This is a genomic window from Paenibacillus sophorae, from assembly GCF_018966525.1.
GTDB classification, from domain to species: Bacteria; Bacillota; Bacilli; order Paenibacillales; family Paenibacillaceae; genus Paenibacillus_AQ; species Paenibacillus_AQ sophorae.
The window spans coordinates 5,752,315-5,866,790 of sequence record NZ_CP076607.1 but is presented as its reverse complement, the minus strand read 5'-3'; the positions used below and the strand labels follow the sequence as shown (position 1 = coordinate 5,866,790).

Here is a 114,476-nt window from a genome sequence, read left to right as displayed (position 1 = left end):
GCGAATTCGATAAGAACCATTACCATATTCTGCGTTCAATCGACGAAATCACTGAATCCAAAAATGGATTGAGTGATGAAGTGGTCCTTCTGCTCGCAGGTCAGACGATCGAGGAGTTCTATAAAGATAACTTCTTTGAGGACAAATACAAAGACGCTTCCGGAAAGCAGAACCGCCAAATCCTGATGACATACAAAGGAGCGATGCTCATTGTCATGGGCTTTACAGGAGCCAAGGCGATGGCCGTCAAGATCGGGTTACTGAACCGCTTCGAGGCGATGGCTTCGTTCATCAGTTCTTTACTGGCTGCCAAATTGGAGCACCCCGCCTTCACCCAAGCGATAGCCGACTCGAAGGAACAGCCAATGCACTACCATTTCAGCAACGAAGCGGACATGATTAATCGGATCGTACTGGGAATGAGTGCAAAGAAGTTCCGTGAAGCGAACGGGATTGCGAAGGGAGAATCGATCCGGCCGTTTCTTTCATCCGAGCAGATTAAGGCAGTCGAAGACCTTCAACGGGCGGACATTGGGCTGCTGATGGCTGGCTTGGATTTCGATGAACGAAAACAGAGGCTGACCCATTTCATGGAGCGTATGCGAACGAGGCGCCTTCCGAACGCATCGCGGCCTCGGGGCTTGAATGGGGGTGTAGGCATTGACTCTTGAACATCTGGCCCGCCTTTGGTTCAACCATCCAGTGCAGCACGCCGTCATCGTCAAAAATATCATCCGAAAGGAACGTGCTCATGGATAAACTGGAGATTTTTCGTAAAGCCTTCATGACCGCAATCCCGAAAGCATTCTGTGAAATTCCCGATCCTATCGCATTGGATCAATCCATTCTCTACGGTGTGCGGCTGGCAAACAGAGAACGGGACGGCGCCAGTACGCTTGAAGGAATTCGCCATAGACTCACCTTGTTTGAAGGCGTAATGGCCTGCATGACTCTCATCACCCCTCGCAGGCTCGTTCAGGTATTCCCGATCGCCAAATTTTACGATGGGGAACGATGGCAGATAAAGGACTACTTCACCACAGTAAAAATGATCGAGGAACACGGATGGGACAAGCCGATCAGCGACCCGCATCACTTCATTTGGGATTACGGGAATTGGGAAATGGGAGAGTTCTTGGTTCGTTATATGAGCCTCATGAGTGACATGCGGAGGGCTCAAGGGCAACCCGGGATAATGGAGGAATGGTTAGCAGACAAAGGGGTCCCAATGTACACGATGCATACTGACCCGAGCGGAAGGCAATTCATGGTTGATCCGAATGGCCGTTCCTTTCCGGTCCGGAAGCCGCGGCCTAAGCATTTGAAAATTGTTCAAAGTAGGAGGGTTAAAGCCCGTGACTAATCCTGCACAGCCAGCAAAAGTAGGGAGCATGAGACGGATTGACTGCAACGATTTGGTTTATATGGCCGATATCAAAAGCCGCCTGTTCGGGATCATGATGTCCATCCAAAATGACGATCTTGCAGACAAGCCGGAACTGTTGGAACAGCTGTCGAAGTTGGCCGAATTGGTCATCGAGTATGAGGGGGCATTTACGTATCCGTTCATGCAAATGAGACGAGCGGAGAAGGAGGGGAAAAGCGATGTCGCCGAATAACCAAAACCGGCAACAACAGTCAATTAAGTTGCTTCGCCGCCATCTTGCAGAAGGCAGGTTCCCGATCAGCCTGCGGGAAGCGAGATTGAACGCTCATATGTCGCTGGAAGATGCGGCAAAGGCGGTTGGTATCACGGTTCGGACATTGAAAAAGTGGGAGGAAAACTGCGCGGGGACAAACATCATTGCGCTGATAAAACTCTGTATGCAGGTTTATCAGATTGGCATAAACCATGTCTGGTGGGGCGACGAAGCCGATCTTCATCGAGTCAGAGCTGAGCATTATGCGGCTGAAAAGCAAAATCGCCTTAACACATCCTTGGCGGGGCGCGGTTAAGACGATCATAAATTCAATCATATGGGTAACTCTTGGCGCCATTATATCGTCATTCGATCATTCGCGTCAAGAGGCTACCCATTCATGGGAGCGTGTAAATTTTATGAAAAAATTCCTTCTTCGCTTGATGCCTATGGGTATAGAGTCTGCCAAAAAGCGCAGACAAAAGCGCATGGAGCTGGCTTATCAAATTATGTTAGAGCATCAGGTAAGGGATCTGAAAACAAGGCTGGATGCGGCGGAAGATCGGCTGCAAGAGATACAGGCTAATAAGAACGACATGTTTTCCCATCTTTGCAATGTTTCCACCGTGCAGCATAACTTTATCGAGGCCCGCGGCCTTAAAGAGCAGTATGTACAATACGCAGAATCGGTGCGCAAAGAGAAAGTGGGTGCGGCGATATGAGTATTGCCATTCGCAAGGACCAACCTTCTGCCCAGGCTTCGGAATGGGTCAAGTCATCCATGCGTGAAGTCACGCGATTGCACGGTGTAAGCGGGCTGCTGTCTTCCTTGAAGTCTGATATCGATAAGCGTCATTCAGAGGACCGTATGCGTTGCTGGCGCCTTCTCTTGCCTATTGCACGCGCTGTTGTATGGGAAGAGTATGTGCGCTACGGAGAGACGCTTGATGTATATACGAATTTGGATGATCGGGAGGACGAAGTTTCGTCCCCCTTTGAACCTGTAATATCTGCTCAACTTCTTTCGGGTCTAGGGGCCTATGCAGAATGGCACACTGACCCGATGCGAAACGAATTCAGTTGCTGGGACCGGGAGGTGCGGGGATGACAACAATTATTTTCCCGAACGATCTGGATCGGCAAAAAACCTTGGAATTGGCAGATGAAGCGGCCGAGCAACTTCAAAGTTTCGTGGCTGAGAGCGGCGTTAGTGATGTGCTGCAAAGCCTGGAAGAAAGGCTTGGGCAATCCAGCGGGAACATTGACCTTCAGCAACACTTTTTACTCTCTATTCTCAAAATTGTTGTAGTAGCACTGTACCGGCTTCCGAGTCATTCCCTCAACGTAATTACCGGGAAAGACCGAAACGGCCTGTTCGTTTCCGCTCAATGTTCCAGCGGAGCCTATGCGGAGTGGCATAGCGACCCAGCACTCAACGTCTTTGAAAATTGGACCCGGGGGTGTACGGATGAGCCTGGAGACGCATGAATATGTACGCCCTCCCATGCTTCCAAATGCCGATTTTGAGGACCGGTACCACCACCTGAATTATGACTGGAGCGGGTTCTATAATCAGCCCGTCTCAGCGTTCATGAAAGAACTGTCTGCGATGGATTCTCAGATCGGATATGATGCCATGCTGGAGCTGCTTGAACAGATCGTTTGGCGCATTCAGTTGGGATATGAGATTGAATCGTTTTTGATGACTGTGTTCGGGGAGGTGCGCCATGCCTGAGCGGATGTTGGTCGATCAACTGCTTCAAAGATTTTGCGCGGTTGAGGATCGCGCTGAAGCGGTCAGCCACATGATGGATGAATTGGACGAGGTGTGCCCCGACGGCCGGGCGCGTAATACGGCGGTTTACCGGGCGATGGAGCAGGAATATACATGCCTGTGTGCCGAGCGGGAGTTCATTGAGAGCCTGGGCATTTCGGAGCTTGAAGCTATGTCTATTTTGAGGAATGGAGAAGCGGGGGAACCATCACAAATTGTTAGACAGAAAGAGTAGGTGAGGCGGGTGACCGACTCTCGCAGAAAACGCGGCTATGTAGGAATTGCAAATCAGATATGGGACGAGGTCATTCGCCGGGATTTCACAAAGCGCCAGAAGGACGTTCTCATGTTCCTCTGGCGACTCTCTTACGGCTGTAATCAGACTGTTGCTGTTGTACCGAGACAGAAGGACTTTGCCCTCTGCGGTGTAGGGGAGAACAAGGCGGGCGATGAACTGAAACACCTGGCCGCCTGCAAGGTGATTTTCCGAAATGGGAACGAGTATCGTTTTAACGAAGATTTTGAGTTTTGGCAGATATCTCCGGTGAAGGGCTGGGACGATGAACGATTCAAGGAATTGATTCATTTGAACATCGAAGTGTCGAAAAAGTGCAAATCGGTAGATGAACCAAAACCTGCCCCAAGGCTTCGATTGAAGAAAGGAAAACTTCCCAGAACGGTAACTTTTAGTCGCAAAAAAACTTCCCAAAAGGGGAACTTTCCGTCAGGTAATAACTTCCCAAAACGGGAAGCTGAATTTTCTGCCGAACTTCCCGAAAAGGGAAGAAATATTGAAAAAAACTTCCCGAAAAGGGAAGACGGAGAGTCGTCAAACCCAAGCGGGGCGCGGGATACAGCCGCTCTAAATACATCTTTTAAAGACAGTAAAGATATATATATAGCTCAATTCGATGAATTTTGGAATTTGTATCCGAAGAAGGTTGGCAAGAAAAAGGCGCAGGAGAAATTCATCAAGCTTGCACCTGATTTAGATTTTGAGAAGGTCATGACAGGAACACGGAATTATATATCTTACTGCAAACGAGTCAACAGGTATTTTAAAGACGGAGCCACGTTCGTTAATCAACAGGGGTGGGACGATTTCGCCGAAGGTGATGGCTTGGTTGATCAGACTGCAGGTCAGAGCAAAGCACCGCCTCTTGAGAAAATCAAAGTAACCAAGGAGGATCAAGAATTCTATGACAGACTTTACGGGCAGAGCAGCGGAACCACATGAAGAAGTGCTGGGGGCGCTTTTGAAAGACCCCTCCCTTTACCCGGGATATAAACATGGGCTGACGCCGGAGCATTTCAAGGAACTGGATTGGCTTTACCGGATCATCCAGGAAACGGACGCCGCTGAAGAACTGAGCTTCCGGGGGATCGCTTCTCGCATCCCCGTAGATCGCATAAAACTGCTGCATGACCTGCGCGGCACTTTCATCAGCGAAAGTCGATTGCCTTCCCTGATTCAGCAGCTCAAAAAAGACGTCCTGGCCGAAGAATTGAAATCCCTGTCTCTTGAAACGCTCGGCAAGGTCAATGACGAGAACAACCCGGATGACGTCCTTCGTGTTCTCCAGCAGCGGTCACTCTCTCTTTTCACCAGCGAGAGCAAGGACGGGAGCACGCCGGATAAGGATGTTGACGGCTGGGTGGATTACATCCTCGAAATTGTGGAGGACCCGAAAAAGGCATTTGGGCTTCTGAGCGGCATGTACTCCATCGACAAGATGACGACAGGATGGCATCGGCAAGATTTTTCCGTAATCGGTGCCCGGACGAGCATGGGCAAGACAGCCTTTGTGCTTGAAATGCTGATGCGTCTGAACGCCAAGGGGCATAAGTGTGCGATGTTCAGTTTGGAAATGGCGAAGAGGCAGCTTTTCAACCGCATGATGGCGAACATTCTTCAGGTCGATTTTGAACAATTCCGGACCGGGCAGCTACCGAAGCATTTTTACACCGAACACATGGTTCGTGAAAAGAAGCGGCTGACCTCCCTATACATCGACGATACCCGGGCCGTGTCGGCTGACTACATCGTGGACGAAATGCGGCGGCTAAAGCGGACGCAGGGCCTTGATTTCGTAGTGGTGGATTATCTTCAGGACGTTCGGGAGCAAGGAGAGTCGAACGATAACGGCGGCAGCGCCCTTGCTAGGGTCTGTCGGAAACTGCGGGCGGGGGCGCAGGAAATGGACTGTCATGTGATGGGGCTTTCCCAGGTCGTGCGCGGTGTTGAGGATCGGAAGGATAAGCGTCCCGGGAATGCTGACCTGGCCGGAAGCACTGGCATTGAAACTTCTGCCGATGTCATCGCCTTGCTGTACCGGGACGATTACTACGAACCGACTTCATCCAGCAAAGGCATTCTGGAAGTCAATTTCACGAAGCAGCGCAATGGAAGCCGCGGGAAGGTGGAGCTGATGTATGACCGACAAACGCAGCGAATCACGGAGTTGGAATACAGAAGATAAGGGCCGGCTCGTTGCGCAGTATCAGGAAATCTTAATCCGGCAGGTGCAGGCTGCTTTTGACAGCAAAGAAATGGACGAGGTCACTTATCAGCGATTCATGACAGAGGATTGTTTAGCTGAGTCGAAAAGCGAGATTTGCGACCACTTCGACCGACTTTTCAAAGAACTGGCAGCCTATCATCAGGAGAGACTTCAGCAGCGGATTCTTAAAGGTGCTGAGTTGCTAGATTCGACAAGTAAGGACGATCCAAAGTATCCCGAATACATGCGGCTTTATGACGCTTTGGTTGGACGATTGCAAGAAAGCCAAAAACGAGGAGGTTGAACCTATGTTGAACTTATTTCATCCCCATAGTCAAAAGCGACTGCTTGAACCGGTAAATCCGGCACCTGTTCAAGAAAGAGGGCTTCGAAAAATAGGTGAAATCAGAAATGATGTAGATGCCTGGGTGCGGGATCTGAAGGCTAAGCCAGCTGTTCAGTGGGCAGGCATCCAGAGAAACCGCGCCCTGAATGAAATCGCGGCCCGCCGGAAGCTGGTCCGGATCAAGCCGCACGACAAATGGGCGGTGTACGAGTTGTGCAAGGCAGTATACGAACTGGCTGAGATTGACCGAGTGAACTTCAACGGCGCGTCATACTGGGATATGATTCAATTCATTCGCGTGGTCATTCCGTTCGCCAGTCCATGGGGAATGAATGGCGTTTGGGAATATTACCACTCCCGCCGGGTGCAGGGCTGTGGGATGGCTTATCTGCAGGAGCCAGCCGCTGCGGAAGAGGAGCGGATTTGATGGAACTGACAGCACACGAAGCCACACGCCAATTGCTGGATATTATCAAAGCGGTGAGATCCGCTTACGAGAAATGCGAAAAGGATGAGCAGCGTTTGACCGACGAATGCAACGATCTAAATCATGCGCTCGAGCTGATGCCCTTATCCACTCAGCAGCGCCGGGAGATCGGGGAGCAGCTTGGAGAAGTCCGCTGGCGCCGTCGGAAGGCAAAAGAGGAGATCGAGCAACTGCAACCGCTGGTGGATTACCTTAAGCGGCAAAAAGGAATGGTCGGCGACCTAAGCAAAGCCTTTCAAGATATCAATTCCGTAATTCAGGCGCAATCTCAGCGCTTTTACACCATCCGGGTCCGGAAGGACTTAGGACACAAGATCGAGCACCGGGCGCGAGAGAAAGCAGTAGAAACTCTGCCTGAAATAAGCGGACGGCGGGCTCGGCGGGTGCGTTGCAACATAATCTAAATATATCCAGAAAAGAGGCGCAAGTATGGGATACCTGAAATTGATTATGAGCCAGGGCAATAAAAACGCAGAATTGGAAATGGAAGCAGCGACCGATAATCACAAGCAAACGGCCATCGAACGGCTGATGCGCTTCTTCGGAGTGAGAGAAATTGAACAGGCGGCAGCAGTTGAAGTCAAGATTCCGACTATTGCGCCTATCCAGCAAACGCCGATCACGCTGCCAGCTTCTGATCGTCCCGCAGAGCGCGCTTCAACCTCCGGTGGTCCTCAATTTGAGGGTGCCTCCGAGCCGGACAAGCCCGGAAAACCACCCTTGATTGGCTCAGACCGGACGCTGCAAATGCCGATAGGCGAAAGAATAGGCGGTGATAAGCCGGACTGGTACGAAACCGGAATCAAGCTGAAAGATGGCGTTCCGCATTATCGGCTCCGGTACTGGTGCAAGAATCAAGCCTGCCGGGATAAAGGAACGGATTACATCCCGCCCGATCAAATGATCGTGAACTGCCGGAAATGTGGTACAGCTCACACAGTGCGGCCGGCAGCTCCGAAAGGGGAGCGGGACAATTACGGTAACTTCTTCATTGCGGATCAGTTGGTTGATCCTGGGGAGCGCTGATATATGGTGGATCTGATAATTTTGATATTTGCGGTGATTGGATCAGTGACTGTTGGGGCATACGCGGGCGTGTTGATCCTTGGTGGACAGATATACGTCAGAATTGGGAATGAGAGTAATAAGACTGCTGCGCTTAAGGAATTGGGCGCTAATCAGATCCTTGCTACGGAATTGGCAGAAGCACATGTGCGAGAAGGTAGACTGAAAGGTGCAGCAGCGGCAGCGCTATCCTGGACATGGAATTGTGCAGAAGGGAACATGCTTGAGGTTAGGGCGGCTCTGAGCGAGGTTTTGGAGGAACTGTACCCCGGCGAGCACTTGTAACAGCAAAATGAGCAGGAATTATTCCAAATATTATTCCGGGAGGTGCCGTCTTGCAGGATTATGAATGGTATATCACACCAGAAGAATACGAGCGGGCGGCGGCTAACGGAATAACGAGCCGTACTCTTGAAAAGCGGATACGCGATAGAGGATGGGCAAAGGAACGAGCAATCAATGAGCCTGTTCAGAAAAAAACAAATCTGCTGAAGTGGAGACGTATTGCGGAACAGAACGGCATCCCCTCCAATGCGTTTTACAAAAGAGTGCGCGTCTCTGGATGGGAACCGGAGAGAGCCGCCACCGAGCCACTCATAGACAAGGTTGATCGCCTGTGCCAGCAAAACAAAGACCGTCGAACGTACCCGCTTGAAATGATTGCTATAGCAGAAAGCAACGGCATTTCATACGATCTTTTCAAGGAACGAGTAAACAAATACGGCTGGAGTTTTGATCGAGCCGCTACTGAACCGAAGATACCAGCATCTGTGAGCGGACGACGCGGGAAAGAGTCTCTGATGAAAAGAGTTGGCAATATCTATCTCTTAAGATATTTGAAATGAAACCTTGTCATTTTCAACGTAAATTATTCCAGAAATTATTCCAGAAAGGATGAAGGGCATGAAAAAAGCAATAACGGCGGCATTGGCCGCAATCTTACTGTTGATTTTGGCCGGCTGCGAGCAAACCGAGGAAATGAAGAGGGAACAGAAGGATTTGCAATCAAGCGTTGACGGCCTGAACCGAGTCGCTGAGGTATATGACGCGAGCGGCAACGTCATTAAGACGTACAAAGGGAAATTCGATGTTGAAGTCAACGAATACGGCAACAAGGTCAAATTCGACGTCGACGGCCACCGCGTGCTGATCTACAACGCAACGGTGGTCATCGAAGAGACGGGCGGTGAATGATCCTATGGAATATGCCGTTTTGGAATGGGACAAAGGGGATGTGTCCGGAATCGTCCGGGTGATCGCCACGCACCAAAGCAAAATGAGCGCGGATTCCGTTGTCGGAGTTTCTCCACCATACTATGAGCGTGAAGCAATCACCATGGAAGAATACCAGCGCCTCAGAGACGAGGAAGAAGAACTCAACCGATAGCGTGAAGTGAACACAACGAAACCCCTGCAATCCTTGGCCGGGCGCAGGGGTCTTCATCAAAATACGATTCCTCTCAATATATTACCATATAAAGGGGAATGAGGGGAATGGCAGTGGCAGAGTGGGAAGAAGGTGCATTGTTCCCGGTGGCATCCAAGGCAGAGATTGCGAGAACCAAAGCCCTTTTGCAAGAATACCGAAAAATGCGGATTGTGATGGACGAATACGAGAATCACCGGAAAGAAATGGAGCAGGTCGCTATTGACGGTGAGGTGGCCCGGCGGATCGATCAGGACGAATTACACGCTGACAAAACGGCTAACGCGGTGCTGCTGGCAGAGAAACAGCGCTGGGTATACGGACAATACCAGTTACGGGCAACGGCGCTCACACGGGCGCACAGCCTCATTCTGGACGACGATGTGAAGAAGGCTACGAAATACCGGTTCTTTGAGGGCTACAGTATGAAGGAAACATGCCTGTTCTTTGGATACGACGAAAAGGACAGCACCATTAAACGGCGGGTAAGGGAAGGAATCACGGTCATTGCCAACAACATGAAGCTGCTGGGATTCTTCGACAAAGACGGGGAGAAATTTTGACCCCTTTTTGAACTTTTCTGACCCTAAGTTGACCCCCAAATGACCCTTTTTCCGTGATACTATGAGAGCGTGGAAATGAAGCGAGAGGGGCGGAGCTTACTCGGGACTTCAGCAATGACGGTGACAAGCTCGCCAAGCGACGGCGCCCATAATATAGCGGACGCCGTATACCGGTTTCGCAGCGGCGGGCATCACATATAGAAGCGGTATGCTGGCAATGTCCTGGTGACGTTAGGCGGCATACCGTTTTCATATTCCCAAGCGTTTGGGATTTTGGATGCGGAAAGCAAACACGAAAGGGAATCCCTTCAGTTCGTCGAATATAAAGCAGGAGTCACGAATCGGGGAGGGATACTATGAGTTTTAGAGGAAAGTTCGTGGGCTATTTCTCTAAGAAATATCACGATGAAATTGGGTATGACAGCCTCAGGCATCAAATTGAAGACGCGCTTGAAAATTTGAGATCCCAACTGTGGGATGCAATGGAAGTCTCCAACGAAGTTTTGGTTGATAAACGTCAGCTCTCCATTAAATTCGGAGAACTGACACTGGTGTTTGAAGGCAACCTTTCAGAAAACTTGTTTGTGGTTAAGCTGATTGATCCCGATTCTGGAGTTCGATTAATTGATACACTCAGGTCAACTGAGAAGGGGATCACCAGTGATCTTGACAAAGTAACTTTTGACGCTTTCGGTGACAAAGAGTTAGACGTCTACTTGGAAGAAGCTTTCGAAGATTCAATAACCCTATAGGCGGTTGCAAATTCCTCATGAATTTAGTGAGATAGTTGCAATGACCAGCCGTCAAGCAGGGGATACTCTTGTGGTGTAGAATAAACTCTTATCACATCAAAGGAGTGAATCTCATGTCTCAAAAAATGCCCGATCCCAAGAAAGTCATCATTCCCGCAGAGGATGCCGACGGAAATTTTAGAATGTTGCGTGTCAGCGAAGTCAACATGATAACAGGAGAGGTTGAGGGAGATCCAGAGTCAGCCGCCATATTCCATGTTGGAGGTAAGAAGTATAAGAATGTCCATTCCGAAAAAGGTGCGCAAGGTTTTAACGAATACTGGTCAGCGAATAAGCATAAGCACAAGGGTGATGTAATACCAGGCATGAGAATAAAAGAATAACTAAGGAAAAGTTTCCTTAACGAAGGGTCGCTGATGGCGGCTCTTTTGTTCTTAGAGGGGTTTCCAAATAATTCGACAAAAACAAAAGAATTATCATCAATTTTTTATACTTTTTTCCTAATTATATTACAATATAACCATTTTTCCTTAATATAGTAGACTATCAGGAAATTATTTACTAATATTCATTGTGAGAGCAACGGCCGCTGTTCATACACTTTTCAATTTAGGAGGAAAACTTAATTGTTTAAAAAAATTATTACTTTAATGTTATTCGCATTTATTCTTGTTGCTCCTATTTCGGCTTTTGCGGACGAAGCAGCTCCAATTGAATCTGTAAATAGTTTTAACGAACATATCGCACCGACACCTACTGATACTACGAACAATACCCCAGAATCCATAGTCACCCCACAAGCAACAGACCCGTTTAATTTATGGTTCGGAACTAGTAGTGTTGGATTGGAAGGGAATTGGAGTTTTAATTATCCTGGCAAGATGGTTACGCTTGTTAGTTTAACAATGGATCTACAGTACAGAAAAAACTTTTTAGACTCATGGGAAACGGTAGATGGCGCAGGATTTTATTACCCAGGAGGGTTAGGCAGTACTGAGGAGAATCAAAGCACTTTCTATCCAACTGAAGCAGGTCAGTATAGATTACACCTAACAGGGAATGTTTCGTGGATAGGCGGTGGCACTATCTGTACGCTATACAGCGGTGCAAAATCTTACGATGGTAAAATAATCATTGCGTCACCTCCAACAGAAAGTAAATAACTTAATAAAATGGATATCCTGTATATAAAAGTGTTACACTTTACAAGATATCCATTTTTATTACATAAGGAGGGGATGCTGTAAATGATAGATCTAGAGAAAGTTCGTGAGCGTAAAAAAATCAGAGAAAGTATTCTTACAAAGTTATATGTTCAGTGGTTTGGTTCAGAACCAAATGCTTCGGCATTAGTGGGTACTAAACATGAGCTATATCCGGATTCCGAACATCATAGAGCGTTTCACTACCTCGCTGGTAAAGGGTTAATTGATATTAGCCCAACTGGACAGGGATCTGGTATGAATGAAGTTCTGGCAGTATTCATTTCTGCAAAAGGAATTGATTATGTAGAGGAACTTGTTGAAGGCAAGTCCTAATTTCAAACATTATTTGAAGGAGTCGCTACGGCGGCTCTTTTTATTTTGCAGGAAAGGGTGAAAGGAATGGAAAGAAGGATAACAGCCCCACCTCATCCGGGCCGGCATGACGCTTCGAAGCCGCAGGATACGGATCGCAAGCTTCTGTATTTGAGCCGACTGAATGAGCTGCTGACAATCGGGATACCGATGGACGTGCACTCAGACATTGCGGGACGTGCTCAAAGGGTTTGCGATAGCATTGAAAGGGATTTGTATTTGAGGAATAGCGATGAGACACCTTGAGTTTTCGGGCTGCGGGTCCTTCCCGGGCCCGGGGTAGGGTGCGGGTGCGCGTGACCCCGGGTCTTCGATATTTTTTTGTGATAAAAATCACTGTGCACTGTGCATCTTGAGGGGGTGTTTTGGGCTTGGAATCACACGCAAAAATGATCGACGAAACCTTATGTATCAGCGCTTCGTACACGTCCGAGCTATTCAATGTCCACCGGAACACACTTGCACAGTGGGTCAAGCTGGGAATGCCCAAAGCAAAGGCGGGATGGTATCCGCTGAAGGAGTGCGTCGAATGGGTAATCGCGTACCGAACGGGCAGCGGTGAAGATGATGACGAAGACGGCGAGTCGAAGGAGCCGAAGACGGACGCCGCCAAGAAGCTCAGGCATGAGGCGCGGCTGAAGGAACAGCAGGCAGAAGCGGCAGCCCTCCGGAATGCGGTCGCCAAAGGCGAATACATCCGGAAGGATGAAGTGGTCAGTGAGCTTCAGCGCTTTTTCACGACACTGAAGCGGTCGATGGTTGGATACAGTCGTAAGGTGGCGATGGAGGTCGCGCCATTTGTGGAGCCGGATCTGGTGCGGGTGATCGAACAAAACATCACCGACACGACAAACACGGTGCTGCTGCAGTTGTCGGTCAGGGGCGTTTACCATGCCAAAAAAGGCAAAAAATAATTGGCCGGACTGGCTCCAATCCGCGATGCAGGTCTTGCGGCCACCCGAAAAGCTTACGGTTTCCGAATGGGCGGACCGTTTTCGGGTGCTGGACACCACATCGGCGGAGCCCGGCCAATGGTCCACTGACCGGACGCCATACCTGCGCGGCATCATGGATTCGTTTACCGATCCCCGGGTAGAGGAAATTATTTTTCTAAAGCCCACCCAGGTCGGCGGGACCGAATGTCTGAATAATATGTTTGCTTACGCCGTCGCCCAGGACCCAAGCCCAGTGTTGATCGTCTATCCAATTGACACACTGGCAAAATTCACGTCAGAAAACCGACTCCAACCTATGATGTTACTGAGCCCGGTTCTGAGCAGCCGGTTCCAGCCTACTCGAAGCAAGGATTTGGAGTTACAATTCGATGGCATGTATGCGGTCATCGCAGGGGCAAACAGCCCGGCTTCCTTGTCCTCCAGACCGATCCGCTTCCTTTTCATGGATGAAGTGGACAAATACCCGAAGAATGCCGGTAAGGAGGCTGATCCGCGAGCGCTGGCGAGGGAACGTACCAAGACCTTCCCGTTTAACCGGAAGATCATGCAGACGTCCACGCCGACGACGCGCACGGGGCCGATCTGGCAAGCTTGGGAAGGCGCGGAATTGAAGCTTCAGTATTACGTGCCTTGTCCGCACTGCGGGCAATATCAGACGCTGACATTTAAGGATCGTATTCGGTTCGACAAGTCCTTGGATTATGAACAGATTCGAGCGACGGCCTATTATGAGTGCATCCACTGTCAAGGCGCGATTCGCGATTCGCACAAGCCGGCTATGCTTCGGGCCGGGGAGTGGCGAGCGCCCGACGGTTCGACGGCCAGAAAGCGCAAAACCGGCTTTTGGCTCAATGCCCTGTACAGCCCGTGGGTGCGATTCGGTGACGCGGCGGTGGAATTCTTGACATCCAAACGCGCCGGCCCGGAGAATCTCATGAACTTTATCAATTCATGGTTGGCCGAACCGTGGGATAACACTACGGTCAAGCTGAATAGCTCGAAGGTGCTGGACAAGGCGAGCGGCTACGAAGAAGGTGTCGTTCCGGATCGGACCATTCTGCTGACTGGTGGCGTCGATGTGCAGAAAGACCGCATGTATTACACGATCCGGGCCTGGTCGGAAGGCATGACCAGCCACAATATACGGCATGGTGTCGTCGAGACTTGGACTCAGATTGAGGACGTCATGAACATTTCCTACTGCGCCCGCGACGGCACCGAGTATTTCGTTAACCTGTGTGCCATTGACTCGGGCTATAACGCCGATGAAACCTATGATTTCTGCGTCAAAAATGCGGAATGGGCTGTCGCCATCAAGGGATCGAACACGCCTTTGCCATCTAAATACCGCCTGACCAAGATCGACCGTGAGGAACGCGGTCTTTTTGGCGTTTCACTCTACATGGTGGACGGTGGCTACTTCAAGGACTTCATCTTCGGGCGGCTCGGCCGGAAGGAGGATGAGTCCGGCGGCTGGTTTGTGTACGAGAACTGCGACGAGGATTATGCCGAGCAGGTGACGGCTGAGGAAAAGGTGACGGAGAAACACGGTCGCCGTGAAATCGAGGTTTGGCGACCCAAGACGTCGCATGCGGATAACCATTACCTTGATTGCGAGGTATATGCCGCCTTTGCAGCTGACTGCCTGGGCATCCGGTATATGCGGTACGAGCCGCTCAAGCAAGAGGGGGAAACCAAGACTAAAAAACTGGGCGGAGGAGGAGGGAAACAATCATGGCTTTGACTCCGGAAGAGCAGCTGATCGAGCTTTACGAGCGAAGGACTGAAATCCAGACGGCCATCAGCGCTATACTCGGCGGTGCGCAGGAGTACAGTATCAACGGCCGTAGCCTTAAGCGTCCTGATCTCGGCTTGCTATATAAGGAAAGGGACCGACTCGACCAGGAAATTCGGTCGCTTGAGGCGCCAGAAGAGAGCGCAAGCATGTTCCGGCGGGCATATTTTGAAGGGAGGTGAAGAATTTGAACTGGATTGACAGGTCCATTGCGGTAATCAGTCCGCGCTGGGCCTATAAGCGCATGGCCTGGCGAAGTGGTATGAGTGTTTTTGACGCCGGGGATCGCGGGAGGAACAATCACGGGTGGAACCCGGCGTCATCGCCTAATGAGCAGCGCAAACAGCAGGAGCGGGCCCTCATCCGTGCGCGGGCACAGGATTTAGAGCATAACAGCGACATCGCCGGCGGCATCCTGCAGGCGTTCGAGCGCAATGTCACCGGCACCGGCATTATGCTACAAGCTAAGATCCCCGCAGATCATCCCGGGAACGCGGGAGGCGAGCTAAATCGGGAAATCGAAGAGCTCTGGAAAGAGTATTGCAAGGCTGAGAACGTGGATGTGACAGGTGCTCAATCCCTAGAAGAGATATCCGAAATGCTAATTCGGCGGTATATCGTGGACGGCGGCGTGTTTGTGGTGAAGGTGTACGTCAAAGGCGATAAGTTCCCGTTCAAACTTCAGATTCGTTCGGTGGATGAGTTAAACACTCTGGTTGTTCCCGGTGAAGGAAAGCGGATTGTCGAAGGGGTTGAACTGGACGATTTGAACCGGCCCGCGGCCTACCATTTCAAAAAGGGTGACGGCTATCTGTTTAACCCGGCTGAGACGGTGCGTATTCCGGCCAAGGATGTAATCTTTCTCTATAAAAAGACGCATCCGCAGCAGGTTCGCGAGGTTTCGCAGCTCGTTACCGCGCTGCCGCGCATCAAGGATGCCAATCAGTTCATTGAGGCGGTGTCTATCAAGGAGCGTGTGCTCGCCTGCATGTCTGTCTTTATTAAAAAGGCGACGCCTTCCGGATCGCTGGGGCGGGGAGTAAAAACGGGCGGGGAGACGATCGATTACAGCGGTGTTTCGCTGGCTCCTGGCATGATCGGCGAGCTGAACCCGGGCGACGAGGTGCAGACCGTCATTCCGACCGGCCAGGCGTCGAACACCAAAGAGTTTATCGTGACGCTCGTTCGGATGATTGCCGCCGGACTGGGCCTCAGTTACGAGGCAGTCAGCCGGGACTTGTCGCAGGTCAACTATTCCTCCGCCAGGCAGGGCTTGATTGAGGACCGCAAGCTCTATAAGAAGCTGCAAAAGATGCTGATCGACCGTGTGCTGCGGCCGGTCTATTTGGAGTTTCTGGATAGCGTGTACCTTTCCGGGCAGCTGGATCTTCCCAAGTATGGCGTGGACAAGAAGCCTTATCTGGCTCATGTATGGGTTCCGCCTGGCTCCACCTGGATTGACCCGCAGAAAGAGGCGAACGCCAACAAGACGGCGCTGGAATCCAATCAAGATACGCTGGCCCGCATCTGCGCCGAGCGCGGTGAGGATTGGAGGGATGTGATCGAGCAGCGGGCTGCTGAGATCAATCTGATTAACGATTTGATCGGCCAAACGGCCGGAAAGGAGAGTGAAGGCATTGCGGAAGAAGAAGTACCCGCAGACGACGAGGAGAAAGGCCCCACCGACGACGCTGCATAGATCGGCGGCTCCTCCTGATAATTCGCTGACGCGGACGCTGGCGCTGGATCGCAGCACGATCAACGAGGAGGCCCGTACGGTCGAGCTGTCTTTTTCGTCGGAAGCGCCGTATGAACGCTATTTTGGTAACGAGATTTTGAGCCATGACCCCGGAGCGATTGAGCTTCAGCGATTAACCGAAGTCGGGGCTTTGTTATTTTCCCATGGTCGCGATGCCAATTATGGTCGGATGCCTATCGGCGTCATACAAAAAGTGTGGGTTGACGATTCCCAACGTAAGGCACGAGCCTTAGTTCAGTTTGACGACGACGTGGACAGCGACAAGGTGTTTCAAAAGGTCAAAAAGGGGATCATCAAAGGCGTATCTGTCGGCTACTCCGTGAAATCTGAGGATTGGGAAGAAGTCAAAGCGGGAAAAACATCGGCAAATGGGCGATTTACAGGCCCGGCCTATGTGGCCCTAAAATGGCAGCCGTTTGAAATCAGCATTGAGCCAACGCCAGCCGATCCATCTGTTGGTGTTGGCAGAAGTACAAACAATGAAAGCGAGGATGAAGAGATGAATGGATTGAAGATGCTGGCTTTGGCCGCACAAGGATTGATGCACGCTCCGGACGGCGGTGCCCCCGCCGGCGGATCGGCGCCGCCGGAAGGCACACGTTCGACAACCCCGCCACCTGCGGCCCCACCCGCTGAAGACCCAGCGCAGATTGCCCAGCGGGCAGCGGGCGAGGAACGGGCGCGGGTGACGGAGATCACGACGCTCTGCCGGAACTTTGGCCTGGACGCGACGGACTACATCGCAAACGGAAGCGCGGTGAGCGCGGTCAAGGACGCCATCCTGCAAAAGCAGATGGAAGACCGGAAACCGCAGCGCTCCGCCGTGCAGGTGGGTGACGAGGATCGCGACAAGTTCAGCCGCGCTGCGTCGGATGCCCTCTTGATGCGTGCCGCGCGCCGTGTGGAGCAGCCGGCCCCGGGTGCAAATGAACTGCGCGGTCTGCGTCTGCGGGATCTGGCCGTCGAATGCTTGCTGCGTGCTGGCGAAAGCGGTGTTCATCTGCTGCGAGACGAGGACCTTCTGAAGCGGGCGCTCAGTCCTGACACCACGTTCCAAGGCATTGTGTCCAATGCTGCAAATAAGACGCTATCGCAGGCGTATGCAGAGGCACCTACTACGTTCCAGTATTGGACGGGGAAAGGCAGTAACTCGGACTTTAAGTCCGCCGAGCATTACCGGATTTCCGAGGCCGGAAACTTGGAATTGACAGCGCAAAACGCGCTGATTCCGTATGACGATGTCATGAAAGACGAGAAAGTGACCAAGGCGGTCCTGATGTACTCGAAACGTTGGGGATTTACCCGTGAGGCGTTTATTAATGATGACCTGAGCATGTTGTCCCGGGTGCCGGCGGCGTATGTCATCGCGGCCAAGCGCGGAATTAACAAGCTGGTCTATCAAATGTTGGCCTCCAATCCGGTGATTTTTGATGGCAAGGCGCTGTTCCATATCGATCATAAAAACCTAGGAACTCCCGGCGTCATTAATACAGCATCTATGGGCGAAGCTCACCGTATGATGCGTACCCAAAAGGATCAGCGGGGTATTGCGACGCTTAACATTATGCCGAGCTTTCAGCTCGTTCCGGCCGCGCTCGAGACGGTTGCCAGCCAATTCCTGCGAAGCGAAGCTGATCCGGAAGCCAATCACAGCGGCGTAGTCAATGTCTATCGTAATGCGCATTCGCTGATTATCGATGCGGAGCTGGACCAATACTCGGAAACGGCCTGGTATCTCGCGGCCGACCCGAATATCGCGGATACGGTCGAGGTTACGTACCTGCGCGGTCAAGAGGAGCCTACGCTTGAAACGTATGTGCCGTTCGATCGGTTGGGTATGGACTTCCGTATCTATTTTGATTACGGTGTGACTTTGCTGGATAGCCGTGGGCTGTTTAAGAATGCGGGGGTGTAATCCATGCGAATCCTGAAATCAGCGCTTAACTATGGTGGCCGTCTGTATCAGGCGGGCGAGCCAGTGGATGGTCGGCTGGATGCCGCGATGATCGCGGTGCTAGAGGCTAACGGGGAGCTGGAGGAGATGGAGCCGGTGGAAGAAGCTTTGGGGCAGGCGGCGGGAGTCGATGGTGGTTCGGAAACCCCGCCCGAGTCTCCTCTAGCTGGCGAAGCAGACAAGACGTCTCGGCGGAATCCGAAGGCCGATGAGTAGCTTCAAGGATTTTCTGGCCGCCGACATCGGCAACGTCTTCCTGAACACGGGCGAATTTGCAGATGAAACGGAAATAAACGGCGTAATGATGCCGGCTGTTTTCGCCAAATCCACCACCGGGAAGCCCTCTCAGTCGTATGCTGAGGGGGTTTCCCTTGTTACGCATGTACTTAGCGTGAGTGCTGAGGTATTTGGGGAAGAGCCGGAGCAGGGCGAACGGATGATGGTCAACGGCAAAACATATTACGTCGTGCGTGTGGACGAAGATGAGGGGCTATATACGATCAGCCTGGAGGCGAACGACGCATGATGAATATTAGCGGCGAGCTGCGCGGGGCCAAAGATGCACTCAGGCGTGTTGGCCGGATGGACTCAGACGTTCGAAAGGCAGCGTATTCCGCGTTAAACCGGGTTTCTCAGCGTGTCAAAACGGAATCCGGCCGCAAGGTGCGTGAAACGTACATCGTTAAGCAAAAAGCGGTCACGGGCACGGCAATTCTGCGCCGGGGAAGCATGAGCAATCCCGGGGCGGAGCTCCGCTGGAAGGGCGGGAACACGCCGCTAATTCGTTTCCGAACGAACCCGAAATCTATGGATGCCAAGCGCCCCCGCGTGTTGCGGGCAGCGGTCAAGCGGGCGGGCGGCAATAAGAAGGTTGATGGTGCATTTCTCGCCCGAATGGGCACTGGTCACGTCGGTGTATTCCGCCGGACCACGCGGAAGCGGCTGCCTGTGGAGGAGCTGTACGGCCCGGCCGTTCCGGTCATGCTCAATAATCCAGAGGTGGTTGCGCATCTGGAAAGGGTGGCAGAGGAAGAGTTCAACAAACGTCTGGATCATGAGTTAAATCGACGTTTTGGAGGTGGGTCATGACACTTGTCATGCTGATGGTGGCATTAAAGCAATTTCTCGAAACAAAGCTTGCCGACGATGCGACGACCGTTCCGACGGTGCATTTGGGATTTTTGCCGACCAAAACAGCCGATAATCGGGACGATCCGGTGTATCCGATGATTATTATCCGCCCAGTAGAGGGACAGGGAGACGATAAAGGTGCGAATGCACAGGTTAAACTCCTGTTCGGGACCCAATCGGAGGATGATGCTGGTTTTATTGACTTGCTCAACCTCATGGAGCGAGTCCGCATCCTCCTCTTGCGACAGCGGATTATCGACAATAAATTCCAGATCGATCCGAATTGGAAATGGAAGTTTTACGAACAGCAGCCGCTACCCGAATGGGTGGGTGAGGTTGTGACCACATGGGATTTACCCCAAATCAGACAGGAGGTTAAAGGCTTATGAGCCCTATTAAGAAATCGGAAGACAACAAAACGGAAGAGGAAACTGGAGCCAAGGATGCGAGCGAAGCGCCCAAGGTTGTTATTACTCCGGCAGTCGAGCCGGCCAAGGAGCCTACTCGCATTTACCTAGGCCCCAACCTCCCGGGAGGACGCTTGATGCAATCGACCGTATTTCGCGGCGGCATCCCGGCTTATCTGGCCGATACGCTCGCAGCGCAGCCGGAAATCAATGATTTGATCGTGCCTGTCGACGAAATGTCCGGCGTACAGGCGCGGATCGTCCAAAAAGGGACGGCGGAACACGCTGCATATCAAACGCTTCTCGGAAAGGGGAATTAATCCATGGCATTTAAACATGGCGTATTGATTGTCGAACAAGCTACATCTGTTCTTGCGCCGACGGAGGCGACAAGCGGTATTCCGTTTGTCGTCGGGACCGCTCCGATTAATCTGGCTTCTGCAGCCGTGGCGGTCAACACGCCGGTATTGGCATATACCTACGCGGAGGCCGTCGCCGCGCTTGGGTACTCGGATTATTGGTCCAAGTACACGCTATGCGAGGCGATTTACTCGCATTTTGTCCTGTACGGCATGTCGCCGATGATCTTGGTCAATGTGCTTGATCCGGCAACACACAAGACGACGGTCGCGCCAGCGGCGCTAGCTGTTAGCAACCGGGTGGCGACCCTTGCGGTAGGAGGCGTACTGCTGCCGTCCCTCATCGTCAAGTCCTCTGATGGCGCGACAACATACGTCAGCGGCACTGATTACACTGCTGCCTTTGATGATGATGGACATGTGGTCATCACAACCAAGTCTACCGGGGCGATCCCAGCGGTTGCGGCATCCCTGCAGGTGGGATATGACAAGCTTGACCCATCTGCTGTAGATTCGGACGACATTATCGGTGGCGTGACGCTGGAGGGAGCCTATACTGGCCTTGAGCTGGTTAACCAGGTTTATCCGCGCTTCGGTATCCTGCCGGACTTACTGCTTGCTCCTGGCTTTTCCCAGCTTCCGGCGGTCGCTGCCGTCATGAAGGCCAAAGGAGGCAACATTAACGGCAATTTTAAAGCGGTCGCGCTGACGGACCTTGATGCATCCGAAGCCTATACGGATGCCGCTGCATGGAAGTCGGACAATAGCTATACCGGAAATTTGCAAATTGATACGTATCCCAAGGTAACGCTGGGGGACAAAACCTATTGGTTTTCCACACATCTTGCAGGCCGGATCGCCGCGACAGACACGGATAACGGCGGCATCCCATATGTTTCGCCATCGAATAAGCCTTTGCAGATTGACGGTGCTGTGCTGGCCGATGGTACGCCGCTTTACTTGGGTATGGACCAGGCTGCCTACCTTAATAGTCAGGGTATTGTAACGGCCTTGAATTTGGGAACCAGCGGCTGGAAGGCGTGGGGAAATCAAACCGGGGCTTTCCCGGGAGTTACGGACCCCAAGGATGCGATGATTCCGATCCGGCGTATGTTCAACTGGATTGGTAACTCTATTATCCTGACCTATCTGCAAAAGGTTGATGACCCGATGAATAAGCGGCTGATCGAGGCCGTTACGGATAGCCTGAACATCTGGCTCAATGGCCTGACGGCGACAGGTGCGCTGCTTGGTGGTCGGGTGGAGTTTAGGGCTAGTGAAAATCCGGTTACGGATCTGATGGCGGGTAAAATCAAATTTCACCTGTTTATCACTCCGCCGCCGGCAGCTCAAGAAATCGACTTTGTACTCGAGTACGACACGACGTATCTCGCGGCGCTGGTCGCGTAAAGGAGGATGACAAATGCCTGAAAGATCAGAACGGGTTATTGATTACTCGGTGTTTAAAGACGGTACGCTCTACCTCGGGACGGCAACCGCCGATCTTCCTGAGATCACCTATTTGTCGGATACGATTAAGGGCGGCGGGATCAGCGGTGAGGTCGAGGCGCCTGCGCCCGGCCAGACCGGCGCCATGACCTTGACCCTAAACTGGCGAACCAGCGAGCGCGCAGCCGTCGCTCTGCTGGCTCCCAAGGTGCATAGCATTGACTTGCGGGCGTCGATTCAAGGCTTCGACCCTTCGACTAACGAATATAAGGAGCACGCCATGAAGATCACTGTGCGGGCGCGTCCACTCAGTATGTCGATGGGGAACTTGGAACCAGCGGCGACAATGGATTCCAATAATTCATTTTCGGTTTCGTATATCAAAGTCACGCAGGACGGCATTGAGACGCTGGAAATTGACAAGTACAACTATATCCATAAGGTGGACGGCATAGACTATCTGGCCCAAACCCGGACCAATCTTGGATTATAAGGAGCGATAAGTGTGACAGAAGAAAAAAAAGATCAAGTACAAGAGGGCGGCGCAGAGGTATACACCTTTGCCCGCCCTGTTACTTTCGAGGGAGAAGTATACGAGAAAATCACTCTCGACTTCGAAAAGCTGGACGGAAATGACGCCCTTGCAGTGCTTAGGCAGTACACCGCCGAGACAAAGAAAGAGGGGTATGCACAAGAAATGGATCGGGAATATCAAGCGTACTTCGTTGCGAAGGCCGCCGGTGTACATGTAGGACTGATTAAGGCAGCTTCTGCTAAAGACTTCACAAAGTTGACCCTGCGGGCAAGAAATTTTTTGCTATTTTAGGCTTGAGTGGTGCCGATGACATCAAAGATGTCGCGGCCACTTTATCCATGATGACTAATACGCCCATCCCCTATTACCTCGGGCTGCCGCTCGCAGAAATGGTGGATTGGGCGGAGCGGGTCGCCAAACTGCGGAAACGGAGGGGGTAATACATGGCTGGCAAAAGCAAAGAGTACGATATCGCGTTTAAACTTAGCGGCCTAATGGACCCCTCCCTAAAGCGGTCTGTCGGGAATGCCGAGGAGCACATACAGGAATTGGAGCGTGCCATTAAGGAGTTATCAAACAATGGCGGGTTTGACCGATTGCGAAAGGATGCCAAGCAGGCAGAAGGCGCATTCGACGGTCTGAAGGAGCGGGCTGAAGGCTTTAAGGAGACGTTTGACCGCGTGCTCGACTTTACTGGCGCAAAAGCTTTGATAGACGCCGGGATTGGGTCTTTGCAAAACATCGTAGGCACCATCACAGACCAGGACGACGCCATGGCGCAGCTGCAAGCTTCCACGGGCATGACGGCAGATCAAATGAAGGAAATGAACGCCATCGCCGAAGACCTGTATAAGCAGAACTATGGCGAAGGGTTCGATGATTTGGGCGACTCCATGGCTGTAGTCAAGCAAACCACGCAGCAAACCGGAGATGAACTGGAGAAGACGACCAAGACGGCCATCGCGTTCCGGGATGTGTTCCAGGAGGACATTCCTGAGTCCGTCAAAGCTGCGGATACCTTGATGAAAAAGTTCGGTATCACCTCAGAGCAATCGTATAACCTGATGGCTCAAGGTGCCCAAAAAGGACTTAACAAGGCTGGGGATTTGCTGGATACCACAAATGAGTACGCCGTCTACTTTAAAACTCTGGGCTACAATGCCAATGAAATGTTCGACATCTTTAGCGCCGGCATGGAAAACGGCGCATTTAATCTGGATAAAGTGGCGGATGCGGTCAAAGAATTCGGAATCAGGATTAAAGACGGGTCTGACAGCACGGGCGATGCGATCTTTACACTGTTTCAGGCGCCAGACGTGAGCAAGTTCGCCAAGGCACTTACTTCCGGCGGTGATAAAACCAAGGAATTCTCCAAGCTCGTCAAGCTCGCTGGTAAAGATTCGGCAATTGTCATGAGGGATCAGCTCAAAAAGGGCGGGGCGGCCGCTCAAACGGCAACCAAAAGGCTGAAACAGGTACTTGGCAGCGGGCAGGACATGCTTGACGGACTGTCCAAGGGATCGATATCCGGACGCCAGGCAATGGAACAGGTTATCAATAAGCTGAGGGATATCAAAGACCCGGTCGAGCAAAGCACGTTAGCCGTCGCCCTATTTGGTACCCAGTGGGAAGACATGGAATCTAATGTCGTCTTGGCTCTTGGCAATGCCCGGCAACAGTTCGACATGACCAAGCAGACCATGGAAGAGGTCGCCAAGGTCAAATATGATACTCTAACCCAGCAATTCCAGACTGTGGGCCGTGAGCTAATGTCTGAGCTCGTTATACCGATAGGCGAGGACCTTATGCCGGCTTTGCAAGACGTTGCGCATTGGATGGGGGACAATAAAGACCTGTTGGAAATACTCGCGCTCGGCGCACCGGCGGCGATGATCGGAAAGAATGCTTTTAAAATCGGCAAAGGCATCATGAAGATTGGAACTGCTGCTGAGGGTGTTGGCGATGCTGTCAAAGGTGTTGAAACTGTTGCTGAAGGAGCTGGAGGGGCTGCCGCGAAATTTGGAGGCGCCATCGGCCTATTAACCAACCCAGTAGGTTTAGCTGTCGGGGCGCTCGGAGGCTTAACGCTTGGTGTGCTGGCCTATCAAAAGCATCAGGAAAATGCTCGGCTGGCCCTACTCCATATGGGCGATGGGTTGGACGAAGCTGCCAAGAAGTATCAAGAGGCGAAAGACAAAGCCAAACTGACCAATGACCTCATATGGCAATATGAGGATTTGAGTAAAAAGATTGCTGCGGCTTCTAACTCTTCCGGTAATATGGCAGTTAATACTGGCAAGTTAAAAGATCAACAAGACAAACTGCGGGACGTTATTTCCAAACTCCAAGAGCTGCATCCCGAGACGATTAGGCAGTATGACGTCGAGAACGGTAAGATCGGGGAAAAACTGGGGCTGCTCAAGCGAGAATCGGATGCGGAGCAGAAGTTGGCAAAAGTCTCCCTTGAAAGGGAAGTAGCAGAGGGTCGGGACCAACTTCCGGATCTCGAAAAACAGATGACCACGCTCAATAAACGGTCCGCTGAACTTGAGAAACAGCAAAAAATTCTAGATCCAGCCGTTGTTGCGTTAAAAGAATATGAAGCCGAGTATCAAAGGATTATGATGCAGACTCCTTCGAACGAACGCGCAAAGCAGCTTGAAGAGCTTCGCAGTAAGGCCAATCAGACTGCGAGCGATGCAGGATATAATCAGGGCGGCCGTAATTTTAATACAGTTGAACAATTGGCTAACTTGGATCAGGCGTATGATACATTGAATAACGAGCTAATCGAAGGCTATGCTCAGCAGCAGAAGGCTTTGGAGGAACTCGGCGTGGCTTCTGGCAGCTACGACGATTTGTACGAGAAACAAAAAGGACTTATTGAAATGAAACTTGGCGGCACACTGGAAGAACAAGCTGCTAAGTATAAAAAAATGTCAGATGCCGAGAAAAAACAGTTCAACCAGGCGATGCAGGACATAGCGAATTTAAATCAAGCCATGGACTTACTGCCAGATGATAAAAAGGTCAATCTCCAACTGATTTGGCAACAAACCGGACAAATTCCTAATTTCGATCTGACGGACAGCGATTGGAATACGCTCAGCAAGACGATGAAAACAGGCGGAACCCCCAACCTGAAAACTCCATCCGGAGTAAAGATCAATCGTTTTGCTCAGCATGATCCGGGATTCGAGGGCTACGCTGATGGCGGTATCGCAACTAAACCGTCTATTTTTGGGGAGGCTGGGCCCGAAATCGCGATTCCATTAAATAACAAGCCTCGATCTCATGCGCTGCTGGACGCGGCTAACAAAATGATGGGCCGCGTTGAGGAGAAGCCTATGAATGTGTCGGGGGCTCCGAACCTAGCGGTGCAGCCCCCCGAGTTTAAGATACCGGATTACATCTCGTTTACCGAGCGACCGGCCATTTTGGATGAGCCGGTCCAGCCTCGTCCCCACGCCATTCTGGATACGGCAGGCGGAATGTTTGGGCAAAACGGTGGCGGTGATGAAATTTCCGTAGTATTTGCTCCGAAAGTCATCATTCAGGGAGGCGGCGAGGATGTTGCCGCACAAGTAAGCAAAGCCCTTAAAGATCAGCAACCGGCGTTTGAGCGTCAATTTATGGCGATGTTGGCGCGCCGGGAAAGGGTGTCGATGAACCGATGACCACATATAGCACAGTACAAGGCGATACCTGGGATGGGATCGCCTTTAAAGTGTATGGGGATGAAAACCTCATGACGTTGCTCCTTAACGCTAATCCCGCGCAGGCCGAGACGGTTATTTTCGGCGGCGGGGTGGCGCTGGTGGTGCCGGACAAGCCGGAGGAGACAGCCGACGACCTGCCGCCGTGGCGGAGGGAGGACTGACGCTTGGAAAAGATGCAGGATGCCCGCCGAGCCGTGCTTGTGCTGGAGTATAACGGCAAGATCGTTACGAAATACATTGCAGATTCGCTCATTGATTTTACGTACACCGACGCCGCCAGTGGCGATCTGGATGACATCGATCTCAGGCTAGAGGATAAGGCGCTCAAATGGCAAGGCGCTTGGACGGCCGCCGAAGGAGACAAGATCAAGGCGACAATCCGTACAGTCAACTGGGATAAGCCAGGGGAGATTAAAAAGTTGTATTTGGGCTCGTTTGAGGTCGATTCCGGCAGCGTTGAGGGGCCGCCGGATACCGTGTCGATCAAGGCGACGTCGCTTCCTGTCAGTTCCGGCGTGCGGCATGAAAAGCGGACGAGGGCTTGGGAAAAAACCAAGCTGAAGACGATCGCTGAAGGGATCGCCAAACATGCGGGCCTGAAACTGCTGTATGAGGCGACAGACAATCCTTCATATGACCGGATCGAGCAGACGGACGTTTCTGATATGGCGTTCTTGCTGGATGCTGCGACGAAAGAAGGTATTGCTGTAAAAGTTTCGGGCGGAAAGCTGGTGTTGTTCGATGAATTCCGGTATGAAACCAAACCCGCGGTCGCCACGATTACGAGAGGCAAGGACAATGTGCTGGATTATTCATTTTCGTGGTCCTTCGCTTCCAAGGCGTACCGCAGCGCTATCTTAACTTATACGGATTCAAGCAAAAAGAAGACCTATAAGGCGACCTACACGCCGCCCGGCGCGCCGCGATCCGGACCGGTGCTGAATTTGAACGAGCAAGTAAGCTCGCAGGCGGAAGCGGCACGGATCGCCCGCAAACGCCTGCGAGAGCGGAACAAGGAGTACGGCAAAGGCACGCTGACTCTGATGGGCGATATCCGGATGGCGACCGGCTTAACGATCAATATCAATGGTTGGGGCAAGTATGACGGAAAGTACATCATCGAATCTTGCGTACAGAGAGTCGGCAGCAGCGGTTTTGTGACCGAACTGCAAATTAGAAAGGTATTGGGGTGGTAAGCATGATTCGCACAGGCATCGTTTCGACGATTGATTTAACGGCACGAACGGTCAGGGTAACCTTTCCGGACCGAGACGACCTGGTGAGCGGAGACTTGCCCGTTATTGGCCCGGAGACTTCCGAACTTCCGGCGGCAGGAGACAGTGTCTTGGTCGCTTACATCGACAATGGATACCAAGGCTTCTGCCTCGGCCTTATCCCTGGCGGTGATAGCCCGTGAACAAAATCGGCAGTCTCGGCCCGGTCGTCTTTGTCGTTTCCGCTGGCGCGATCCGGACCATTGACGAGTTAAACCGTTCCGCAGCAGCCCGCTGGGCGAACCATGACATTCTTGGACGGAAGCCCAAAAAACAGTTTCTTGGCCCGGGCCTTGATTCGGTAACGTTCTCCGTCCGTTTCAGCGCGGCTTACGGACTCAAGCCCCGGGAGGAGTTGGACCGACTTACCACGCTTGAGCGGGCAGGCAAGGCGTTACCGCTTATTATCGGTCGTAAGAGCGTCGGGGTCGGACTTTGGGTTATTACCTCACTGTCGGCTGATTGGGATCGCCTGGACAGTATGGGCAACGTCATCGATGCTCAGGTCAATATCACATTGGAGGAATACGTCAAATGATCACTCATACCGTTGATATGACGCAGCCTTCCGCAATCAATTTTGCTCCAGAGACGATAGCGGATGAGGTCGCCCAAAATATCCGTACTATCCTATCCACACCGCTTGGCAGCGTGCCTATGGCCCGTACTGTCGGGGTGGATTATTCGGCCTTGGACGAGCCTCCCGATATTGCCGAGGCACGCATGACCAGCGCTGTGATTACGGCCATAGTAGAACAGGATCCGCGAGCTCTGGTGACGGACGTCTCGTTTTTGGCGAGCGCCGAAGATGCGATGTGGGGACGCATGCGCCCTGTGGTCAAATATGTACTTGTGGAGGAGGTGGGCGAGTCTTGACCGAGCTTGTAGATTTGCCGGACATTGCATTTGCTGACGACGATGCCGAAGCCATAAAACAGAACATTATTACCATACATGCAGGACTGACCGGCCGAACCCTCGCCAGTGGCGATCCGGAGCGGCTTTTTTTAATGTCGCTCGCTTCCATAATCATTCAGCAACGGGCACTCATTAATCAGGTTACCAAGGGACGGCTATTGCGCTATGCGGCGGGCGCGTTGCTCGATCATATGGGAGCTTTTCAAGGATCGGGACGGCTTGACCCTGCAGCGGCGATCACTACGCTGCAGTTCGTATTATCTATCCCGCTCGCATCGGCTACGCCCATACCGGCAGGAACCCGGGCAGGTCCTCAGGGTGGCGACGGATCAATCTATTTTGTGACCACGGAGTATATGGAGATTCCGGCAGGGGCAACGACCGGTACCGTTAAGGCGGAATGCTCGGCGACCGGCACGGCTGGTAATGGATTTCTGTCGGGGCAAATCAACACGTTGATGGACCAGCTTCCTTTCGTCCAAAGCGTTACCAACCTGACGGCCAGCGACGGCGGAGCCGAGGCAGAGACGGATGACGCTTTTCGTGAGCGTATCCGAACGGCGCCGGAATCCTATTCCACAGCAGGGTCGCAGGGGTCATATGAGTTTTGGGCGAAGTCCACCTCGGCAGCGATGCTGGACGTAAAAGCTTTTTCTCCGTCCGATGGAGTAGTAACGGTTGTTCCACTGCTGGCCGGAGGAGTGATACCTGGGCAGGATGTGCTTGACGCCGTATCCGAGACATTGAACGACCGCGAAATCCGACCTCTAACGGATCAAGTGACGGTCGCTGCGCCGACGGCGATCACGTATGAAACAACGCTCACATATTACATTAGCCGCAGCCGGGCTTCAGAGGTGCCAGCCATTCAGGCAGCAGTGACAGCGGCGGTCGCCGCCTATCAGCTCTGGCAACGATCCAAGCTGGGACGCCATATCAATCCTTCGGAGCTGATCGCCCGCGTCATGGCCGCCGGTGCGCTGCGGGTGGTGCCTAGTGCGCCGGTGTATACGGCATTGACCGCGACGCAAGTCGCACAGGATAGCACGACGACAATCACCTATGGAGGGCTGGTCGATGATTAACCTTTCGGACATCAGCCTGCTTGACCTGCTGCCGCCCAATCTTCAGCGAGATCCGGCAATGGCGGCTGCAGCGAAGTCGCTGGACACGGAGCTGCAGGCCATCACTTCTGAAATCAAGAAGCTGGATATCTTCGGTAGGTCCGCTGAGTGGACGGACGAGGAAGTCGACGAATTGGCCTGGGAATTTAGACCGCCCTATTATGATCCGGAATTGCCCATCGAGAAAAGAAGAATGCTTGTTCAAACCGCGATCCCGCTACACCGCCGGAAAGGCACGCCCAAGGCGGTTGAAGATGTGCTCTCCATTATCTTCAGCCGTGCCAATGTAGTGGAGTGGTTCGAATATGGAGGCACACCTGGTCATTTCAAGGTATCCATTCAGGAGATCATTGACGAGGACGTCTATAACAAAGCGATCTCAGCAATTCAGTCCGTAAAAAATCTGAAAAGTGTATTGGATACGATTGAGACGGTGTTTGAATATCGAAGCGGTATTAAAATCGCGGGTAAATATTCAAAGCTTAGTTTCCCTTTCCGAGCATTCGCCAGTCAGACGCTTTATGCAGGTGTTCCTTTCACTGGTCCGGCTGTCGTTAATATTCCCGCAAATCCGGTATACGTAAGCGGAGAGCAGGCGGCCTGCGCCTTCGAACGAACGCTGCAGGGTGCCTTCAAGATCGCGGGCCTGATTTACGCCGGAACAAGCGGCGTGGCTATTCCGCCGACGGTAAAGCCGAATGACGAGGAAGTGACCTATTTCAGCGGCGAACGCGTGACAGCGGGTTACGAAAAACAGCAGCAGGAAGGCTACAAGCTGACCGGCACGATTTATTCAGGAGGGGAGCCGATTAAATAATGGCATTAACATCAACGGCACATAGCAAAGTTAAGGCTTGGTTTCAGAGCATGATCTCGCATGGCACCTACACCATCGGCGGCACGGTTGCGACCATGCCCATTCAGTCGCTGACCTTATCCGGCGACGTAATCACTCTGCAATTTTATTTGGCGGATACCGTGAGTGGCGCAATCACTCGGTTCCAGGTCATCGACAAGGACGGAGCCGTCTTTGACGACCAGCCGGATTCGATTCAAAAGCCTGCGCTTAACGGGCTGCTGGTGACTTTTAAATACACCATTTCAAAGGTATAAGGAGGCCGATCGAGCATGACGATTTATAATAAAACGGCATGGAAGGATCATATCGTTGATTCCACGGGGAATGTCGTCCAGCAAGGCACGCCTATAAGCGCTGGGAATCTGCTGAAAATCGAAGAAGGATTAGCTAATGCTACAGCCTTCAAGGCCGACGAGTTAGGCGCGGCTAACGCACATAGCGGTATATTAAACATGGGGCCTACTGATTCGTACTATACGGCAGGTCTGCAAACCGTAAAGAATCCGACTATTTTTAAAGATTACACAAATAGTGAATTTTTGCTATCCACATTTTCGGCATTAATAGCCGGCGTTCGTATTCTCGTTGAAGGACCAGCTGATGGCAATTACAAATCCACAAAACTGGCATTACCCGTGCCGCCCACAGAAGGCACACGCGACGACCTGGTATTTTTAGAAGTTTGGCGGGACCAAACGACCCAGGAATGGAAAAGCCGTATCCGGGTTGTGGATGGCGCAGACTTTAGCGTATATGCTGATTCCGGTATGACGGCGACTAACGTACTGATTGATCCGCCGTATGTTAACACCAAAGTAACCCCGCAAGGCGGCAATGACCAGCCCGTAGTTTATGCAACTGGCTTCCGTTCTCAATTCTTGTCGGAAGCCCAGAGAAGCGCGAACAAATCTGGCGTGGGCGGAGTCGGTGTATGCCTGGGTGACGTCGGCCTTTATATCGCAGGACGCGGTGACGACACCAGTAAAGGGCTGCTGAAAACATACGATGGCTATGTATATGCAATCCCGCTTTTCAAGGTGAATCGCCGGAATTCGGGAAACTATAGCGCGACCAATCCTAACGGGGCGCGGAATTATGCGTCAATGACCATAGCCACAGGCGGAGGTGCTTCGGGCGTAAGGCTTGGCGATACAATTACGCTAACGGTCAACAGCACCTCTGGCGTTAATGTTGGCGATAACCTGGTGTATACGGCTATCACATCCATGAGAGCCAGACTTTTATCCATTAATAGCAGCACCAGCATAACGATATTGATTACCGGACAAAACAGCTACAGCTCAACAGATTCATGGAATCCAGGGAATATTATCGGCCTTGTATCCGAGCGGCCCGACAGCCTTTACGCCAATATTATTGACGAGCGGGACATCACCGATCTGCGGCATAAAGTTTATCTTACCGCGCCCAGCTACAACCAGCTACTGATTGACGGAACAGACCAAATTCTGCGGGGCGCGTCCCAGGTAGAACGAAAAAAAGCTATGCGAAAAACGTATGTAGGTGTACGGAAAACACCACTTGATGCGAACCATGTATTTTATTCCTCGCTTGACGGTACAACGGTAGCGGAAGTCGGGGGCGACTTAGGGATAGCAAGCCCTAAATTTACGCCGCATGCCACAGGCGTAGGGCTTCTATCCCCTGGGATAAGCCGATCCTTCAGCGTGAATCAAAACCAGGCGAGCGTAGAGGCGTGGTTTGAAGTCGCGCAGCTGCAGGACCCTACCGGCTTCGGCACGGGCAATACTATTTTGCAGATCAATACAAACTTGTTTCCAGCACAAAACTTATGGTATGGCGTAATTATGCTAGGAAAAGTGGCTTCGTCTGGTCCGAACAGCTTTTACATGCTTTTCGGTGACACTGCCAGCACAACTATAACGCTTGATCTATCGGGAAAACTGGCACATTTACGTCTTACCGCAGACCTAATAACAATGAAAACCCGGCTGTACCTTAACGGCAAGCAAGTGCGGGAATTTACCATAAACAGCGCTATAAATACGCTGGTAGGCTGGCAAGTGGCGAACAACTTACGATCCTGGCGATTATCCGACATCGCCGTATCCAACATCGACCGCGGGGCAACATTCGCCACGCTACCGGCGGACTTCATTGCCAATTATGCGGATATCATGCCTGCTCTCAATTTCCAGCGTCGGATCAACAGTGACGCCCAGACTTCACAAAAATCCTACGCAGTCGCTAAGGTGCAGAATCAGACCCAGGAACGCGGAGTAATTGTCACGAAAGGCGCAGGCGTTAATACGGCTATTTGGGAAGCTGGCGACAAAATTAAGGTTAAGGGCTTGGCTGGTGAAATCATCGGCGGCGTTATTGATTCCGATACAGCTCTGGCAAAGGTGACGATAAGCGGGTCTGGTATTAATCCAACTTTTGGGTTAGATGATTTAAGTAAACTGTCGGTAAATGATACAGTTACAATCCGTAACGCGGATATGTCAGCCGTCTTTGCGTCAACAGCAACTATTACGGCCATTGATACTGCGAATAAGACAATAACTGTTAATAGTTCCGGCGGAAACTGGAATGTTCCAGTTGGGTATCTTCTTTTTGAAACGACGGCCAGTACCTCAACCCCAGCAGTGAGGGCAATCATTGCTGGTACTTCGACGACCGTACCTGGAACATGGGCGAACCTTGGAACGAACGAAGCCGAAATCACACTGGGAACTTTGCCAGGTGGACTTGACGTTGAGGACATTATAGTTGAATACAGTCTGAATATGCCTGCTGGCCAAGGCGGGTTGTACCAGGTGTATGCGAAAACCTTGGGCGGGGAAGCGAATGGGAAGAAGCTTATACCCGGCAGCGTGGCCGTTACCGACGATTTCATGGGTAAGGTTGCAGGCAGTACGACGGTAAATCCGAACAAAGCCTACAGCGCTACAAACGGACCGGCAGCGATACCCGCAGCACCCGGTACGGAATTCACACAAGGCGAGTACGACGCGATTAAAACTCTGGATGCTTCACTTAAAGCCGTTACAACGTCGGTTAACGGGCAGCAGGCGGCTATTTTAATGTCGTTTGACCTAATCCGGGAATTTGAAAACAAATATGCGATAATCCCAGGTTCCTATACCGTAGCGGAGAAGGTGGCCTGGTTAAAGGCTAATGTCAGTAAAGCCAACTTTACCTGGTGGGGATACGGTAGTGGTCCAGCGGGGAATAAGGCGAGTTTGGTGGGGTTCAATGTTTCAGGCGGAAACGTTTGGAACTACCCAACGGACCAAACTAGTGCAACCGTAACAAAAACACAGAAAGTAAGCACTATTACATCGGACCTTGACGCTAACGGATTCCTTCACTTCCTAGCCTACGCCGGTGCTTCGGACGGCGTAACGGCGTCCACGCTATACATGGATCATGTTTCAATAGAATTCGAAGTCGTCACTAAATCGGGCTACGATACCCTGGTCCCAGAAAACCCGCGTCGTGACACTGGTCTGGCGGGTGTGCTGTATGTACGCAGACAGACCCGCGAGGTTGAAAGTCTGTTCCCAGGCAATGACGAAGATAACGGCACTGTAGTAATTGGGGACTATGTACCGACACAAGAAATGGCAACAGCCACGATTTCGGGTGTGCGGGACGTTCTGCTGGGAATGCAGGGCTTCGTAACCACAGCGGGGACGAATAAGGCCGCAGGTGCTGATATTGACTATGCAACCGCAATAGCCCGGCTACTGGGGCCAGGTGATCCGCTTGCCTATCAAGTAGACCCTCAAAGTCTGATAGGTACGACGGCGTATGATGCTTCAGGTGCTTCGGGCGTGATGCGTTACTGGTACCCCGACTTTCCTTACGGCACAGGCCCGCAGGGTGTCCTTTATTCTGACGGTATACCTACATGGGCGGCAAAAGCTGCGGAATTTTTGGCAGGAATAACACGTTTGGTAGAGTATAACGGGGAATTGCTTCTTATGATTGATATGAGGAAGCGCAGTTCCCTGTCTAACAACGGCCTGGGCGGAAGCAATACAGCTAGACGATACTACCGTCTTCCGGGCCGTCCGCTCATTAAATCATGAGGAGGTTCACGTGAATGGAAACCGTAATTTTCAGTAGACAGGACCACGCCGTATCCGGGCTTAACCGCCCGGCCGGTCCCTGCGAATATACGCTGCAGCTGCCCTACCCGATCACCGCCGTAAAAACCCTGCAAAGGGCGAACGGCGAACGGCAGAAAACCAATGGAGACGGCCAGCTGCTGTACCAAAGCAATCCGGTCCCGGGCGAAGACGGGCAGGAAACATACGACGAAGTCACGACGGCCCGGATACCCACAGCCTGGGAAGAAGTGACCCAGGAATATAAGCTGGTAAACGAAGACGGCAGCGTAACACCGGCGAGCAATACCGCCCGCGTCCCGACTGAATGGGAAGACCTGCTGCCGATCATGGTCCCGAATATCGAAGCTTACCAGGTGACCTTTGCCGAGCAGCCCAGCCTGTTCACATATGACGATCTTCACGAGGCGAAGCTGGTCAGCCTTGAAAAAGCTTCTCCAAATCTCCGGCTGGTTTACTACGATGAAGATTTTGAACCGGCGAGTTTTTCGTCCGAACTGGCTGACCACGCCGCAAACCTTGGCGACGGGATTATGGCCATCCACCCGGGCGGCACATGCCGGACGGTTAAGCTGCAGCTGGGAACGGCTGCCGACACGATCCAGCTTTATCTCGAAGCGCAGGAAGGGATAGGCGTCGAAGTCGGGGCCACGGTTTCCGGTTTTGTTCCAGTAACCGGAGGGGTCGCCGAGCTGCCAGAACCGGCCGATGCCTTGTACGTACGCTTCACGAACACGACCGATACGTACAAAGAGGTCTATGCTTTTGGAATCCTGGTGTAAGTGATTTGAACATCGCGCTGTATAGCCGTATTTTTTATGCCCTCGGATCACCGGGGGCTTATATATTGTCACAAAAGAGAGAAGGCGGGGAGTGCGTGAAGGTTGAAGTTTCGTCTCTTATGGCAGCAATAGGTATTATCAGCGGAGTGATACTCGGATGGCTTGGCCGCGCCAGCGCAACCAAAAAGGACACGGAGCAGCGGGCCAGTAGCGGAGCTGCGATCCGATCCGATATGGATTACATCAAAAAGGGCGTTGACGATATTCGGGTAGACGTGCGAGTGCAGGGGGAGCGCACCAACGCGCTGGCAGAGCGTGTGACTCGGGTAGAAGAAGCGTCAATACAGGCGAATAAGCGCTTGGATAAATTAGAGGAGTAGGAGGCCAATATGAAAATCATTCAAAAAGGCAATCAGTATACGAATTACAGCAGCCGGGATGGCCATGTGCCTATTGCCATTGTAGACCACATCAGCGGCGGGACGATGGGCAGCATGGATGCCTGGTTTACCTCGGAGGACAACAGAGGGAGCAGCGCCCACTTTGGTGTTTCCCGGGCCGGGGAGATTCACCAATTTGTGGACATCCAAAAGATGGCCTGGGCAAATGGAATAGCTTATGCTGCTATCCCGAAGGCGACTGCAGCCATTGTAAAAGAGCAGGCGCCGACCAATCCCAACAAATATACCGTCAGCATTGAGCATGAAGGCACTGACGGCACGCTGACTGAGGCGCAGTTTGCCGCGTCCGTTTGGTTACACAAGCATATCGCCAGCGAGGTCAAGCGCATTTATGGGCGTGAGATGACGCTGGACAGCAAGCATGTCATTGGGCATTTCCAGGTTGACCCGGTCCGGAAGCCATACTGCCCGGGTCCGAATTTCCCGTGGACTCGCCTGTATTCTGCGCTTCAAAAAAAGGAGGACGAGGAAGTGAAGAAAGATACCGTTGTGACGGTTAAAGTGGATGGTAAGAAGATTGCGGACGGCGTGCTGGATGAAGGAACTACCTACACGCCGGCGCGTGCTGTGGCAGAAGCTTTAGGTGCTACGGTTACCTATGATGCCATAGCCAAAACCGTAAACATCACTAGCAAGGGGGATAAATAATAATGAACAAAGTCAACTGGAAAGCAAAGCTGTCGTCTCGCAAGTTTTGGGCGCTGGCGGCAGCACTCGGTACGTCGATCCTGGGAGCCATTGGCGCATCTGATGACACAGCGGTTAAAGTGACGGGGATTATCACAGCCGTGGGTGCCTGCGCGGTGTACATGCTGGCAGAGGCGTATACGGATGGTAAGGCTGCGGGATCGGACGACGCGACGTCCGAGTAAATTCACAAACGATTGGGAATATGAAAATCCCCGCCGGTGTGTGCCAGCGGGGATTTTTCTCATTTTAATTGAGCAAGAGCTTCCTTCATTTGTTCCTCGTTCGACTTCACCGATTCGCTATCCGGTGTATCCGCTCCTCGATATGTATACTTCGTGTTTTGGTAAAAATCATATGCAAAATCCTTGATTGGAAGCCCGTCCTTGCTGTTTCGCTCAACAACCACTGATTTGAATATATTGGTCAGCATATATTCCGAGTTGTCTATTTGTGCTAAATAATTTCCGCTACGATACTCTTTTACAATGTATAAGATGAATTTTTCCCATTCTTCTTGCTGTGGTTGATAGTTTCTTGCAAGCATCTCCGCAGCATCGGCTTTTTCTGTTTGGCTACCGCCAGATGTTACGATGGTCGCTATTTGCGATTCCCAATCATGAGCCTCAGTTTGGGCGGATTCAGGAACTTCGGCAGGTTGTTTGGATGGTGCCGATGTTGGCTCTGATGTTGGAGCGTTCGTTGGTTCAACCACTGCACTAGCAACACCTTCGTTAACGCTTTCGGCAGTAGCTGTGGGTTCTGCCGTAACGATCGGAGACGTGATTGCCGTGACCGCAGCGGTAGGTTCGGGCGCTGTCGAAGCCTCGGTGTCTTCGGGATCAATGTTTGCAACTCCAATTATAAACAGCACGAGTCCGACAACTGTAACTATGAAGTTTCTTTTCACAGTGGGTCTCTTCTTGATCTTTGCAACAATAGACATGACTAAAAAAATAATAAAACCAAAAAAACCAACAACTTCAAAGAACAACCACATTTCTCTTTCCCCCTAAAATATGTAATGGAAATATTTACGCATTACTATTATCGGGGTTTCGTTCGAAAGAGTGAAGATGAATTTTTATATAAAGGCCAGCCATGCACGGCCAACTCGTAGCGGGTTCCCGCGACGTTTCCCCATTGCTGGGGAAGACGTTTCGGCCGGTTCCCATCCGGCCATCATCAGGCGAGGCTACATCACTATTTTATGTTTCATTAGTTGCGATTTAATTCCTCACGAAGTGCCCGTTGAAGGACCTGGGAGAAGTTCAGACCCGCAACCTCGGCAGCCTCGTTCAGATCGTCTGGAATAGTCAGGGTCTTTTTGACGTATGTCACCTTTTCATTCAAAACGGCCGTTGCAACGATAGTACGCTGGTTTTCTTTCAAGGTAATTTCATTCAGCGGAGTCGCCTGCGGAATTTCCTCTTTGTCCTCTAAACGGCTTTCGATCGTAAGTTTCAATACTTCGTTTGCCCGTCTAACAGCCTGTTCCACGTTGTCTGCTTGGGAAATAGCCTCTTCCAAGTCCGGAAACCATATCTCTATATGTTTATCCGTGAAGTTCAGAACGGCCGGATAGGTGTAACTCTTTTTCAAAATGTGATCACCCTTTCAGTTTTTGAGAATCAAATCTCAATTTTTATTTATATTTATTTTATAAAAAGAAGGGGTGGGGCTAAAACTTTAGCCCCGTCTTCTTTTCGATATCCTTTAGGATATGTAGTGCTACATCCTTCACCGGATGGGTTATAGTTACTTTGCCCTTAATCGTCGGATGTTTGAATTGGAAGTGATCGCCGACCGAATGGACTTTGTACCAACCATTTTCCCGTAAGATTTGTAGCACCTCTCTTGAAGAATAACTCTTCATCCTCTCTCCCTCACCTCCTGAATATATTATAACACGTATCAATACGTATTTCAACTGTGTTGATTATTTATTTTTACTTTATTAGCAAGTCAGGAAACATTTCCTTACCCTACAATGTGCGATTCATACACTCCGGTTTCTTATGGATCACCAGAATGGGCGTGGCTTCACCGTATCCTTCATCCATGTTCTTGAATTGGCTGTTTCGATAAATAGCGACAGCCCCAGGCCATCCGACGATATCCCAAACATCTGTTTTATTAGCCAGAAGGAAGGATATTTCTGGCCGGGTATAAATGTGTGACTGCGGGCGCTCAAAGAAGGCATCAACAAACTGCTTGAGCTTCATGGATTCGATTTGCATAGTTGATCCTCCCGAGAGAATTTAATTTCAGATAGCCGGAGGCTCACGGCCACCTTGTATTGATGCAGCCGAGCATGACGGGTTTCCGAAGGTTGCTGCTCTATCCGTCCACTGAGATAATCACTCCGCTGTGCTTGAAGCTTGTTGATTTTATGAGCGTGGTAGGTTACGCGGCGGGCGTGCTCCAGCAGTCGTTCCGACGCTTCGATATATGATTGTTTTATCAAAAATGTCACCTCTAGTCATTGAAATAGGAACGTTTATTCGTATATAATACAGGAACAAATGTTCGAAAGGATGATGATTATGACAGCAATACCGAAGCCGTCAACCAGACGAAAAACTGATGATCGCCCCAAATTAGATGAGTTCACTCAGCAGGAAATAGCCGAACAGCTTGAAGAGGCAAAAGAGAATGACAAGCCGGTTATCGTGATGGTCTGGAAGTATGGAACCGTGCAAGGAACCGTTGAAAAGCTCGACGGCGACCGACAACAGATTCACATTAATCAGGGATTCAATGATATAATCAAGGTGCCATTTCGCGACATCTTGAAGGTGGAGAACCCGTCAACTTAATGCCGGGTTCGTGACCATATTTTGACCATATTTGTACCTGAAAACATCGGAAATAACCCTATCTTGTTTTGAGAAGTTTCCTATTATAGTGGGGTTATCGGAACTAATCGGAATTGAATATTTAAGAACGTAAGAAATACGGCCTTAAAGCGGCTCGTCGTGCACCTCAGTTCTCGAAACGTTAAAATCCCTTGTGTATCAAGGAATTCAAGCCTCTGGCCCTCGCAGCCAGGGGCTTTTATGTTAGGGTACCCACTCCTACAGTTTGGTAGCTGAATCACCTAAGCAAATTTCTTTAAAATTTATAGGGAAATGTCAATTTGCAATGTTTTAATGCTGAAATATCATTGACATCCCATGGGAAAGTTATATACTTATTTCATATTAACTTAGTTGGAATTTAAGCTGGTGAAGTTTTATACTGGGATGGAGGAATATGCAATGAATTTGCTTGAAAAAGAAGAGCTAATCAAAGTGAAGGCTGAAGAATTAGAGCATGCCACGCCGGAGGAGATCATTCGCTGGGCGGTGGAAACTTTTCCAAATATAACGTTTGCCTGCAGCTTTGGAGCCGAGGACGTTGTGCTGGTCGACATGCTGCAGAAGGTGAGTCCATCTACCGATGTTTTCTACTTGGATACGGATTTTCACTTCCAGGAAACCTATGAAACTAGAGACAAGATGGAAGCCAAATATAATTTGGAATTTGTGCGGGTCTCCCCGCAAATCACTCCTGAGGAGCAAGCCCAACAGTTTGGCGAGGAGCTCTGGAAAACAGAACCGAACCAATGCTGCAATATCCGCAAAGTAGAACCTTTGACGCGGATTCTGTCCCAATACGATGCATGGATTACCGGCATTCGCCGCGATCAAGCCCCAACTCGCGCCAATGCGAAGAAGATCGAATATGATTACAAATTTGGTCTGGTAAAATTCAACCCGATTGCGGACTGGACGACCGAAGATGTATGGAACTATATCCGCAGCAACGACGTGATCTATAACCCGCTGCATGACCGTCATTTCCCGAGCATTGGCTGCGAGCATTGCACACGCGCCGTTATGCCTGGCGAAGATCCGCGTGCGGGACGCTGGTCCGGCTCCGATAAGACGGAATGTGGACTCCACAAGTAAGACATATTAATCGTTACAACAGAGAAGGGAAGATTTAGATGACTGCAATCCTTCCGCATGGCGGAACGTTGATCAATCGGATAGCTGAGGGCAAGGAGAGAGAACGGCTGCTTCAGGAAGCGGCAGGCTTCAAGCGGATCGCCATTAATACATGGACGATTTCTGATTTGGACTTGATCGGTGTCGGCGCATTTTCACCGCTAACCGGTTTTCTGAACGAAGAGGACTATCATTCCGTAGTCAAGAATATGCGTCTTGCGAGCGGAACGGTATGGAGCATTCCGATTACGCTGTCTCTCAGCGATGAGGAAGCCGCGGCTTTGACGATCGGAGAGCAAGTAGCTTTGGTCGGTGAAGAGGACGGTAAAATATACGGACTTCTGGATGTTAAGAGCATTTACAGTGTCGATCAGCAGGCCGAAGCGCAGAATGTATTTAAGACAACCGACCCGGAGCATCCGGGCGTAAGCAAGCTGCTTGCCCGTAATGCAACCTACGTCGGCGGTCCGATCACGGTGCTGAACCGTCCGCAGCCGGAGAAATTCGGAGAGTTTTATTTTGATCCGGCCAAGACACGCGAAATTTTTGCGGAAAAAGGCTGGAGAACGGTTGTAGGCTTCCAGACCCGGAATCCCGTTCACCGCGCTCATGAATACATTCAAAAGTCTGCGATGGAGATTGTAGACGGACTGTTCCTGAACCCGCTGGTGGGCGAGACGAAGTCGGATGATGTGCCGGCGAATGTCCGCATGAAGAGTTACCTGGCCCTGCTCGAAAATTATTATCCGCAGAACCGGACGTTCCTTGGCGTATTCCCGGCAGCCATGCGTTATGCGGGTCCGCGTGAAGCGATTTTCCATGCCATGGTCCGCAAAAATTACGGCTGCACCCATTTCATCGTAGGCCGCGACCATGCTGGCGTAGGCGATTACTACGGTACGTATGAAGCACAGGAGATTTTCTCCAACTTCACTGCCGATGAACTGGACATAACGCCGCTGTTCTTCGAACACAGCTTCTTCTGCAAGAAATGCGGAAACATGGCTTCAAGTAAGACTTGCCCTCATACCAAAGAAGATCATGTAGCCTTGTCGGGTACCAAAGTTCGCGCCATGCTGCGTGAAGGAGTATGCCCGCCGCCGGAATTCTCCCGGCCGGAGGTTGCTCAAATTCTCATAGAAGGCATGAAGGAAGTTACAACCTCATAAGATCATGGATTAAAGGTACTATTTGACCCTCTTGTCCCATATAGATGAGTAGAATCTATCGGGACGAGGGGGTTTTTTATTATGTCCGGCCGTAAAGGTAAAAAGGTCTCGGTCTGGATCTCTTGGAGCAGCATGAAAAAGGGGATTTGGGGCATCGCCCTTATGGCCCTGCTGCTGGGCATTATTTCGTATGATATGCCTACCGCGAGAACGTGGAATTACTGGAGCCTGCCGCTGTCCGGCAAGGTCATTGCGATTGACGCGGGACATGGCGGTCCCGACGGAGGAGCAGTCAGCCGGGAAGGCTTGATTGAAAAAGACATCAATTTAGCCGTCTCGCTGTATTTGCGCGATTATCTGCAGCAGGCAGGCGCCGTCGTCATCATGACGCGTGAAGGCGATTATGATCTTGCCGGATCGGACACAAGGAGCTATGCCAAGCGCAAGACAGAAGACCTTAAACAGCGGGTCAGAACGATTGAGGATAAGAGAGCAGATCTTTTCATAAGCATACACATGAACAGCATGCCTTCAAACCGCTGGAGCGGCGCCCAAGTCTTCTACTATCCGAATCATTCGGGAAACGAAGCACTGGCCAGGCTGGTACAGGAGGAGATCCGGACAACGCTTGCGAACACGGACCGAACCGCGAAAACGGTAAATACCGTGTATCTGCTGCAGGCGCTAAGAATGCCATCTATCTTGGTTGAGGTGGGATTTCTGTCTCATCCGCAAGAATCGGTTCTGCTCGGCGATGACCTGTACCAACGAAAAGTAGCGACAAGCATTTACAGAGGCATTCTGCGCTATGAAGCGGGCGAACAGGCTAAGGACTACTCTTCCCCTAAACGGTAATGCTATAATAGACAGAAATGAGATCCGGTCAATAAACCTGCCGGCTACAGAACAGGGGTGTTTTCCAATGCTGTCCAGGGAACAAATACAAGAATTACTTCTGCCGATTACCGATCCGGAAACCGGAAAAAGCCTGGTAGAAATGCAGTTGATCCGCGATATTATGATTAAGGAAGACCGTATTTCTTTATCTTTGGTATGTCTGGAAACGGATGAGACGAAGCGGATGGAGCTTGAACAGGAGGTTAGGGATCGTCTGCGGGAAGGCGGCGCCGAGAATGTCCATATCCGTTTGCGGGACGCAACCGACCATGAACGGTCTCAACTGAACCAAAGAGAGACAACCGGCGGTGAAGAGAAGCTAAAAGGTCACGCAGCGGGTCTGGAAGGCCATGGACTGATAAGCGAGGACTCGGGTGTTCATTTTATTGCCATAGCGAGCGGCAAGGGTGGAGTAGGCAAATCGACGGTTACGGTTAATCTGGCTGCTGCTCTTGCGAGAAGAGGCAAAAGGGTTGGTTTGATCGATGCCGATATTTACGGCTTCAGCGTTCCGGACATGATGGGAATCGAGGAAGGGCCTGTCGTCGAAGGCGGAACGATTATTCCTGTTGAGCGCTTCGGTGTGAAAGTGATGTCGATGGGCTTTTTTATCCGTGAAAATAATCCGGTGATCTGGCGCGGCCCGATGCTGGGTAAAATGCTGCGTCAATTCTTCAGCGATGTTGCTTGGGGAGAGCTTGACTATATGCTGCTGGACTTGCCTCCGGGAACGGGCGATGTGGCGCTTGACGTCCATCAAATGCTGCCACAGAGCAAAGAGGTTATTGTGACCACTCCCCATGCGACAGCGGCTTTTGTGGCGGCGAGAGCGGGCTCTATGGCGCTGCAGACGGATCACGAAATTCTTGGGGTTATCGAAAATATGGCTTATTATCAATGCTCTGCCTGCGGCCAAAAAGATTACATCTTCGGTCGTGGCGGGGGAGCTAAATTGGCTGAAAACCTGCACACGGACCTGATCGGGCAAATTCCGCTTGGAGCGCCGGACAACCATGTCTCCGAGCCCGATTTCTCGCCATCTGTCTATAAAGCAGGAACGGATACTGCACAGTTGTTCGACGAAATTGCAGATCGGCTTATCATCAAATGTGAATAAATGACAAGAAGCCAGGCCCTACATAAGAGCGTCTGGCTTCTTAGCGAACCCAAGTCCATCTATATCCTGTCCTCAAAGATTCGCCTTCGTTCTATTCGTATTGCTATTGTCCGCCGCCTCCACTATCTCCACCGCCTCCGCTATCTCCGCCACTGCTATCCCCGCCTGAGCTTTGCTGGCCGCCGCCCTTTTTCTCAACTTTTGGCTGAAGTTCTTCCTGAACGACTGTTTTAAGCAGCGCAAGCACCTCCATCCGGAACAGAGGATTTTGCATCGTCTCCTGCATTACGGTCATGGTCTGCTTTCGGTAATCCGGCGTTTTGGTAAGATCAAGGAACATTTTCATCATTTCGGGAGATTTCATGATTTGGGCAACCGATTTCTGATATGTCGGGTCTTTGATCAGTTGAAGGTGCAACTGCTTGCTTTGGGAACTGATAGCTTTGGCAAAATCCCCGGCAAACTGCGGGTCCGTCATAATTTTCTCGATTTCCTTCTGATACTCGGGAGCTGTAATTGTATCCTTTACGGCCAGACGAATTTGCTCATTTGTCTGCGGCAGCATCTTCATGCTCATTGTGCCGTTTCCGCCGGCTCCGCCCCCGCCCCCGCTGGGTGTGGAGAGTGCTTCCTCCACCGCCTTTTTACCTTCTTCGCTTTTTAATATATCGACGACCATTGTCTTCATTTCCTTGTAACTGAACTGCTGTGACGAAGAGCCGCTCTGCTCGCTTCCGCAGGCCGTCAAGACCAGAATTAGGCCGAGCGCAATTCCGCTATTCCGTAATACCGCCCGTCTCATTGGTGCCGTCCTCCTTTTTTGGGGATACTGATATGTAGTATGCCGTAGAGAAAACACATTTATGTTGCGGCGGTCATGGTTTTTTGCCGGCAACCTTGGTAAAATAAATCTGTCACGGGGGTGAGCGGCCTGAATATAAGGAAATGGTTTCATCTGTTCTGGACAACGCTGTTGATCGGTTCCGCAGGAGGTGTTGCAGCCGGGCTGGCCCTTCAGGGAATCAGCGGTGCCGTTTCATTCCACAGCTTAACGGACTCCTTCCTTTATGCGCTTATCTTATTTGGCTACGGGATGCTTGTAAGCGTCTACTCTCAGCTTGGTTTTTTTGCGTATCTGATTCTGAACTACATGGGATTTGGCGTGTTTCCGCGAAAAATATGGCAGTATATACAGCTCGCGCTGGCGGTTATTTCCTTGTTTGATTTGATTTTTCTGCGTTCGTTCGTCGGGGGAGAGCGGAGCCTGATATCCGATTTGACTCTTGGTCTTTCCATTTTGTTTTCAGCCATTGCGGTTGCTTACTTCAAAGTGCGGGAAACCAACGCTTCGGCCTGGATTCCGACGTTCTTCTTCATGACCGGTATTACCATCGTGGAAATGATCGGCGTGCTGCGGATTGGCGTGGATAATGCAACCTTATTTATAGTGGTTCCGCTGATTGCCTGTAATGCATTCCAGATTTTGAGACTTCACCATATTGTGCGCCCGGCCGCCGGATCATCCGGATGAATTGCCTAACTCCGTTCCCGAATCAGGAAGCGGGGTTATTTGCATAAGGTGCGATTGAGTTTCGGAGGGTTGGGTTAAACATAAAAGAAAGACCTTGATACGTCCTGGGAGGGGTATATATGAACATCGACCGCTATATGATAAAAGACACAGACGGCAAAATACTGCCTAAGCTTAACCCTGGCGAAACGGGAGACTTCACAAATAAAGAAGAGGCAGAGGCCAAAATGGGCATACTCAAGGAACGGCTTGCCGAGCTACAGGACATTTTTTTCGCTCAAAAAAAGTATGCGCTGCTGATCGTCCTTCAAGGGATGGATTCCAGCGGTAAGGATGGCACGGTAAAGCATGTTTTCTCGGGAATCAATCCGCAGGGCTTTACGGTGACCAGCTTTAAAAAGCCGACCCTGGATGAGTCGGCCCATGATTTTTTATGGAGAGTGCATAAGCAGACCCCGGCAAAAGGATATATATCGGCCTTTAACCGCTCCCATTACGAAGAAGTGCTCGTACCCCGCGTTCATGGAGGCCAGGACAAGGCTGAAACCAAACGGCGCTTTCGCCACATCCGGCACTTTGAAGAGATGCTGACGGAGGAGAATACGATTATTATCAAGCTTTTTCTTCATATATCGAAGGACAAACAGCTGGAAAAAATCCAGGAGCGGCTCCAGGACCCGACCAAGCATTGGAAGTTCGATGTCAGCGATCTCGAAGAACGGAAATATTGGGACGACTATCAGGAGGCTTACGAAGATATTTTTAAAGAGACTTCCAAAGATAACGCGCCATGGTACTGGATTCCGGCCAATCACCGCTGGTTCCGCAACTATTTGGCATTGTCCATCGTAGTTATGACATTGGAGAAACTGAAGCTCTCTTATCCCAAGCTCAACATGCCCACTCCTGATATATCCGAACTGATCTCCCCGCGGCATTAATCGGTCGGAAGTCCCTGCCCAAATAAAAGATTACAAACCAGCGGCATCCTCCAAACGATCACTAAGCCACGCCGAGTCCCTTACTTCCTTGCCTTCGGTGCTGCCCTGGCTGATTAGCTCGGAGACAGTCACAAATTCATAGCCTTGACTACGGAGTGCATCGATAATTTGAGGCAGTGCTTCATGGGTTTGTTTGCAGGAGTCGCTGGCATGGAGCAGCACGATATCGCCAGGGTGAGCTTTGCTGGTCACGCGCTTCACTATATTTTCTACGCCAATATTTTTCCAATCAAGAGAATCGGTATCCCATTGGATGACTTTATAGCCGAGGTCGTTTGCCACTTGCAGGACTCTTTTATCAAAATCGCCGTTGGGCATGCGGATCAGCTTTGGTTCTTTCCCGGTCAATTCATTCAGAATCGTACCTGCTGTCGTAATCTGAGTTCGAATTTCCTCGCTGCTCAACGTGCTGTAATTGACATGCTTGTGGCCGTGGCTGCCGATCTCATACCCTGCATTCTTGATATTTGCCACAATGTCCTGATGTGTCTTGCTCCATGGGGAAGACAGGAAGAACGTAGCCTTGTCGACTTTCTTGTCCTCCAGCACCTTGAGGATAGGCCCCGGACGTTTTTCTCCCCAACTGATATCAAAAGTCAAGGCGATCAGCTTTTTCTCCGTAGGCACACTGTAAATGGCAGAAGGGGGCGATTCGGAAAAAACGGTAATATTGCCACGCTCTACATAAACGACTCCGGCAGCAAGCAGAGCAGCGGCGCAAATATAGAAGAAACGTTTTATTTTTTTGCCGCTGAATACATAGAAGGAATTCATTAACTCAAGACTCCTCTCCCATACGAAAGCTTGTTTGTTCTAAATGTATGCTCGTACGGAAAGGTTATGACTTGGGTATAAAACGAAACTCTTAGGAGGTAAGACATGTTCTCTATATTTACTTTTGGCCGTGATATCTACACAATACGCAAGGCGCTCATGCTCTCATGTCTGTTATTCATAGTCGGCATTGCAGCCGGATGGATTGGAACGGGAAGTCTGGAGCGGCTTCTGATGCAGCAGTTGGAGGGTCTGGGAAGCATTAGCGAAAAATTACGGGACTCGTCCAATCCGCAGTTGAGCTTTTTTGTGTTTATCTTTTTGAACAATAGCATTAAAGGCGTTCTGATTATTTTTCTAGGAGCCTTGTTCGGCATTCTTCCGGCTATCTTTCTCTTGATCAACGGGGCAGTCATCGGTTATTTGGTGCACACCTTTGTCCTTCAGGGAAGGGATGTATTCGAACTGATTGTCAAGGGGCTGCTGCCGCATGGGATTATTGAAATCCCCGCCATCATTATAGCTTGCGCATTCGGCCTTCAGTTTGGCGCCAACGCGGCGGCAAGCATGATGAGAAGAACCCGAAGCGGGGGAGATTGGCCATCTTTTATGCGCCAGACGCTGACGGCGTCCATTTGGGTCGTTATATTGCTGCTCATTGCAGCGGTCATTGAGAGCACAGTTACTTTTGCGCTCTTATCATAAAATTTCGAATAATTGCACATACCAGTAAAACGCAAAAACGCAAATTCGGGGTAATGTACAGTATAAATAAAATATCAGTTTTTATAGGAAAAAAATATAATTATGGTTATTATTTAGGCACTTCGGTTAATCTAGTGTAAGCGGTAGTTCAAGCCGAATCTCCGGTTTAATTAGAATAAATAAAGGAGGCCAAGCATATGTTGGGTATGTTGTTCAACGAAAAAGAATGCAAAGAACTGGACTATGTCTTGCGTAAAGAGCTGGACGAAATGCTGCTCGACCTAAGCGATCAACGATTGGATCAAAATATCAGACATGCTATTGCCAACAGATACAAAACTGTTTTTCGCATGTATGCTCGATTCGCACCGCAAAAGGAACTTTCCAAATACGCTTGGGGCGGCCGCTCTTCCCAAATCAAGCATTAATAAAAAGCGGATGCTTCATAAATAAAAAAGGGTTGACTAAGAGGGGGCGCCGTGATACATTATATCTCGCGCTCCTTTTTGTTATGTTAAGAAGCCGCGGGCAAGAAAAAATGAGAAAAAGTTTTTTCGAAAAAGTACTTGCCAAACAGATAGACAATATGATATATTATAAAGGTCGCTGCATGAGACGCAGTGATGCACTGAGAGAGACATTGATCTTTGAAAACTGAACAACGAGTGAGTGGGAATTCGCTTCTAGCGAGTTCCAAAAGAGATGGATTTCACAGCGTGGTTCACGCTTTGGAAAGGCCATCATGAGAATGCAAATTCTCGTCAGATGTTTCAACATGAGCTAATCGCTCTATCGATAGACTTTTCGGATGGTTATTTTCTTGGAGTGATTCGAGGAAGTAACTGCACGAAAAAACCTTATTGGAGAGTTTGATCCTGGCTCAGGACGAACGCTGGCGGCGTGCCTAATACATGCAAGTCGAGCGGAGTATTTTTGAGAGCTTGCTCTCCAGAATACTTAGCGGCGGACGGGTGAGTAACACGTAGGCAACCTGCCCCTTGAACTGGGATAACTACCGGAAACGGTAGCTAATACCGGATAATTCCTCTTGGCACCTGCTGGGAGGCTGAAAGGCGGAGCAATCTGCTGTCAAGAGATGGGCCTGCGGCGCATTAGCTAGTTGGTGGGGTAACGGCTCACCAAGGCGACGATGCGTAGCCGACCTGAGAGGGTGAACGGCCACACTGGGACTGAGACACGGCCCAGACTCCTACGGGAGGCAGCAGTAGGGAATCTTCCGCAATGGGCGAAAGCCTGACGGAGCAACGCCGCGTGAGTGATGAAGGTTTTCGGATCGTAAAGCTCTGTTGCCAGGGAAGAACGTCTTGTAGAGTAACTGCTACAAGAGTGACGGTACCTGAGAAGAAAGCCCCGGCTAACTACGTGCCAGCAGCCGCGGTAATACGTAGGGGGCAAGCGTTGTCCGGAATTATTGGGCGTAAAGCGCGCGCAGGCGGCTGTTTAAGTCTGGTGTTTAAACCATGGGCTCAACCTGTGGTCGCACTGGAAACTGGGCAGCTTGAGTGCAGAAGAGGAAAGTGGAATTCCACGTGTAGCGGTGAAATGCGTAGAGATGTGGAGGAACACCAGTGGCGAAGGCGACTTTCTGGGCTGTAACTGACGCTGAGGCGCGAAAGCGTGGGGAGCAAACAGGATTAGATACCCTGGTAGTCCACGCCGTAAACGATGAGTGCTAGGTGTTAGGGGTTTCGATACCCTTGGTGCCGAAGTTAACACAGTAAGCACTCCGCCTGGGGAGTACGGTCGCAAGACTGAAACTCAAAGGAATTGACGGGGACCCGCACAAGCAGTGGAGTATGTGGTTTAATTCGAAGCAACGCGAAGAACCTTACCAGGTCTTGACATCCCTCTGAATACGTTAGAGATAGCGTAGGCCTTCGGGACAGAGGAGACAGGTGGTGCATGGTTGTCGTCAGCTCGTGTCGTGAGATGTTGGGTTAAGTCCCGCAACGAGCGCAACCCTTGACTTTAGTTGCCAGCAGGTAAAGCTGGGCACTCTAGAGTGACTGCCGGTGACAAACCGGAGGAAGGTGGGGATGACGTCAAATCATCATGCCCCTTATGACCTGGGCTACACACGTACTACAATGGCCGGTACAACGGGAAGCGAAGCCGCGAGGTGGAGCCAATCTTATAAAGCCGGTCTCAGTTCGGATTGCAGGCTGCAACTCGCCTGCATGAAGTCGGAATTGCTAGTAATCGCGGATCAGCATGCCGCGGTGAATACGTTCCCGGGTCTTGTACACACCGCCCGTCACACCACGAGAGTTTACAACACCCGAAGTCGGTGGGGTAACCCGCAAGGGAGCCAGCCGCCGAAGGTGGGGTAGATGATTGGGGTGAAGTCGTAACAAGGTAGCCGTATCGGAAGGTGCGGCTGGATCACCTCCTTTCTATGGAGAATCGTTTCCCGAGCGGAAACATTCAAATCTTAGCTTTGCTTGGCAAAGCTTAACACACTCACTCGTTGCTCAGTTTTGAGAGAGCAAACCTCTTTCTTAAGCGTTTGGTGGCGATGGCGGAGGGGTTCCACGCGTACCCATCCCGAACACGACCGTTAAGTCCTCCAGCGCCGATGGTACTTGGACCGAAGGGTCCTGGGAGAGTAGGACGCTGCCAAGCGCATCCTTATGGGGTTTCCATAAGAGTATATGCAAGATTAAGGGCCTTTAGCTCAGCTGGTTAGAGCGCACCCCTGATAAGGGTGAGGTCGGTGGTTCGAGTCCACTAAGGCCCACCACTTAAAATTTAATTCCCTTTTATGGGGCCATAGCTCAGCTGGGAGAGCGCCTGCCTTGCAAGCAGGAGGTCAGGAGTTCGATCCTCCTTGGCTCCACCAATCGTATAACATGCAAGAATCTTGATCCTTGAAAACTGGATACCGAAACGAAAATTGCGTTTTAGAACATCTTTTAGCTGAACTTGTGTCAAGCGATTGAACAAGTGAAGTGAAAGTGCTTAGTTGGTTAAGCTAGTAAGAGCACACGGAGGATGCCTAGGCGCCAGGAGCCGAAGAAGGACGTGGCGAACAACGAAAACGCCTCGGGGAGCTGTAAGCAAGCGTGGATCCGGGGGTGTCCGAATGGGGAAACCCGGCTGTGGTAATGCACAGTCACTTCTCTCTGAATTCATAGGAGAGTTAGAGGCAGACCAGGGGAACTGAAACATCTAAGTACCCTGAGGAAGAGAAAACAAGAGTGATTCCGTCAGTAGCGGCGAGCGAACGCGGAACAGCCTAAACCGAAGAGCTTGCTCTTCGGGGTTGTGGGACGTCTCACATGGAGTTACAAAGGAACGGTTTAAGCGAAGAGGTCTGGAAAGGCCCGCTGGAAGAGGTAAAAGCCCTGTAGCTGAAAAATCGTTCCCTCCGAGACGGATCCCGAGTAGTGCGGGGCACGTGAAACCCCGTATGAATCCGGCAGGACCATCTGCCAAGGCTAAATACTCCCTGGCGACCGATAGTGAAACAGTACCGTGAGGGAAAGGTGAAAAGCACCCCGGAAGGGGAGTGAAACAGTACCTGAAACCGTGTGCTTACAAGAAGTCAGAGCCCATTTTAGGGGTGATGGCGTGCCTTTTGTAGAATGAACCGGCGAGTTACGTTTAACGTGCAAGGTTAAGGCGAGAAGCCGGAGCCGCAGCGAAAGCGAGTCTGAATAGGGCGACTAAGTACGTGGGCGTAGACCCGAAACCGTGTGATCTACCCCTGTCCAGGGTGAAGGTGCGGTAACACGCACTGGAGGCCCGAACCCACGCACGTTGAAAAGTGCGGGGATGAGGTGGGGGTAGCGGAGAAATTCCAATCGAACTCGGAGATAGCTGGTTCTCCCCGAAATAGCTTTAGGGCTAGCCTCGGATTTGAAGTCGTGGAGGTAGAGCACTGATTGGGTGCGGGGCCCGCAAGGGTTACCAAGCTCAGTCAAACTCCGAATGCCATGGACTTACGTCCGGGAGTCAGACAGTGAGTGCTAAGATCCATTGTCAAAAGGGAAACAGCCCAGACCATCAGCTAAGGTCCCCAAGTGTGTGTTAAGTGGGAAAGGATGTGGAGTTGCACAGACAACCAGGATGTTGGCTTAGAAGCAGCCACCATTGAAAGAGTGCGTAATAGCTCACTGGTCGAGTGACTCTGCGCCGAAAATGTAACGGGGCTAAACACACCACCGAAGCTATGGCTTGATGCTTTGCATCAGGGGTAGGGGAGCGTTGTATGCGGGTTGAAGGTTGACTGCAAGGACAGCTGGACTGCATACAAGTGAGAATGCCGGTATGAGTAACGAAAAGATCAGTGAGAATCTGATCCGCCGAAAGCCCAAGGTTTCCTGAGGAAGGCTCGTCCGCTCAGGGTAAGTCGGGACCTAAGGCGAGGCCGACAGGCGTAGTCGAAGGACAACAGGTTGATATTCCTGTACCACCATAATCCGTGATGAGCAATGGGGGGACGCAGGAGGGTAGTGACGCGGACTGATGGATGTCCGTCCAAGCAGCGAGGCTGGTGTATAGGCAAATCCGTACACCATAAGGCTGGGCTGTGATGGGGAGCGAAAATTGTAGTAGCGAAGGTCATGATCTCACACTGCCAAGAAAAGCCTCTAGCCAGGAGAAGGTGCCCGTACCGCAAACCGACACAGGTAGGCGAGAAGAGAATTCTAAGGCGCGCGGAAGAACTCTCGTTAAGGAACTCGGCAAAATGACCCCGTAACTTCGGGAGAAGGGGTGCCTCGGTAGGGTGAATAGCCCGAGGGGGCCGCAGTGAAAAGGCCCAAGCGACTGTTTAGCAAAAACACAGGTCTGTGCGAAGCCGCAAGGCGAAGTATACGGGCTGACGCCTGCCCGGTGCTGGAAGGTTAAGGGGAGCGGTTAGGGGTTAAACCCGAAGCTGTGAACCGAAGCCCCAGTAAACGGCGGCCGTAACTATAACGGTCCTAAGGTAGCGAAATTCCTTGTCAGGTAAATTCTGACCCGCACGAATGGCGTAACGACTTGGGCGCTGTCTCAACGAGAGATCCGGTGAAATTTTAATACCTGTGAAGATGCAGGTTACCCGCGACAAGACGGAAAGACCCCATGGAGCTTTACTGCAGCTTGATATTGAACTTGGGTACGATCTGTACAGGATAGGTGGGAGCCTTGGAAGCCGGAGCGCCAGCTTCGGTGGAGGCATCGTTGGGATACCACCCTGATCGTATCTAGGTTCTAACCTGGTACCCTAAGCGGGTACGGGGACCGTGTCAGGCGGGCAGTTTGACTGGGGCGGTCGCCTCCTAAAGAGTAACGGAGGCGTCCCAAGGTTCCCTCAGAATGGTTGGAAATCATTCGAAGAGTGCAAAGGCAGAAGGGAGCTTGACTGCGAGACCTACAAGTCGAGCAGGGACGAAAGTCGGGCTTAGTGATCCGGTGGTACCGCATGGAAGGGCCATCGCTCAACGGATAAAAGCTACCCTGGGGATAACAGGCTTATCTCCCCCAAGAGTCCACATCGACGGGGAGGTTTGGCACCTCGATGTCGGCTCATCGCATCCTGGGGCTGAAGTAGGTCCCAAGGGTTGGGCTGTTCGCCCATTAAAGCGGTACGCGAGCTGGGTTCAGAACGTCGTGAGACAGTTCGGTCCCTATCTGTCGTGGGCGTAGGAAATTTGAGAGGAGCTGTCCTTAGTACGAGAGGACCGGGATGGACGTACCGCTGGTGCACCAGTTGTTCCGCCAGGAGCATGGCTGGGTAGCTACGTACGGACGGGATAAGCGCTGAAAGCATCTAAGCGTGAAGCCCCCCTCAAGATGAGATTTCCCAAGTTAGTAAGACCCCTTGAAGACGACGAGGTAGATAGGTTGGAGGTGGAAGTGCTGCAAAGCATGGAGCTGACCAATACTAATCGGTCGAGGGCTTATCCAAAATAACGCAATCTTTCGTTTCGATCCAGTTTTCAGGCGATTAAGGCCTGCCGTTTGGTGGCGATGGCGGAGGGGTTCCACGCGTACCCATCCCGAACACGACCGTTAAGCCCTCCAGCGCCGATGGTACTTGGACCGAAGGGTCCTGGGAGAGTAGGACGCCGCCAAGCGGACAACCATTCCCTGATAGCTCAGTTGGTAGAGCACTCGACTGTTAATCGAGTTGTCACAGGTTCGAGTCCTGTTCGGGGAGCCATGCTCTCATAGCTCAGTAGGTAGAGTGCATCCATGGTAAGGATGAGGTCACCGGTTCGATCCCGGTTGAGAGCTCCATATCTGTTCGGCCCGTTGGTCAAGGGGTTAAGACACCTCCCTTTCACGGAGGTAACAGGGGTTCGAATCCCCTACGGGTCACCATAATCATTAGTTTTTGGGGTTGAGAGACCCGCAGGTTTAATTAACTCAAGTGGATTGCCAACATATGGAGGCTTAGCTCAGCTGGGAGAGCATCTGCCTTACAAGCAGAGGGTCGGGGGTTCGATCCCCTCAGCCTCCACCATATCCTTCTTATTATTTGAGGATTATATGGGCATTATATAGGTATCCATTATTGGGGATTAGCCAAGCGGTAAGGCAACGGACTTTGACTCCGTCATGCATAGGTTCGAATCCTATATCCCCAGCCATTTGTATGAGCCATTAGCTCAGTTGGTAGAGCACCTGACTTTTAATCAGGGTGTCGAAGGTTCGAGTCCTTCATGGCTCACTTTTAAGTAACTTGCGCGTGTGGCGGAATTGGCAGACGCACTAGACTTAGGATCTAGCGTCTTTGACGTGGGGGTTCAAGTCCCTCCACGCGCACCATTTAAATGCGGACGTGGCTCAGCGGTAGAGCATCGCCTTGCCAAGGCGAGGGTCGCGGGTTCGATTCCCGTCGTCCGCTCCATATTTTGCGCCCTTAGCTCAGCTGGATAGAGCGTTTGACTACGAATCAAAAGGCCGGGAGTTCGAATCTCTCAGGGCGCGCCATTAATACTAACGGGATGTAGCTCAGCTTGGTAGAGCACCTGGTTTGGGACCAGGGGGTCGCATGTTCGAATCGTGTCATCCCGATTTTCACCTTTGCGGGTGTAGTTCAATGGTAGAACTTCAGCCTTCCAAGCTGATAGCGTGGGTTCGATTCCCATCACCCGCTCCATTTTATAACAACTACATAAGCAATTACTCATTAAGAACAGACACTCTTACTTTGGTAAGAGTTTTTTTGTGTTTGCCCAACTGCCAATATTGTTAACGGCAGTGTGAGAGCGTCTATTTACTTTCTAAGGAATTGAACCTGATGAGAGTGTATGTTTGGTTTAAGGCTCCAAAAAAAAGCCGACTTCCGGAGGGATGCCTAAACGTGAATAATAGCTTTCCAGCGATTCATCCTGCTCGGGAGAGGTAACCGCGGTTAACAGCAGAACCGCAAACCGATTAGCCTGACGTTCTAGCTTGCCCGGGGCGAAATAAGAGCTCTCCTCTAAAAAGAACCGGTTAATACCTTTATGCAGCCGGTCATGACCCAATTCATGCGCACAAACAAATCGCTGCCATTCCAAAGACAGCTCATTGTGAATGACAATAAATCTTCTTCGAAGCTTGCGATAGTATAACCCTTTGGTTCCTTCGCCCAGGTTCATGAATCGGACATGGATACCTAAAGCCCGGCATAGCTCAAACGGACAGTTGGTTTTATATTTTTTTATTAGTTGATTGACCAGTTCATCCATTATCTTCACCTGCAGCATAGGTATTGGTTAAGGGTATTAATCATCCGATTTCTCTGGTTTGGAAGTTGGTTTGCGCTTATTCATCTGCTTGGCTTCCCAGAATAAGCCTGTCAGCACGTCTTTTATTCTTTGTCTGTCCTCTTTGTTAAGCGGAATTCCGTCAAACATCAGCTCTCCGTCATCCTCCAGCATCTTTTTGAAATCGCGTTTGTCCTTGCTGGTCGCCCATTCCGGTATCGCTTCAGTCATCTGTTCATATTCTTGTAAATATCCTGCCCGCTCCATAAGCTCCTCATAGGAGGCATTCATGGCTTCTGCCAGTCTGCGCAAGGTTGCTGGCTTGGGTACGCCGCGCAGCCCGTTCTCAATGCGTGAGATCTGTGAACCGCTGATGCCTGCGGCCACAGCCAATTGGCTGAGGGTAAGACCTTTGCTCTCGCGCAGCCGTTTTAAATATAATCCAAACTCATGTTCCATCCCGCAACACTCCTTGTCATGCAATTGTCTGCTGATATTACTATAATCTAATTTTGCCAAAAGGTAAATAAACCAATGATTATTTTGCCATAAGACAAGGAAATGGGAGTTATTATGCGATTATCGGCACGAAACGGCTGAAAACCGGATTTTACGGAATCAAAGATGAAGTGGTATATTATAGAAAAATACGAACAAGATGCGAACACAGAACATTCTATCACATTTTCCATTTGCATCTGAAAGAAATTTCTAGAAAACCATTAAAGGAGCGCTACACTATGATGAATCTATCTTCTTTGCCTGAACTTGATCGGCGCCAAACTCAAATAGCGATTGAAAGCATGCTCGAGAAATACCGGATATTCAAAACGATTACTTTTGAGGCGAGAGAGGCTTCCACTACGTATTCTTACACGGAACGTTTTCATGGACCGACGCATGTTATTGCAGATCCTACCGCTTCGCTCGCTGCGCATAATGTGGACGTGCCTGCCGCCCGGAGAGCCTACTGTGCCGCTGTGGAATCGGTAGTGGAGAGATTGGACAACCGGGAACAGCAGCTGGTTAGGGAAAGATATTTGCGAAGGGATGAGGTATTCGATTATACGGTTTACAATCATGTATTCGACCCGCCCGTCAGCAAGGATACGTATGTTAAAATCCGGACGCGCGCTTTTTATAAAATGGCTTTGGCTTTCAAGGAGTTGAACATGCTGTCGCTGGGTCCGATGATCAAAACGGCGTCCAAAACGCAAAAGGCAAACACCGGCGTGCTTTCGAATAGCCGATAATAGACCAAACAAAGTTCGCTACAATTGAAGAAAGCGAGAAGGAGATTGTCCGAAAAGGGCGGTCTCCTTTTTGTCTTACCATGTGCTCCTCTCAAATTTGCTGTGCCCACGACAGATAGGGACCGAACTGTCTCACGACGTTCTGAACCCTTGAAAGTGTTCAATAAGAAGAGATCCATCCACCGCCGAAAAAGCGTCTTTTTCCAACTCAACCTTCTTCCGAACTTCGCCCGAACGCCGTCTTCATACGCTAAAAAAGGAGATATGATTATACCATGGCAAATGAAGCGAAAGAACACCGTGGGAGCATGAATGCTTCAGCAAAAGGCAGCAGATACACCTGTAGAGCCAAGAGAGCGGTGAAAGTTTCTTTCGGTCATTGCGCCAACAAACGGATGTCATCCATAGGGATGATGTCCGTTTTGCTTATCGGGAAGACGGGAGGGGATGAATGCACAGGTAAGGATGCAATTACAGAAAGAGATCGGCAATAACCGGCAGACAGCCGGGATCAAGAAAGGAAGGCAATGATGTCTGTACAGCATTTACGGAGCTGCATTACGGCTGCGCTGGAGCAGCGTTTTGCGGACATTCCCGTTATTTCAAGTGATGGTCAGGCGCAGACGCCGGGCTTTCGGCTGTTTCTGGTTTCGGCGGCGTATGACCGGCAGCGGGAAGACCGATATGCGGCGGTGTACCGGTTCGGTGTCCGCTATGAAGGCGTTCCGGTATCGGAGGCGGAGGTTATGGCGGACGCTTTGCGCGATGCTCTTACCCTTGTAGAAGGGGACGGGGTGAGCTATCGCAGTGTACGGCAGACCTGGACGGGCGGAGCGGATGGAGAAGCAGCTCTGTTCACGGCAGAGTATTCGCTGTACCTGCAAAGCGAGCGTCCTGAAACGGTGAGAATGGGTCAATTCACAGAGGAAGGAAGATTGAAATGAGCACAATGAATGAGAACAATATCGTATTCGGCAAAACACAGATCCTGGAGTCGGCAATTTTTACGCCAAGGGAAAAGGATGTGCTTGACGTGATTTTGCAGAAGGATCAAAGCTATACGCTTGAACAGGCGAGACAAGAGCTGGAGCTCTTTTTAACGAAGGAGGTTATCTAATGGCTGGAGGAACATGGACAACGCAAAACAAGGTGCGTCCCGGGGTGTATGTGAATGTGTCATCCCAATCGGGCACAATCGGCAAAATGGGAGAACGCGGCACCGCCGCACTGGCTCTGGCGCTCTCCTGGGGGCCTGCCGGTGAAATCATCGGCATTACGCCTCAGGAAGATATCGCCAAGCTGCTCGGGTATGATTGGACGCATGAGGCGCTGCTTCCGGTGCGCGAAGCGCTCAAGCGGGCAGGCAAACTGCTGCTTTACCGACTGAATACCGGCGTCAAAGCCGAGGCAACGGCCAGCGGTTTGAAGACAACGGCTCAATATGGCGGTGAACGCGGCAATGATCTGTCGGTCGTGATTGCAAGCAATATCGAGGACCCGGCCAAGTTCGACGTTAAGACGCTGCTTGAGGGGGCGGAAGTGGACCGACAGACGGTTGCTGCCGCAGCCGATTTGCTGGATAACGACTATGTCACGTTCGAGGCGAACGGGCCGGAAGGACTCCAGGCATCTGCCGGCATTCCGCTTACGGGCGGAAGCAACGGGACTGTAACCAATCAGAACCACAGCGATTTTTTGGCCGCGCTGGAGGTGCAGGATTTTCAAACGGTCGGTCTGGTCTCGCAAGACAACTCGCTTAAAGCCCTCTACACCTCTTATGTGAAACGGCTTCGCGATTCTGAAGGCAAGAAGGTGCAGGTTGTTGTGTCGGATTACGCCACCGCCGGTTATGAAGGGGTCATCAGTGTAAAGAACGGCGTCATCCTAAGCGACGGCACCGTAGTTGATAAGACGAATGCGGTGGCATGGACAGCGGGAGCGACCGCAGCGGCTGCGGTAAATGAATCACTGACCTATCAGGCCTATGATGATGCGGTGGATGTCGATGTCCGTCTGAGCCATTCCGAGACGACGGCGGCGCTCCTGAATGGTGAACTGCTCTTTACTTACAACGGCGCAAAGGCGGTGGTCGAGCAGGATATCAATACGCTTACGGCGTTCACACCGGCGAGAGACAAGGCTTTTTCGAAAAACCGGGTTCTCCGTGTGCTGGACGGCATTGCGGTTGATCTGAAGCGTATTTTTGAAACTTACTTTGTTGGCAAAGTATCCAATAATGAGGACGGCCGTGCGCTGTTCTGGTCGCAGTGCGCCGCCTATATGAACGATCTACAGGATATCGGAGCTATTGAGAACTTCAACGCGCAGACCGATATTTCCGTCGTTGCCGGCGTCGACAGCGATAGCGTAGTGCTGGAAACAGCTGTAAAACCGGTGGATTCGGTAGAAAAAGTATATCTGAAAGTGAAGGTGGTTTAAGATGGCGTTCTTGAAAGCTAGCGATACGATTTCCGGTCAGGAAGGCCGCGCCTATGCGGTGATCGGCACCCAAATCGAAGAGATGTTCTATGTGAAAAAGCTGGAGGCTACGGTCGAGAAGCAAAAGGCGGAAGTCAAAACGCTGGGCCGCCGCGGCGTCCAGCATAAAGCGACGGGATGGTCGGGAAGCGGTTCGATGACCATTTTTTATATGACCAGCCGTTTCCGTCAAATGATGCTCGATTATATGAATACGGGAGTTGACCAGTATTTCGATATCGAAGTCATCAACGAGGACCCTTCGTCCAGCATCGGTGCTCAGCGGATCAATCTGAAGGGCGTCAATCTGGACAGTGTCATTATGGCTTCGCTCGATACCGAGTCGGATGCACTAGAGGAAGAGGTCAGTTTCACTTTCGAGGATGTAGAGATTGGCAAGCCGTTCGGAACGGTATCTTAAGCAGGCATTTAAGCCCATCATGTAAGTTTGCTCGCGGGGGAGGGCGGCGTCTATAGCGCCGGTTCCTGCCCTCGGCGGGCCACAATAATCATAGGAGGATTAGAGAATGAGCGAATTCAGTTTGTTTTTTGCACAAAATGTAAGCTGCGACACGACCGAGGAATTTATCGTATCCACGCGCTTTAAAGATAAGGACGGCAAGCCCGCAGCCTGGAAGCTGCGCAGCATGACGGAGGACGAGAATCAGGAATGCCGGAAGGCGGCTACCCGGAAGATCAAAGGCAAGAACGGCGTCTACACGCCGGAAATCGACGCCAATGATTATATGGCCAAGCTGATGACGGCGAGCGTGGTATATCCCGATCTGAAAAATGCGGAGCTGCAGCGTTCTTACGGCATGCTGGGCGCGGAGGCGCTGCTGCGCAAAATGCTTCTGCCCGGCGAATTCGCCGCCCTCGGCGAGCGGGTGCAGGCGCTTAACGGCTTCGGCACCGATATGAACGAGCTGGTGGACGACGTAAAAAACTGATTAACGAGGGCGACGGAGAGGCCAATCTGGCCTACTACGCCCTCCATGAGCTGCATATTTTACCCCATGAGCTTATGGCGCTCTCCGTCCGCGAACGGGCCGCCATCTATGCGATGATCGCCGTCCGGGTGGATAAAGAAAAGCGGGAGCGCTCAAGAGGCAAGGGAAGAAAGAGATGAAGGGGGTGGATAGATGGATAGCGAGGTAGCAAGCACCGCATTAGTACCGGTACGTGCGCTCACGGTCTGGAGAAATGTGAACGCGGAATGGGAACGGCTTAATCAGAACTTTGAAAGGGCTGCTTATTCGCTGAACGACCTTCAGAAAATACTGGAGCGGATTTACGAAGAAAAGAACAAGTCCTTTATGGAAGGCTTTATGCAGTCGCAGGAAGCGGCGCGGAGGCTCTCTGAACAATCGGGAAATGCGGGCGGCGACGCTGCAAAGGCGAAAAAGAGCTTTATGGACAAGCTCGGCGATGTTCTGGATGTGCTGAACATTAATACGTTCGAAGTAGCCAAATATTTTGGTGAAAAGGCCGCAGCCCGACTTTTTCCCAGAAATCAGCCTGCCTCGGGGGCATCAGCGGGTGGAGCCGGGGGAGGCGCCGCCACAGCCGGAGGAGCGTCCGCATCAAACGGATCGGATAAGGGCGGCTTTTTGTCTAAAACGGTCAGCGCTTTGAAGGGCTTGGATGTTGCTTCTGTATTTGACAAGGCGAAATCGCTGGGCGAGAAAGCGATCAAGGGTGCGGCAAAAGATGATAAATCGAATGTAGACGAGAACAATTGGAAAACGCTCCAGGATAATATAGACGGAGCTTATGCATTGATAGGGCAAAAGGCGCTTGTGGCGCTGCGGCCCGCGCTTGATGCCCTGAATAATGCCTTTAAATCGGATCAGATGACGGCTGCAATCAATCTCATGGCGAATCTCTTCTTAGTCGCGGCAACCGCCATCTCGATGGTAGTGGAAGGCCTGATCTATATGGGCGGCGTTATCCAGCAGAACTGGTCGGTCATCGGTCCGATCTTGGCTGCAATCGCCTTTGTCTATCTGGCTGCCATGATTGTTCAGGTATATTCGCTCGCAGCCGCTTGGCTTGTAGCCAATTGGCCGATTCTGCTTATCGTCGCCGCGGTCGCGCTGCTGATTTATATCCTGATGCAGTCGGGTGTCACCGTAGGAGAAGTTGTCGTCGCCATTGCTGAGGGCTTCGGCTGGCTGAAGGGTTTTATTGAGAACATTGTTATTGGCCTGTATAACACCTTTATTATTTTTGCGGACTTCTTCCGCAATCTGTTCATTGACCCCAGCTTTGCCGTGAAGAAATTATTCTATGATCTGGCGATGAACTTTCTGAACTTCATTTATCAAATGGCGCTGGGCGTTGAGAACTTTGCCGGTGGATTTGTGAAGGTGATCGCTTCGGCGGTGAACAAAGTATTAACCAAATTCAAGGCCGTAACGGATTTTCTGAGCAATATCCCGGGATTTGAAAAGCTGGCCAATGTAAAGGTCAATCTGCTTGACCCGGAAGACCCGCATGTATTCAGCGGCATGATCGATAATGTGCGGAAGATGATACCGGAGCCTGTAAGCGATAAGGCGGTTATAAACAGCCAGAAGAAGGCTTTTGTCGATCCTTCCATTGCCGCCAAGCAGTATGGCCGGGTAGGAAAAGATATGGTGAACAAATTCAGCACCAAGGTAAAGGAATCAAAGGACGATACCCATACCCAGAAGCAGCAGAAAATGCTTCAAAGTCCGGGACAGGGCAATATGAACAACCTGGGGAACATCAACAACGTCGCCCGTGTTGGAGAGGTCGGTTCCGTCAAAGATACCGTGGATATTTCCAGCGACGATCTGGCTATGCTGCGCGATCTGGCCGAAATCCAGGCCATTCAAAATTTTGTCGAGCTGACGCCAACGGTGCAGGTAACAACCGGAAACATTAACAACGCTGGAGATATCGACTCGATTATCAACAAAATCAATCAGAAGCTGAGCGAGGAATTCGTGTCGACCGCACAGGGGGTGTATACATGAATACGCACCAGGAGTACGGTTTTTTTCTCAGCTATAACAATATGGAGGATATCTTCCGCCTGCCGGTCAATCCCGAGACGCTGGAAATCAAGGAAGCGGGTGAAGGTAAAAGCTATACCATTATCGATTTGGGTGAAATCAACGCCATTTCCTATCCCAAGCTGACTGAAATTACGCTGGAAAGCATCTTTCCGGCGCAGCGCTATCCTTTCGTCCTCGTGCCGGAGACAGGGAAGAACCGTTTGCTTAAACCTTTTGAATATGTGGAGATGATCAAAAAATGGATGACGAGCCGCAGGCCGATCCGTTTTGTTTTTTCCGGTCTGGAGACGCGGGAGCCGCAGGCAAAGCCGAAAAGCTGGCTGGACGCTTCGCGGTACAGTGAAAATTCCACTTATTCCAATGATTTACCCGTGAGCATGGCTATGAGCATTGAAAGCTTCAACTGGAAGCTCAGCGCCGGCACTTCAGGAGATATCGAATATTCCCTCTCGCTCAAAAAGTATGTGTTCTATCAGGCGGCCCCGGTAAAAGTCGTTAAGGGAGCGGCTAAGACTCAGCAGCAGAGAGCAGGCGACCGGAAAGCCCCGGCTGTCTATAAGCTGAAAGCGGGCGACAATCTGTGGAAAATCGCGCAAAAGGTACTGGGCGACGGCAGCAGGTGGAGAGAAATCCAGAAGCTTAACGCCATTCCTGACAGCGAGCTCAGGAAGCTTCCGGTTGGCAAAACGATTAAGCTGCCTTGACGCAGCCCCGCTATTTTATCGGTCGGAGAGGAGGAAGCCATGGAACTGTTGGTCAAGAATAAGGAAGGCAGGATATGGGATATAGCTGGGATCGTCTCGGATATTTCCTGGAAAACCGCCCGCTCTGGGAAACCTTCTACACTGGAACTCACGCTCCTGAACGGGGGAATTTACCAGCATCCGAAATTTGCAATCGCCAACGGCGATATTGTGCAGTTCCGTAAGGATGGGATTAATGTTTTTTACGGATTTGTGTTCAGTCTGGAGACCGGGCAGGACCGGCTGCTCAAGCTGACGGCCTACGACCAGATCCGGTATCTGCTTGGCAACGGCAGTTATGCTCTCGAGAACGTAACGGCAACCGGCGTCATTCGCAAAATTGCGGGCGATTACGGACTCAGGACCGGCGTGCTGGAAGAGACGGAGTACATTCAACCGTCTTTAATCGAAGACGATAAGAAGCTGCTCGATATCATTATGGGGGCGATCGAATCCGAGCTTCGGCAGAAAGGACGGCTGCTGGCTTTTTACGATGATTTTGGCAAGCTTACGCTGCGCAGTCCGGAATCCATGCTGCTGAATGTGGCGCTCGGTGCGGGAAGCCTTCTATATGACTATTCACTCAAAACGAGCATTGACGACGAGACGTATAACACAATTATTTTGTACAAAAACAATGAAGAGACAGGGAAACGCGATTTCTACCCGGCCAGCGACAAGGACAATGTCAAACGGTGGGGGATTCTGCACTTGTCCCAGAAGGCGGACGACAATGCGAACGCGGCGCAAATCCGGGAGAAGGCGGAACAGCTGCTGAAGCTGCATAACCGGGAAAAGGTAAGTCTTTCGGTACAGGCCATCGGCGATTTGCGCGTGCGTGCAGGCAGCTTCATTTATGTGCTTCTGGATGAGCTTGAGGCGCAGCTGTTTCTGGTCGATCAGTGTACTCACAATCTGTCGGGGGGAGAGCATACCATGTCTCTTGATATCAAGGTGGTGTAAACCGTGTTGGATATTATTAAAAAAGCAAGCCTCGGAGCGGTGGACAGCAGCAATCCGGTGGCTTTTTTTTATGGAACGGTAATCGCGGGAACGCCGCTGCAAATCCAGATCGATCAAAAATTTATTTTGCCCGGGAACGCGCTCGTTCTGCCCGAATCGGTCATGGAGAGCAAAATCCCGCTGGATGGCGGGGAAGTCGTGCTGCGGCGGGGGCTTGAAGCGGGTGACCGTGTTCTGTTGCTGCGCATGCAGGGCGGTCAGAGCTATGTCGTGCTGGATAGGCTGGTGAAGTCGCCATGATTCCCGAAGCGGGACAGTCCGGTTACATTACAGAGCAGGCGGAGGGGGAAGCGGGCGAATCCCCGAGCTTAACCTATGGTATCGACTGGAAAAAGGGACGGATTGCCGGCTATGTGGACGGCCTTGAGGCTCTGAAGCAGGCGGTAGATAAGGCGCTGCGTACACTCCGCTATGAACAGCTTATTTACAGCTCCAATTATGGAACGGAGTGGAATCTGGTGCTGGGTCAGGACCGGCTGCTGGCCAGATCGGAGATTCGGCGGATTGTAACGGAAGCGCTGCTTCAAGACGACCGGGTTGAGGGAGTGGATCAGCCAGAGGTTTCATTTAACGGCGACAATGTGTCAATTAACGTTACGGTGAGGTCGCGCTACGGAGATATCCAAATCAGAAAGGAGTTGAATGCAAATGGCTGACCAGACATTCGGGGCGATTCTGGAGCGGATGCTGGATCGTGTGTCGGAAGAGCTGGACAAAAGGGAAGGCAGCATCATTTATGATGCTTTGGCCCCTGCGGCCGCGGAACTGGCCCAGATGTATGTCGAGCTGGAGCTGAATACGAATCTGTTCTTTGCCGACACGGCGACCGGCGAGTTTCTGGAACGGAGCATTGCATGGTCGGGCATCACAAGACGTCCCGCAAGCCCGGCCGAAATTCAAGGGACGTTCTCTGCGGACGGCGGCGGAGGGTTAGACATTCCGATCGGCAGCCGCTTTTCACTCGATCAATTGAACTATACGGCGGCGGAGAAGCTGTCTCCCGGTAATTACCGGCTCACCTGCGAAACGGCTGGAACAGCGGGAAACCGCTATTCCGGCGCGCTCCTGCCCATCGACTACATTCCGCAGCTCTCGCGGGGCGAGGCGGTTCGCCTGCTGATTCCCGGAGAGGATGCGGAAGACGATGAGACGCTGCGGAGGCGTTATTTCGATTCAGCCAGACGTCCGGCGACAAGCGGCAACAAAGCCCATTATGCGGAATGGGCCCTGCAAATTCCTGGCGTGGGCGGCGCGCGCGTATTTCCGCTGTGGAATGGTCCGAAGACGGTGAAGGTAACGATTGCCGACGTGGAGAAGAAACCGGCCTCCACGTTGCTTGTGAATCAGGTACAGCAATATATCGACCCGGTTCCGGGACAGGGGGAAGGACAGGCGCCCGTTGGAGCGTTGGTTACGGCAGCTTCGGTTCAGGGCAAGACCATAACGGTCTCCGCTGAGGTCACGCTGGCTTCCGGATATGAGCTGCAAGAGGTGAAGGAGCGATTTCAAGCCGCTCTTGAGAACTACCGCAAGGAAAAAGGATTTACCGCGACGTATATCAGCCAATCCGTAATCGGCGCTCTGCTGCTTGGCACCGAGGGGGTTGCCGATTATGCGAATCTGCTGCTGAACGGCGGAACGGGCAATGTGACACTCGGGGCGGAAGAAGTGCCGCTGTTCGGCGCCGTGACGTTGGAGGTGTAGAATGGCAGCTAATGAGTTGTTTACCGACCTTATGGATTATTTGCCGGATTATTATCGCGGCATCCTGGAAATGGAGACGGTGCAAGGCATTCATACCGCAGAGTGCGGGGACGCCTGGCTTGCTCTGGAAGACCATCGCGGTCAGTTGAATGTAGATACGGCAACCTGGCTGCTGGACCGCTGGGAGAATGAGCTGGGACTGAACGTTGATCGGACCAAGACTTACGCTGCACGCAGGGAACGAATCACAGCGAAGCTGCGAGGGGCGGGGACGACGACGCCGGACATGATCCGGCGGACGGCTTCCGCTTTTTCCGGGGGAGAGGTTGAGGTCGCGGAGGTTCCGGGCGAGTACAGCTTCGAAGTCCGATTCGTTGGCACGCTTGGCATCCCGGCCAATCTGGACGACCTCATTCAAATCATCGAGGAGATCAAGCCGGCTCATCTGGACTATCGCTTCCAGTACACCTTCACCTGGTGGACCGCGCTTAAGGCCCTGACCTGGAGCGTGGCGCACGCTAAGACCTGGGAGGACTTACGAGTATATGAATAGGAGTGTGACTTATGCAAACGACTAACAATCTTGGTTTGAAAAAACCGGAGGGCACCGATATTGTTGACATTGCCGATCTGAACGGCAACATGGATACGCTGGATTCCGCTGTAAAAAGCCTGCAGGACCATGCGGCCGATACGCACCGGCACATTACGGATGCGGAGCGGACGCAGTGGAATGCCAAGGAAACCACCGCAGGCTCCCAGGCCAAAGCGAACGCCGCAGCAGCCGCCTCGGTGCCGCTGACCCAGAAGGGGACGGCGAACGGCGTAGCCACGCTGGATGCCTCGGCGAAGCTGCCCGCCGGGCAGCTGCCGGCAACTGCTGTGCGAGCGACGACAGCCGATGTTACTTATTATGTGCGAACGGATGGTAATGACAGTAATAATGGGTTGGCGAATACGGCGGCGGGGGCGTTTAGGACGATAGGTAAGGCGATTAGTATGATTCCAACCGTTGTCAATCATAAGGTCGATATCATGATTGCAAATGGGACCTACTCAGAGGATGTGTTATTACACGGATTTACGGGCTATGGACAGATACGCATCAATCCTTCTGCCACAGTCATTAATGATTCTTGTATTATCCAATCCCTCACGCTTGACAGTAATGCCATTGCAGTTATTGCTCAAGGGGTCAAAGCTTCCCGGACCAGCGCCTACGCATTTTCAGCAAAATCGTGCATTAACGCTGCATTTTTGTTCTGCAAAACCGATACAGCGTCTTCATACGATGGTCTATTTGTTAGCAGCGCAAAAGTGTATATCTACGGTTCTATAATATCTAACCGGAACAAGGCTGTTAATGCTAACCAAAACGCCGAGGTGTTTACGTGGGATTTAAGCGGAACAGGCAATATTATTGCTTTATACTCAGGCGAAGGGAGCAGGATATCAACAACTGGCTCAGTTCCTTCAGGGACGACTCAGGCGGCAAGTGGAAACGGCGGAACATTGACCACGGGGGTTATCAATCCATGGGGAGATAATACTTATAATAGCCGGCCATTTGGATCACTAAATCATACACCATCGACGCAAACAATCAGCGCTAGCGTATGGACCAAAATAAATTTAACTGGACAAGTCGAAAATCAACGGGGAATCTGCGATGCGTCAAATGCACGATTTGTTATCCCTGAAACTGGCATTTATCTCTTAACTTGTCGTATTGGATTGGGAGCAAACGGTTCGAATTTAACCGGACTCCGGCTTGGGGTATATCTGAACGGGACCCGCAATATGCAGATTGCTGAAATGAACGGATTCTCTTCAACTGGAATAACGTTAAGCGGCAGTTCTTTGTTTAGTTTGAGTACCGGAACTGTGGTTGAAATTTACGCTTACACCGATCAATCAGCAACTATCAGTCAATCCGGTGAGTACTCTCATGTATCGATAATTCGTGTGGCATAGGAGGAAGGATTATAGATGAATTTACCCGAAACATTAAAATTTTTGTACCCTAACGCAAGTCCGCTGTTTGATTACTTGATACAAGATGACGGACCCACGCCAACTTTGCGAGAAGGAGTCGATGGGCGAAAAAAATACTTAATCCGCCCTCTTACAGAAGGGGAGACGGAAGAAGTTGAAGGTGTTCATTATTATTATCGCGTATACTTCGGCGATTTAGTTGAAGGCCAAGATTATGACATTGTAAATCGAGGCCCATACATCGCCGTCTGGAACCTGGATGCCCCGAAGCCGACTGAAGAGGAATTGCAGTCCGCCTGGGATGCATATCAGAAAGCTGAAGCGGACAAGCCGCCGGCGGAGCTAGGCGAGTTGGAACAGCTGCGTAAGGAGCTCGCGGATACCAAAGCTGCTCTGGAAGATACGAACGGTAAGCTGAAAGCCGCCGGGGAGGAGACAACCAATGTGCAGCTCGCGCTGGCCGAGATATATGAGCAGCTGCTGGCGCTGAAGGAGGGGAACGCCAATGGCTAAAGTATACGCGGACTTGATCCGCCAGGACCTAAAGACGGTGGATGAAGTTCCATCAGCATTACAAGAGGAAGTGCGCCAAATCATCGTAATGGCGTGAAGTATTGTTTTCACAGCATGAATCATTCATGACCTAAAACACGCATCGCGCACAAGTGTTTTTCGCCCCCGCCGGACGGGGGTTTTTTATATTTAATGAAAGAAAGGGACGGGAAAATGGAACAGGGAGACATTGCGCAACTGGAGAAACTGCTGCCGCTTGCGGACAAATACGGGCTCGCTTATGTCGTGGCGTTGGTTCTGATGATTGTAGTTATTATGCTGCTGCGGGCGATCGCCAAAGGAAGCTTGGTGCCTCGGGAGCTGCTGGACAAGGCTGAGGAGGATCGCGACCGGCTGCAGGCGATTCTCGATAAGGAACGTTCTGATTTCATGCAGCCGACGCTCGATGTGCTTAAAAAATTGAAAGTCGATCAAACGGAAGACAGGGGGGCTTAAAGCATGCGGTTTCCATGGATTTGGCGCCTTTTGCTGCCCCTGCATGCGGAAAAAGAAAGGGAGCTCCGGCAGGCCTCCACCCGTGTGACGCTTACTATCAGCCGCTACCGGGACACATCGCGGGAGATACAGGAAGAGATCGGGCGCAACCGGTTCGCCCAATATTTGATTTATGATCGAGGGGATGCCCATGAAAGGAATTGATATTGTTCTGCTGGCACTGTACAGCATGGCCATCGGCTGTTCGCTGTATATCATTCATCGCCATAAAGCTTATTTTCACGAACGTTTCCAAAAGGGCGTGGTCAGCGTGTTCATGCTGGTGATGCTCTTTTTTCTTATGGCGTATACTTTCAAAATGCTGATTGTGCTGCTGGCCCATTTTGCGGACGTATACGGATTCTTGACTCCGGAGCTTGAGACCTGGCTGCTGTATGGTTGGACCCTGGCCCAACTCGGAACGACTGCAGGATTGATCGCCTTGGCTGCGCTGACGCATTCAGGCAGGTACGACCAATTTATCTATTTCAGACGGATTGACCGGAAAGGAGAAGGGCATGCTGACTCTGACACAGGTTCAAAATAAATCATCGGCCAAACTGGCTGGGCTAAATCCGGCTGTGCATTCGGCGGCTGCGGCGCTGATCGAGCGCTGCTATGCCTGCGGCATTCCAATCCTCATTACCCAAGGGCTGCGCACGGCGGCCGAGCAAGAGGCGTTATACGCGCAGGGGCGCACCAAGCCGGGGGCCGTTGTCACCAATGCGCGCGGAGGATACAGCTACCATAATTACGGACTAGCGGTCGATTTTGCGCTGCTGCTCCCGGATGGAAAGAATGTATCGTGGGACATGCTGCGAGACGGCAATGAAGACCGGCTAACGGACTGGGAGCAGGTTGTACAAATTGCCAAAACATTAGGCTTCGAGTGGGGCGGTGACTGGAGCGGGTTTAGAGACTATCCTCATTTGCAAATGACGTTCGGGCTGGCTTTGGACCGGCTGCGTGCGGGAGAATGGCCTTCCAGGGCAGCTATGGCAACCGTAAATGATCTTTTGAAGAAGGAGGACAACATAATAAAAGAAGAGGAAGCTATCGTGGCGGTTCATGTTAACGGAGTAAAAGCAGCCGACGGTGTGCTTGATAAAGGGATTACCTATGTTCCGGCGCGTTTGCTGGCAGAGGCGATCGGCGCCAAAATAAGCTATGATCCGAAATCCAGAACGGTAGACATTACGCTCGCCAGCGAAAAAGCCAAATTTTTTTAAAATTAATTTCAGTCTTCGCGCTGAATAAGTTCTCTAAATGTAAACCCTATCTTCGGTATTTCATATGTATTTTAGAACGATACCAGCTATTTTCTCGATAATTTAATAAAAATGTAAAAAAATATACCTGTATAAATAATCATTTTGATGTATAATCTTAAAAGACTATAGTGCTTTACCGTGAAAGATAGTTGGAGATTTTCAAATCGTTTTATTGTATGATATGAGGAAAGCTCAAACATGACCTGTGATGAGACATTCATACGGAAGAAGGATGGGGGGAACAGCATGACCGAACTTACGACTACCGCAGGCAAAGTCAATTCCAACAATCTGCTGCGGAGAGACGTACGGTTCCTTGGAAACATTTTGGGCGAGGTCTTGGTACATCAAGGCGGTAATGAATTGCTGGAGATCGTGGAGAAGATTCGCGAGACCAGTAAGTCATTGCGTTCAATTTGTTTGCCTGAACTGCACAGCGAATTTAAGGAGTTAATCGACTCCCTGGATCCGGAGAACCGGCATCAGGTAATTCGGGCATTTGCCATTTATTTTCAATTGGTGAATATCGCCGAACAGAATCACCGGATACGCCGGAAAAGAGACTATGAGCGCTCGGCGGGTGAGACCGTACAGCCTGGCTCTATAGAGAGCGCTATTCAGGAGCTGAGAGAACGGGACTTCTCTCCTAAGGAAGTGTGGGAGATTGTTAACGGCCTGTCGCTGGAGCTCGTCATGACTGCCCACCCGACAGAGGCGATGCGCCGCGCCATTCTTGACATTCACAAGCGGATTGCCGACGATGTTACGGGCCTCGATAACCCGACACTGACCTTTAGGGAACGCGAGCAGCTTCGGGAGAAGCTGTTGAACGAAGTTATTACCTTATGGCAGACGGATGAACTGCGCGATCGCAAGCCTACGGTGCTTGATGAAGTGCGCAACGGAATGTACTACTTTCACGAGACGATTTTTCATGTGCTGCCTGATGTTTATCAGGAGCTTGAACGGTGCCTTAGCAAGTATTATCCGGGACAGAATTGGCATGTTCCGACTTATCTGCGGTTCGGTTCCTGGATCGGCGGAGACCGCGACGGTAATCCTTCGGTTACGTCTTCGGTCACGCTCCAGACGCTGAGAATGCAGCGCATACTGGCGGTACGGGAATATCAGCGGATTATGCGCGAGCTGATGCAGTATTTAAGCTTTAACACAAGCATTGTAAAAGTGACGCCGGAACTGCTGGAGTCCATCGTCAAAGACCGCGCGGCTGTTAAACTGGACCGCATCGACGCTTGGCGCAACGATAACGAACCGTATCGAATCAAGCTCAGCTACATGATTTCGAAGACGCAGAACGTGCTGGACGACGAGAAAAGAGGAACGTCGGAGTGCTACGCTTCGCCGGCCGAGCTCATAAACGACCTGAACGTCATCGACCGCAGCCTGCGGCATCACTTCGCTGATTACGTGGCGGACACGTACATTAAGAAGCTGATCCGCCAGGTGGAGTTGTTTGGCTTCCATACGGCGACGCTCGATATCCGCCAGCACAGCAAAGAGCATGAGAACGCCATGACGGAAATTCTGGCCAAGATGGACATTACGCCGGATTATTCCAAACTGTCTGAGCAAGAGAAGATTGAGCTTCTGGAGAAGCTGCTCAATGATCCGCGGCCGCTGACCTCCCCTTACCAGGAGTACAGCGAAGGAACCGAGGAATGCCTGGAAGTGTACCGGACGGTTTATAAAGCACAGGCGGAGTACGGCAAGCAGTGTATAACCAGCTATCTGATCAGTATGGCGGAGGCGGCCAGCGATATTCTGGAGGTTATGGTATTCGCCAAGGAAGTTGGACTGTTCCGCCGCGATGCTGACGGTAGCGTTGTCTGTACACTGCAGGCGGTGCCGCTGTTCGAGACGATCGATGATCTTCACGAGGCGCCGGATATCATGCGCACAATCTTCAATATGCCGATCTACCGTCAGGCGGTAGCGGCAATGAGTGATTTGCAGGAGATTATGCTTGGTTATTCCGACAGCAACAAAGACGGCGGCGTGGTGACCGCCAACTGGGAGCTGCGTGTGGCGCTGAAGGGGCTTACGGCTATGGCCGACGAGTTCGGCGTGAAGCTGAAGTTCTTCCACGGCCGCGGCGGAGCGCTCGGCAGAGGCGGAATGCCGCTGAACCGCAGTATTTTGGCCCAGCCGGCCTCTACCATCGGAGGCGGTATTAAGATTACCGAGCAGGGAGAGGTTCTTTCCTCCCGGTATTCTATGAAGGGGATCGCCTACCGCAGTCTGGAACAGGCGACTTCCGCGCTCGTGATTGGGGCAATTAACGCAAGAACGCCGCACAGCGATCTTTACGATAGCAAATGGGAAGAGATCTGCAGAGAGATTTCAGAGGTTTCGCTGGACAAATATCAGGATTTGATCTTCCGCGACCCGGATTTCCTGAGCTTTTTCAAGGAGTCCACGCCGCTTCCGGAAATCGGAGAGCTCAATATCGGCTCCCGTCCGTCCAAGCGCAAGAACAGCGACCGGTTCGAGGATCTGCGGGCGATTCCGTGGGTATTTGCCTGGACCCAGAGCCGTTTCCTGCTGCCGGCTTGGTATGCGGCGGGAACCGGGCTGCAAAGCTTCTATCAAGGCAAGGAAGAGAACTTGAAAATCCTTCAGCATATGTACGGGCATTTCTCCTTCTTTACGAGCCTGATCGATACGCTGCAAATGGCGATTGCCAAAGCGGATCTCATTATCGCAAGAGAGTACGCGGAGATGGGAGAGAATGAGGAAGCCCACAAACGGATTTACGGACTGATCGAGGAAGAATTCCGCCTGACCTCGGACCTAATCTTGAAGATAACCGGCCAGCAGGACATTTTGGATAATGTGCCGGTCATTCAGGAGTCGATCCGCCTGCGCAACCCTTATGTCGATCCGCTCAGTTATTTGCAGGTGCAGCTGTTGACCGAGCTAAGAGCGCTGCGGGATAAGGATCAGGACGACCCTGAGCTGCTGCGTGAAGTGCTCCTTACGATCAACGGAATTGCCGCCGGTCTTCGCAATACCGGCTGATACCGCGATCCGGTTCATTTCATAAGATATGCCAGCCTGTCTTCCCGTGCGTGGAAGACAGGCTTTTTTGCCTATTGCCTAAACCTGGAAATACGGAGATAAAGCCTTGATTTTTAACCGTTGTTGAATTACGATTTAAATGCTTGTACCGTGAATATAGTGGATTACGACATACCAAGGGCGGCAAGTCTGGGGGAGTTAACTGGTGGAGAATTTGGAAGGCAGGTTGACAAAGCTCGCCTTGAAGGGCGACCAAAGAGCATTTGCCGAACTTGTCGAATTATATAAAGACAGAATTTATCATCTGGGCTACCGGATGCTGAATAACCGCCATGAGGCGGAGGATATTGTCCAGGAGACGTTTTTACGCGTCTACCGGAATCTGGACCGATACGACGATAATCAAAAATTCTCGACATGGATTTACCGGATTGCGACCAACCTTTGCATCGACCGCCTGCGCAAGCGCAGGCCGACTTATTCGCTGGATGCCGAACTTAGCGATCAGGAGGGAACTGACGGCTATTCTCTTATTCCAAGTGATAATGTAACGCCTGAAAGCGAGCTCCTTCTCTCCGAGACGCAGAGAACGATCTATGAGGCGATTGACGAATTGCCTGTAAAATACCGCTCGGTCATGATCTTAAGGTATCTGCAGGATTTGTCGCTTCAGGAAATCAGCGATGTGCTGGATATGCCCGTTACGACGATTAAGACCCGGGTACATAGGGGCCGTGAATTTTTGCGCAAAAAATTGGGCCCGAGATTATAAAGAAACCAATTATTTTGTGAAACGCATGTTGACCTTGGTGCGTATGTAATTTAGCAAGCATTGTGTACCCGATTTTGTTGGGTAATTAAATAGCACTAATGAAAGGATTGGCTCCTATGGAATGCAAACTGGCCGTCTCTATGATGCATGATTACTTGGATGACGACTTGCCCGGACAGCAGCAGCGGGACTTGAAGGAGCATCTTCTATCCTGTCCGGACTGCCGAGCAAAATTCAAGGAATTGGAACAAACGGATATGCTGCTTTTTTCCCTTATGCACCAGAGTCCCGTTATCTCCGACGATCTTGTGGGACGCATTATGGGCGCACTGCCGCCTTCCAAGAAGGAAAGACGGTTTATTACCTGGATAAAGAAGCATCCCGCGCTTACCGCGGCCTCGGTGTTTCTGCTGGTCATGCTGATGAGCTCTGTCACCTTGTGGAAACAGGATGGACAGCTTGTCGTGAAAGGCTCTGATCTCGATCAGGTGGTGATCCAGGGAGATACCGTCATCGTTCCTTCCGGCAAACGGGTTACCGGCGACCTTACGGTAGAGAACGGTAAGACTCAAGTGTACGGGGAAGTGAACGGAAATGTGACCGTTATTGACGGTTCACTGTACCAGGCATCGACCGCCCACATTTCGGGGCAAGTCAAAAGCATCGACCAGGCATTAAGCTGGTTCTGGTATAAAGTCACCAATATGTTCTCCGACGTCGCTTACCGCTAATGCGAAAAGCGGCCTGGACATGATGGACTGCCGCGCCTCTTTTTCTCGGAAAAGACGGCGCTTTTTTGGTGTGTCTATCCCATAAAGTTGAGAAACTGTGCGTGGAACTCTGAACTTTTTTTGAAAAATCGCGGGTTATTCAGTCTATTTAAGCGTAAACTTGCAACATGGGCGTGAACGTTATAACCTAGATATGTTACACAATTAACAGATATTTTACATAAACCCAGCTAATATGAACTGACGGGGGTTTTAACGCAATGAGCTATTTTACGGACCTTACCTGGAAAGATTCTATTAAAGATATTATCGATATTCTGATCGTCAGTTATATTATATATAAAGTGCTCAACATGGTCCGCGGTACCCGTGCGATTCAGCTCCTGAAAGGGATTCTGGTACTCATAGTCATCTGGGCGTTCAGTACGCTGCTTGATCTGTACACGCTGAAATGGCTGATGAACCAAATGTTCACCTTCGGTGTACTGGCCGTATTTATTATTTTTCAGCCGGAGCTGCGGCGCGGTCTGGAACAGCTGGGAAGAGGAAAATTCTTTGGCCGAGCGGCGGAGAACGATGAGGAAGTGAGCAAATTAATCGGCGAAGTGATTAAAGCCGTGAATTATTTAGCTCGCAGAAGAATAGGGGCATTAATTGTTTTTGAAAGGGCAACCGGTCTTAACGAATATAAAGAATCCGGAATTCAGATGAACTCCATCGTAAGTTCCGAGCTGCTCATCAATATTTTTATACCCAACACACCGCTGCATGACGGCGCGCTTATTATGCAGAGCAATCAGATCGCGGCGGCAGCCTGTTATCTGCCCTTGTCCGAGAATCCGTTTATCAGCAAAGAGCTCGGAACCCGGCACCGGGCTGGCATTGGAGTTACCGAAGTGACGGACGCGGTGTCCGTCATCGTCTCGGAGGAGACGGGTCAGATTTCACTTGCCATCAACGGACAGGTGGTCAGGGATATCAGGGAAGAGTCGCTGATTTCCAAACTTTACGAAGAGCTGCGAACTCATTCGGCTCTTTCGGAGAAGCGTAACGCCTTCTGGAAATGGAAAGGGGGCGGCACCAATGGATAAATGGATGAATAACAACAACTTCAACAAAGTGCTTGCCATTGCCTTAAGCATCATTCTGTGGGCGATGGTCCATATTGACAGTGCCCCTACCACTCAGTCGACTGCCAGTCTGGAGTCAAAGATCATCGAGAATGTCCCTATTCAGCTCACGGGGCAGGATGATGACAAATATGAATATTCCATGGATGCGCACAGCGTGCGGATGGAAGTCATGGGGAAAAGCAGCGATCTCATTTATGTGTTCTCCGACGCCTACAAAGTAACGCTCGATTTGAGCAAAGCGGAGCCGGGAACAAGTGAAATACCGCTGAAATACTCGCTTCCCCGCGGGGTGGACCTGATATCGATTACCCCCAAGCAAGTTCATGTGCATATCGAACAGCGGAGCACGAAATCATTTCCTGTAACGGTTGTCGCCAAAGGAACACCCGCGGAAGGCTATCGGTTGGGAACACCTGTGGTAGAACCCTCCACGGCCAAGGTTACGCTTGCTGCCAGCGAGTTGGTCCGTGTGGCGAAGGTTCAGGGAACGGTTGAACTGAATGGTGAGAATGAGTCAGTGACGGAAAAAAGGATGAAGCTCGCAGCCTACGACGCAAACGGCAACGAGATTAAAGATGCGGTGATTGAACCTGCATCTGTATCTGTGGAAATTCCGATTACGCTGCCTTACAAAAGCGTACCGTTGAAAATCGGATATACCGGCAGCCTGCCGGATTCGCTTGTGCTGTCAAAGGTAACGCCGGAGGTGGGCAGCATTGTAATCTATGGACAGGAGGCTGCGCTGGCGTCCGTCGTATCTTATGAAGCTACAATCGATCTTGGTTCCATTAATGGCGCAGGAACGTCAACGCTCAAGGTGGATCTGAAGCCTCCGGACGGCACCCAGGATATCGCTCCGCAATCCGTCAATGTCACGGTTGTGGCCTCCGAAGTTGCAGAGCGGACGCTACAGGATATTCCCGTAACGTTGGAAGGAGTAAGCAGTGGACTGTCGGCTTCGGTCACAAGTCCCCCGGACAGAACCATTTCCCTTACGCTGTCCGGGGCAAGTTCACTGCTCGACCAGTTGAACAAGGACAATATCAAAGCGGTCGCGGATTTAAGCGGTCTTAGCGCGGGGAACCACGTGGTGCCGTTGCAGATATCGCTTCCGAGCTTTATTGAGCTGAGCAATAAGCAAAGACCGTCAGTGACAGTTCAACTGTACAGTCCAGCTTCCTCAGCTTCTCCATCGGCCACTCCGGCAAGCGGGCCCGCATCTACACCTGAACCAAGCACGGAGCCTGTCTCCAGCACCAGCAGCGGAAGCGTGGATGAACCGGCTGCGAGTGCCAATAATGGGGCCTCGGTGGAACCGACTTCGACTGCTTCCCCGGATGGTGGCGGTAATACGAGCGGAGATAGCGAACCGGCAGCGCAGTAAAGCCCCAATTTAGTGCCCGTTGTTAGTTACAAGAGGACAAGACCGCGTTGTTAGAGGCGCCCGGAACACAGAGAAACCCGAAATCATATATTATGAATATTAAGCTGCAGCAGCATAGCAAAAGGAGAAAAGAAATGGGAAAGTATTTTGGAACTGACGGTGTGCGCGGAGTAGCCAACCGTGAATTGACAGCGGAGATGGCCTATAGCATCGGCCGCTGCGGAGGATATGTGCTTACCGCCAACGTGGAGAAACCTAAGGTGGTTATCGGAATGGATACGCGGATATCGGGTCCGCTGCTGGAGTCGGCGCTTGTAGCCGGTATGCTGTCAATCGGTGCGGAAGTTATCCGTCTTGGAGTTGTGACGACGCCTGCCGTCGCCTATATTACGCGCCTCTTGAAGGCGGATGCGGGCGTTATGATTTCGGCGTCCCACAATCCCGTAGAGGATAACGGCATTAAGTTCTTCGGCGGCGATGGCTTTAAACTGTCGGATGAGACGGAACTGCGCATCGAAGAATTGATGGATGCCAAGACCGATGAGCTTCCGCGGCCTGTAGGCTCGGGCCTGGGTACTGTGAGAGAGGATTTTGAGTCTAAGTATCTTTATTTGGATTTCTTAAAGACGACGATTTCGCACAGCTTCAAGGGCCTTAAGGTTGTTCTGGACTGCGCTCATGGCGCGGCATACGAACTGGCTCCGAAACTGTTCCGGGAGCTTGGCGCTGAAGTAATTGCTATCGGTGCGGAACCGGACGGACTGAATATTAATGACGGCTTCGGCTCTACGCACCCCCAGAAGCTGCGTGAGGAAGTGCTGCGTCTTGGCGCGGATTTGGGACTTGCCTTTGATGGCGACGCCGACCGCCTGATCGCTATTGACGACCGGGGCGAAGAAGTCGACGGCGACTTTATTCTGTGTATTTGCGGCAACGCGATGAACCGTGCGGGCAAGCTGAAGGATGGAACGATTGTCTCGACGGTGATGAGCAACATCGGCTTTTACAAGGCTGCTGAGAAGCTGTCCCTCAAGACGGCGAAGACGGCAGTGGGAGACCGCTACGTTATGGAAGAAATGCGCCGCGGCGGCTACAATCTGGGCGGCGAGCAGTCGGGCCATGTTATTTTCCTCGACTATAATACAACCGGCGACGGTATTTTGACCGCTATTCAATTGGTGGATACATTGATGGCTTCCGGCAAAAAGCTCAGCGAGATGAAGTCAATGATGACCAAATACCCTCAGGTCCTTGTCAATGTGCGCGTGCAGGATAAGAAAAATTATCCGAATAATTCCGCCATTGAAGCGGCCATAATGGAGATCGAAGACAAGCTGGGCAGCAACGGCCGGGTGCTCGTTCGTCCGTCCGGAACCGAGCCGCTGATTCGTGTGATGGCCGAAGGCCCGGTCAAGGAAGATTTGGATCTGTTTGTGGGACAGATTGTTGAAGTTGTGCAGCGAGAGCTGGTATAGAAGCCGGTTCCGTGACAAGTGGATTGAGATAACGTTTGATTAGATGTCTTTGCGATAAAGACTTTGTATTATTAAATTCGCCTTTGCGGCATACACTGTGCAGGGGCGGATTTTTCTGTAAATTTCAGGGGACTCTTCAATTATGGCTGATTGGTTAATTCATTTGCAAAAGCGGGATGACGTGCATATAATAGACTATGTTCATTATTCAAGAAGGAAAGCGGGGATCGTGAGGTTAAACCACTTAAGCGCCAGAGCTTGAACCTGCGCGGGGGAGAAGGAACAGCGTTAAGCCTGATATAGGGCAGTGCTGATTCGGATCACGGCAAACTCAAGCTGACGAGGTGGAGGTGTTCGAAATGTTCGGCGGGGACCTCCCGGTGAAGCGCCAGAGCCGTAAACGGAAACGGAAAACGAACAGGGCAACCGTTCAGACAACGTTTTTGTGGGCGCAAATCAAAAGGAACTTATTCATGGGTGTGCATCTAATGTGGAACGGAACAAATCTGCTCGTGGCAGAGGAAAAGACTGTGCATTTTCCAGAAATAAGTTGATGTGACAGGTTATTTTGTTGAGAATCGGACAACAGAATATTTGCTTTTTCTCAAGCATGCCGCACGGCACGTTTCTTTCCTCACGCCGCCTAAATTATAATCCAATGGACGGAGGAAATTATTTATGTGTGGTATCGTGGGATATATCGGCAATCAGAATTCGCAGGGGATCTTGGTCGAGGGCTTGAAAAAGCTGGAGTACCGCGGGTATGATTCGGCAGGCATCGCTGTGTTCACTAAGGACGGTCTGCAAATCGTGAAAGCACTTGGCCGCTTGGCGAACTTGGAGTCCAAATTGGAAGATTCTCCGCTGGTCGGCAGCGCCGGCATCGGTCATACCCGTTGGGCTACGCACGGCAAGCCGTCGGATGCCAATTCCCATCCGCATACGGATGAGAGCCATAAATTCTCGGTCGTTCATAACGGTATTGTCGAGAATTATCTGGAACTGAAAGAAGAACTGATGGCCGGAGGATGCCATTTTTCTTCCGAAACCGACACTGAGGTCATTTCACACCTCATCGCGCGCGAGTATGAAGGAGATATCGTCAAAGCTGTGCAAAAAGCGATCAAATTCATGCGCGGCGCGTTTGCGCTGGGTGTCCTGACCGAATACGAACCGGATAAACTGGTTGCCGTACGTCAGGCAAGCCCGCTCATTATCGGTCTTGGCGAAGGGGAGAACTTTATCGGGTCCGATATTCCGGCTCTGCTGGAATACACCCGTAATGTATATATTTTGAACGACGGCGAAATGGCCGTTCTTACAAGAGATACTGTCGAATTGATGACCATTGAGGGGAATTTTATTTCTCGGGAAATGATTACTGTCGATTGGGATGCCGTAACCGCAGAAAAAGGCGGCTTTGAGCATTTTATGCTGAAAGAAATTTACGAGCAGCCGAAGGCTTACCGTGATACGATGCTCGGCCGTATGAATCCCGAAGGAACCAAGGTGATTCTGCCGGAGCTGAAGCTCACGAATGAGCAAATCAAGAATATCAAGAACATTCAGATCGTAGCCTGCGGCACCGCTTATAACGCCGGTCTCGTCGGACGCAATCTGATCGAATCGTTGGTTCGCATTCCGGTCGAGAACGATATTGCATCGGAATACCGCTACCGTTCGCCGATCGTAACGCCGGAGACGCTGGTTATCGTAGTCAGCCAATCGGGTGAAACGGCGGATACACTGGCTGCACTGCGTGAAGGTCACGCCAATGGCGCTCATGTGCTTGCCATCACCAACGTAGTCGGCAGCTCTATTGCCCGCGAAGCGGATGATGTGCTCGTAACCTTGGCGGGACCGGAAATTGCCGTAGCTTCGACTAAAGCCTACACTTCACAGATTATCGCCTTCGGCTTGTTTGCTCTGTACCTGGCTGAAGTACGCGGCACACAGTCCGGAGCAGAAATAGCCCATATTTTGGCGGCTATGCAATCATTGCCGGAGCAGGTGGAAGCCATCCTGGAGAAGAAAGACGCCATCAAAGCATATGCTGAGCAAATCGCGAAGCATGATCACCTGTTCTACCTTGGACGCGGCGTGGACTACGCAGTTGCCCAGGAAGGCTCGCTGAAGCTGAAAGAGATCTCTTACATTCATTCCGAAGCTTATGCGGCAGGTGAATTGAAGCACGGAACTCTGGCGCTGATCGAGGAAGGCGTGCCGGTCATTGCTGTGGCAACCCAAGAAGCAGTCCTGGAGAAAACCGTCAGCAACATCAAGGAAGTGAAAGCCCGCGGCGCAGACGTGCTCGCCATCACGCACGAAGAGCATGTCACCGACCTGCTGAAATCCGTCGACCAGGCCTTTGCCATTCCGAAGACCTTGCCGATGCTGACCGCGGCCCTGTCCGTTGTCGTCCTCCAATTGCTGGCTTACTACGCTTCCCTGGCCCTTGGCCATGATGTCGATAAGCCAAGAAATCTGGCGAAGAGTGTGACGGTGGAGTAAGGGTAGTCGGAAAAATCGAACTTTTGTTCAGTGATAAAAAAGTGTGGAACCAGTAAAAAAAGTCTGGAACCAAAATGCAGACATCATGAGCTGTCCTGAATTTGCAGGATGGCTCATTTTTTTAGAATGGGGTGAAATTGATGGAAACCATTGGAGATAAGGTGAAGGCAGTTCGCTTAAAATACAATTTAAACCAAATTTCTTTTGCAGAAAAGATAGGGATTTCTCAAGGTAGGCTTAGTGAAATTGAGCAGGGAAAGACCAAACCATCAGCTGAAACCCTTAAAGAATTAAGAAAGAAATTTAATGTTGACCTAAATTGGTTATTTGACGAAGATAATTAATTTCACTTGTTTAAAGTCACTTTGTTGGATCGAATTATTTTAACCGTGTTGGAGTAAATTGAGGGTTGATGGTCATGCTACCTTCCATTTATAGAGGTAATATAGGATTTTAAAACACTAATGGAAATATAGTATATTACTAGTTGTGGATCTTGGGACGATCCTATTGATTCATTACAATAAAGATTTTGTTTTGAATGAAAAAATTACAATAAAGATTTATTCTATAACTAAAACTACAATTTTGAAAAACACGGGCCGTCCTGCATTTTGGACTGCTTAATTTTTTGAATGGGGTGAAAACGAATTCAGCTAAAAGATTGATGACGCTCCAGAAGATGGTACCCAATGATTATCAAACTGAAAATAACAAATAAGAAAAGCTGCCAATCAGGCTGCTTTTCTTATTTGGCGTGCCCCGAGGCACGCATCTTCTAATCGGTGAAAGTTCGTCACGGGAGGGGCCAAGCCCCCGTATAGCTATGGTACTTGCGCATAGCGAAAGCGGTGGGTAAAAGCGTATCGACGGGAGTACCGGTCAGTGACCGGGCGAGCAACCTGCCAGGTTGTAACAAGAAGTGAATCCTGCCGCGTCGATAAAACTTTGCTCAGAGTAATACTTTACTAATCACTTCTTGTCCGAAAACTTTTGGATAATCGTGTGAATGTAAGCCTTAATAACCTCTGGGCCACTATGGCTAATGCGTTTGATGTTCTTCTCACTTACTAAGCCATTTAATGTAGTACCTTTTATTGAGTTTATTAATTTGATCCTTTGCCTTACAGGTTCCAGATTAATATGGTTTGGATTAAGGGGATCGTAAATTAGCTTTTTAGATTTTTCCAGCTCAATAATTTCCTTAGCGAAATCATATACATTGTAATAAAACCCCGAGGTTCGTGCCATTATACGGTAATATCGTATTGTGATTTTCCTTGCCTCGTCATTGCTATAACCCAAACGTTCGAGTTCTTTTATAACTGCTATAATATATCTCTTTCTTGATTCTATTTTATTATTAGGTCTTTTAATAGATATTGCCCCCCTTCTAATTAGTATGAAGGTGAAGAAGCATAAGAGTGCTACTTCTATATTACCGTGCATGCTTAGTTCATGTGTTTTTTACTTTAATACTAGAGATTTTGAAAAGGAAGTTCATGAAATACATAAAGCATTCCTTAGAAAATATAATCCGGATGATCCAAATCAAGTTTATATAGGATATTTAAAAAAGTAAAAATACTGTATTGTAATAAATTAAATAAAATCATTGGGATTCTATGTATGAAATATCCGAAAACGGATAATTATTATAGATGTAATCAAAAGTTGTGTCTCCATTTGAATGATGGGAATTTTCTAATTTAGCCATCATTATATTCTGGTCTCTCGGCGGACCTGCTGAAGCCTATTAATTGTTAGTTGCACCAATTCAGAGATGTGTTGTCTATCCTCAAAGGATAATATTTCCTCATTAACAGACAGATCAATTCCTGAGTTCAATAATTTAATTAAATCCCAACTGGCTACATTGATGAAAGAGTAATCTATCATCGGGAATAAGTGTAATTGCCCGAAAGGATCGCGATATTGAGGGTCAGGAAATTCACTTAAACCAAGTAAGAAATCTGTAGTTACATGAAAAACTGTAGCCAACAATATGATTTGCTTGTAGTCAGGGTTTGCAACTCCTCGTTCCCAATTAGAGATGACATGCTTAGTTGTATCGATCTTCTGAGCAAGTGTCTCCTGAGTCCAATCCATATGAATTCTTCTCTGTTTAATTTTATCTCCAATAATGGACATTAATAAACCCACCTTGTGTTTTTCTCTGCCATATAATATCAAAGAATATTTACTAAGTAAAATTTTTTGAATAAATCTCTTGACAGACAAATAAGATTTGATTAAATTTGACATGAAGTCAAATAATATTCTACTCATTTATAGCAAAATGTTAAATATTATTCAACTTATGGAGGCGTTAATTTGGGGAAAAGACGAACAGTTACTACTGCGTTATCAATTGCAAGAAGAATTCGTGAGGGGAGAGGTGAAGGTCATTTCGCTGCCTATAAACCTTGGCTAACTATTCATGATGTCCCTTCAACCGGGGTTGTAACACGGATTCTCGGTTGGAAGAGTGGACGTCTTCATCATTATCTGTCAGAGCACCTAGAGCTAGCACATCACTATCAATTGGAGTGGGCAGAGAATGTTCTTGATATCCGAGAACAGTTTCCATTACTGCCATTAGAGAGGACACTATTCATTGCACAGAAGCTAGGTATAAAACATCCTGTGGATCCAAAAACGAAATACCCAATTGTAATGACTACCGATATGTTACTAACGATTAAAAAGGGGGATGATATCAGATTTGTTGCACATTCCATTAAACCGTTAAACAAGTTAAAAAAACGCGTCGTTGAAAAACTACAAATTGAAAAGCAATTTTTCAAAGAACAAAGAACCGACTGGTCGCTGATCACTGAAAAACAAATTAATTATGACCTTGTACGAAATGTGGAATGGCTTCATTCGGCACGATCATTTGCTGGACATATGCACATTACATCCGATCTCGTAAAGCATCTTGAACCGCCACTCTTAAAAGCGATTTCTCAAAGTGATTTACCTCTAACCGATGTCACGATGGAACAAGATTTGAAGCATGGACTACCCAAGGGCACTTGCATTCAGATTGTAAGGCACTTGATCGCTAATCGTTATTGGATTGTAGATATGACAGAGCGAATTCTACCAACAATGGAGCCGCTTAAAATTATCGGTTTACTATATCACAAAGGAGGTATGAAATGAACGTATTTATCAACAATGTCTTTAAGCGTGAGAAGGAAGGAAAGCCCCTTGAGTGTGAGCGGGTGCTTTGGATTCACACAGAAAAAGATACGGTTATTACTATCTCCATTATCAACGATAAAGCTCTCCCTCAATACAAAACCCTCTCAAGTTTAAAAAATGAGTTGGAATCCGGGCAGTTGATTAAATTGCAGTACGATCCTTATGCCAAGTTCATGGTGCCTGAGGACAAACTTAGGAAAAATGAAATTAAGATTAGAGACCAAGCATGGGTATGCATTAAAGATATCGTAGAATTAGAGCCAAACATATACGATTCAAAAGAACGGTACCAGATCATTAAGGAAGTTTGTAAGCGAACGGGAAAAGGCAAGAAGTTCATTTATAAATACCTTCGATATTATTGGATGGGGGGAAAAAAAGAAAATGCCTTGCTCCCTCGATTCCGGAAGTGTGGAGGCCCTGGAAAGAGTAAGAATCCTAAGGGGAAAATGGGTCGGCCACGAATAACAGCAACAGTAGATCCTGAGCTATCAGGAGTTCTGGTTAATAGCGAAATCCGACATATTTTTGATGAGTATATTCGAGATGTATACTTAAAGGTCGACCGGCGTGATTCGGTCAGATTTACCTATGTTGAGATGCTCAAGGGACGCTTTGGAGTCGAAACTAAAATTGTTCGAGGAGCAGAAGTACCTGTTATCCTTCCCGATCATAAAATCCCTAGTATCGCTCAGCTCAGGTATCATATTAGAACCCGATATACAAGACAAAAAAGATTGATGAGCCGAGAGGGGAAAGTTGCTTTCGATCGGGATTTTAGACCATTGCTAGGTTCAGAAACAAGGCGTGCAACAGGACCAGGTCAAATTTTTGAAATAGATGCTACGATTGCTGATGTTTACCTTGTGAGTTCTGATGATGTTAATCAAATTATCGGAAGACCTGTAGTCTATATCGTGGTGGATGTATTTACCCACATAGTAACTGGACTATATGTTGGTTTGGAGGGACCGTCTTGGTTAGGTGCTATGATGGCCATTGAGAATACCGTAGTGAATAAGGTAGAGTTTTGTGCGGAATATGGAATTGAAATCACGGAAGACGAGTGGCCGTGTCATCATATGCCTCAACATTTTTATGCTGATCGTGGAGAAATGGAAAGTAAAAATGCCGACTCTCTGGGAAGAGCCTTGGGAATCAAATTAAAAAATGCTCCTCCATACCGTGCTGATTTGAAAGGGATTGTTGAACAGCAGTTTCGAACATTAAACCTAACACTTCAACCTTGGATGCCAGGCGCAGTTAAGAAAGAATACCAAAAAAGGGGAGGCCCCGACTATGTACTCGATGCAAAACTGACGTTAAAGGACTTCACCAAGATGGTCATTGAATTGATTTTGCATCGAAATAACTACCACTACATGGAACACTATCCGTTGGACAAAGCGATGTCAAAAGACCATGTAAAACCTATCGCGAGAGATTTATGGAATTGGGGAATTCAACGGGATCATTTTTTACATGAAGTGCACCCTGATATTGTTCGTCTAAATGTACTTCCCGAGGATGAGGTAACGGTAAGCAGTGAAGGGATCAAATTCGAAGGCATGTACTATTGGTGCAATGAATTGGTGGATCAAGGGTGGTTTGTTCAAGGAAAGTCCACTAAAACGGTCATCGCTTACGACAGGCGAAATATGAACCATGTGTACATTAAATTGCACGACGGGAAAGGATTTATTAAGTGTTATCTCTTAGAGAAGTCTTCGCGATTTCAGAACCTGAGCTTGGAAGAAGTGAAGATGAAGAGATTCGAGGAGAAACTTCAAAAGAGCCTATATCAAACTACGAGGAACCAACAGGATGTAGAACTGAGTACCCGACTAGAGTTGATCAAAAAGCAGGCAGAAGAAAGAGTTAATGACGAGAGAGATCATGCACTTACAAAAACTGAACGTAAGGCGGAAATTCGAGCCAATCGGATAGAAGAACGTAATAAGCTCCGCAAGATACAGAGCTTTGAGCTAAATAAATCTGAAAACAAAAATAATAATGATGTTATCACAATTGAAGACACAGATGACAGTGAGGGCTCTTTTTCGCCAAGATCTAAGCTCGAATTCTTATCAAAAATCAGAAAGGAAGGCTAATTATGGATCAAATAACAAATCTGGAGGCAATGTATCACTATACCCCAAGTCTTATTGGTCGTCAGGTTGAGGCTGAATATTTACCACAAGTAATTACTGGATACAAAGATAATCCCTTTATCGAAGCCCTGCCACCAATTTTCGAAGAAGAGTACGTGGCCTCTAAAATAGCAAGGTTCCCAGATCATAAAGAGGAGCAGCGTAAGCTCGGCAAACAAACAAGGCTCCATCTAATCCAACAAATTTCTGATTATGTTGAACCTTTACCTTCACACCTACTAGTAGAACAGCGGCTATCAAGATTGATGCGGCATGGGTACAAAGCGAGAAATCCTTTAACACGGGAATCAGTAAAACAGTTCCATATTGGCTTTCAGAACATTCTCCAGTCCGGAATTAATCAAGAAGGAGTCAACCTGGCTGGCATTCGCTCGACGGCATCGGGATTTGCTATTCTCGGCGTTAGCGGCCAAGGAAAAACGACCGCTATTGAGAGCTCATTGCTTCTTTACCCACAGGTTATCCACCATTCGACATACAAAGGGCAACCATTTATAAGGAAACAGCTAGTTTGGCTTAAACTCAACTGTCCCCACGACGGTTCTCTTAAGGGTTTATGCTTCAACTTTCTGCAAGCTGTTGATTCCGTGTTAGAGACAAACTATTTTCGGAAGTTCGTCTCAAAAGGCTCTTCTGTTGACATGCTCCTACCTGTAATGGCCCATATTGCAACTCTTCATGGACTAGGCGCACTCGTTATTGATGAGATCCAGAACCTCAGTTTTATGAAAAGCGGCGGTGCTGAAAGAATGCTTAATTACTTCACTCAGCTGATTAATACAATCGGTGTGCCCGTTATTCTGATTGGAACCTTTAAAGCAATGAAGCTGTTATCCGGGTCATTTAGTCAGGCAAGAAGGAGTACCGGTCAAGGTGATATGATAATGGATCGATTAATCGAGGGTGAAGAATGGGATTACTTCATTCAGCGATTGTGGAAATATCAGTGGACAAGTTCGAATGTAAAGCTCTCTGACGCATTGAAATGTGAAGTGTATGAGTTATCCCAGGGGATTGTCGATATCGCGGTTAAACTTTATATGCTTGCCCAGTGGGAAGTTATCATGTATGGAGAGGATAAAGAACGAATTACGATAGGTGTACTTCGAGATGTTGCGAACCGGCATATGCAGCTAGTACAGCCTTTGCTCAAAATATTAAAGCGAAATGATCCCTCCGCAAAATTACTGGTTGATGACTTATACCCTCAGTGGGATGTATTAGACCAGTTCCTGAGAAATGCAGAAGAGAAAGTGAATGTTCAAGGAGAGATGCGTTCAAAACTTATGAGGGACGGAAATATCGAACTTGATCAGGGGAGATACCTGGAATTGGTAAAAACGGCTATCGATTTTGGAGTTTCCGCTAAAAAAGCTGAGGAGTTGGCGAAACGTGTTTTACTGAAGAATGAAACGGAGAGTGACTTGATTCAATTGAGAAAAGAAGTTATCCATGAAATTGAGTTAAGCACCGCTGTGGCGAATATTCAAAATATAACTCCGGAAAGTAAAACAGGGAATACAGAGAAGAAACAACGGAGCAAAAAAATGACCAGAAAGAAGGCAACTGGCATTCAAGACGTGGATGATCTGAGAAATGCGGTTACAAGTAGCGTCGCAAAAAGCGATGAAATTTATGAAAATCTTGTTGAGCTTGGTATGATTCCGTCTGAAAAAGATTTGTCAAATCTAATTATCTAATTCTGTACTAAAAGAAGGGGAGAAAGGGAAAACTACTAATAGATATCATGAAAAGGAATGATTCTATTGGTAGCACATTTCCCTTCTTTATACCCTGATGAACTGCTTTACAGCGGGATTGCGCGATATCATCAAATGTCCGGGAATACTTCGCAAAAACAGACCGTCAAAGAACTGTTTGGAGATCGTCTTGTTTGCGCTACGGTTGATTTACCCAGCCATCTCAGGTATTTGTCGGAGCGATTAGGGTCAGTGTTTAAAGTTAATGATCTCATCATGAAACACACTTTATATCCATACTACAGAGCGTTTATTCCACAAGTTAAAGCAAGAAAAATATACGAATTAATGAGTGAGGGGGCCTCACAAGGAGAAGTTCATGCTTTATTAGGAATACCGGCTAGCCTGATAAAATTGCCAAGTTACTTAAAATACTGCAGAGTTTGCTATGAAGAGGATTTTTCAACATACTATGAACCTTATTGGCATCGTTCTCACCAGGTCCCCGGAGTTTGTATATGTCCAATTCATAAAGAAGCTTTAATAGAATCAACTGTATCATATACGACTCGAGAGAAGAAATTTGAGTTCACTTCATTAGTTAGTTTGGAAAAAGATACTGCGATCAACTTATGCGTTCAACCAGACTTTCTGAATCAATATGCAATGGTCGCCGAGAGGTCATATGAATTGTTGCAGTCTGTAAACCTGGATACGATTTATTCTTCGATCAGTAAAACGGACCTTCATGAAAAGGAGTATTTAACAGGGCTGGGGCGGATTCGTTTTCTGAAGTTGATTCAAGACTTCAATGCTTATTATTCTCAAGAATTTCTAAAACATTTGCAATGCGCAGTAGATGATCAATGTGAAACATGGCTACACAAAATGATTCGAGGTAATGACTTAATATTTCACCCCCTTCGCCACATATTGCTGGCTGATTTCATGGGTAAGAACCTAATTTTAGGGTCGACGACTGGTATTGAAGAAATGGAGATGAATCAAGGAAAGTGGCAAGAAAATAATCGTCATGAGAGAACAAGTGCTAGGCGATCCAGAACACCATTTCATGATTGGAAAAAGCGAGATATGGTTACTTTGACTGAGGTAAGGGAAGTTACTAAGAGGATAAAATCACAAAAACTGAAACCGCAGCGAATTTCTCTCGCAACGGTTTCAAAAAACCTTAATAAAACAAAAGTACCGTTCGTTCTGGAAAAGTGTTTACATAAACTCCCTAAAACGAAAAGATTCTTGGAAAAAGAGATTGAAACCACGGAGCAATTCCAGATTCGGCGCCTAGAACTTGCTGCTGCTCGAATCGCTAAAGAGGAGACAAAAATTGAAGGATGGCGCCTTCTTAAAGCAGCGGGGTTAAATTCACCACTACGTGAATCTGTTGTTGAAAAGTTTAAAAACCTAATCTTATATTAGGTCAATATGGAGGTTTCAATTTTAAAACAAAAAAAGGAGAATGCTCATAATATGAATACTGGTAAATTGAGTTTTTTTCCAACTCCTTATCCGGATGAAGACTTTCGAAGTATTATTCATCGGTATCACCTAAGATCTATAAATATGGAATTACATGAGTCAAAACTTGAGTTGTTAGGGTTGTGGTCATCCAGAAATACTGATTTCCCTCATAATTTGGCTCATTTATTAAAACAGTTGCCTCAAAATTCTAGGGCAAATGCAGAGACATTCATTAATAATCACACGCTGTTTCCTCTGTTTAGGCCATTTTTAAGCAAAGCACGGCTTCACAATGTTAGAGAAGACATGTTGTATGGGGCGACGACAACGGGGGCGAATTTTGCCGGAAGATTAGCTAGAAACAATATATCACATTTAATACGGTATTGCCCAAGATGTTTAATCCAAGATTACGAGAAGTATGGCGAAGTATATGTTCATCGAATTCATCAACTTAAATTTTTTAACGTATGTCCTTCGCATGGAACATACCTCATAACCCATTGTCCGGAATGCTCTGGATGCTTGAGTGAAAATAAGGCAATGTCTCTTCTTTCCGCTCCAATTTGTCCAAGAGGACATAAGATTAAAATACAGTCAACTGAGATAAAAAATGTTGATAATATAACAGAAATTTATTCGGATATTCAGTATCTATTAAACAACCCCATAAAAATAGAGCGAGAAAATGTTACAGGAAAATTACGAGAAGCTTGTTGGGAGCATGGTTACTACACATATTCCGGTCGTCTTACTACGAAGCTAGGCACTGACTTTTTGTTGAAATATTCTGAGGAAGTATTAACCAAGCTTGGACTGTCGAAGAGTAAAATATTATCAACTAAAATTTGGAGAGAGATGATTGGAGAAAATGATCGCCTAACAAGTATTGTTCTATATATTTTAATGATGCGAATATTTTCCCCAAGCATAGAAGATTTTTTTGAAAGAAAGAATGTTTGCATAAGCAATCCAATTCCTTTTGGTAATGGACCGTGGAGATGTATGAATAAACTTTGTGATAATTATCAAAACGACTCTTTTTTGAAGATAAATCGCTCAGATATAATATCTAGCATTCATTATATTCATTTTTTTTGTTCGAAATGCCAAATGGAATTTACTGCACGTTGGGATTGGAAAAACCGAAGAATTAAAGATGTTTCAATAAGACACATGGGAAAAGAGTGGGAGAACAAAGTCCTTGAACTCTATATTGAAGGTTTAAGTAATACTAAGATTGCAGCAAAAGTTTATTCATCGACAAACCTAGTAAGAATTTGTTTAATAAAGCAACTTGGACAATATTATAACAATGAGAAAAATACTGAAGAGCACAAGGAAGTTCTTAAACAAGTTATAGAGGCACGGAATAGGGTTGCCACGGCAAGCGAAGAAGAAGGATTAATAATAAAATATCGAGAGATGGTTCTAAATACTCTTAAAGAAGCCCCGTTTTTACCACGGAGCCAAATCAGCAAAAAGCTCGGAAGATATTATACAATATTAATGAGATATGACCGAAATTGGCTCAACGAAATTTTACCCAGCAAGAAAAAACCTCCAAATAAACTGAATTATGAGCTTGTTGACCAAGATCTAAGTATAAAAGTTCGGGCAGTAGCAGAACGACTACGTATTAGTAATCCTCCGACTCAAATAAAGAAATACTCAATACTCAATGTATTAGAGTCTTACGAGAAACACCGTATACTCAAACACGGATCGAATCTACCCCAAACAACAAGTATGATTGAAAAGTACATGGAAACAAAGGAAGACTATTTAATTAGACATGTACCTAGTATTGTGTCTCAGTTAAAGGCATCAGGATACCGTAATCCTACGTTTCAAAGTATTGTTGCTTTTCGGAGATCTTATCGTAATCTACCTGAAAGAACACAGGAAAAAATAAAGGCGAAGTTACTTCAATCTGTTGATTAGATTTTATAGAAAGTAGAAAAGCAAAGGGATTGCAAAACCCTTTGCTTTTAATATATCGGGGAAATTGCAAGTGTTCTATACCTCCAGGTTTAAGGCTACTGGGATTCACGAATTCTGCTATTAGAGAATATTTACAACCTAAGAGGCTTGGAAATGGATAAAGATGGATTCAGTGGTTTAAACACAATTTTTCCTCCTCTGAAAATTCTTTCTCCGCGGATATCGGCGCTACTGGGTAAAAATAGAGGAACAATCATCCTCATTAGGTTTGGTGAAAGCTCGAATGAGCTCCTTATTCGGCCTGGTACCTTGGGTGAACGTGTATGTCGTTACCCGAGCGTATGGCGGATCCGAGCAGGGCGGCTGGTACTACCGAAAATATGTATGCGAGAAAAGCGTTCAGGTGTGGCTCTGGGATGCGGAAGTCACGGCAGCCCGGTTGCTCCGGACCTATGAAGGCTTAGCCTGGGGAATCCTGTGTGCCGAAGCCGCAGGACAGGAAGTCTCTGTCCGGATTGAGTCCAGCAAGGCCGAGATACAATCTCAGGGACATCCAGAGTATGACCCGGAAATTGTGGTCAAAAGCGTTTTGACTCAAACGAAGCCAGCTAATGTCATTTCACTTGCATCCAGACGAAGAATAAAAGAATTGGAAGCCGAGGCACGCTCGATATCCAAAGGCTCCTATCGGTTTGTCCGGACGGCCCGGCAGGACGAAGAGCCATGCGAAAGATGTGAAGGAAATGGGAGAACGCCCTACACCCATATCAAAGGGGGCATTTGCTTCCTTTGCGGCGGCGACGGGAAAAAGAGTTCAGCGAAAGAGCCAATGGAGGGTAAAACACATGTTGAGTAATTTACAAACCATGATTAATGAACTGAAGATGATGCAAATGGAGCTGCTGATAGGTATTGTCAGCGATGAGGTGAAGGAAGCTCGGGGAACCGCTAATTGGAGATATTACTTGCACCAAATGAACCCGGTTCACCTGGAGATTGAGGAGGCTGTTCACCCGCTTCTTCATTCGATTTTGCAGGAAACGCCACTAATGAGTGATCGGCTCCAAAGCAAAGAGACGCTTGATTCGAAGGATTGGATTTGGGCATTTCAAGTGGTTATTTCAGATCTTGAAAATCAGCAGCGAGATTGTGTCTTGAACCATGTCAAAAAAGAGACTCAAGGGCAACTGGAGTTGTCCGGGTTCATCCGGCGTAACCAGATGGATCTTCCTCTGGTCACACCGATCGATTATCGGTTATCGATGATTGATGACCAGTTGAACCTCTTGCGGCGACTGCAAAAAGAGATCCCAATTCACGAAAACCCAAACATAGCTGAAGGAGTAGATCAAGGTTCTTCAAAAACCATTTTACAAAATCTGCGTATGGGATGGGGCCAAGAGGGGAAAAACTTCTTGACTCCAACTTGGAGCGCTGGATATTGACCTTGACGACCTGCATAATCACTTACCTGCATTTGCGTTCCCAGCTGCTCATGGATTTTGCGGGAGAGATGCTTAACCACGCGCTGAACACGGAAAACACCGTGCCAATGCCGTTCCGAATGGACTCTCTTCAATGCAGAAATGAACGACGGGCGCTGCCGGGGGGGGGTACGGAAAATCTGTTAAAGGGATTCTGAATGGACAGCCGATAGGCTTTCATTAAATATCAAATATACCTAAGGAGGGAGCCGAGTTACGCCCTCCTTGGGCGGCCGGCGAAAAAAATGGATAATCAACAATTTGAAAAAGTAAGAAAAGAACTTTTAGTTCAATTGACAAAAGAGAAAATGAAACGGGCACGTATGATGTGTGAGCCGCAAATTCAAAAGTTCGAGCGACTATCTCCTTCGGAAAGGGATCATACCATCCCGAATAAAATGGCTATCGTACCTCAGCAATCCTCGACAGGAGTCTTTTGGGTGGTATACTTCGAAGATTTACATTTGGCAACTTCAGCAAGGTTAGAAATGGCGATTTGCAAAGCAGCCATCGTCGTCAACGACACCATTACGGTTAAGCTGAATCAAATGGAAGGATAGGTGTTTCTAAAATGGAGATGATTGTGGAGCGGGCTGAAATTAAGTTAAAGAGGAATCCTTGGATGAAGAAAATGAAGCGTCCCATTTTTACTGATGGCACGCGTCTCTATATTCCAGACAACGGAATCCAAAGTATCAAGATCGAAGGAAGGAATTACAGAGAAGTAAAGAAAATATTTGATTTTTGGTACCTCATTTGAACTTTAAGACTAGAAGTGTCCGTCTCTAAAAAAGGGAAGCTCATTGCGAGCTTCCCAGGCTGTCGAGAAAGTCTCGACAGCTATTTTTAAGTTCTGATAATTTCACACGACACCGCGTTAATGTTGTATAATATAGGTAACACATATTTTAGAACGGATGGTGTTCTTTATGCTGCGATCTAACCGGGAAAAACAACAATCTTACGAATTCGTTTCTATCGAAGATTTGGTGCCTCAGGATCATCTGCTCCGCAAAGTGGATCAACATATCGATTTCTCTTTTATTGATGAAAAGGTCCGTCCTCTGTACTGCGCGGATAACGGGCGGCCGGCGATTGATCCGGTAGTACTGTTCAAGATGATTTTTCTCGGTTATTTCTACGGCATTCGTTCCGAACGTCAATTGGAACGGGAGATTCAGACTAATCTGGCGTACCGTTGGTTTTTGGGACTCGGACTGACCGACAAAGTGCCGGACCACACGACCATTAGTTGGAACCGGCGAACCCGGTTTAAGGATACGAGCATTTTTCAGGATATTTTTGATGAGATTGTTTTGCAGGCCATCTCGCACCGGATGGTGGGCGGCCGCGTCCTAATTACCGACTCGACTCACATCAAGGCGAACGCGAATAAACACCAGTACACTAAGCAGCAAGTACTGCAAAACACGAAAGATTATATCGGTGAACTCAATGCCGCCGTGGCGGAAGACCGGAAGGAAAACGGAAAAAAGCGCTAAAACCGAGAGAGGAAGTGACCGAGGAAAAGGAAATTAAAGTGAGCAAGACTGACCCAGACAGCGGGTATATGATTCGGGACGGCAAACCGGAAGGCTTCTTTTACTTGGACCACCGCACGGTGGATATGAAATTCAATATGATTACGGATGTGCATGTCACGCCGGGAAATGTCCATGATTCGGTTCCTTATTTGTCGCGTTTGGACCGGCAAAGAGAACGGTTTGGTTTTAAAGTCGAGGCTGTAGCGCTGGATTCGGGTTATTTGACGACACCGATTTGTAGAGGTCTGAAAAGTCGAAAAATTTTTGCGGTGATTGCTCACCGGAGATTTCATCCCAAGCAAGGACTGTTTCCGAAATGGAAGTTTACGTTTAACGCAGAGCGCAATCTGTACGTCTGCCCGGCGAGTCACGAACTGGTCTACCGTACAACGGACCGGAAAGGATACCGGCAGTATGCTTCTGATCCGGAGCACTGCAAGGCCTGTCCGCTGCTCGAAAAGTGTACGCATTCCCGAAACCACCGCAAGGTGGTGACCCGACATGTTTGGGAGGACAGCAAGGAGTGGGTACGGAACAACCGGCTGAGCCGGGACGGCAAACAGCTGTACCGCAAACGAAAAGAAACGATTGAGCGAAGCTTCGCGGACGCCAAAGAGCTCCATGGGTTTCGCTATTGCCGTTTGCGCGGGCTGGCCAACGTCAAGGAACAGGCCTTGATGACAGCAGCCGTACAGAACATGAAGAAGATGGCGATCCACCTGGATCGCCTGGAAAAGCGGGGGTAACCCCCTCGATTTTCACTTCTTCGCGTCCTAAAACAAAAAGAGAAACCCAGGGTCTTTGAGGAAGACCGGGTTTCTCGACAAGCTGGGAAGCTCATTGCGAGCTTCCCTTTTCCTTGTGCGCCATGCATGGCGCGTAACTAGGCGGTGAAAGTCCGCTATGGGGGCTTGCAGTTGCCAACCATTAGCCAAGAGCAAGGGTGTCCGCCGCGAGGTGGAATCTGAAGGAAGCTGGCGGCAAAGTTCCGACCCGAAGGAACACGAATCACATCAGGCATCCAAAGTGGGATGAGTCTGCAAGACAAGGCAAAATCCAATAAACTGCACGGACACGAGGATGTAAATGCGGCGGGTACATGGGATGAAAGTTACGCGTCTTACCGTGGGAGGTCTCATGGACGTGAGGAGATGAACTTCGAACCACGGTTGAAACAAGATTTATCATGAGAAGTCAGCAGAAGCCATACTACCTTGAGCCTTCGACGGCTCGAGGGAAGGGCTGAACCTTAGGAGGTGAGCGTCAATGAAAGTTACCGAAGCAGGAGCAAAGGGCAGCCAACTTCCAAAGGAAGGCTCGCCGCAGAAGGATAGTGCGGAACACGAAGGATATGCGGGAGTGCACATTTCTGAGAGGATAACCGAAACCGACGACACCAACGCAAACGAATCGAGGGAAGGGTTGCTTGAGAAGATTCTGAGCAAAGACAACTTGAACGAAGCGTTCAAGAGAGTTAAAGCCAATAAGGGTTCGCACGGAACCGACAGGATGGGTGTGGCTGAACTTCTACAATATCTCAAAGACAACGGCGAAACGATCAGGCAGCAAATCCTGGACGGTAAATACCGTCCGAATCCCGTTCGAAGGGTGGAGATCCCGAAAGAGAACGGAAAGAAGAGAAATCTGGGTATCCCAACGGTGGTCGATCGAGTCATTCAACAGGCGATCGCCCAAGTGCTTACGCGGATCTATGAACAACAGTTTTCGGACAACAGCTACGGTTTCCGTCCCAAACGAAGTGCCCATCAAGCGATAAGGCGTAGCCAGCAATATATTCAGGAAGGCTATCGCTATGTCGTGGATATGGACTTGGAGAAATATTTTGACTCCGTTAATCAAAGCAAGCTCATTGAGGTGCTTTCGAGAACGATTAAGGACGGTCGAGTCATTTCGCTGATTCATAAATACCTTCGGGCAGGGGTCGTAGTGAAGCACGAGTTCGAGGAAACGGAAATCGGCGTACCGCAGGGAGGGAACCTGAGTCCCATTCTCAGTAACATTATGCTGAATGAATTGGACAAGGAACTGGAAAAGAGAGGACACAAATTCGTGCGTTATGCGGACGACCTACTCATCTTCAGCAAGAGCAGACGAAGTGCGGAGCGGAGATTGACCCACATTCTCCCATTCATCGAGAAGAAACTGTTCTTAAAAGTAAATCGGGAGAAGACCATAGTGGACCTGGCCACCGGGTGAAGTTTCTGGGGTTCTCATTCTACATTCATCGGGGGCAGGCGAAAATCCGCATTCATCCGAAATCCATCGCCAAAATGAAGAGGAAAGTAAAGGAACTGACCGCAAGAAGCAATGGGACGAAGAATGCGGAGAGAGCCGAAAGGCTCAGACGCTACATCATCGGATGGGTCAACTACTTCAAGGTTGCGGACATGAAGTCCCTGCTTCAAACGACGGATGAGTGGATGAGAAGGCGGATCCGCATGATCTACTGGAAACAGTGGAAGCGAGTAAAGACCAGATTCGAGAAGCTGGCTGCGCTTGGAGTTCCGAAGTACAAGGCGTGGGAGTACGCAAACACAAGAAAGAGCTACTGGAGATCATCCAATAGCCCAATCCTCTCGAAATCTCTCGATAATAACACCATCAAGAGCCTCGGATTTCTTTACTTTTTAGATTATTATCGACAAGTCACTGCGTGAGCCTAATGGAACCGCCGTATACCGAACGGTACGTCAGACTGTCTAACAATTATTAAAAAATCCTCGTTTTTTGACATGAAAATAGATGACCTTTGTCGAATCTCTACATCAAAGGAGATGAGCGTGTATGCCTTATATCGAAGGTGAAGATAGACATCAAATTCATTTACTGCCAAATACGTTGGACGACTTTGTAGAAGAAGAAAATCCTGTCCGAGTCATCGATGCTTACGTCGATAGTTTGACCCTGGAAGAATTGGGGTTTCAGGTGTATTCGGGCACCAAATCGGGGCAAAAACCTTATCGCAGGGAAGATCTTCTCAAGCTCTATCTTTACTGTTATATGAACGGCATCCGTTCCTCTCGCAAGATGGAAACCGAAACGAAAAGAAACATTGAACTGATGTGGCTAATTGGCAAGCTCCATCCGGACCACGGTACTTTATCTGCTTTCATGAAGAATAACCAAACGGCTATAAAAAAGCTGTTTAAAGAGTTCACCTTACTGTTAAAAGGTTTCGGGTTGATCGATGGTCAACTTGTCGCGATTGACGGCACAAAATTAAAGGCGAACTGCTCTAAAAAGCAACACTTTAATGCTAATATTGTCAGTAAGAAGCTAGAGTATATCGATGAAAAAATCGATGCCTATTTGCATGACTTTTTAACGGAGGACAATCGCCAAAAAAAGCAGGAAATCACGGAAAAGTTAGAGGTCTATCAAGAGAGAATGCACGAGTTGCAGGTAATTAAACAAAAACTCAAGGAAACAGGTGAAAAACAGTTTTGTGTTACCGATCCGGATGCCAAATCAATGAAAAACAACGGGAAGCATGAAGTTTGTTTCAATGTTCAAACTGCGGTGGACAGCAAGTATAAACTGATCGTGGACTGCGATACGGTCAATGATGTCAACGATCAAGGACAGCTGTCCAATATGGCGGAGAAAACAAAGCAAGTTTTCCATGATCAAAAAACTACAATTCTGGCCGATACAGGCTATTATAATTATCTTGAAATCATCGACGTTGTCGACGAAAGCACCGAACTCTTAATTAAGCCGCAAAAGGGAAAGCAAAACAAAGTGGCAAGCGGATTTGATAAAGAGAACTTTGAATATGACGCCATCAACGATAGATATATTTGCCCGTTGGGTTATGAATTACCCTTCAAATGGAATGGAAAACAAAATGGAAAAGAGTATAGACGTTACACTTGCGAAGCCTTCGATATTTGCGGACAAAAAGAGTCCTGCACGTCTGCCAAAGGCGGAAGGGCGGTAACCAGACTTAAAGACGAAGAAGTGATCGAGCAGATTACCGAAAATACACGTAGTCAAAGTAATATTTATAAGCAAAGAGCGGCAATCGTTGAGCACCCTTTCGGGACGATGAAACGTCACTTGGGCTATACATACTTTTTAACACGAGGGTTGGCATCAGTAGGCACTGAGACCAATTTGATTTGTCTTGCCTATAATTTCAAGAGACTGATCAAAATAAAGGGCGTGAAGGACCTCATACGTCTCTTCAGTGACCAAGCTCGTTCAAAATCTAATATGCACGACGTTTATTTGAGCAAAATCGCATAAACCCACGTTTTAAAGCGTGCTCAGCAATCAGTTGTTAGACAGTCTGACGTACGGTGGTGTGGAAGGTCGGCTATCCAACTAATGGATAGCCTACTATCCGATTATACTTGCCGGTGCCACTTTAAACATTAGGAAACGGAGAATGATCAATGAATCCATATTTAAGGTAAAGGCTACAGAAAGAGAAGCGATGTTTGCCCGAAAAGCCGCTGCCGGCAATCGGGTGGTCTATACGATAAAAAGCGCGAAAGCCAATGTGATCGAGAAGATCACCGAGAAATATATTAATATCCGGTCCGCTAACAGGGATGCGATACATCGAAACCCCAGATCTTCGTTACGCAGGGCGCTTACGCTATTTTTTTATCGCCGTATCGTCACGCTTAAGCAGTTGATGAAGGTCCATGCCTATTCCAGCGCTATGGCCGCCCTCATTCAATCGATCATGCTGGATATCTGCAAAGTTATGGTAACCAAAACGGGGGCAGTCCAATTGACCCTTCGAGGCCTGTTTTTATTTCAGCGGGCTTAGCCGGGCAAAAGAGGACGTCCGAATAGTTCAGGAGTATGGCGGCCGCTTTGTCTTCTGAATTGGCATCTTTTGCGTGCTCAAGAAGCGCTGATAGATTGCCAAATTAATCACGTAAAGGCTCTGCTGGAAGAGGATGAGTAGATTCGTAAAGCTTACGTGCTCAATAAACGTCTTCGCAAGTGATACAGGCACAAGAGTCTTGAAAAGCCGCAACTGAGTTCCCTAAGCTAATTCTAATCATATTGGCTATTGGCGTAACGAAACCCTTACCTATTTCTGTTTCCCTATACAAACGCTTTCACCTAAGGTCCGAATACAAAAATCAAGCTTCTGGAACGCATCGGGTATGGAACGAGAGACAGAAATATAAACTCAGATGCGCTTTAAATAATAGTTAGATTTACATAAAAGGATACGAAATGATATTTTATTAGGCCGTGGTTGAGGAAGTTCGTTTACAGTATTATGAATTTATGTTAATGTTTCTTTGGTATTATTTGAGATGATAGTATGAAAATAACTTATGCAAATCATTTCAAATTGTAGTTTATTACATAATTGTAATAAAATTACTTAAAAATTGCAATAGCCGATTGACTTTTTAGCAATGCCCCATAATTGCAGAAAATATCTTTTTAACAGGTATATCTTCTGGGTAATAGGAATTTTCCAATGTCAGCGTTACAAAAACCAAAGTTTAAATCATTGAATTACAGCGAAGAGTCCGGGGCGCCAATTATGAAAATCACCAGAATATTCAGCTCAATAATGATCCTCAAAATTCACTGGGAGCGGAGGTACTAATGAGTCAGGAAAATCATGAGAATTCGATTGCAATTGTTGGACTATCCGGATATTTTCCAAAGGCGCGAAACACACAGGAATTCTGGCAACGGCTTATTACGGAAACGGAATGCATCACCCGACTTACTGACGAGGAATTGTTGGCTGACGGAGAAGACCCGGAACTTCTAGGACATCCCAACTACGTCCGGGCAAAAGGCATCATTGATGATCCAGAAGCTTTTGATGCCGGCTTTTTCGGAATCTCCCCGGCCGAAGCGACGATGGTCGATCCGCAACACCGTCTCTTTCTCGAATGCTGCTGGAGTGCGATCGAGGATGCGGGGATGAATCTGGATACGGAATCGAGAGCGATTGGCGTATTCGGGGCCGGAGGGATGAGCACGTATCTGTTGCATAATCTCACCCAAAATCCCCGCCTGCTGCGAGAAAATGATTCGTATCAACTGATGCTTGGCAACGACAAAGATTATATTGCTACGCGCGTGTCGTTTAAGCTGAATTTGTCCGGCCCTAGCATTTCCGTACAGACGGCTTGCTCCAGTTCCCTGGTGGCTGTGCATATGGCTTGTCAAAGTTTGCTGAACGGCGAATGCGACATGGCGCTCGCCGGCGGTGCGTCGGTCAGTTTTCCACACAAGAGAGGCTACGTCTATCAGAAAGGCATGGTGCTCTCATCAGACGGACATTGCCGCCCGTTTGATGCGAAAGCCGAAGGGACGGTCGAAGGTACCGGCGTTGGCGTCGTTTTGTTGAAGCGCTTGGAAGACGCGATCGAAGACAATGACCGCATCTATTCGGTGATTCGCGGTAGTGCGATCAACAATGACGGATCGGAAAAGATCGGCTATACGGCTCCTAGCGTCGACAAGCAGGCGGCCGTGATCAGCGAAGCGTTGTACATAGCGGGTGTCGATCCGAGCGAGATTTCTTATGTAGAGGCGCACGGCACGGGGACGCCGCTCGGTGATCCAATCGAGATCACTGCTTTGACCAAAGCATTTCGGCAGCATACGGATCGTGTCGGTTATTGCGCGATCGGTTCGTTGAAAAGCAACTTGGGGCATTTAAATTCGGCTGCCGGCATTGCCGGCTTGATCAAAGTGGCGTTGTCGCTTAAAAACGAGTGCATCCCGGCGAGTCTTCATTATTCAACGCCGAATCCGAATATCGACTTTGAGCACAGCCCCTTTTTCGTTAATACGCGAATCGCTCCGTGGAAAATCGGCCAAGACACGCGTTTTGCCGGGATTAGCTCCTTTGGGATCGGAGGCACCAACGTCCATATGGTGCTATCGGAAGCGCCGACTCCTGTCAAAAGCACACCATCGCAGCGTCGCGCGCATACTTTGATGATCTCGGCCAAGACAAAAGATTCAGTCTTGCGCTACGCTTTAGAGCTTCAAAAGTTTTTGGAAACGAACAAAGATACCGATCTGGCTGACGTTGCATTTACCTTGCAAACGGGCCGCCGGGAATTCGAATATCGTCGAGCGGTTGTAGGCCGTACTGTCGAGGAAGCGATCGCGCAACTAGCCGACGGATCCCAGCGCCTTGAGGCGGCCGATCAGGCGTCGCAGATGGTTTGGATGTTCAGCGGACAAGGCTCTCAACATGTGGGAATGGCACGCGAGATCTACGCTTCCGAACCGACTTTCAGGCGCGAGTTTGATGCGTGCTGTGATATGCTGCGTCCGCACTTGGAGGGACAAGACATCAAACGTTTGATTTTCGCAGAGCCTGAAGAAGAGGAGAAAGCGGCGGCAGAATTGAGGAACACTGCCATCGCGCAACCGGCCCTCTTCGTTGTAGAGTATTCCTTGGCCCGGCTGCTGCTGTCCTGGGGGATGGAACCGGCCGCGATGCTTGGGCATAGCATCGGAGAATACGTGGCGGCGACACTGGCCGGCGTTATGTCATTGCAAGACGCGCTGGCACTGGTGACGCATCGTGGGCGTTTGATGCAAGGATTACCGAGAGGGTCGATGCTGTCAGTTGCTTTGGCGGAACACGATTTATTGCCGCGATTGAACCAGCATCTGGACCTTGATATCGCTGCGATCAACAGTAAAAGCAGCTGTGTGGTTTCCGGACCGACTACTGCGGTAGAAGCGTTCAAGGCTTCGCTTGAAGCTGAAGGCATCAGCTCGACGATGCTCCATACGTCGCACGCGTTTCACTCCGCGATGATGGAACCAATTTTGGCGTCGTTTACCGAATTGGTTCGCGGTATTCGCCTTACACCGCCTGCGAAACCGTTTCTGTCCAATGTGACGGGAACGTGGATCACGCAAGAGCAAGCCTGCTCCTCGCAGTATTGGGCCCTACACCTGCGAGAAGCTGTGCGGTTCGCTTCGATGATCGAGTTTTTGGAAGGCGAAGGCTTCACGCATTTTGTCGAGGTCGGACCTGGACAAGTACTGACCTCGTTGGCTCGGCAAACCCTAAAGAACGCTTCGGCGGTACCTGTCTTGCCGTCTGTTCGCGAGAAGCAGGGAGATGCCGCCCGCCTAATGGGAGCCCTCGGTACCTTGTGGTCGGCCGGCCTTCAGATGGACTGGTCCTCCCTTTATAACGAAGAGACCCGAGTCAAAGTAGATCTCCCGCTTTACTCGTTCGATCGGCAGACATACAGCCTGAACGCGGGCGCTTCGATGCCGGTGCGTCATGCGGAACAGGCGCCCGTTGCCAAACCGAAAGCGTACCAAGAGCGACGCAATATCAAAAATGATTATGTCGAACCGGAAAACGAACTGGAGATGATTATTGCCGAGATCTGGCAAGATCTCTTCCAGGTCAGTCCAATCGGTCGGGAAGACGATTTTTTCGAGCTTGGAGGCAACTCCCTCATGGGCATTCAACTGCTCGGACGCATTAAGTCGATTTTCAAAGTGGAAGTGTCGGTGAGTAACCTCTTTGAATCCCCAACGATCGGAAGCTTGGCATCCCAAGTTTTGGATAAGCTCGATACATTGACGGAAGAAGAGGCGGAAGAGGTACAACAAACGCTAGCGACTCTCTTGATCGGAGTGAATGAGTAATGAAAACTACGAGTGACACGGCGAAATCTCAACTTTTAAAAAAACTCATGAACCAGACTGCCCCAAAGCAGTCCGGAGAGCCTGTCGCAAAACAAGCGACGGGCGTAAATCGAGGCGACTATGAAATCGCAAGGATAGCGGACCGCCCGTACTATCCGGCTTCCTTTGCACAAAAAAGAATGTTCCTTTTGCACCAGATGGACTCACAATCGGTCGCCTACAACCTTCCGCTCGCCATGTACATTGAAGGGGAGGTTGACACTCAGCGTTTTCAAACGGCGGTGAATCAACTGGTCGAACGCCATGAGTGCCTCAGGACCGGGGTTCGCATGGTCGATCAAGAGATCGTTCAATTTACGGATCTGGACGTTTCGATTCCGATACAGTATGTGGAGGTCGAGGAAAAGGAAATCCAGGAACTGATGAAACGCTTCAGTCGTCCCTTCGATCTTGCTAAGCCGTCGCTGGCCCGCATTGCGCTGGCGGAAGTAGGCACTGACCGCCATCTTCTGCTTCTTGATGTCCACCACATCATAGCAGATGGCACCTCTCTACAAGTCATCTTGCGTGATTTGATGGCGTTCTACAATGAGGTGGTACTTCCGCCTCTGCAATTGCGATACCGGGATTATGCCGTTTGGCAAGAGCAATGGTTTGCATCGGAAGCGGTGAAAAAGCAAGAGAAGTTTTGGCTAAACATGTTTGCATCGGACGTGCCCATTCTGGATTTGCCTACCGACTTTCCGCGCCCGGACATTCTAGCCCCTGTGGGAGCTCATCATGAATTTGCTTTTTCTCGGCAAGACACGGAATCACTCAAACGTCTGGCCAAGCAATGTAGCGTGACCGATTATACACTATTTCTCGGGGTGCTCTCCATCTTGCTTGCTAAATATTCGGGACAAAACGATATCGTGGTCGGCTCTCCGATCGCCGGGCGACGCCACCCGAAGTTGCAAGAACTCGTAGGGCTGTTCGTCAACACGATTGCCCTTCGCAGCCAGCCCGAGGCTTCGAAGAAATTCGTAACATACATAAAGGAATTGCGTGAAACGGTCCATTCGGCGATTGATTCACAAGATTATCCGTTTGAGACGTTAGTCGAAAAAACGGGCGTCACCAGAAACATCAACCGCAATCCGCTTTTTGACGTCATGTTCTCAATGATCAATATGAAGAAAACCGCGTCGCAGTTCCAAGATCTGAAGATCAGTGCCTACTCGTTCGAGCGAGAAGTGGCTAACTTTGATCTTGAATTGTACATGACGGAAGAGAACAACGAAATGCAGTTCCGCTTGGAGTACAACTCCTCCTTGTTCAAAGCGGAAACCATCCAACAGATGGTGCAGCACTTTCAATTCATCACTCGCCAGCTGATTGAAGATCCGGATCGGGAAATCGCCGCAATTCAGCTTTTGGATGAAACGGAACGAGCGAAGGCGCTAGCAAAACATCACGGTCCAGTGGTGGCCGAAGAGGATCTTATCTTTACTAAAGTGTTTGAAGAACAGGTGCGACAAACACCGCATGCAATGGCGGCCATCTGTGAGGATCGTACGCTCACCTATTCCGAACTGAACGCTTGGGCGAATCGCGTAGCTAACGGCCTGCTCGAACAAGGGCTGCCCGAAGAAGCACTGGTCACGCTGTGGTTGGATCGCGAACTTGAATTCCTCGCTTCAATGATTGGCGTGTTTAAGTCAGCCCTAGCTTACGTGCCGGTGGACCCTGCCCTTCCGGATGAACGGATTCGCACGATCCTGGAGGAAAGCAAAAGCCGCTTGATCGTCACGGAAGCTCAATACGTAGAGGTTGCCCGTGCGATTGCCGGTGAAAATGTGCAAATTGTTCTGATTGAAGATTTGCTGGAAAGCGGCCATTCGGCGGAAAACCCTGGGATATCGGTTGTACCGGCCAACCTCGCCTACGTTATCTTTACCTCAGGTTCGACTGGGAAACCGAAAGGCGCGATGGTAGAGCATCAAGGGATGCTTAATCATCTGCGTGCGAAAGTCACCGATCTGAATCTCACTAGCTTTGATAGAGTAGCTGAAACAGCGACGCAGAGTTTTGACGTTTCCGTTTGGCAATTTCTCACGGCACTCGTGGCTGGCGGAACTACCATTATTTTCAAAGGCGTCACAGCATGGCAGCCGAAGCCGCTACTCGAGGAGATTCGCGCGCATGACGTCACGGTGTTTGAAACAGTGCCGAGCCATCTGATCGTGTTGCTTGATGAGATCGAAGAGTCACGCGGCGCCACAGGCACATTGCCGTTGCGCTGGATGATGTTAAATGGTGAACAGTTGCTCTCTGAGCTTTGTCGTCGATGGTTCCGATTCTACCCGGACATCCCAATCATCAACGCATACGGCCCAACAGAATGCTCGGATGACGTGACCCATCATTTCGTGCCGAACGTTGCTTCACTGAAACGTTCTGCGATTCCAATTAGCGGAACGATCCGGGGGATGCGGCTCTATGTACTTAATGAGCAGTTGAATCAAGTTCCCAGAGGCGTTGTCGGCGAGTTGTATGTCGGTGGGATAGGGGTTGGCCGCGGATATCTGGGAGACCCCGTGAAGACGGCAGCTGCCTTTTTGCCTGACATGTTCGCAGAGGAACCGGGAAAACGCATGTATAAAACAGGTGATCTCGTACGTGAACTCGCGGATGGCACTCTGGAATTCTTAGGGCGCAGAGATCATCAGGTCAAGATCAACGGCATGCGCATCGAATTGAGCGAGATCGAACACGCGCTCTTGACCACGGAGATGGTGCGGGAAACGGTAGTCGTGGCTGGCCAATGGGGGAGGTCGCAAGGTAAGCAGCTCTGTGCGTATGTGGTGTTGAAACCGGGCATCGAATTGGCGGAGTTGCAGCTTGCAATCCAGTCTGTCCTGCCTGGCCACATGGTGCCGGCCTACTGGATGAACTTGGACGTGTTGCCTTTACTCCTCAACGGCAAAGTCAATCGAAAAGCGCTCCCGGTACCCGAAAGGAATACATCTAACCAAATCGAGTTTGTTGCTCCACAAACGGACGACCAGCGCCTGCTCGCGAAACTATGGGCGGACGTCCTTGATCTGGAGGAGTCGAGCATCGGTTTGCAGCATGAGTTCTTTAAACTCGGCGGGACTTCCTTGAAAGCAATGCGATTGGTCTCAAAGATCAAAACGGAGACCGATGTGGAACTGCCGTTCACCGCGATTTTCGCAGGTTCTGTGTTGGAAGAATTCACTAAACTGTATCAACAAGCCCGAGAAAGCAGCGTTTGGCGTATCGAGAGTGTAGCCGCAGAGATCGGGATGCATGTGCCGGCTCTGTCCGAGCATCAGCGGATCTATCGCCAAAACAGCCAAATGCCGTTATCTGTCGTGTTTAACATGCCGTATCGCTCAGTCGTGGAAGGAGAGTTGGATACAGAACGTGCCGAAGCTGCGTTCCAGGCCGTCTGCGATCGTCACTGGATAATGAAAGCAAACGTAATCTTGGATGAATCGGAAGGTTTAATTTTCATGAGCAACCCGTCGGCAGCTATTGAGTTCCATAGCGGTTACACGAACGATGAGGAGGTTGCGGAGAATTGGCGTCAATTCGTTCGTCCATTTGCTCTCGATCAAGAGCCGATGTTCAGAATGCAAGTGCTGACAGTGAACCCGCGCCGACACTACATCTTCTTTGACAACCACACGATCTCTGCGGATTTCACTTCGAAAGAGTTGATCTTACGAGAGTTTGTCAGTCTCTATCTCGGACAGCCGTTGGAACCGGTCGGCATGCACTACCCGGAATACATCCGGCACCGTTTGGCACGGGCGGAAAGTGCGGCTGCTCTTGCTCAGAAGACGGAATGGGAGAGCGAGTTCGCACAAGGGGCGAAACGCTTGCGGAGTCCGGAAGCGAGCTGTTTGGCAGAGGTAAGGCCGGAAACAGGGAAGCGCCTCACGCTACATCTGGAGGAGAGCCTGCTTTCGAAAATCGTCGCCCTCTCTAAAACATACGGCGTGAGCGAATACAACATTTGCCAAGCTGCCTTTACGCTCGCCCTGTCTAAGCAATTTGGACAGGATGAATTCTTCCTACTTTCGCTCGTTACAGACCGTGATAAACCGGGATTTGATCAAATTGTGGGTCTCCTGTTTGATACCATCCCGATACCACAACAGGTGGCTGCGGAGTGTACGGTTGCCGAGCTCTTGGCGCAGACACAACAAAATTCGCGGCAAGCGTATACGAAGCGTGATTATCCGGCCATTCAAATGTACGAAGAACAGGCGGAGCAAGACGGAGGATGGTCCGATGGCTACTTCGACACCACGATGGTTTGGGTTGAGAATAACTCGTTCGATTTTAATAAGGTCGGTTTCAGCGTTCGAGAGATCCGAGATGATGATGACATCATGATGCGTTTTGACCTGCGCCTCGAAGCGTATCGAGGAGAGTCCAGCCTGATGCTGGTTCTGGAATATCGAAGACGATTGTTTTTTGCTGCAACGGCTGATCGGATCTTAGAGCAAATTCTCTCGGGACTTGAATTTATCGCAAACCATCCCTCCGAAAAACTTTCGATTTGGAGGAGGCCACATGCATAATATGAAAGTGTTTTGCCTGCCGTATGCTGGCGGTTCGACCAGCATGTATATGAAGTGGAAACCTTCAATTCATCCGATGATTGAATGGGTACCTCTCGAGCTAGCCGGACGAGGCATCCGCTTATACGAACCTCATTGCGAAACATTCGATGAGTGTCTGGAAGACGTGTATGAACAGATTGTACGCCATAGGATAGACATGCCATATGCGCTCTTTGGGCACAGCATGGGTGCAAGCATTGCTTTTGAGGCGACACGAAAACTGATTGAAGAAGGCCATTCGGTACCAAAGCATCTGTTCCTATCGGGGCGCCGGTCGCCTCAATCCGCTCGTCCAATAAAGCAGATGCATCTGCTTTCTGAAGCTGAATTTATTGAAGAATTACGCCTGCTTGGTGGAACGGCGGAGGAGATTTTTGCTGACCGGAACTTGCTGGAGATGTTTTTGCCGATCATCCGTGCCGATTATCGAATGCTATCGACCTATTCATTCCGGCTGCCACAACAGCCGCTTGACATAGCGTTCACCGTCTTAAACGGCAAAGCTGATGATTTGTATCCTCAAGAAATCATCGGCTGGCAAGCATTTACGTCTCATAAATGTGAGTACCTGTTTTTTGAAGGGGGACACTTTTTCATTGAGCAACACTACAAAGAAATTGGGGCATATGTGAATTCGGTCATGCTCCCTGAGCGGATTGTGAAGGCAACATGAACATTTTACAAGCATGGTTCAGAAGGATTTTCTATACGGAAGTGAATCCTGTTATCAAGCTCAGTTGTGACCGCATGCTGCAGGTTGACGACTTGGAGCCGCTCCCCACAAACACCCTCAAAGACACCGGTAACAGTCTTTCCTTCGATTCCGCTGGGAAATTTATTCTATCAATTGTTCGAGTGAATCGAAAATCGTCGTTATGGGGGATGTTTTTCACTCTCTTTAGGGTCATTTTTGCTCTGAGCATCCCGGTGCTCATCAAGCTGATCCTCACCGTCATCGTTGGCGACGAGACCCAACAATCGGGTATCTCGAACGGAGTAGTGTACTCTTTCTTGTTCGCCATTGCTACTATCTTTAGCGGGATCGTCACCAACCTGTGTTTTTATTGGGACTTTGTGGCCTTTCAGGCGCATCAACGGTTGCTCGATTCGTTGATCTACCAGCAAATGCTGGAGTTAAAGGCGACGGTTCGTTCGAAATATCGTTCCGGCGATGTGATCAATACCGTAGGGAATGATGTGCAGACCATCTCCAAACTTGGGTATTTGGTCAATGACACGTTTTACGTGGTGATTCTTTTTATCGGGGTTATCGTCTTGCTCCTGAATTACTTGGGACTCGGGACATTCGCAGCAGTGGCGACGCTGTTAATTTTTCAACCGATCGCACAACAGATTACAAAACACTTCATCAACTTTGACAACAATCGCGCACATTTGAGGGAGTTACGCCTCAACCTGATTACACAATTGCTTTCCGGCATTCGCACCGTGAAACTTTACGATCTAGCCGGATTGTTGAACACGAAAATTCGTGACGTGCGGGATCAGGAAGTGCAGCAACAGATCAACTGGGGCTCCAAAGCGGCGCTGTCGATCGTCTTGTTCGGAAGTACAACTACTCTCATTTGTTTGGCTGCTTTTGGGACACGTTTGCTTTTAGGGCAGCCGCTTGATCCGACCGTGCTCTTCCCGTCGCTTGGACTTTTGATGCTGCTTGAAGTGCCGTTTGCGCAGATGCCGGAGATTCTGAATACGTTCTCCGGAGTCAAAGCAGCCGGACAACGCGTCTTGAATTTTCTCAAGGCGGATAAGAACCCGAGCGGGTTGAAGCCTCTGTCTGAGCCGGGCGCTGCGGTCGGGGTTTCGCTGGAACAGGTGTCTTTTTCTGTAGCCGACCAAGAAAAACTGATCTTGAGCGGAATCGATCTCACCGTCAAGACGGGCGAAGCGGTGGCGATCGTCGGCTCAGTTGGGTCCGGAAAAAGCGTGTTGCTTCGCAGTCTTTTGGAAGAAGACGAGCGTTTGTCCGGCGTGATTCGCTGGGAAGGCGTGAGTTCTTTGCAATCGCCGCGCATCGCGTATGTGCCGCAAGAGGCGTTCATTTTCAACGCAACTTTAAAGGAGAACCTGCTGATGGGCCTTGAGGAAGCAGGTTCTGAAGAACTGTTGAAGCGAGCGATCGAAGTGACAGCGATGGAAGCGGATGTTCGCCAATTGGCGGGCGGGCTCGCAATGGAGATCGGCGAACGCGGAATCGGCCTCTCCGGCGGGCAAAAGCAGCGCGTCAGCTTGGCAAGGTCGGTCGTGGCCCAACCGGGTCTTGCCCTGTTGGATGATCCGTTTTCCGCGCTGGACGCGAGGACGGAAGAACAAATCGTCGAACGATTGCTCTTCTCCGAGTGGAAGTCGATCACACGCATCGTGGCGACCCACCGATTGCGCTTCCTGCATCGCTTTGACAAGATTGTTTTCTTACAGGAAGGACAAATTGTGGCACAAGGAACGCTAGAGGAATTGCTGACCCGCGCCGATTTTAAAGATTTTTATTCGGAAGATTCGATCGACAGCTCCTTAACGCCTGCTTCGGAGAAGAGCGAAGCGGTCAAAGAGAACCGGTCTTCGGAAAGCGATACGAACAACACGCTGCGCATTACGGAGGATGAGGACAGACGCTCCGGCAGTGTGGGTCGTAAGATCTACGGCGACTTTTTGCAAGCGATGGCTGGAGAAAAAAATAATCCGAAACGTCTATACATATTTACCGCTCTGGCGCTGACTGTCGTTCTAGCTGTCTTAATTCCACTCTTCCAAAATCTTTGGTTTGTGGCCTGGTCCGACCCGCAGGCATTTGAAAAAGGGTCGCTGTTGCGAACGATCGCCGACAATCCCGGACTGAGCATGCTGATCTACGCAGGGCTTGGCGCGCTAGCGTTGGTGGCCATTTACACACAGCGAGCCCTATGGAACCGCCAAACGGCCGTTGCAGCCGGAATTCTACACAATGAAGGTCTGGACGGGGTTGTTAGAGCGCCGATCCGGTTTTTCGATTCGACGATGTCCGGCGTCTTGATGAATCGCTTTTCTCGAGACGTGTTTGTGATCGAAAATGATTTGCGCTGGATGTTTGAAAATATGGTGCGTTTTACATTCCAGGGCTTGGTGAACATAATCCTGTTTATCCTTGTGGGTCCTTGGATGATCTTGGGAATTGTTCCTATTCTTTGGTTCTATTACCGCCTACAAAAAAAATTCAGTATCGCATCGCGCGAGATCAAGCGGCTTGTCCAAGTTACGCAATCTCCACTCTTCAGCCATCTGCGCGAAACGTTCGACGGGTTACTGACGATCCGTACCATGAGTCAATCCGCCTATTTTACGGAACGGTTTGAAGGTCGGCATAATGCGTTTCAACGCGCATCACGCGCGCATGAACTGACAGACCGCTGGTTTAGCGTTCGCGTTCCAATATTAAGCGGTGCCATCTCCTTGATTTCGGCTGCTTCGATTTTCTTGGCGGCTCGTTACGGCTGGATTTCGACCGGTCTGGCCGGCGTAATCCTTACCTATCTGATCAGTTTTTGGACGCTGCTTAATTGGAGTGCGAGAACGTTTGCGATGGTGGAAGGGAATTTGACCTCCGTGGAGCGTTTGGTGCATTTGGCGGAATTGCCGAATGAAGAAACATTATTTCACAAACGCGGCTCCGAAGATCAGCTGGCGCACAGCGATCATTTTGCGGTGACAAATGAAAAAGATGGGGAGTCGTGTCTTAAGCGTAAAGGTGCTTCGATCGAGTTCGTCTCAACGTCCGTGCGTTATGCAGAAAACTTGCCCGATGTCCTCAAAAATGTCAGTTTCTCCATCGCTCCAGGGTCGCAAGTCGGCATAATTGGAAGAACGGGGTCAGGCAAGAGTACGATTCTCCAATCGTTAGTAGGCATGGCGGAAGTTTCAAGCGGTGACATCCTGATCGACGGTGTGCCGATCCGCGCCTTGCCATTGAAGACACTTCGCAAGCTGGTTGCGGTAGTGCCGCAGGAGCCCTTCCTGTTGAACGGGACGATTCGCATGAACCTGGACCCGACCGGCCAGCACACGGATGAGCGACTGATGGAAGTTGTGAAACAAGTCGGCATGGGTGATTTCATGACGCTGCTGCCTGACGGTTTTGATACGGTGGTTTCCGACAGCGGCGGAAATTTGAGCCAAGGCCAGCGACAGCTCTTATGCTTTGCGCGGGCGCTCTTGAAAAATCCAAAGATTATCATCATGGACGAAGCGACTTCCAATGTTGACGTGCAAACGGAAGCGCGGATTCAAAGCCAGCTGAAAGCGGCGATTGACGGCATTACCGTCTTAATCATTGCTCACAGAACTTCGACGGTTCTTGGGTGCGACCAAATCATCTGTCTCTCTGAAGGCAGGCTTGAAAACACTACTTTAGAAAACGGTGATACTTATGAATGATCAGGTGCTTGTATCAACGCCACTTTCTTATGGACAAAAAGCGCTTTGGTTCCAACATCAGGGAAATCAGGAAGCACCTTTTAACCACCTCAGCTTTGCAGCGCGAGTCGTTTCAGGAAAAGATCCGGATCGACTACGCCAAGCTTTGAACCGTCTGTTTCAAAAATATGACTCCCTCCACACGAGATTTTTCGAGCGAGAGGGAGAGCTTTTCCAAGAGGTCGTCCACGAGGTTGAGTTGCCATTCGAAGAAATCGATGCGACTTCGCTGGACGAGCCCACGCTGCTGGCGAAAATCGCCGAGGTAGCCGACGAGCCGTATGACCTAACATCCGGCGTGCTGATGAAAGCAAAGTTGTACCATTGTGCAAACGGTGAGATGGTGTTCTTCCTAGGGTTCCACCATATTTCCGTTGACCTTTGGTCGATGACCGGGTTTATCCAAGAACTGAGTCAAATCTTTGGGAACGAAGCTATCGGGGAAGAGAAGCGGGAAGACCGGGTGAACAACTACGCTGAGTTTGTCGAATACCAGTCCTTGATTGTGCATGGTGACCGTGGGGAAGAGCTACTCAACTATTGGCAATCGGTGCTGGGACAAGAGATTCCGATTCTTCAGCTGCCGGAAGATGCGACGCGTCCAGGCATCAAAACCCACCGCGCCGCCACCATCCGATTTGAGCTACCGATGACACTGGAAGCGAGCCTTCGCGCCTTCGCAAAAGAGCGAGGCGTGACCCTCTACCCGGTATTGCTAGCTGCGTATATGGCGTTGCTACACAAGTATTCAGGGCAATCGGACATCGTCGTGGGTTCTCCCTATGCTGGTCGAACGCGCGGGAAATTTCGTGAAACATTCGGATTTTTTGTCAACATGCTGGTCAATCGCCAGCTCGTAACGCCAAAGATGTCCTTCGTAGACCTCGTGACCGATGTCAACCAGAGCGCCGGGAAGCATCTCCGCAAACAAGATTTCCCATTTCCCGCCCTTGTGCAAAAAGTAACAAGTCAGCGCGACAGAAGCCGATCACCGCTTTACGATGTTGAGTTCGTCTATGACCGTCCACGTATGATTGAGGATATCGCACCATTTATTCAAGGGTGGAACGGCGCTCAACTCGATCTGGGGGAGCTGGTGTTTGAATCGATCGAATTTGAAAAGCGCTGGTTGGAACGTGATCTCCAGCTCTTTATTTCGGAGGGGCGGGACAAACTATATGGTACTTTGACCTATAACCGAGATCTGTTTTTCACGACCACGGCGGAACGATTCGTCAGCCATTTCATCAACCTGCTGACTTCGGCCATTCGGGAACCGGAAAACGCCATCGGGTCGCTTGACTATTTGTGTCAGGAAGAACGGTTCCTGCTCCTGAAGCAATGGAACCAAACGGAACGGGCATATCCGGAAACCGGTTGGGTGCATGACTGGTTACGAACGCAAGCGCAGGAAACTCCGCAGCAAACGGCGCTACACTTTTCGGGGAAAAAGCTGACGTATCAGGAACTGGACGACCGGATCGATCGGATTGCCGGTATCCTTGCAGCTCGCGGTGTGCAGACTGAGTCCCCGGTGGCCATCGTGATGTACCGATCAGTAGAGATGGTCGCTTCCCTTCATGCCGTTATGCGAACCGGCGGCTTTTATGTGCCGATCGACCCGGAGTTGCCGCAAGAACGCATCGAATGGATGGTCACGGAAGTAAATCCCAACGTGATACTGACACAAAAGTCGCTGCTCCCCCTGCTGGAAAAGCTAGGCGTTGCCAACAAAGCGATCGTACTCGACGATGGCGACTTGCCGGAAGCGCCTGCTGCAGCCGTTCCGCTCGCGGCGGACAATGCGGCTTATATGATCTACACGTCCGGTTCAACCAGCCGTCCCAAAGGAGTCGTGAACACGCACGGAGGCATTCGAAATCGCATCCTTTGGATGCAGGAAGCATTGCAGTTGAGCAGTAAAGACCGTGTGTTGCAAAAGACACCATATTCGTTTGACGTGTCAGTGTGGGAGTTTCTGTGGCCGTTTCTGGTCGGCGCGCAACTAGTGGTTGCCAAGCCGGAAGGACACAAAGACCCGGATTACCTGATTGATCTGATCAAGGAAGAGTCGATCACAACGATACACTTTGTCCCTTCGATGTTGCAAATCTTTCTTGCAAACCCGCGGAGTCGCGAGTGTGCATCACTACGACGCGTGATTTGCAGCGGAGAGGCATTGCCGGTCACTCTGGCCAAAGAATTTTTTGAAGCTTTCCCTGATTGCGAACTGCACAATTTGTACGGCCCGACGGAAGCTGCTGTGGATGTAACGTGGTGGAAA

The 114,476-nt window shown here is 49.7% G+C and carries 117 protein-coding genes, 13 tRNA genes, 4 rRNA genes and 2 pseudogenes (2 of these 136 only partly in view); 126 read left to right on the top strand and 10 right to left on the bottom strand.

The genetic code is table 11. The features are described 5' to 3' along the window. The 52 genes from KP014_RS28500 to KP014_RS28245 all read left to right on the top strand — a co-directional run. Window positions 1-671: the 3' portion of a Rha family transcriptional regulator gene (locus KP014_RS28500; protein WP_051500608.1), read on the top strand. Its footprint begins 82 nt before the window's first position; the window shows 671 of its 753 coding nt (coding positions 83-753); the start codon falls outside the window, past its left edge; the stop codon is at window positions 669-671. A gap of 80 nt (window positions 672-751) precedes the next feature. Next, window positions 752-1,363 (top strand): hypothetical protein, encoded by a 612-nt coding sequence (locus tag KP014_RS28495; protein WP_051500609.1) that lies wholly within the window; start codon window positions 752-754, stop codon window positions 1,361-1,363. Further along, window positions 1,356-1,619 (top strand): hypothetical protein, encoded by a 264-nt coding sequence (locus KP014_RS28490; RefSeq protein WP_036603502.1) that lies wholly within the window; start codon window positions 1,356-1,358, stop codon window positions 1,617-1,619. The genes KP014_RS28495 and KP014_RS28490 overlap by 8 nt, the downstream gene beginning before the upstream one ends. Continuing rightward, window positions 1,606-1,956 (top strand): helix-turn-helix transcriptional regulator, encoded by a 351-nt coding sequence (locus KP014_RS28485; protein WP_036603505.1) that lies wholly within the window; start codon window positions 1,606-1,608, stop codon window positions 1,954-1,956. The genes KP014_RS28490 and KP014_RS28485 overlap by 14 nt, the downstream gene beginning before the upstream one ends. 103 nt (window positions 1,957-2,059) lie before the next feature. Beyond that, on the top strand, window positions 2,060-2,362 hold the full coding sequence (locus tag KP014_RS28480) for a hypothetical protein (RefSeq protein WP_036603508.1): 303 nt from the start codon (window positions 2,060-2,062) through the stop codon (window positions 2,360-2,362). A gap of 59 nt (window positions 2,363-2,421) precedes the next feature. Further along, window positions 2,422-2,748, top strand: a complete 327-nt coding sequence (locus KP014_RS28475; protein ID WP_139210676.1) for a hypothetical protein — start codon at window positions 2,422-2,424, stop codon at window positions 2,746-2,748. Beyond that, complete coding sequence (locus tag KP014_RS28470) at window positions 2,745-3,128, top strand: hypothetical protein (RefSeq protein ID WP_036603511.1); 384 nt, start codon at window positions 2,745-2,747, stop codon at window positions 3,126-3,128. The genes KP014_RS28475 and KP014_RS28470 overlap by 4 nt, the downstream gene beginning before the upstream one ends. Beyond that, on the top strand, window positions 3,109-3,375 hold the full coding sequence (locus KP014_RS28465; protein WP_036603513.1) for a hypothetical protein: 267 nt from the start codon (window positions 3,109-3,111) through the stop codon (window positions 3,373-3,375). The genes KP014_RS28470 and KP014_RS28465 overlap by 20 nt, the downstream gene beginning before the upstream one ends. Next, window positions 3,368-3,649 (top strand): hypothetical protein, encoded by a 282-nt coding sequence (locus KP014_RS28460; RefSeq protein ID WP_036603516.1) that lies wholly within the window; start codon window positions 3,368-3,370, stop codon window positions 3,647-3,649. The genes KP014_RS28465 and KP014_RS28460 overlap by 8 nt, the downstream gene beginning before the upstream one ends. A 9-nt stretch (window positions 3,650-3,658) precedes the next feature. Beyond that, complete coding sequence (locus KP014_RS28455) at window positions 3,659-4,651, top strand: replication protein (protein WP_051500610.1); 993 nt, start codon at window positions 3,659-3,661, stop codon at window positions 4,649-4,651. Beyond that, the gene (locus KP014_RS28450) at window positions 4,614-5,894 is read left to right on the top strand and encodes a replicative DNA helicase (protein ID WP_051500611.1); all 1,281 of its coding nucleotides are present in this window, start codon (window positions 4,614-4,616) and stop codon (window positions 5,892-5,894) included. The genes KP014_RS28455 and KP014_RS28450 overlap by 38 nt, the downstream gene beginning before the upstream one ends. Continuing rightward, window positions 5,848-6,219, top strand: a complete 372-nt coding sequence (locus KP014_RS28445; RefSeq protein ID WP_036603519.1) for a hypothetical protein — start codon at window positions 5,848-5,850, stop codon at window positions 6,217-6,219. Before KP014_RS28450 ends, KP014_RS28445 begins: the two co-directional genes overlap by 47 nt. A 4-nt stretch (window positions 6,220-6,223) precedes the next feature. Continuing rightward, window positions 6,224-6,688: a hypothetical protein gene (locus tag KP014_RS28440; RefSeq protein ID WP_036603522.1), complete on the top strand. Its 465-nt coding sequence runs from the start codon at window positions 6,224-6,226 to the stop codon at window positions 6,686-6,688. Then, window positions 6,688-7,152 (top strand): hypothetical protein, encoded by a 465-nt coding sequence (locus KP014_RS28435; RefSeq protein WP_036603525.1) that lies wholly within the window; start codon window positions 6,688-6,690, stop codon window positions 7,150-7,152. The genes KP014_RS28440 and KP014_RS28435 overlap by 1 nt, the downstream gene beginning before the upstream one ends. A 25-nt stretch (window positions 7,153-7,177) precedes the next feature. Next, window positions 7,178-7,774 carry a hypothetical protein gene (locus KP014_RS28430; RefSeq protein ID WP_036603528.1) on the top strand — a complete coding sequence of 199 codons (597 nt, stop codon included), beginning with the start codon at window positions 7,178-7,180 and terminating at the stop codon, window positions 7,772-7,774. 3 nt (window positions 7,775-7,777) lie between these two features. After that, on the top strand, window positions 7,778-8,098 hold the full coding sequence (locus KP014_RS28425) for a hypothetical protein (RefSeq protein WP_036603531.1): 321 nt from the start codon (window positions 7,778-7,780) through the stop codon (window positions 8,096-8,098). A gap of 50 nt (window positions 8,099-8,148) precedes the next feature. Then, complete coding sequence (locus KP014_RS28420) at window positions 8,149-8,658, top strand: hypothetical protein (RefSeq protein ID WP_090834792.1); 510 nt, start codon at window positions 8,149-8,151, stop codon at window positions 8,656-8,658. A gap of 58 nt (window positions 8,659-8,716) precedes the next feature. After that, window positions 8,717-9,007: a DUF5052 family protein gene (locus KP014_RS28415; protein WP_036599392.1), complete on the top strand. Its 291-nt coding sequence runs from the start codon at window positions 8,717-8,719 to the stop codon at window positions 9,005-9,007. 4 nt (window positions 9,008-9,011) lie between these two features. Continuing rightward, window positions 9,012-9,200, top strand: a complete 189-nt coding sequence (locus tag KP014_RS28410) for a hypothetical protein (RefSeq protein WP_216700438.1) — start codon at window positions 9,012-9,014, stop codon at window positions 9,198-9,200. 107 nt (window positions 9,201-9,307) lie between these two features. Further along, window positions 9,308-9,802: a hypothetical protein gene (locus KP014_RS28405; protein WP_036599396.1), complete on the top strand. Its 495-nt coding sequence runs from the start codon at window positions 9,308-9,310 to the stop codon at window positions 9,800-9,802. A gap of 356 nt (window positions 9,803-10,158) precedes the next feature. Then, entirely contained in the window at window positions 10,159-10,554 is a 396-nt protein-coding gene (locus KP014_RS28400; RefSeq protein WP_036599398.1) for a hypothetical protein, read from the top strand. A 113-nt stretch (window positions 10,555-10,667) separates the two neighbouring features. After that, entirely contained in the window at window positions 10,668-10,937 is a 270-nt protein-coding gene (locus tag KP014_RS28395; protein WP_036599399.1) for a hypothetical protein, read from the top strand. Window positions 10,938-11,180: 243 nt separating this feature from the next. Beyond that, window positions 11,181-11,717 (top strand): hypothetical protein, encoded by a 537-nt coding sequence (locus tag KP014_RS28390; RefSeq protein WP_036599401.1) that lies wholly within the window; start codon window positions 11,181-11,183, stop codon window positions 11,715-11,717. A gap of 84 nt (window positions 11,718-11,801) precedes the next feature. Beyond that, complete coding sequence (locus tag KP014_RS28385; protein WP_036599402.1) at window positions 11,802-12,092, top strand: hypothetical protein; 291 nt, start codon at window positions 11,802-11,804, stop codon at window positions 12,090-12,092. 410 nt (window positions 12,093-12,502) lie between these two features. Continuing rightward, a complete protein-coding gene (locus KP014_RS28985; RefSeq protein ID WP_246590609.1) occupies window positions 12,503-13,045 on the top strand; it encodes a hypothetical protein in 543 nt (180 codons plus the stop codon). After that, window positions 13,023-14,831, top strand: coding sequence for a phage terminase large subunit family protein (locus KP014_RS28375; protein WP_036599407.1), 1,809 nt, complete (start codon window positions 13,023-13,025; stop codon window positions 14,829-14,831). Before KP014_RS28985 ends, KP014_RS28375 begins: the two co-directional genes overlap by 23 nt. Further along, on the top strand, window positions 14,822-15,064 hold the full coding sequence (locus KP014_RS28370; protein ID WP_036599408.1) for a DUF6148 family protein: 243 nt from the start codon (window positions 14,822-14,824) through the stop codon (window positions 15,062-15,064). The genes KP014_RS28375 and KP014_RS28370 overlap by 10 nt, the downstream gene beginning before the upstream one ends. Then, window positions 15,061-16,581, top strand: coding sequence for a phage portal protein (locus KP014_RS28365; RefSeq protein ID WP_036599410.1), 1,521 nt, complete (start codon window positions 15,061-15,063; stop codon window positions 16,579-16,581). Before KP014_RS28370 ends, KP014_RS28365 begins: the two co-directional genes overlap by 4 nt. Then, window positions 16,520-18,556: a prohead protease/major capsid protein fusion protein gene (locus KP014_RS28360; protein ID WP_051500375.1), complete on the top strand. Its 2,037-nt coding sequence runs from the start codon at window positions 16,520-16,522 to the stop codon at window positions 18,554-18,556. Before KP014_RS28365 ends, KP014_RS28360 begins: the two co-directional genes overlap by 62 nt. A gap of 87 nt (window positions 18,557-18,643) precedes the next feature. Further along, window positions 18,644-18,811, top strand: coding sequence for a hypothetical protein (locus KP014_RS28355; protein ID WP_175491971.1), 168 nt, complete (start codon window positions 18,644-18,646; stop codon window positions 18,809-18,811). After that, window positions 18,804-19,121 (top strand): hypothetical protein, encoded by a 318-nt coding sequence (locus KP014_RS28350; protein ID WP_036603434.1) that lies wholly within the window; start codon window positions 18,804-18,806, stop codon window positions 19,119-19,121. Before KP014_RS28355 ends, KP014_RS28350 begins: the two co-directional genes overlap by 8 nt. Then, entirely contained in the window at window positions 19,118-19,684 is a 567-nt protein-coding gene (locus KP014_RS28345) for a phage tail protein (RefSeq protein WP_051500600.1), read from the top strand. Before KP014_RS28350 ends, KP014_RS28345 begins: the two co-directional genes overlap by 4 nt. After that, window positions 19,681-20,115: a hypothetical protein gene (locus tag KP014_RS28340; protein ID WP_036603437.1), complete on the top strand. Its 435-nt coding sequence runs from the start codon at window positions 19,681-19,683 to the stop codon at window positions 20,113-20,115. The genes KP014_RS28345 and KP014_RS28340 overlap by 4 nt, the downstream gene beginning before the upstream one ends. Further along, entirely contained in the window at window positions 20,112-20,453 is a 342-nt protein-coding gene (locus KP014_RS28335) for a hypothetical protein (RefSeq protein ID WP_051500601.1), read from the top strand. Before KP014_RS28340 ends, KP014_RS28335 begins: the two co-directional genes overlap by 4 nt. Window positions 20,454-20,456: 3 nt before the next feature. Further along, complete coding sequence (locus KP014_RS28330) at window positions 20,457-21,902, top strand: phage tail sheath family protein (RefSeq protein WP_036603439.1); 1,446 nt, start codon at window positions 20,457-20,459, stop codon at window positions 21,900-21,902. Window positions 21,903-21,915: 13 nt separating this feature from the next. Further along, on the top strand, window positions 21,916-22,434 hold the full coding sequence (locus tag KP014_RS28325; protein ID WP_036603441.1) for a phage major tail tube protein: 519 nt from the start codon (window positions 21,916-21,918) through the stop codon (window positions 22,432-22,434). Window positions 22,435-22,446: 12 nt separating this feature from the next. After that, complete coding sequence (locus tag KP014_RS28320) at window positions 22,447-22,767, top strand: hypothetical protein (protein WP_051500602.1); 321 nt, start codon at window positions 22,447-22,449, stop codon at window positions 22,765-22,767. A gap of 2 nt (window positions 22,768-22,769) precedes the next feature. Further along, window positions 22,770-22,916 carry a hypothetical protein gene (locus KP014_RS28315; RefSeq protein ID WP_216700437.1) on the top strand — a complete coding sequence of 49 codons (147 nt, stop codon included), beginning with the start codon at window positions 22,770-22,772 and terminating at the stop codon, window positions 22,914-22,916. 3 nt (window positions 22,917-22,919) lie between these two features. Continuing rightward, entirely contained in the window at window positions 22,920-26,153 is a 3,234-nt protein-coding gene (locus KP014_RS28310) for a phage tail tape measure protein (RefSeq protein WP_090834788.1), read from the top strand. Further along, on the top strand, window positions 26,150-26,356 hold the full coding sequence (locus KP014_RS28305; RefSeq protein ID WP_036601628.1) for a tail protein X: 207 nt from the start codon (window positions 26,150-26,152) through the stop codon (window positions 26,354-26,356). Before KP014_RS28310 ends, KP014_RS28305 begins: the two co-directional genes overlap by 4 nt. 12 nt (window positions 26,357-26,368) lie before the next feature. Beyond that, window positions 26,369-27,391 (top strand): phage late control D family protein, encoded by a 1,023-nt coding sequence (locus KP014_RS28300; RefSeq protein WP_036601639.1) that lies wholly within the window; start codon window positions 26,369-26,371, stop codon window positions 27,389-27,391. 2 nt (window positions 27,392-27,393) lie between these two features. Then, on the top strand, window positions 27,394-27,612 hold the full coding sequence (locus KP014_RS28295; protein ID WP_051500492.1) for a hypothetical protein: 219 nt from the start codon (window positions 27,394-27,396) through the stop codon (window positions 27,610-27,612). Then, complete coding sequence (locus KP014_RS28290; protein ID WP_036601625.1) at window positions 27,609-28,007, top strand: phage tail protein; 399 nt, start codon at window positions 27,609-27,611, stop codon at window positions 28,005-28,007. The genes KP014_RS28295 and KP014_RS28290 overlap by 4 nt, the downstream gene beginning before the upstream one ends. Next, the gene (locus KP014_RS28285) at window positions 28,004-28,345 is read left to right on the top strand and encodes a GPW/gp25 family protein (protein WP_063619539.1); all 342 of its coding nucleotides are present in this window, start codon (window positions 28,004-28,006) and stop codon (window positions 28,343-28,345) included. Before KP014_RS28290 ends, KP014_RS28285 begins: the two co-directional genes overlap by 4 nt. Further along, complete coding sequence (locus KP014_RS28280; protein WP_246590608.1) at window positions 28,342-29,472, top strand: baseplate assembly protein; 1,131 nt, start codon at window positions 28,342-28,344, stop codon at window positions 29,470-29,472. Before KP014_RS28285 ends, KP014_RS28280 begins: the two co-directional genes overlap by 4 nt. Continuing rightward, the gene (locus KP014_RS28275; protein WP_051500260.1) at window positions 29,465-30,328 is read left to right on the top strand and encodes a phage tail protein I; all 864 of its coding nucleotides are present in this window, start codon (window positions 29,465-29,467) and stop codon (window positions 30,326-30,328) included. The genes KP014_RS28280 and KP014_RS28275 overlap by 8 nt, the downstream gene beginning before the upstream one ends. Continuing rightward, on the top strand, window positions 30,328-30,624 hold the full coding sequence (locus KP014_RS28270) for a hypothetical protein (RefSeq protein ID WP_036597597.1): 297 nt from the start codon (window positions 30,328-30,330) through the stop codon (window positions 30,622-30,624). Before KP014_RS28275 ends, KP014_RS28270 begins: the two co-directional genes overlap by 1 nt. Window positions 30,625-30,639: 15 nt before the next feature. Continuing rightward, window positions 30,640-34,449, top strand: coding sequence for a hypothetical protein (locus KP014_RS28265; RefSeq protein ID WP_036597596.1), 3,810 nt, complete (start codon window positions 30,640-30,642; stop codon window positions 34,447-34,449). A 14-nt stretch (window positions 34,450-34,463) separates the two neighbouring features. Beyond that, a complete protein-coding gene (locus tag KP014_RS28260; protein WP_036597589.1) occupies window positions 34,464-35,270 on the top strand; it encodes a hypothetical protein in 807 nt (268 codons plus the stop codon). Between the two features lie 65 nt (window positions 35,271-35,335). After that, the gene (locus tag KP014_RS28255; protein ID WP_246590607.1) at window positions 35,336-35,650 is read left to right on the top strand and encodes a hypothetical protein; all 315 of its coding nucleotides are present in this window, start codon (window positions 35,336-35,338) and stop codon (window positions 35,648-35,650) included. Window positions 35,651-35,659: 9 nt separating this feature from the next. Further along, entirely contained in the window at window positions 35,660-36,379 is a 720-nt protein-coding gene (locus KP014_RS28250) for an N-acetylmuramoyl-L-alanine amidase (RefSeq protein WP_036597587.1), read from the top strand. Between the two features lie 2 nt (window positions 36,380-36,381). Beyond that, complete coding sequence (locus KP014_RS28245) at window positions 36,382-36,603, top strand: hypothetical protein (RefSeq protein WP_036597586.1); 222 nt, start codon at window positions 36,382-36,384, stop codon at window positions 36,601-36,603. A gap of 59 nt (window positions 36,604-36,662) precedes the next feature. Here KP014_RS28245 and KP014_RS28240 read toward each other — a convergent pair whose 3' ends face one another. The 4 genes from KP014_RS28240 to KP014_RS28225 form a co-directional block, all read right to left on the bottom strand. Then, window positions 36,663-37,418: a hypothetical protein gene (locus KP014_RS28240; protein WP_051500259.1), complete on the bottom strand. Its 756-nt coding sequence runs from the start codon at window positions 37,416-37,418 to the stop codon at window positions 36,663-36,665. Between the two features lie 218 nt (window positions 37,419-37,636). Then, complete coding sequence (locus tag KP014_RS28235) at window positions 37,637-38,020, bottom strand: type II toxin-antitoxin system HicB family antitoxin (protein ID WP_036597583.1); 384 nt, start codon at window positions 38,018-38,020, stop codon at window positions 37,637-37,639. A gap of 79 nt (window positions 38,021-38,099) precedes the next feature. Continuing rightward, window positions 38,100-38,270 (bottom strand): type II toxin-antitoxin system HicA family toxin, encoded by a 171-nt coding sequence (locus KP014_RS28230; RefSeq protein ID WP_343223035.1) that lies wholly within the window; start codon window positions 38,268-38,270, stop codon window positions 38,100-38,102. A gap of 133 nt (window positions 38,271-38,403) precedes the next feature. Continuing rightward, the gene (locus tag KP014_RS28225) at window positions 38,404-38,658 is read right to left on the bottom strand and encodes a hypothetical protein (RefSeq protein ID WP_036597576.1); all 255 of its coding nucleotides are present in this window, start codon (window positions 38,656-38,658) and stop codon (window positions 38,404-38,406) included. A 306-nt stretch (window positions 38,659-38,964) separates the two neighbouring features. On the opposite strand from KP014_RS28225, the gene KP014_RS28220 reads away from it, so the two are divergent. The 6 genes and pseudogenes from KP014_RS28220 to KP014_RS28200 all read left to right on the top strand — a co-directional run bounded on the left by KP014_RS28220 (window position 38,965) and on the right by KP014_RS28200 (window position 43,593). Beyond that, complete coding sequence (locus tag KP014_RS28220) at window positions 38,965-39,237, top strand: YolD-like family protein (protein WP_051500258.1); 273 nt, start codon at window positions 38,965-38,967, stop codon at window positions 39,235-39,237. Between the two features lie 125 nt (window positions 39,238-39,362). Then, window positions 39,363-39,422: pseudogene (gene rpsI, locus KP014_RS29455) on the top strand (30S ribosomal protein S9); the annotation flags it as partial. 256 nt (window positions 39,423-39,678) lie between these two features. Then, window positions 39,679-40,371: a phosphoadenylyl-sulfate reductase gene (locus KP014_RS28215; RefSeq protein ID WP_036603044.1), complete on the top strand. Its 693-nt coding sequence runs from the start codon at window positions 39,679-39,681 to the stop codon at window positions 40,369-40,371. A 38-nt stretch (window positions 40,372-40,409) separates the two neighbouring features. After that, a complete protein-coding gene (sat, locus tag KP014_RS28210) occupies window positions 40,410-41,579 on the top strand; it encodes a sulfate adenylyltransferase (RefSeq protein ID WP_036603046.1) in 1,170 nt (389 codons plus the stop codon). Window positions 41,580-41,660: 81 nt separating this feature from the next. Beyond that, window positions 41,661-42,434 carry an N-acetylmuramoyl-L-alanine amidase CwlD gene (cwlD, locus tag KP014_RS28205; RefSeq protein WP_036603049.1) on the top strand — a complete coding sequence of 258 codons (774 nt, stop codon included), beginning with the start codon at window positions 41,661-41,663 and terminating at the stop codon, window positions 42,432-42,434. A 67-nt stretch (window positions 42,435-42,501) separates the two neighbouring features. Next, a complete protein-coding gene (locus tag KP014_RS28200; RefSeq protein WP_036603052.1) occupies window positions 42,502-43,593 on the top strand; it encodes an Mrp/NBP35 family ATP-binding protein in 1,092 nt (363 codons plus the stop codon). Window positions 43,594-43,696: 103 nt separating this feature from the next. On the opposite strand, the gene gerD is transcribed toward KP014_RS28200, so the two are convergent. Further along, entirely contained in the window at window positions 43,697-44,395 is a 699-nt protein-coding gene (gerD, locus tag KP014_RS28195; RefSeq protein WP_036603054.1) for a spore germination lipoprotein GerD, read from the bottom strand. 120 nt (window positions 44,396-44,515) lie between these two features. Between gerD and KP014_RS28190 the strand changes: the two genes are divergently transcribed. Both KP014_RS28190 and KP014_RS28185 read left to right on the top strand, forming a co-directional pair. Further along, complete coding sequence (locus tag KP014_RS28190; protein WP_343223034.1) at window positions 44,516-45,124, top strand: KinB-signaling pathway activation protein; 609 nt, start codon at window positions 44,516-44,518, stop codon at window positions 45,122-45,124. Window positions 45,125-45,243: 119 nt separating this feature from the next. Continuing rightward, window positions 45,244-46,065, top strand: coding sequence for a PPK2 family polyphosphate kinase (locus KP014_RS28185; RefSeq protein ID WP_051500576.1), 822 nt, complete (start codon window positions 45,244-45,246; stop codon window positions 46,063-46,065). 30 nt (window positions 46,066-46,095) lie between these two features. Here the strand turns inward: KP014_RS28185 and pdaB are convergent, their stop codons facing one another. Continuing rightward, complete coding sequence (gene pdaB, locus KP014_RS28180) at window positions 46,096-46,899, bottom strand: polysaccharide deacetylase family sporulation protein PdaB (protein WP_036603056.1); 804 nt, start codon at window positions 46,897-46,899, stop codon at window positions 46,096-46,098. A 105-nt stretch (window positions 46,900-47,004) separates the two neighbouring features. Here pdaB and KP014_RS28175 point away from each other — a divergent pair, with 105 nt between their 5' ends. The 19 genes from KP014_RS28175 to KP014_RS28085 all read left to right on the top strand — a co-directional run bounded on the left by KP014_RS28175 (window position 47,005) and on the right by KP014_RS28085 (window position 54,715). Beyond that, complete coding sequence (locus KP014_RS28175) at window positions 47,005-47,604, top strand: stage II sporulation protein M (protein WP_036603058.1); 600 nt, start codon at window positions 47,005-47,007, stop codon at window positions 47,602-47,604. A 197-nt stretch (window positions 47,605-47,801) separates the two neighbouring features. Beyond that, the gene (locus KP014_RS28170) at window positions 47,802-48,032 is read left to right on the top strand and encodes a hypothetical protein (RefSeq protein ID WP_025690203.1); all 231 of its coding nucleotides are present in this window, start codon (window positions 47,802-47,804) and stop codon (window positions 48,030-48,032) included. Between the two features lie 429 nt (window positions 48,033-48,461). Continuing rightward, window positions 48,462-50,018: ribosomal RNA gene (locus tag KP014_RS28165) — 16S ribosomal RNA — on the top strand. A gap of 112 nt (window positions 50,019-50,130) precedes the next feature. Then, a 5S ribosomal RNA gene (gene rrf, locus KP014_RS28160) occupies window positions 50,131-50,247 on the top strand. Window positions 50,248-50,288: 41 nt separating this feature from the next. Further along, window positions 50,289-50,365 (top strand) — tRNA-Ile (locus tag KP014_RS28155). Window positions 50,366-50,388: 23 nt separating this feature from the next. Beyond that, window positions 50,389-50,464, top strand: a tRNA-Ala gene (locus KP014_RS28150). Window positions 50,465-50,589: 125 nt separating this feature from the next. After that, window positions 50,590-53,518 (top strand): 23S ribosomal RNA (locus tag KP014_RS28145). A gap of 52 nt (window positions 53,519-53,570) precedes the next feature. After that, window positions 53,571-53,687 (top strand): 5S ribosomal RNA (gene rrf / locus KP014_RS28140). The 16S, 23S and 5S rRNA genes sit together here with 13 tRNA genes alongside, the layout of an rRNA operon. Before the next feature lie 10 nt (window positions 53,688-53,697). Then, window positions 53,698-53,773: transfer RNA gene (locus tag KP014_RS28135), tRNA-Asn, on the top strand. A 1-nt stretch (window position 53,774) separates the two neighbouring features. Further along, a tRNA-Thr gene (locus KP014_RS28130) sits at window positions 53,775-53,850 on the top strand. Between the two features lie 9 nt (window positions 53,851-53,859). Then, window positions 53,860-53,934, top strand: a tRNA-Glu gene (locus KP014_RS28125). 66 nt (window positions 53,935-54,000) lie between these two features. Continuing rightward, window positions 54,001-54,076 (top strand) — tRNA-Val (locus KP014_RS28120). Between the two features lie 52 nt (window positions 54,077-54,128). Beyond that, window positions 54,129-54,203: transfer RNA gene (locus KP014_RS28115), tRNA-Gln, on the top strand. Window positions 54,204-54,210: 7 nt separating this feature from the next. Beyond that, a tRNA-Lys gene (locus KP014_RS28110) sits at window positions 54,211-54,283 on the top strand. 14 nt (window positions 54,284-54,297) lie between these two features. After that, window positions 54,298-54,381, top strand: a tRNA-Leu gene (locus tag KP014_RS28105). Between the two features lie 7 nt (window positions 54,382-54,388). Next, a tRNA-Gly gene (locus KP014_RS28100) sits at window positions 54,389-54,463 on the top strand. 6 nt (window positions 54,464-54,469) lie between these two features. Beyond that, a tRNA-Arg gene (locus KP014_RS28095) sits at window positions 54,470-54,546 on the top strand. A gap of 10 nt (window positions 54,547-54,556) precedes the next feature. Beyond that, window positions 54,557-54,630: transfer RNA gene (locus KP014_RS28090), tRNA-Pro, on the top strand. A gap of 11 nt (window positions 54,631-54,641) precedes the next feature. Continuing rightward, a tRNA-Gly gene (locus KP014_RS28085) sits at window positions 54,642-54,715 on the top strand. 160 nt (window positions 54,716-54,875) lie between these two features. Here KP014_RS28085 and KP014_RS28080 read toward each other — a convergent pair. Next, window positions 54,876-55,289 carry an ImmA/IrrE family metallo-endopeptidase gene (locus tag KP014_RS28080; RefSeq protein WP_036605460.1) on the bottom strand — a complete coding sequence of 138 codons (414 nt, stop codon included), beginning with the start codon at window positions 55,287-55,289 and terminating at the stop codon, window positions 54,876-54,878. Window positions 55,290-55,325: 36 nt separating this feature from the next. Further along, window positions 55,326-55,766, bottom strand: coding sequence for a transcriptional regulator (locus tag KP014_RS28075; RefSeq protein ID WP_036605462.1), 441 nt, complete (start codon window positions 55,764-55,766; stop codon window positions 55,326-55,328). Between the two features lie 284 nt (window positions 55,767-56,050). Here KP014_RS28075 and KP014_RS28070 point away from each other — a divergent pair, with 284 nt between their 5' ends. The 29 genes from KP014_RS28070 (at window position 56,051) to KP014_RS27930 (ending at window position 81,254) form a co-directional block, all read left to right on the top strand. Beyond that, window positions 56,051-56,560: an ArpU family phage packaging/lysis transcriptional regulator gene (locus tag KP014_RS28070; RefSeq protein WP_036605464.1), complete on the top strand. Its 510-nt coding sequence runs from the start codon at window positions 56,051-56,053 to the stop codon at window positions 56,558-56,560. Window positions 56,561-56,835: 275 nt separating this feature from the next. Then, complete coding sequence (locus KP014_RS28065) at window positions 56,836-57,054, top strand: hypothetical protein (protein ID WP_036589971.1); 219 nt, start codon at window positions 56,836-56,838, stop codon at window positions 57,052-57,054. 33 nt (window positions 57,055-57,087) lie between these two features. Continuing rightward, the gene (locus KP014_RS28060) at window positions 57,088-57,504 is read left to right on the top strand and encodes a phage tail terminator family protein (RefSeq protein ID WP_175491973.1); all 417 of its coding nucleotides are present in this window, start codon (window positions 57,088-57,090) and stop codon (window positions 57,502-57,504) included. Next, a complete protein-coding gene (locus KP014_RS28055) occupies window positions 57,501-57,677 on the top strand; it encodes a hypothetical protein (RefSeq protein WP_175491972.1) in 177 nt (58 codons plus the stop codon). Before KP014_RS28060 ends, KP014_RS28055 begins: the two co-directional genes overlap by 4 nt. Continuing rightward, window positions 57,677-58,999 (top strand): phage tail sheath family protein, encoded by a 1,323-nt coding sequence (locus KP014_RS28050; protein ID WP_036589973.1) that lies wholly within the window; start codon window positions 57,677-57,679, stop codon window positions 58,997-58,999. Before KP014_RS28055 ends, KP014_RS28050 begins: the two co-directional genes overlap by 1 nt. Window position 59,000: 1 nt before the next feature. Continuing rightward, window positions 59,001-59,459 (top strand): phage tail tube protein, encoded by a 459-nt coding sequence (locus KP014_RS28045; RefSeq protein WP_036589975.1) that lies wholly within the window; start codon window positions 59,001-59,003, stop codon window positions 59,457-59,459. 106 nt (window positions 59,460-59,565) lie between these two features. Further along, window positions 59,566-59,988 (top strand): phage tail assembly chaperone, encoded by a 423-nt coding sequence (locus KP014_RS28040; RefSeq protein ID WP_036589976.1) that lies wholly within the window; start codon window positions 59,566-59,568, stop codon window positions 59,986-59,988. Between the two features lie 192 nt (window positions 59,989-60,180). Continuing rightward, window positions 60,181-62,040: a phage tail tape measure protein gene (locus KP014_RS28035; RefSeq protein ID WP_036589977.1), complete on the top strand. Its 1,860-nt coding sequence runs from the start codon at window positions 60,181-60,183 to the stop codon at window positions 62,038-62,040. Further along, the gene (locus KP014_RS28030) at window positions 62,037-62,786 is read left to right on the top strand and encodes a LysM peptidoglycan-binding domain-containing protein (RefSeq protein ID WP_036589978.1); all 750 of its coding nucleotides are present in this window, start codon (window positions 62,037-62,039) and stop codon (window positions 62,784-62,786) included. The genes KP014_RS28035 and KP014_RS28030 overlap by 4 nt, the downstream gene beginning before the upstream one ends. A 39-nt stretch (window positions 62,787-62,825) precedes the next feature. Continuing rightward, entirely contained in the window at window positions 62,826-63,788 is a 963-nt protein-coding gene (locus KP014_RS28025) for an XkdQ/YqbQ family protein (RefSeq protein WP_036589980.1), read from the top strand. 3 nt (window positions 63,789-63,791) lie between these two features. After that, complete coding sequence (locus tag KP014_RS28020) at window positions 63,792-64,088, top strand: DUF2577 domain-containing protein (protein ID WP_036589982.1); 297 nt, start codon at window positions 63,792-63,794, stop codon at window positions 64,086-64,088. Continuing rightward, window positions 64,085-64,504, top strand: a complete 420-nt coding sequence (locus KP014_RS28015) for a DUF2634 domain-containing protein (RefSeq protein WP_036589984.1) — start codon at window positions 64,085-64,087, stop codon at window positions 64,502-64,504. Before KP014_RS28020 ends, KP014_RS28015 begins: the two co-directional genes overlap by 4 nt. Beyond that, the gene (locus tag KP014_RS28010; RefSeq protein ID WP_036589985.1) at window positions 64,497-65,552 is read left to right on the top strand and encodes a baseplate J/gp47 family protein; all 1,056 of its coding nucleotides are present in this window, start codon (window positions 64,497-64,499) and stop codon (window positions 65,550-65,552) included. The genes KP014_RS28015 and KP014_RS28010 overlap by 8 nt, the downstream gene beginning before the upstream one ends. A 1-nt stretch (window position 65,553) precedes the next feature. Then, the gene (locus KP014_RS28005) at window positions 65,554-66,105 is read left to right on the top strand and encodes a putative phage tail protein (protein ID WP_051499481.1); all 552 of its coding nucleotides are present in this window, start codon (window positions 65,554-65,556) and stop codon (window positions 66,103-66,105) included. Window positions 66,106-66,116: 11 nt separating this feature from the next. Further along, window positions 66,117-67,526 carry a hypothetical protein gene (locus KP014_RS28000; RefSeq protein ID WP_036589990.1) on the top strand — a complete coding sequence of 470 codons (1,410 nt, stop codon included), beginning with the start codon at window positions 66,117-66,119 and terminating at the stop codon, window positions 67,524-67,526. A gap of 15 nt (window positions 67,527-67,541) precedes the next feature. Continuing rightward, complete coding sequence (locus tag KP014_RS27995; RefSeq protein WP_036589992.1) at window positions 67,542-68,060, top strand: XkdW family protein; 519 nt, start codon at window positions 67,542-67,544, stop codon at window positions 68,058-68,060. Further along, entirely contained in the window at window positions 68,053-68,157 is a 105-nt protein-coding gene (locus KP014_RS27990) for a CD1375 family protein (protein WP_216700436.1), read from the top strand. Before KP014_RS27995 ends, KP014_RS27990 begins: the two co-directional genes overlap by 8 nt. A 95-nt stretch (window positions 68,158-68,252) precedes the next feature. Then, window positions 68,253-68,555, top strand: a complete 303-nt coding sequence (locus KP014_RS27985; RefSeq protein ID WP_090834801.1) for a hypothetical protein — start codon at window positions 68,253-68,255, stop codon at window positions 68,553-68,555. Window positions 68,556-68,558: 3 nt separating this feature from the next. Further along, window positions 68,559-68,759 carry a hypothetical protein gene (locus tag KP014_RS27980; protein ID WP_036589994.1) on the top strand — a complete coding sequence of 67 codons (201 nt, stop codon included), beginning with the start codon at window positions 68,559-68,561 and terminating at the stop codon, window positions 68,757-68,759. Beyond that, complete coding sequence (locus tag KP014_RS27975) at window positions 68,746-69,141, top strand: hypothetical protein (protein ID WP_036589995.1); 396 nt, start codon at window positions 68,746-68,748, stop codon at window positions 69,139-69,141. Before KP014_RS27980 ends, KP014_RS27975 begins: the two co-directional genes overlap by 14 nt. Further along, entirely contained in the window at window positions 69,113-69,823 is a 711-nt protein-coding gene (locus KP014_RS27970) for a M15 family metallopeptidase (protein WP_036589997.1), read from the top strand. The genes KP014_RS27975 and KP014_RS27970 overlap by 29 nt, the downstream gene beginning before the upstream one ends. Before the next feature lie 288 nt (window positions 69,824-70,111). Beyond that, entirely contained in the window at window positions 70,112-72,904 is a 2,793-nt protein-coding gene (ppc, locus tag KP014_RS27965) for a phosphoenolpyruvate carboxylase (RefSeq protein WP_036590024.1), read from the top strand. A gap of 205 nt (window positions 72,905-73,109) precedes the next feature. Further along, window positions 73,110-73,676, top strand: coding sequence for an RNA polymerase sigma factor SigW (sigW, locus tag KP014_RS27960; RefSeq protein WP_036589998.1), 567 nt, complete (start codon window positions 73,110-73,112; stop codon window positions 73,674-73,676). 116 nt (window positions 73,677-73,792) lie between these two features. Next, entirely contained in the window at window positions 73,793-74,407 is a 615-nt protein-coding gene (locus tag KP014_RS27955) for a zf-HC2 domain-containing protein (protein ID WP_036589999.1), read from the top strand. Window positions 74,408-74,667: 260 nt separating this feature from the next. Further along, window positions 74,668-75,498, top strand: a complete 831-nt coding sequence (gene cdaA, locus KP014_RS27950) for a diadenylate cyclase CdaA (RefSeq protein ID WP_036590000.1) — start codon at window positions 74,668-74,670, stop codon at window positions 75,496-75,498. Continuing rightward, window positions 75,491-76,924, top strand: a complete 1,434-nt coding sequence (locus tag KP014_RS27945) for a CdaR family protein (protein ID WP_051499483.1) — start codon at window positions 75,491-75,493, stop codon at window positions 76,922-76,924. The genes cdaA and KP014_RS27945 overlap by 8 nt, the downstream gene beginning before the upstream one ends. Window positions 76,925-77,058: 134 nt before the next feature. Then, window positions 77,059-78,399, top strand: a complete 1,341-nt coding sequence (glmM, locus tag KP014_RS27940) for a phosphoglucosamine mutase (protein ID WP_036590001.1) — start codon at window positions 77,059-77,061, stop codon at window positions 78,397-78,399. Window positions 78,400-79,077: 678 nt separating this feature from the next. Then, window positions 79,078-80,910, top strand: coding sequence for a glutamine--fructose-6-phosphate transaminase (isomerizing) (glmS, locus tag KP014_RS27935; RefSeq protein ID WP_036590003.1), 1,833 nt, complete (start codon window positions 79,078-79,080; stop codon window positions 80,908-80,910). Window positions 80,911-81,050: 140 nt separating this feature from the next. Then, entirely contained in the window at window positions 81,051-81,254 is a 204-nt protein-coding gene (locus KP014_RS27930; protein ID WP_051499486.1) for a helix-turn-helix domain-containing protein, read from the top strand. Between the two features lie 628 nt (window positions 81,255-81,882). On the opposite strand, the gene KP014_RS27925 is transcribed toward KP014_RS27930, so the two are convergent. Together KP014_RS27925 and KP014_RS27920 are read right to left on the bottom strand one after the other, a co-directional pair. After that, entirely contained in the window at window positions 81,883-82,359 is a 477-nt protein-coding gene (locus KP014_RS27925) for a hypothetical protein (RefSeq protein WP_036590005.1), read from the bottom strand. Window positions 82,360-82,629: 270 nt separating this feature from the next. Next, window positions 82,630-83,061, bottom strand: coding sequence for a helix-turn-helix domain-containing protein (locus KP014_RS27920; protein WP_051499488.1), 432 nt, complete (start codon window positions 83,059-83,061; stop codon window positions 82,630-82,632). Window positions 83,062-83,244: 183 nt separating this feature from the next. Here KP014_RS27920 and KP014_RS27915 point away from each other — a divergent pair, with 183 nt between their 5' ends. The 18 genes and pseudogenes from KP014_RS27915 to KP014_RS27830 form a co-directional block, all read left to right on the top strand. Next, complete coding sequence (locus KP014_RS27915) at window positions 83,245-84,078, top strand: heteromeric transposase endonuclease subunit TnsA (protein ID WP_036590007.1); 834 nt, start codon at window positions 83,245-83,247, stop codon at window positions 84,076-84,078. Continuing rightward, entirely contained in the window at window positions 84,075-86,231 is a 2,157-nt protein-coding gene (locus KP014_RS27910; RefSeq protein WP_036590009.1) for a Mu transposase C-terminal domain-containing protein, read from the top strand. Before KP014_RS27915 ends, KP014_RS27910 begins: the two co-directional genes overlap by 4 nt. A gap of 2 nt (window positions 86,232-86,233) precedes the next feature. Then, window positions 86,234-87,991: an ATP-binding protein gene (locus tag KP014_RS27905; RefSeq protein WP_051499491.1), complete on the top strand. Its 1,758-nt coding sequence runs from the start codon at window positions 86,234-86,236 to the stop codon at window positions 87,989-87,991. Window positions 87,992-88,048: 57 nt separating this feature from the next. Further along, the gene (locus KP014_RS27900) at window positions 88,049-89,428 is read left to right on the top strand and encodes a TnsD family Tn7-like transposition protein (protein ID WP_036590011.1); all 1,380 of its coding nucleotides are present in this window, start codon (window positions 88,049-88,051) and stop codon (window positions 89,426-89,428) included. 51 nt (window positions 89,429-89,479) lie between these two features. After that, window positions 89,480-91,414 (top strand): TnsD family Tn7-like transposition protein, encoded by a 1,935-nt coding sequence (locus tag KP014_RS27895; protein WP_036590013.1) that lies wholly within the window; start codon window positions 89,480-89,482, stop codon window positions 91,412-91,414. Window positions 91,415-91,697: 283 nt separating this feature from the next. Next, window positions 91,698-92,270, top strand: coding sequence for a hypothetical protein (locus KP014_RS27890; protein WP_036590015.1), 573 nt, complete (start codon window positions 91,698-91,700; stop codon window positions 92,268-92,270). After that, entirely contained in the window at window positions 92,260-92,859 is a 600-nt protein-coding gene (locus KP014_RS27885) for a hypothetical protein (protein ID WP_036590017.1), read from the top strand. The genes KP014_RS27890 and KP014_RS27885 overlap by 11 nt, the downstream gene beginning before the upstream one ends. A gap of 284 nt (window positions 92,860-93,143) precedes the next feature. Continuing rightward, window positions 93,144-93,458, top strand: coding sequence for a hypothetical protein (locus tag KP014_RS27880; protein ID WP_036590021.1), 315 nt, complete (start codon window positions 93,144-93,146; stop codon window positions 93,456-93,458). A gap of 11 nt (window positions 93,459-93,469) precedes the next feature. Beyond that, on the top strand, window positions 93,470-93,658 hold the full coding sequence (locus tag KP014_RS27875; protein ID WP_036590022.1) for a hypothetical protein: 189 nt from the start codon (window positions 93,470-93,472) through the stop codon (window positions 93,656-93,658). A 169-nt stretch (window positions 93,659-93,827) separates the two neighbouring features. Then, window positions 93,828-95,188 (top strand): IS1182 family transposase gene (locus tag KP014_RS27870; protein WP_216700361.1). Its coding sequence is split into 2 segments (ribosomal slippage): window positions 93,828-94,395 and window positions 94,395-95,188, totalling 1,362 coding nucleotides; the frame shifts between segments, so codons are not numbered across the junction. Between the two features lie 520 nt (window positions 95,189-95,708). After that, a pseudogene (ltrA, locus tag KP014_RS27865) lies at window positions 95,709-97,120 on the top strand (group II intron reverse transcriptase/maturase). A 127-nt stretch (window positions 97,121-97,247) separates the two neighbouring features. Continuing rightward, window positions 97,248-98,711, top strand: coding sequence for an IS1182 family transposase (locus KP014_RS27860; protein ID WP_216700435.1), 1,464 nt, complete (start codon window positions 97,248-97,250; stop codon window positions 98,709-98,711). A 142-nt stretch (window positions 98,712-98,853) separates the two neighbouring features. Further along, a complete protein-coding gene (locus KP014_RS27855; protein WP_036588769.1) occupies window positions 98,854-99,243 on the top strand; it encodes a hypothetical protein in 390 nt (129 codons plus the stop codon). 803 nt (window positions 99,244-100,046) lie between these two features. Then, window positions 100,047-103,088 (top strand): type I polyketide synthase, encoded by a 3,042-nt coding sequence (locus KP014_RS27850; protein ID WP_036588766.1) that lies wholly within the window; start codon window positions 100,047-100,049, stop codon window positions 103,086-103,088. Continuing rightward, window positions 103,088-107,683 carry a non-ribosomal peptide synthetase gene (locus KP014_RS27845; protein ID WP_036588763.1) on the top strand — a complete coding sequence of 1,532 codons (4,596 nt, stop codon included), beginning with the start codon at window positions 103,088-103,090 and terminating at the stop codon, window positions 107,681-107,683. Before KP014_RS27850 ends, KP014_RS27845 begins: the two co-directional genes overlap by 1 nt. Then, complete coding sequence (locus KP014_RS27840) at window positions 107,676-108,398, top strand: thioesterase II family protein (protein ID WP_036588760.1); 723 nt, start codon at window positions 107,676-107,678, stop codon at window positions 108,396-108,398. The genes KP014_RS27845 and KP014_RS27840 overlap by 8 nt, the downstream gene beginning before the upstream one ends. Next, window positions 108,395-112,153: an ATP-binding cassette domain-containing protein gene (locus KP014_RS27835; protein ID WP_036588758.1), complete on the top strand. Its 3,759-nt coding sequence runs from the start codon at window positions 108,395-108,397 to the stop codon at window positions 112,151-112,153. The genes KP014_RS27840 and KP014_RS27835 overlap by 4 nt, the downstream gene beginning before the upstream one ends. Continuing rightward, window positions 112,146-114,476, top strand: partial view of a non-ribosomal peptide synthetase gene (locus tag KP014_RS27830; RefSeq protein WP_216700434.1) — the 5' end (the start) only. The gene runs 8,559 nt beyond the window's last position; 2,331 of the gene's 10,890 nt are visible here — the first part of the coding sequence; its start codon is at window positions 112,146-112,148; the stop codon falls past the right edge of the window. Before KP014_RS27835 ends, KP014_RS27830 begins: the two co-directional genes overlap by 8 nt.

What these genes read in the sequence shown, in the direction of transcription:
- cdaA (WP_036590000.1), top strand. Translation starts at nt 74,668, where the DNA reads ATGAGCTATTTTACGGACCTTACCTGGAAAGATTCTATTAAAGATATT.
- KP014_RS27875 (WP_036590022.1), top strand. Translation starts at nt 93,470, where the DNA reads ATGGAGATGATTGTGGAGCGGGCTGAAATTAAGTTAAAGAGGAATCCT.
- KP014_RS27930 (WP_051499486.1), top strand. Translation starts at nt 81,051, where the DNA reads ATGGAAACCATTGGAGATAAGGTGAAGGCAGTTCGCTTAAAATACAAT.
- KP014_RS28275 (WP_051500260.1), top strand. Translation starts at nt 29,465, where the DNA reads ATGATTAACCTTTCGGACATCAGCCTGCTTGACCTGCTGCCGCCCAAT.
- KP014_RS28370 (WP_036599408.1), top strand. Translation starts at nt 14,822, where the DNA reads ATGGCTTTGACTCCGGAAGAGCAGCTGATCGAGCTTTACGAGCGAAGG.
- KP014_RS28030 (WP_036589978.1), top strand. Translation starts at nt 62,037, where the DNA reads ATGAATACGCACCAGGAGTACGGTTTTTTTCTCAGCTATAACAATATG.
- KP014_RS28005 (WP_051499481.1), top strand. Translation starts at nt 65,554, where the DNA reads ATGGCAGCTAATGAGTTGTTTACCGACCTTATGGATTATTTGCCGGAT.
- KP014_RS28075 (WP_036605462.1), bottom strand. Translation starts at nt 55,766, where the DNA reads ATGGAACATGAGTTTGGATTATATTTAAAACGGCTGCGCGAGAGCAAA.
- KP014_RS28465 (WP_036603513.1), top strand. Translation starts at nt 3,109, where the DNA reads ATGAGCCTGGAGACGCATGAATATGTACGCCCTCCCATGCTTCCAAAT.
- KP014_RS27920 (WP_051499488.1), bottom strand. Translation starts at nt 83,061, where the DNA reads ATGTCCATTATTGGAGATAAAATTAAACAGAGAAGAATTCATATGGAT.
- cwlD (WP_036603049.1), top strand. Translation starts at nt 41,661, where the DNA reads ATGTCCGGCCGTAAAGGTAAAAAGGTCTCGGTCTGGATCTCTTGGAGC.
- KP014_RS27980 (WP_036589994.1), top strand. Translation starts at nt 68,559, where the DNA reads ATGCGGTTTCCATGGATTTGGCGCCTTTTGCTGCCCCTGCATGCGGAA.
- KP014_RS27990 (WP_216700436.1), top strand. Translation starts at nt 68,053, where the DNA reads ATGGCTAAAGTATACGCGGACTTGATCCGCCAGGACCTAAAGACGGTG.
- KP014_RS27845 (WP_036588763.1), top strand. Translation starts at nt 103,088, where the DNA reads ATGAAAACTACGAGTGACACGGCGAAATCTCAACTTTTAAAAAAACTC.
- KP014_RS28185 (WP_051500576.1), top strand. Translation starts at nt 45,244, where the DNA reads ATGAACATCGACCGCTATATGATAAAAGACACAGACGGCAAAATACTG.
- KP014_RS27985 (WP_090834801.1), top strand. Translation starts at nt 68,253, where the DNA reads ATGAAAGAAAGGGACGGGAAAATGGAACAGGGAGACATTGCGCAACTG.
- KP014_RS28200 (WP_036603052.1), top strand. Translation starts at nt 42,502, where the DNA reads ATGCTGTCCAGGGAACAAATACAAGAATTACTTCTGCCGATTACCGAT.
- KP014_RS28330 (WP_036603439.1), top strand. Translation starts at nt 20,457, where the DNA reads ATGGCATTTAAACATGGCGTATTGATTGTCGAACAAGCTACATCTGTT.
- KP014_RS27860 (WP_216700435.1), top strand. Translation starts at nt 97,248, where the DNA reads ATGCCTTATATCGAAGGTGAAGATAGACATCAAATTCATTTACTGCCA.
- KP014_RS28415 (WP_036599392.1), top strand. Translation starts at nt 8,717, where the DNA reads ATGAAAAAAGCAATAACGGCGGCATTGGCCGCAATCTTACTGTTGATT.
- KP014_RS28215 (WP_036603044.1), top strand. Translation starts at nt 39,679, where the DNA reads ATGAATTTGCTTGAAAAAGAAGAGCTAATCAAAGTGAAGGCTGAAGAA.
- KP014_RS28065 (WP_036589971.1), top strand. Translation starts at nt 56,836, where the DNA reads ATGGCAAATGAAGCGAAAGAACACCGTGGGAGCATGAATGCTTCAGCA.
- KP014_RS28385 (WP_036599402.1), top strand. Translation starts at nt 11,802, where the DNA reads ATGATAGATCTAGAGAAAGTTCGTGAGCGTAAAAAAATCAGAGAAAGT.
- KP014_RS28430 (WP_036603528.1), top strand. Translation starts at nt 7,178, where the DNA reads ATGGGATACCTGAAATTGATTATGAGCCAGGGCAATAAAAACGCAGAA.
- KP014_RS28355 (WP_175491971.1), top strand. Translation starts at nt 18,644, where the DNA reads ATGATCGCGGTGCTAGAGGCTAACGGGGAGCTGGAGGAGATGGAGCCG.
- KP014_RS27910 (WP_036590009.1), top strand. Translation starts at nt 84,075, where the DNA reads ATGAACGTATTTATCAACAATGTCTTTAAGCGTGAGAAGGAAGGAAAG.
- KP014_RS28045 (WP_036589975.1), top strand. Translation starts at nt 59,001, where the DNA reads ATGGCGTTCTTGAAAGCTAGCGATACGATTTCCGGTCAGGAAGGCCGC.
- KP014_RS28040 (WP_036589976.1), top strand. Translation starts at nt 59,566, where the DNA reads ATGAGCGAATTCAGTTTGTTTTTTGCACAAAATGTAAGCTGCGACACG.
- KP014_RS28285 (WP_063619539.1), top strand. Translation starts at nt 28,004, where the DNA reads ATGATCACTCATACCGTTGATATGACGCAGCCTTCCGCAATCAATTTT.
- KP014_RS28340 (WP_036603437.1), top strand. Translation starts at nt 19,681, where the DNA reads ATGACACTTGTCATGCTGATGGTGGCATTAAAGCAATTTCTCGAAACA.
- KP014_RS27945 (WP_051499483.1), top strand. Translation starts at nt 75,491, where the DNA reads ATGGATAAATGGATGAATAACAACAACTTCAACAAAGTGCTTGCCATT.
- KP014_RS28070 (WP_036605464.1), top strand. Translation starts at nt 56,051, where the DNA reads ATGAATCTATCTTCTTTGCCTGAACTTGATCGGCGCCAAACTCAAATA.
- KP014_RS28345 (WP_051500600.1), top strand. Translation starts at nt 19,118, where the DNA reads ATGATGAATATTAGCGGCGAGCTGCGCGGGGCCAAAGATGCACTCAGG.
- KP014_RS28445 (WP_036603519.1), top strand. Translation starts at nt 5,848, where the DNA reads ATGACCGACAAACGCAGCGAATCACGGAGTTGGAATACAGAAGATAAG.
- KP014_RS28015 (WP_036589984.1), top strand. Translation starts at nt 64,085, where the DNA reads ATGATTCCCGAAGCGGGACAGTCCGGTTACATTACAGAGCAGGCGGAG.
- KP014_RS28170 (WP_025690203.1), top strand. Translation starts at nt 47,802, where the DNA reads ATGTTGGGTATGTTGTTCAACGAAAAAGAATGCAAAGAACTGGACTAT.
- KP014_RS27840 (WP_036588760.1), top strand. Translation starts at nt 107,676, where the DNA reads ATGCATAATATGAAAGTGTTTTGCCTGCCGTATGCTGGCGGTTCGACC.
- KP014_RS28055 (WP_175491972.1), top strand. Translation starts at nt 57,501, where the DNA reads ATGAGCACAATGAATGAGAACAATATCGTATTCGGCAAAACACAGATC.
- KP014_RS28495 (WP_051500609.1), top strand. Translation starts at nt 752, where the DNA reads ATGGATAAACTGGAGATTTTTCGTAAAGCCTTCATGACCGCAATCCCG.
- KP014_RS28405 (WP_036599396.1), top strand. Translation starts at nt 9,308, where the DNA reads ATGGCAGTGGCAGAGTGGGAAGAAGGTGCATTGTTCCCGGTGGCATCC.
- KP014_RS28435 (WP_036603525.1), top strand. Translation starts at nt 6,688, where the DNA reads ATGGAACTGACAGCACACGAAGCCACACGCCAATTGCTGGATATTATC.
- KP014_RS28460 (WP_036603516.1), top strand. Translation starts at nt 3,368, where the DNA reads ATGCCTGAGCGGATGTTGGTCGATCAACTGCTTCAAAGATTTTGCGCG.
- KP014_RS28395 (WP_036599399.1), top strand. Translation starts at nt 10,668, where the DNA reads ATGTCTCAAAAAATGCCCGATCCCAAGAAAGTCATCATTCCCGCAGAG.
- KP014_RS27890 (WP_036590015.1), top strand. Translation starts at nt 91,698, where the DNA reads ATGAGCTCCTTATTCGGCCTGGTACCTTGGGTGAACGTGTATGTCGTT.
- KP014_RS28305 (WP_036601628.1), top strand. Translation starts at nt 26,150, where the DNA reads ATGACCACATATAGCACAGTACAAGGCGATACCTGGGATGGGATCGCC.
- KP014_RS28470 (WP_036603511.1), top strand. Translation starts at nt 2,745, where the DNA reads ATGACAACAATTATTTTCCCGAACGATCTGGATCGGCAAAAAACCTTG.
- KP014_RS28025 (WP_036589980.1), top strand. Translation starts at nt 62,826, where the DNA reads ATGGAACTGTTGGTCAAGAATAAGGAAGGCAGGATATGGGATATAGCT.
- KP014_RS28350 (WP_036603434.1), top strand. Translation starts at nt 18,804, where the DNA reads ATGAGTAGCTTCAAGGATTTTCTGGCCGCCGACATCGGCAACGTCTTC.
- KP014_RS27925 (WP_036590005.1), bottom strand. Translation starts at nt 82,359, where the DNA reads ATGCACGGTAATATAGAAGTAGCACTCTTATGCTTCTTCACCTTCATA.
- KP014_RS28475 (WP_139210676.1), top strand. Translation starts at nt 2,422, where the DNA reads ATGCGTGAAGTCACGCGATTGCACGGTGTAAGCGGGCTGCTGTCTTCC.
- KP014_RS28310 (WP_090834788.1), top strand. Translation starts at nt 22,920, where the DNA reads ATGGCTGGCAAAAGCAAAGAGTACGATATCGCGTTTAAACTTAGCGGC.
- KP014_RS27855 (WP_036588769.1), top strand. Translation starts at nt 98,854, where the DNA reads ATGATCAATGAATCCATATTTAAGGTAAAGGCTACAGAAAGAGAAGCG.
- KP014_RS28035 (WP_036589977.1), top strand. Translation starts at nt 60,181, where the DNA reads ATGGATAGCGAGGTAGCAAGCACCGCATTAGTACCGGTACGTGCGCTC.
- glmM (WP_036590001.1), top strand. Translation starts at nt 77,059, where the DNA reads ATGGGAAAGTATTTTGGAACTGACGGTGTGCGCGGAGTAGCCAACCGT.
- gerD (WP_036603054.1), bottom strand. Translation starts at nt 44,395, where the DNA reads ATGAGACGGGCGGTATTACGGAATAGCGGAATTGCGCTCGGCCTAATT.
- KP014_RS28325 (WP_036603441.1), top strand. Translation starts at nt 21,916, where the DNA reads ATGCCTGAAAGATCAGAACGGGTTATTGATTACTCGGTGTTTAAAGAC.
- KP014_RS28060 (WP_175491973.1), top strand. Translation starts at nt 57,088, where the DNA reads ATGATGTCTGTACAGCATTTACGGAGCTGCATTACGGCTGCGCTGGAG.
- KP014_RS28335 (WP_051500601.1), top strand. Translation starts at nt 20,112, where the DNA reads ATGAGCCCTATTAAGAAATCGGAAGACAACAAAACGGAAGAGGAAACT.
- glmS (WP_036590003.1), top strand. Translation starts at nt 79,078, where the DNA reads ATGTGTGGTATCGTGGGATATATCGGCAATCAGAATTCGCAGGGGATC.
- KP014_RS28175 (WP_036603058.1), top strand. Translation starts at nt 47,005, where the DNA reads ATGTTCTCTATATTTACTTTTGGCCGTGATATCTACACAATACGCAAG.
- KP014_RS28440 (WP_036603522.1), top strand. Translation starts at nt 6,224, where the DNA reads ATGTTGAACTTATTTCATCCCCATAGTCAAAAGCGACTGCTTGAACCG.
- KP014_RS27900 (WP_036590011.1), top strand. Translation starts at nt 88,049, where the DNA reads ATGATTCTATTGGTAGCACATTTCCCTTCTTTATACCCTGATGAACTG.
- KP014_RS28050 (WP_036589973.1), top strand. Translation starts at nt 57,677, where the DNA reads ATGGCTGGAGGAACATGGACAACGCAAAACAAGGTGCGTCCCGGGGTG.
- KP014_RS28400 (WP_036599398.1), top strand. Translation starts at nt 10,159, where the DNA reads ATGAGTTTTAGAGGAAAGTTCGTGGGCTATTTCTCTAAGAAATATCAC.
- ppc (WP_036590024.1), top strand. Translation starts at nt 70,112, where the DNA reads ATGACCGAACTTACGACTACCGCAGGCAAAGTCAATTCCAACAATCTG.
- pdaB (WP_036603056.1), bottom strand. Translation starts at nt 46,899, where the DNA reads ATGAATTCCTTCTATGTATTCAGCGGCAAAAAAATAAAACGTTTCTTC.
- KP014_RS27955 (WP_036589999.1), top strand. Translation starts at nt 73,793, where the DNA reads ATGGAATGCAAACTGGCCGTCTCTATGATGCATGATTACTTGGATGAC.
- KP014_RS28220 (WP_051500258.1), top strand. Translation starts at nt 38,965, where the DNA reads ATGACAGCAATACCGAAGCCGTCAACCAGACGAAAAACTGATGATCGC.
- KP014_RS27905 (WP_051499491.1), top strand. Translation starts at nt 86,234, where the DNA reads ATGGATCAAATAACAAATCTGGAGGCAATGTATCACTATACCCCAAGT.
- KP014_RS28375 (WP_036599407.1), top strand. Translation starts at nt 13,023, where the DNA reads ATGCCAAAAAAGGCAAAAAATAATTGGCCGGACTGGCTCCAATCCGCG.
- KP014_RS27895 (WP_036590013.1), top strand. Translation starts at nt 89,480, where the DNA reads ATGAATACTGGTAAATTGAGTTTTTTTCCAACTCCTTATCCGGATGAA.
- KP014_RS28260 (WP_036597589.1), top strand. Translation starts at nt 34,464, where the DNA reads ATGGAAACCGTAATTTTCAGTAGACAGGACCACGCCGTATCCGGGCTT.
- KP014_RS27885 (WP_036590017.1), top strand. Translation starts at nt 92,260, where the DNA reads ATGTTGAGTAATTTACAAACCATGATTAATGAACTGAAGATGATGCAA.
- KP014_RS28270 (WP_036597597.1), top strand. Translation starts at nt 30,328, where the DNA reads ATGGCATTAACATCAACGGCACATAGCAAAGTTAAGGCTTGGTTTCAG.
- KP014_RS28265 (WP_036597596.1), top strand. Translation starts at nt 30,640, where the DNA reads ATGACGATTTATAATAAAACGGCATGGAAGGATCATATCGTTGATTCC.
- sat (WP_036603046.1), top strand. Translation starts at nt 40,410, where the DNA reads ATGACTGCAATCCTTCCGCATGGCGGAACGTTGATCAATCGGATAGCT.
- KP014_RS28485 (WP_036603505.1), top strand. Translation starts at nt 1,606, where the DNA reads ATGTCGCCGAATAACCAAAACCGGCAACAACAGTCAATTAAGTTGCTT.
- KP014_RS28425 (WP_036603531.1), top strand. Translation starts at nt 7,778, where the DNA reads ATGGTGGATCTGATAATTTTGATATTTGCGGTGATTGGATCAGTGACT.
- KP014_RS27970 (WP_036589997.1), top strand. Translation starts at nt 69,113, where the DNA reads ATGCTGACTCTGACACAGGTTCAAAATAAATCATCGGCCAAACTGGCT.
- KP014_RS28300 (WP_036601639.1), top strand. Translation starts at nt 26,369, where the DNA reads ATGCAGGATGCCCGCCGAGCCGTGCTTGTGCTGGAGTATAACGGCAAG.
- KP014_RS28250 (WP_036597587.1), top strand. Translation starts at nt 35,660, where the DNA reads ATGAAAATCATTCAAAAAGGCAATCAGTATACGAATTACAGCAGCCGG.
- KP014_RS28010 (WP_036589985.1), top strand. Translation starts at nt 64,497, where the DNA reads ATGGCTGACCAGACATTCGGGGCGATTCTGGAGCGGATGCTGGATCGT.
- KP014_RS28450 (WP_051500611.1), top strand. Translation starts at nt 4,614, where the DNA reads ATGACAGACTTTACGGGCAGAGCAGCGGAACCACATGAAGAAGTGCTG.
- KP014_RS27880 (WP_036590021.1), top strand. Translation starts at nt 93,144, where the DNA reads ATGGATAATCAACAATTTGAAAAAGTAAGAAAAGAACTTTTAGTTCAA.
- KP014_RS28080 (WP_036605460.1), bottom strand. Translation starts at nt 55,289, where the DNA reads ATGGATGAACTGGTCAATCAACTAATAAAAAAATATAAAACCAACTGT.
- KP014_RS28240 (WP_051500259.1), bottom strand. Translation starts at nt 37,418, where the DNA reads ATGTGGTTGTTCTTTGAAGTTGTTGGTTTTTTTGGTTTTATTATTTTT.
- KP014_RS28000 (WP_036589990.1), top strand. Translation starts at nt 66,117, where the DNA reads ATGCAAACGACTAACAATCTTGGTTTGAAAAAACCGGAGGGCACCGAT.
- KP014_RS27995 (WP_036589992.1), top strand. Translation starts at nt 67,542, where the DNA reads ATGAATTTACCCGAAACATTAAAATTTTTGTACCCTAACGCAAGTCCG.
- KP014_RS28410 (WP_216700438.1), top strand. Translation starts at nt 9,012, where the DNA reads ATGGAATATGCCGTTTTGGAATGGGACAAAGGGGATGTGTCCGGAATC.
- KP014_RS27850 (WP_036588766.1), top strand. Translation starts at nt 100,047, where the DNA reads ATGAGTCAGGAAAATCATGAGAATTCGATTGCAATTGTTGGACTATCC.
- KP014_RS27835 (WP_036588758.1), top strand. Translation starts at nt 108,395, where the DNA reads ATGAACATTTTACAAGCATGGTTCAGAAGGATTTTCTATACGGAAGTG.
- KP014_RS27975 (WP_036589995.1), top strand. Translation starts at nt 68,746, where the DNA reads ATGAAAGGAATTGATATTGTTCTGCTGGCACTGTACAGCATGGCCATC.
- KP014_RS28225 (WP_036597576.1), bottom strand. Translation starts at nt 38,658, where the DNA reads ATGCAAATCGAATCCATGAAGCTCAAGCAGTTTGTTGATGCCTTCTTT.
- KP014_RS28295 (WP_051500492.1), top strand. Translation starts at nt 27,394, where the DNA reads ATGATTCGCACAGGCATCGTTTCGACGATTGATTTAACGGCACGAACG.
- KP014_RS28480 (WP_036603508.1), top strand. Translation starts at nt 2,060, where the DNA reads ATGAAAAAATTCCTTCTTCGCTTGATGCCTATGGGTATAGAGTCTGCC.
- KP014_RS28245 (WP_036597586.1), top strand. Translation starts at nt 36,382, where the DNA reads ATGAACAAAGTCAACTGGAAAGCAAAGCTGTCGTCTCGCAAGTTTTGG.